Annotated in this window: 94 protein-coding genes; 37 read left to right on the top strand and 57 right to left on the bottom strand. The window is 58.5% G+C overall.

Annotation, left to right across the window (positions count from 1 at the left end):
- Nucleotides 1–76: 76 nt before the first annotated feature.
- Nucleotides 77–673 carry an adenylyl-sulfate kinase gene (cysC, locus tag BLV81_RS02125; RefSeq protein WP_218134236.1) on the bottom strand — a complete coding sequence of 199 codons (597 nt, stop codon included), beginning with the start codon at nucleotides 671–673 and terminating at the stop codon, nucleotides 77–79.
- A 170-nt stretch (nucleotides 674–843) separates the two neighbouring features.
- On the opposite strand from cysC, the gene BLV81_RS02120 reads away from it, so the two are divergent.
- On the top strand, nucleotides 844–1,665 hold the full coding sequence (locus BLV81_RS02120; protein ID WP_092351942.1) for a sulfotransferase family protein: 822 nt from the start codon (nucleotides 844–846) through the stop codon (nucleotides 1,663–1,665).
- 4 nt (nucleotides 1,666–1,669) lie between these two features.
- On the opposite strand, the gene BLV81_RS02115 is transcribed toward BLV81_RS02120, so the two are convergent.
- Together BLV81_RS02115 and BLV81_RS02110 are read right to left on the bottom strand one after the other, a co-directional pair.
- Nucleotides 1,670–3,340 (bottom strand): ShlB/FhaC/HecB family hemolysin secretion/activation protein, encoded by a 1,671-nt coding sequence (locus tag BLV81_RS02115; RefSeq protein WP_092351940.1) that lies wholly within the window; start codon nucleotides 3,338–3,340, stop codon nucleotides 1,670–1,672.
- A 40-nt stretch (nucleotides 3,341–3,380) separates the two neighbouring features.
- Complete coding sequence (locus BLV81_RS02110; RefSeq protein WP_092351938.1) at nucleotides 3,381–10,976, bottom strand: two-partner secretion domain-containing protein; 7,596 nt, start codon at nucleotides 10,974–10,976, stop codon at nucleotides 3,381–3,383.
- A 578-nt stretch (nucleotides 10,977–11,554) separates the two neighbouring features.
- Between BLV81_RS02110 and BLV81_RS02105 the strand changes: the two genes are divergently transcribed.
- The 3 genes from BLV81_RS02105 to BLV81_RS02095 all read left to right on the top strand — a co-directional run bounded on the left by BLV81_RS02105 (nucleotide 11,555) and on the right by BLV81_RS02095 (nucleotide 13,216).
- Nucleotides 11,555–12,145, top strand: coding sequence for a phage tail protein (locus BLV81_RS02105; RefSeq protein WP_092351936.1), 591 nt, complete (start codon nucleotides 11,555–11,557; stop codon nucleotides 12,143–12,145).
- Between the two features lie 80 nt (nucleotides 12,146–12,225).
- Nucleotides 12,226–12,819 (top strand): phage tail protein, encoded by a 594-nt coding sequence (locus BLV81_RS02100; protein ID WP_092351934.1) that lies wholly within the window; start codon nucleotides 12,226–12,228, stop codon nucleotides 12,817–12,819.
- Nucleotides 12,820–12,895: 76 nt separating this feature from the next.
- Entirely contained in the window at nucleotides 12,896–13,216 is a 321-nt protein-coding gene (locus tag BLV81_RS02095; protein ID WP_092352329.1) for a DUF6916 family protein, read from the top strand.
- A gap of 6 nt (nucleotides 13,217–13,222) precedes the next feature.
- Here the strand turns inward: BLV81_RS02095 and BLV81_RS02090 are convergent, their stop codons facing one another.
- Nucleotides 13,223–13,723: a GNAT family N-acetyltransferase gene (locus BLV81_RS02090; protein WP_092351932.1), complete on the bottom strand. Its 501-nt coding sequence runs from the start codon at nucleotides 13,721–13,723 to the stop codon at nucleotides 13,223–13,225.
- 183 nt (nucleotides 13,724–13,906) lie between these two features.
- Between BLV81_RS02090 and BLV81_RS02085 the strand changes: the two genes are divergently transcribed.
- Together BLV81_RS02085 and BLV81_RS02080 are read left to right on the top strand one after the other, a co-directional pair.
- Nucleotides 13,907–14,605 (top strand): aspartyl/asparaginyl beta-hydroxylase domain-containing protein, encoded by a 699-nt coding sequence (locus BLV81_RS02085; RefSeq protein WP_092351930.1) that lies wholly within the window; start codon nucleotides 13,907–13,909, stop codon nucleotides 14,603–14,605.
- Complete coding sequence (locus tag BLV81_RS02080; protein ID WP_092351928.1) at nucleotides 14,598–15,596, top strand: sulfotransferase family protein; 999 nt, start codon at nucleotides 14,598–14,600, stop codon at nucleotides 15,594–15,596. The genes BLV81_RS02085 and BLV81_RS02080 overlap by 8 nt, the downstream gene beginning before the upstream one ends.
- Nucleotides 15,597–15,626: 30 nt before the next feature.
- On the opposite strand, the gene BLV81_RS02075 is transcribed toward BLV81_RS02080, so the two are convergent.
- From BLV81_RS02075 to BLV81_RS02050, 6 genes are all read right to left on the bottom strand, one after another.
- Nucleotides 15,627–16,235 carry a glutathione S-transferase family protein gene (locus BLV81_RS02075; RefSeq protein ID WP_176992708.1) on the bottom strand — a complete coding sequence of 203 codons (609 nt, stop codon included), beginning with the start codon at nucleotides 16,233–16,235 and terminating at the stop codon, nucleotides 15,627–15,629.
- A gap of 271 nt (nucleotides 16,236–16,506) precedes the next feature.
- Nucleotides 16,507–17,460 carry a cupin-like domain-containing protein gene (locus tag BLV81_RS02070; RefSeq protein WP_092351924.1) on the bottom strand — a complete coding sequence of 318 codons (954 nt, stop codon included), beginning with the start codon at nucleotides 17,458–17,460 and terminating at the stop codon, nucleotides 16,507–16,509.
- 32 nt (nucleotides 17,461–17,492) lie between these two features.
- Entirely contained in the window at nucleotides 17,493–17,795 is a 303-nt protein-coding gene (locus BLV81_RS02065) for a hypothetical protein (RefSeq protein WP_092351922.1), read from the bottom strand.
- Between the two features lie 2 nt (nucleotides 17,796–17,797).
- Nucleotides 17,798–18,124, bottom strand: coding sequence for a YbjQ family protein (locus BLV81_RS02060; protein ID WP_092351920.1), 327 nt, complete (start codon nucleotides 18,122–18,124; stop codon nucleotides 17,798–17,800).
- Nucleotides 18,125–18,238: 114 nt separating this feature from the next.
- Nucleotides 18,239–18,541 (bottom strand): putative quinol monooxygenase, encoded by a 303-nt coding sequence (locus BLV81_RS02055; RefSeq protein WP_092351918.1) that lies wholly within the window; start codon nucleotides 18,539–18,541, stop codon nucleotides 18,239–18,241.
- Nucleotides 18,542–18,668: 127 nt separating this feature from the next.
- A complete protein-coding gene (locus BLV81_RS02050; RefSeq protein ID WP_092351916.1) occupies nucleotides 18,669–19,694 on the bottom strand; it encodes an NADP-dependent oxidoreductase in 1,026 nt (341 codons plus the stop codon).
- A 141-nt stretch (nucleotides 19,695–19,835) separates the two neighbouring features.
- Between BLV81_RS02050 and BLV81_RS02045 the strand changes: the two genes are divergently transcribed.
- From BLV81_RS02045 to BLV81_RS02035, 3 genes are all read left to right on the top strand, one after another.
- Nucleotides 19,836–20,390 carry a DUF4124 domain-containing protein gene (locus BLV81_RS02045; RefSeq protein WP_092351914.1) on the top strand — a complete coding sequence of 185 codons (555 nt, stop codon included), beginning with the start codon at nucleotides 19,836–19,838 and terminating at the stop codon, nucleotides 20,388–20,390.
- A gap of 123 nt (nucleotides 20,391–20,513) precedes the next feature.
- Complete coding sequence (locus BLV81_RS02040; protein WP_092351912.1) at nucleotides 20,514–20,951, top strand: nuclear transport factor 2 family protein; 438 nt, start codon at nucleotides 20,514–20,516, stop codon at nucleotides 20,949–20,951.
- A gap of 290 nt (nucleotides 20,952–21,241) precedes the next feature.
- The gene (locus BLV81_RS02035; RefSeq protein ID WP_092351910.1) at nucleotides 21,242–21,865 is read left to right on the top strand and encodes a LysE family translocator; all 624 of its coding nucleotides are present in this window, start codon (nucleotides 21,242–21,244) and stop codon (nucleotides 21,863–21,865) included.
- Between the two features lie 267 nt (nucleotides 21,866–22,132).
- Here the strand turns inward: BLV81_RS02035 and BLV81_RS23450 are convergent, their stop codons facing one another.
- A complete protein-coding gene (locus tag BLV81_RS23450) occupies nucleotides 22,133–22,429 on the bottom strand; it encodes a hypothetical protein (RefSeq protein ID WP_143036246.1) in 297 nt (98 codons plus the stop codon).
- Nucleotides 22,430–23,252: 823 nt separating this feature from the next.
- On the opposite strand from BLV81_RS23450, the gene BLV81_RS02030 reads away from it, so the two are divergent.
- The 4 genes from BLV81_RS02030 to BLV81_RS02015 all read left to right on the top strand — a co-directional run bounded on the left by BLV81_RS02030 (nucleotide 23,253) and on the right by BLV81_RS02015 (nucleotide 26,687).
- A complete protein-coding gene (locus BLV81_RS02030; RefSeq protein ID WP_092351908.1) occupies nucleotides 23,253–24,473 on the top strand; it encodes a helix-turn-helix domain-containing protein in 1,221 nt (406 codons plus the stop codon).
- 46 nt (nucleotides 24,474–24,519) lie between these two features.
- A complete protein-coding gene (locus BLV81_RS02025; protein ID WP_092351906.1) occupies nucleotides 24,520–25,200 on the top strand; it encodes a Vgb family protein in 681 nt (226 codons plus the stop codon).
- 87 nt (nucleotides 25,201–25,287) lie between these two features.
- Nucleotides 25,288–26,076, top strand: coding sequence for a DUF899 domain-containing protein (locus BLV81_RS02020; RefSeq protein ID WP_092351904.1), 789 nt, complete (start codon nucleotides 25,288–25,290; stop codon nucleotides 26,074–26,076).
- 23 nt (nucleotides 26,077–26,099) lie between these two features.
- Nucleotides 26,100–26,687, top strand: coding sequence for a hypothetical protein (locus tag BLV81_RS02015; protein ID WP_092352328.1), 588 nt, complete (start codon nucleotides 26,100–26,102; stop codon nucleotides 26,685–26,687).
- 10 nt (nucleotides 26,688–26,697) lie between these two features.
- On the opposite strand, the gene BLV81_RS02010 is transcribed toward BLV81_RS02015, so the two are convergent.
- Nucleotides 26,698–27,576, bottom strand: a complete 879-nt coding sequence (locus BLV81_RS02010) for a pirin family protein (protein ID WP_092351901.1) — start codon at nucleotides 27,574–27,576, stop codon at nucleotides 26,698–26,700.
- A gap of 494 nt (nucleotides 27,577–28,070) precedes the next feature.
- Between BLV81_RS02010 and BLV81_RS02000 the strand changes: the two genes are divergently transcribed.
- The 3 genes from BLV81_RS02000 to BLV81_RS01990 are packed head-to-tail and all read left to right on the top strand — an operon-like array spanning nucleotide 28,071 to nucleotide 30,042.
- Nucleotides 28,071–29,213 carry a saccharopine dehydrogenase family protein gene (locus tag BLV81_RS02000; RefSeq protein WP_092351897.1) on the top strand — a complete coding sequence of 381 codons (1,143 nt, stop codon included), beginning with the start codon at nucleotides 28,071–28,073 and terminating at the stop codon, nucleotides 29,211–29,213.
- A complete protein-coding gene (locus BLV81_RS01995; protein WP_092351895.1) occupies nucleotides 29,210–29,578 on the top strand; it encodes a DoxX-like family protein in 369 nt (122 codons plus the stop codon). The genes BLV81_RS02000 and BLV81_RS01995 overlap by 4 nt, the downstream gene beginning before the upstream one ends.
- Entirely contained in the window at nucleotides 29,575–30,042 is a 468-nt protein-coding gene (locus BLV81_RS01990) for a DUF2269 family protein (RefSeq protein ID WP_092351893.1), read from the top strand. Before BLV81_RS01995 ends, BLV81_RS01990 begins: the two co-directional genes overlap by 4 nt.
- Here the strand turns inward: BLV81_RS01990 and BLV81_RS01985 are convergent.
- From BLV81_RS01985 to BLV81_RS01930, 12 genes are all read right to left on the bottom strand, one after another.
- Nucleotides 30,012–31,529 carry an efflux transporter outer membrane subunit gene (locus BLV81_RS01985; protein WP_092351891.1) on the bottom strand — a complete coding sequence of 506 codons (1,518 nt, stop codon included), beginning with the start codon at nucleotides 31,527–31,529 and terminating at the stop codon, nucleotides 30,012–30,014. The two genes, BLV81_RS01990 and BLV81_RS01985, sit on opposite strands and share 31 nt — an antisense overlap.
- A gap of 10 nt (nucleotides 31,530–31,539) precedes the next feature.
- Nucleotides 31,540–32,682, bottom strand: coding sequence for an ABC transporter permease (locus tag BLV81_RS01980; protein WP_092351889.1), 1,143 nt, complete (start codon nucleotides 32,680–32,682; stop codon nucleotides 31,540–31,542).
- Complete coding sequence (locus BLV81_RS01975; RefSeq protein ID WP_092351887.1) at nucleotides 32,679–33,674, bottom strand: ABC transporter ATP-binding protein; 996 nt, start codon at nucleotides 33,672–33,674, stop codon at nucleotides 32,679–32,681. Before BLV81_RS01975 ends, BLV81_RS01980 begins: the two co-directional genes overlap by 4 nt.
- Nucleotides 33,671–34,651: an HlyD family secretion protein gene (locus BLV81_RS01970; RefSeq protein WP_092352327.1), complete on the bottom strand. Its 981-nt coding sequence runs from the start codon at nucleotides 34,649–34,651 to the stop codon at nucleotides 33,671–33,673. The genes BLV81_RS01975 and BLV81_RS01970 overlap by 4 nt, the downstream gene beginning before the upstream one ends.
- Before the next feature lie 21 nt (nucleotides 34,652–34,672).
- The gene (locus BLV81_RS01965) at nucleotides 34,673–35,347 is read right to left on the bottom strand and encodes a TetR/AcrR family transcriptional regulator (protein ID WP_092351885.1); all 675 of its coding nucleotides are present in this window, start codon (nucleotides 35,345–35,347) and stop codon (nucleotides 34,673–34,675) included.
- Between the two features lie 210 nt (nucleotides 35,348–35,557).
- Nucleotides 35,558–37,522: an SPFH domain-containing protein gene (locus tag BLV81_RS01960; protein ID WP_176992707.1), complete on the bottom strand. Its 1,965-nt coding sequence runs from the start codon at nucleotides 37,520–37,522 to the stop codon at nucleotides 35,558–35,560.
- Between the two features lie 117 nt (nucleotides 37,523–37,639).
- A complete protein-coding gene (locus BLV81_RS01955; protein ID WP_092351883.1) occupies nucleotides 37,640–38,764 on the bottom strand; it encodes a heavy metal-binding domain-containing protein in 1,125 nt (374 codons plus the stop codon).
- Between the two features lie 340 nt (nucleotides 38,765–39,104).
- Complete coding sequence (locus BLV81_RS01950) at nucleotides 39,105–39,671, bottom strand: hypothetical protein (RefSeq protein ID WP_092351881.1); 567 nt, start codon at nucleotides 39,669–39,671, stop codon at nucleotides 39,105–39,107.
- An 84-nt stretch (nucleotides 39,672–39,755) separates the two neighbouring features.
- Nucleotides 39,756–40,013: a hypothetical protein gene (locus tag BLV81_RS01945; protein ID WP_092351879.1), complete on the bottom strand. Its 258-nt coding sequence runs from the start codon at nucleotides 40,011–40,013 to the stop codon at nucleotides 39,756–39,758.
- Nucleotides 40,014–40,073: 60 nt separating this feature from the next.
- The gene (locus BLV81_RS01940) at nucleotides 40,074–40,868 is read right to left on the bottom strand and encodes a hypothetical protein (RefSeq protein WP_092351877.1); all 795 of its coding nucleotides are present in this window, start codon (nucleotides 40,866–40,868) and stop codon (nucleotides 40,074–40,076) included.
- Nucleotides 40,868–51,682 carry a two-partner secretion domain-containing protein gene (locus BLV81_RS01935; protein ID WP_176992706.1) on the bottom strand — a complete coding sequence of 3,605 codons (10,815 nt, stop codon included), beginning with the start codon at nucleotides 51,680–51,682 and terminating at the stop codon, nucleotides 40,868–40,870. The genes BLV81_RS01940 and BLV81_RS01935 overlap by 1 nt, the downstream gene beginning before the upstream one ends.
- Nucleotides 51,683–51,820: 138 nt before the next feature.
- Complete coding sequence (locus BLV81_RS01930) at nucleotides 51,821–53,602, bottom strand: ShlB/FhaC/HecB family hemolysin secretion/activation protein (protein WP_092351873.1); 1,782 nt, start codon at nucleotides 53,600–53,602, stop codon at nucleotides 51,821–51,823.
- Between the two features lie 348 nt (nucleotides 53,603–53,950).
- On the opposite strand from BLV81_RS01930, the gene BLV81_RS01925 reads away from it, so the two are divergent.
- On the top strand, nucleotides 53,951–55,240 hold the full coding sequence (locus BLV81_RS01925; RefSeq protein ID WP_255364869.1) for a TCR/Tet family MFS transporter: 1,290 nt from the start codon (nucleotides 53,951–53,953) through the stop codon (nucleotides 55,238–55,240).
- Between the two features lie 45 nt (nucleotides 55,241–55,285).
- On the opposite strand, the gene BLV81_RS01920 is transcribed toward BLV81_RS01925, so the two are convergent.
- The 4 genes from BLV81_RS01920 to BLV81_RS01905 form a co-directional block, all read right to left on the bottom strand.
- Nucleotides 55,286–56,428 carry an acyltransferase family protein gene (locus BLV81_RS01920; protein ID WP_255364868.1) on the bottom strand — a complete coding sequence of 381 codons (1,143 nt, stop codon included), beginning with the start codon at nucleotides 56,426–56,428 and terminating at the stop codon, nucleotides 55,286–55,288.
- A gap of 142 nt (nucleotides 56,429–56,570) precedes the next feature.
- Nucleotides 56,571–57,920: a sigma-54-dependent transcriptional regulator gene (locus tag BLV81_RS01915; RefSeq protein WP_218134235.1), complete on the bottom strand. Its 1,350-nt coding sequence runs from the start codon at nucleotides 57,918–57,920 to the stop codon at nucleotides 56,571–56,573.
- Nucleotides 57,917–59,710 carry a sensor histidine kinase gene (locus BLV81_RS01910; protein WP_092351869.1) on the bottom strand — a complete coding sequence of 598 codons (1,794 nt, stop codon included), beginning with the start codon at nucleotides 59,708–59,710 and terminating at the stop codon, nucleotides 57,917–57,919. The genes BLV81_RS01915 and BLV81_RS01910 overlap by 4 nt, the downstream gene beginning before the upstream one ends.
- 15 nt (nucleotides 59,711–59,725) lie before the next feature.
- Nucleotides 59,726–61,087, bottom strand: a complete 1,362-nt coding sequence (locus BLV81_RS01905; protein ID WP_092351867.1) for an MFS family transporter — start codon at nucleotides 61,085–61,087, stop codon at nucleotides 59,726–59,728.
- A gap of 492 nt (nucleotides 61,088–61,579) precedes the next feature.
- Between BLV81_RS01905 and BLV81_RS01900 the strand changes: the two genes are divergently transcribed.
- Entirely contained in the window at nucleotides 61,580–61,789 is a 210-nt protein-coding gene (locus BLV81_RS01900) for a SlyX family protein (protein WP_092351865.1), read from the top strand.
- A gap of 23 nt (nucleotides 61,790–61,812) precedes the next feature.
- On the opposite strand, the gene BLV81_RS01895 is transcribed toward BLV81_RS01900, so the two are convergent.
- A complete protein-coding gene (locus tag BLV81_RS01895) occupies nucleotides 61,813–63,624 on the bottom strand; it encodes an aminopeptidase P family protein (protein WP_092351863.1) in 1,812 nt (603 codons plus the stop codon).
- Between the two features lie 214 nt (nucleotides 63,625–63,838).
- Here BLV81_RS01895 and fusA point away from each other — a divergent pair, with 214 nt between their 5' ends.
- Nucleotides 63,839–65,956 (top strand): elongation factor G, encoded by a 2,118-nt coding sequence (gene fusA / locus BLV81_RS01890; protein ID WP_092351861.1) that lies wholly within the window; start codon nucleotides 63,839–63,841, stop codon nucleotides 65,954–65,956.
- A gap of 79 nt (nucleotides 65,957–66,035) precedes the next feature.
- On the opposite strand, the gene ribA is transcribed toward fusA, so the two are convergent.
- A complete protein-coding gene (ribA, locus tag BLV81_RS01885; RefSeq protein ID WP_092351859.1) occupies nucleotides 66,036–66,710 on the bottom strand; it encodes a GTP cyclohydrolase II in 675 nt (224 codons plus the stop codon).
- Between the two features lie 208 nt (nucleotides 66,711–66,918).
- Between ribA and BLV81_RS01880 the strand changes: the two genes are divergently transcribed.
- The 4 genes from BLV81_RS01880 to BLV81_RS01865 are packed head-to-tail and all read left to right on the top strand — an operon-like array spanning nucleotide 66,919 to nucleotide 70,512.
- Complete coding sequence (locus tag BLV81_RS01880) at nucleotides 66,919–67,545, top strand: paraquat-inducible protein A (protein ID WP_092351857.1); 627 nt, start codon at nucleotides 66,919–66,921, stop codon at nucleotides 67,543–67,545.
- Nucleotides 67,542–68,252, top strand: a complete 711-nt coding sequence (locus tag BLV81_RS01875; protein ID WP_369823781.1) for a paraquat-inducible protein A — start codon at nucleotides 67,542–67,544, stop codon at nucleotides 68,250–68,252. The genes BLV81_RS01880 and BLV81_RS01875 overlap by 4 nt, the downstream gene beginning before the upstream one ends.
- Nucleotides 68,249–69,895 carry a PqiB family protein gene (locus BLV81_RS01870; protein ID WP_092351855.1) on the top strand — a complete coding sequence of 549 codons (1,647 nt, stop codon included), beginning with the start codon at nucleotides 68,249–68,251 and terminating at the stop codon, nucleotides 69,893–69,895. Before BLV81_RS01875 ends, BLV81_RS01870 begins: the two co-directional genes overlap by 4 nt.
- Nucleotides 69,895–70,512, top strand: coding sequence for a PqiC family protein (locus BLV81_RS01865; protein ID WP_092351853.1), 618 nt, complete (start codon nucleotides 69,895–69,897; stop codon nucleotides 70,510–70,512). The genes BLV81_RS01870 and BLV81_RS01865 overlap by 1 nt, the downstream gene beginning before the upstream one ends.
- Nucleotides 70,513–70,529: 17 nt before the next feature.
- Here the strand turns inward: BLV81_RS01865 and BLV81_RS01860 are convergent, their stop codons facing one another.
- The 5 genes from BLV81_RS01860 to BLV81_RS01840 all read right to left on the bottom strand — a co-directional run bounded on the left by BLV81_RS01860 (nucleotide 70,530) and on the right by BLV81_RS01840 (nucleotide 75,319).
- Entirely contained in the window at nucleotides 70,530–71,264 is a 735-nt protein-coding gene (locus BLV81_RS01860) for an rRNA pseudouridine synthase (protein ID WP_092351851.1), read from the bottom strand.
- 96 nt (nucleotides 71,265–71,360) lie between these two features.
- Nucleotides 71,361–71,585, bottom strand: a complete 225-nt coding sequence (locus BLV81_RS01855; protein ID WP_092351849.1) for a hypothetical protein — start codon at nucleotides 71,583–71,585, stop codon at nucleotides 71,361–71,363.
- Between the two features lie 103 nt (nucleotides 71,586–71,688).
- Nucleotides 71,689–73,248: a CYTH and CHAD domain-containing protein gene (locus tag BLV81_RS01850; protein WP_092351847.1), complete on the bottom strand. Its 1,560-nt coding sequence runs from the start codon at nucleotides 73,246–73,248 to the stop codon at nucleotides 71,689–71,691.
- Nucleotides 73,249–73,347: 99 nt separating this feature from the next.
- Nucleotides 73,348–73,779: a universal stress protein gene (locus BLV81_RS01845; protein WP_092351845.1), complete on the bottom strand. Its 432-nt coding sequence runs from the start codon at nucleotides 73,777–73,779 to the stop codon at nucleotides 73,348–73,350.
- Nucleotides 73,780–73,876: 97 nt separating this feature from the next.
- Entirely contained in the window at nucleotides 73,877–75,319 is a 1,443-nt protein-coding gene (locus BLV81_RS01840) for an aldehyde dehydrogenase family protein (protein WP_092351843.1), read from the bottom strand.
- A 445-nt stretch (nucleotides 75,320–75,764) separates the two neighbouring features.
- Here BLV81_RS01840 and BLV81_RS01835 point away from each other — a divergent pair, with 445 nt between their 5' ends.
- Complete coding sequence (locus BLV81_RS01835) at nucleotides 75,765–78,446, top strand: TonB-dependent receptor plug domain-containing protein (RefSeq protein ID WP_092351841.1); 2,682 nt, start codon at nucleotides 75,765–75,767, stop codon at nucleotides 78,444–78,446.
- A 6-nt stretch (nucleotides 78,447–78,452) separates the two neighbouring features.
- On the opposite strand, the gene BLV81_RS01830 is transcribed toward BLV81_RS01835, so the two are convergent.
- The 3 genes from BLV81_RS01830 to BLV81_RS01820 form a co-directional block, all read right to left on the bottom strand.
- Nucleotides 78,453–80,135, bottom strand: a complete 1,683-nt coding sequence (locus BLV81_RS01830) for an acid phosphatase (RefSeq protein ID WP_255364864.1) — start codon at nucleotides 80,133–80,135, stop codon at nucleotides 78,453–78,455.
- 60 nt (nucleotides 80,136–80,195) lie between these two features.
- A complete protein-coding gene (gorA, locus tag BLV81_RS01825; RefSeq protein WP_092351839.1) occupies nucleotides 80,196–81,554 on the bottom strand; it encodes a glutathione-disulfide reductase in 1,359 nt (452 codons plus the stop codon).
- A gap of 64 nt (nucleotides 81,555–81,618) precedes the next feature.
- On the bottom strand, nucleotides 81,619–81,891 hold the full coding sequence (locus tag BLV81_RS01820; RefSeq protein WP_176992705.1) for a DUF2917 domain-containing protein: 273 nt from the start codon (nucleotides 81,889–81,891) through the stop codon (nucleotides 81,619–81,621).
- 237 nt (nucleotides 81,892–82,128) lie between these two features.
- On the opposite strand from BLV81_RS01820, the gene BLV81_RS01815 reads away from it, so the two are divergent.
- The 3 genes from BLV81_RS01815 to dinB all read left to right on the top strand — a co-directional run bounded on the left by BLV81_RS01815 (nucleotide 82,129) and on the right by dinB (nucleotide 85,535).
- On the top strand, nucleotides 82,129–82,761 hold the full coding sequence (locus BLV81_RS01815) for a LysE family translocator (protein ID WP_092351836.1): 633 nt from the start codon (nucleotides 82,129–82,131) through the stop codon (nucleotides 82,759–82,761).
- A gap of 63 nt (nucleotides 82,762–82,824) precedes the next feature.
- Nucleotides 82,825–84,246, top strand: a complete 1,422-nt coding sequence (cls, locus tag BLV81_RS01810; protein ID WP_092351834.1) for a cardiolipin synthase — start codon at nucleotides 82,825–82,827, stop codon at nucleotides 84,244–84,246.
- 131 nt (nucleotides 84,247–84,377) lie between these two features.
- A complete protein-coding gene (dinB, locus tag BLV81_RS01805; RefSeq protein WP_092351832.1) occupies nucleotides 84,378–85,535 on the top strand; it encodes a DNA polymerase IV in 1,158 nt (385 codons plus the stop codon).
- A gap of 25 nt (nucleotides 85,536–85,560) precedes the next feature.
- Here dinB and BLV81_RS01800 read toward each other — a convergent pair whose 3' ends face one another.
- A complete protein-coding gene (locus BLV81_RS01800; RefSeq protein WP_092351830.1) occupies nucleotides 85,561–86,175 on the bottom strand; it encodes a putative pterin-binding protein in 615 nt (204 codons plus the stop codon).
- A 152-nt stretch (nucleotides 86,176–86,327) separates the two neighbouring features.
- Here BLV81_RS01800 and BLV81_RS01795 point away from each other — a divergent pair, with 152 nt between their 5' ends.
- Complete coding sequence (locus BLV81_RS01795) at nucleotides 86,328–86,537, top strand: hypothetical protein (RefSeq protein WP_092351828.1); 210 nt, start codon at nucleotides 86,328–86,330, stop codon at nucleotides 86,535–86,537.
- A gap of 71 nt (nucleotides 86,538–86,608) precedes the next feature.
- On the opposite strand, the gene BLV81_RS01790 is transcribed toward BLV81_RS01795, so the two are convergent.
- Both BLV81_RS01790 and BLV81_RS01785 read right to left on the bottom strand, forming a co-directional pair.
- The gene (locus BLV81_RS01790; RefSeq protein ID WP_092351826.1) at nucleotides 86,609–87,427 is read right to left on the bottom strand and encodes an SDR family oxidoreductase; all 819 of its coding nucleotides are present in this window, start codon (nucleotides 87,425–87,427) and stop codon (nucleotides 86,609–86,611) included.
- A gap of 78 nt (nucleotides 87,428–87,505) precedes the next feature.
- Nucleotides 87,506–88,942: an MFS transporter gene (locus tag BLV81_RS01785; protein ID WP_092351824.1), complete on the bottom strand. Its 1,437-nt coding sequence runs from the start codon at nucleotides 88,940–88,942 to the stop codon at nucleotides 87,506–87,508.
- A gap of 92 nt (nucleotides 88,943–89,034) precedes the next feature.
- Between BLV81_RS01785 and BLV81_RS01780 the strand changes: the two genes are divergently transcribed.
- From BLV81_RS01780 to BLV81_RS01770, 3 genes are read left to right on the top strand one after another with little or no spacing between them, the layout of a single operon-like run.
- A complete protein-coding gene (locus BLV81_RS01780; protein ID WP_176992704.1) occupies nucleotides 89,035–89,724 on the top strand; it encodes an ArsR/SmtB family transcription factor in 690 nt (229 codons plus the stop codon).
- A gap of 39 nt (nucleotides 89,725–89,763) precedes the next feature.
- Nucleotides 89,764–90,831 carry a DMT family transporter gene (locus BLV81_RS01775; RefSeq protein ID WP_092351820.1) on the top strand — a complete coding sequence of 356 codons (1,068 nt, stop codon included), beginning with the start codon at nucleotides 89,764–89,766 and terminating at the stop codon, nucleotides 90,829–90,831.
- A 30-nt stretch (nucleotides 90,832–90,861) separates the two neighbouring features.
- Nucleotides 90,862–92,058: an MFS transporter gene (locus BLV81_RS01770; protein ID WP_255364863.1), complete on the top strand. Its 1,197-nt coding sequence runs from the start codon at nucleotides 90,862–90,864 to the stop codon at nucleotides 92,056–92,058.
- 99 nt (nucleotides 92,059–92,157) lie between these two features.
- Here the strand turns inward: BLV81_RS01770 and BLV81_RS01765 are convergent, their stop codons facing one another.
- Nucleotides 92,158–92,811, bottom strand: a complete 654-nt coding sequence (locus BLV81_RS01765; RefSeq protein ID WP_092351816.1) for a peroxiredoxin — start codon at nucleotides 92,809–92,811, stop codon at nucleotides 92,158–92,160.
- A 235-nt stretch (nucleotides 92,812–93,046) separates the two neighbouring features.
- A complete protein-coding gene (locus BLV81_RS01760) occupies nucleotides 93,047–95,107 on the bottom strand; it encodes an OPT family oligopeptide transporter (RefSeq protein WP_092351814.1) in 2,061 nt (686 codons plus the stop codon).
- 192 nt (nucleotides 95,108–95,299) lie between these two features.
- Here BLV81_RS01760 and BLV81_RS01755 point away from each other — a divergent pair, with 192 nt between their 5' ends.
- Nucleotides 95,300–95,764 (top strand): (2Fe-2S)-binding protein, encoded by a 465-nt coding sequence (locus BLV81_RS01755; protein WP_092351812.1) that lies wholly within the window; start codon nucleotides 95,300–95,302, stop codon nucleotides 95,762–95,764.
- Nucleotides 95,761–98,100, top strand: a complete 2,340-nt coding sequence (locus BLV81_RS01750; protein WP_092351810.1) for a xanthine dehydrogenase family protein molybdopterin-binding subunit — start codon at nucleotides 95,761–95,763, stop codon at nucleotides 98,098–98,100. The genes BLV81_RS01755 and BLV81_RS01750 overlap by 4 nt, the downstream gene beginning before the upstream one ends.
- A gap of 87 nt (nucleotides 98,101–98,187) precedes the next feature.
- On the opposite strand, the gene rraA is transcribed toward BLV81_RS01750, so the two are convergent.
- The 9 genes from rraA to BLV81_RS01705 all read right to left on the bottom strand — a co-directional run bounded on the left by rraA (nucleotide 98,188) and on the right by BLV81_RS01705 (nucleotide 107,733).
- Entirely contained in the window at nucleotides 98,188–98,682 is a 495-nt protein-coding gene (gene rraA, locus BLV81_RS01745) for a ribonuclease E activity regulator RraA (protein ID WP_092351808.1), read from the bottom strand.
- 59 nt (nucleotides 98,683–98,741) lie between these two features.
- Nucleotides 98,742–100,523: a diguanylate cyclase gene (locus tag BLV81_RS01740; protein WP_143036245.1), complete on the bottom strand. Its 1,782-nt coding sequence runs from the start codon at nucleotides 100,521–100,523 to the stop codon at nucleotides 98,742–98,744.
- Nucleotides 100,524–100,713: 190 nt separating this feature from the next.
- Entirely contained in the window at nucleotides 100,714–103,317 is a 2,604-nt protein-coding gene (gene clpB, locus BLV81_RS01735; protein ID WP_092351804.1) for an ATP-dependent chaperone ClpB, read from the bottom strand.
- A 77-nt stretch (nucleotides 103,318–103,394) separates the two neighbouring features.
- Nucleotides 103,395–103,769: a fluoride efflux transporter CrcB gene (gene crcB / locus BLV81_RS01730; protein ID WP_092351802.1), complete on the bottom strand. Its 375-nt coding sequence runs from the start codon at nucleotides 103,767–103,769 to the stop codon at nucleotides 103,395–103,397.
- Nucleotides 103,766–104,263 carry a molybdenum cofactor biosynthesis protein MoaE gene (locus BLV81_RS01725; protein WP_092351800.1) on the bottom strand — a complete coding sequence of 166 codons (498 nt, stop codon included), beginning with the start codon at nucleotides 104,261–104,263 and terminating at the stop codon, nucleotides 103,766–103,768. Before BLV81_RS01725 ends, crcB begins: the two co-directional genes overlap by 4 nt.
- Before the next feature lie 47 nt (nucleotides 104,264–104,310).
- Nucleotides 104,311–104,568 carry a molybdopterin converting factor subunit 1 gene (moaD, locus tag BLV81_RS01720; RefSeq protein WP_092352316.1) on the bottom strand — a complete coding sequence of 86 codons (258 nt, stop codon included), beginning with the start codon at nucleotides 104,566–104,568 and terminating at the stop codon, nucleotides 104,311–104,313.
- Nucleotides 104,569–104,619: 51 nt separating this feature from the next.
- Nucleotides 104,620–105,858, bottom strand: a complete 1,239-nt coding sequence (glp, locus tag BLV81_RS01715; RefSeq protein WP_092351798.1) for a molybdopterin molybdotransferase MoeA — start codon at nucleotides 105,856–105,858, stop codon at nucleotides 104,620–104,622.
- A gap of 38 nt (nucleotides 105,859–105,896) precedes the next feature.
- Nucleotides 105,897–107,357 (bottom strand): threonine synthase, encoded by a 1,461-nt coding sequence (gene thrC, locus BLV81_RS01710; RefSeq protein ID WP_092351796.1) that lies wholly within the window; start codon nucleotides 107,355–107,357, stop codon nucleotides 105,897–105,899.
- 121 nt (nucleotides 107,358–107,478) lie between these two features.
- Nucleotides 107,479–107,733 (bottom strand): DUF2164 domain-containing protein, encoded by a 255-nt coding sequence (locus BLV81_RS01705; protein ID WP_092351795.1) that lies wholly within the window; start codon nucleotides 107,731–107,733, stop codon nucleotides 107,479–107,481.
- Nucleotides 107,734–108,022: 289 nt separating this feature from the next.
- Between BLV81_RS01705 and gmk the strand changes: the two genes are divergently transcribed.
- From gmk to BLV81_RS01690, 3 genes are all read left to right on the top strand, one after another.
- On the top strand, nucleotides 108,023–108,667 hold the full coding sequence (gmk, locus tag BLV81_RS01700) for a guanylate kinase (RefSeq protein WP_092351793.1): 645 nt from the start codon (nucleotides 108,023–108,025) through the stop codon (nucleotides 108,665–108,667).
- 41 nt (nucleotides 108,668–108,708) lie between these two features.
- Nucleotides 108,709–108,912: a DNA-directed RNA polymerase subunit omega gene (rpoZ, locus tag BLV81_RS01695; protein WP_092351791.1), complete on the top strand. Its 204-nt coding sequence runs from the start codon at nucleotides 108,709–108,711 to the stop codon at nucleotides 108,910–108,912.
- Between the two features lie 96 nt (nucleotides 108,913–109,008).
- Nucleotides 109,009–111,294 (top strand): RelA/SpoT family protein, encoded by a 2,286-nt coding sequence (locus tag BLV81_RS01690; protein ID WP_092351788.1) that lies wholly within the window; start codon nucleotides 109,009–109,011, stop codon nucleotides 111,292–111,294.
- A gap of 52 nt (nucleotides 111,295–111,346) precedes the next feature.
- Here the strand turns inward: BLV81_RS01690 and BLV81_RS01685 are convergent, their stop codons facing one another.
- The 4 genes from BLV81_RS01685 to BLV81_RS01670 form a co-directional block, all read right to left on the bottom strand.
- Nucleotides 111,347–111,793 carry a DUF1178 family protein gene (locus BLV81_RS01685; protein ID WP_092352314.1) on the bottom strand — a complete coding sequence of 149 codons (447 nt, stop codon included), beginning with the start codon at nucleotides 111,791–111,793 and terminating at the stop codon, nucleotides 111,347–111,349.
- A gap of 147 nt (nucleotides 111,794–111,940) precedes the next feature.
- Nucleotides 111,941–113,566: a diguanylate cyclase domain-containing protein gene (locus tag BLV81_RS01680; protein ID WP_176992703.1), complete on the bottom strand. Its 1,626-nt coding sequence runs from the start codon at nucleotides 113,564–113,566 to the stop codon at nucleotides 111,941–111,943.
- A 105-nt stretch (nucleotides 113,567–113,671) separates the two neighbouring features.
- Nucleotides 113,672–113,986 (bottom strand): hypothetical protein, encoded by a 315-nt coding sequence (locus BLV81_RS01675; RefSeq protein ID WP_092351784.1) that lies wholly within the window; start codon nucleotides 113,984–113,986, stop codon nucleotides 113,672–113,674.
- A gap of 176 nt (nucleotides 113,987–114,162) precedes the next feature.
- On the bottom strand, nucleotides 114,163–114,561 hold the full coding sequence (locus BLV81_RS01670; protein ID WP_218134234.1) for a hypothetical protein: 399 nt from the start codon (nucleotides 114,559–114,561) through the stop codon (nucleotides 114,163–114,165).
- A gap of 237 nt (nucleotides 114,562–114,798) precedes the next feature.
- Between BLV81_RS01670 and BLV81_RS01665 the strand changes: the two genes are divergently transcribed.
- Complete coding sequence (locus BLV81_RS01665; protein ID WP_092351780.1) at nucleotides 114,799–115,032, top strand: H-NS histone family protein; 234 nt, start codon at nucleotides 114,799–114,801, stop codon at nucleotides 115,030–115,032.
- On the opposite strand, the gene BLV81_RS01660 is transcribed toward BLV81_RS01665, so the two are convergent.
- Nucleotides 115,033–115,343: autotransporter outer membrane beta-barrel domain-containing protein (locus BLV81_RS01660; RefSeq protein WP_143036244.1), on the bottom strand; the 311-nt coding region annotated here is incomplete at its 5' end. It abuts the gene before it with no gap.

Genomic DNA, 115,343 nt, shown 5'->3' with positions numbered 1-115,343 from the left:
ACCGCAATCAACGATTAGCAGATTCATTTTCGATATCGGCGAAAGGAAAACCTCATGAAACAATCTACAAAGCACGCTATGAAGCAAGCGGCACATTGCGCACTACGTACGCCACAAGCTTGGTCACGCTCGCGGCGATACCTTCGCGAGCGGTGTCGATAGCAAGTTGCGGCTGCTCCGGTATCTCATATGGCGCGCTGACACCGGTAAACTCTCGCAATTCGCCGCAGCGCGCTTTCTTGTATAGGCCCTTGGGATCTCGCGATTCGCAGGTCGCCAGGTCGGCAGAAACATGTATTTCGTGAAACGCGTCGCCGCAGGATTGCCGGGCGCGTGCGCGATCGGCACGATACGGTGAAATGAAAGCGGTAATGCAGATCAGGCCGGCATCCGCAAACAATGCGGCGACCTCGCCCACGCGCCGGATGTTTTCTGTCCGGTGCTCCGGGCTGAAACCGAGATTTGCATTCAGGCCGTTGCGTATATTGTCGCCATCGAGTACGTAACAGGAGTATCCCAGCTCCGTCAGCGCCTGTTCAAGCGCCATGGCAAGCGAGGATTTGCCTGACGCAGATAATCCAGTCAGCCACATGACCGCGCCGCGGTGGCCATAGTGCGCAGCACGCTGCGATGCATTCAAGGCATGCGGTACCGCAGTCAGGTTTTTTTTCATTGAAAACTCCATGCAATACAGTGCGCTTCGATGGCGGCGCATCAGCAGCTTATATGATACGCGGCGTACGGTATATCAATGGCCAAACAGTGGTTACATTGATGCAGGATGCGGTAATATCTGACGAACAGTCCAGCAGTCATTCAATTTGAAAGCAAAGGGCATTTCTGATGATTCCAGCATTCGTCGGCGTAACAGGCTTACCCAGGGCAGGTTCCACGCTGCTGTGTCAGCTATTGGGCCAGCATCCGGAAATTCATTGCGAAGGACAGAGTTCCCCTCTGTGTAATACCTTGCTGGGAATCCGGCGCATGATCAGCGACGATTCTTTCTTCCTGTCGCAGCTGGATAATCAATTCGAGCAAAGCTATGCCCACCTGACGTCGGCGATGCAGGGTTTTCTGCGCGGCTGGCATCATGATTGCAACAAGAAGGCCGTGGTGGACAAGAACCGCGCATGGCTGCACGCGATAGAACTGCTGCTGCATGTCGAGCCGAACGCCAAGCTGATCGTGTGCCTGCGCGAACTGGGACAAATTTACGGATCGATAGAAGCGCAGCACCAGCGTACGATCCTGGTCGATTTCATCGATCACCTGGCAGATTTCGACCGCTTCGGGCGCGCCGACATGCTGTTCGCCAAAGACAAGGCCATCGGCGCTCCGTTAATCTCCTTGCATGCGGTTCCCGATTTGCCGAAACATGTGCAGGATCGCCTGTATTTCATTCGGTTTGAAGACTTGATGGAACGGCCGTCGGCGTGTATGGCGAATGTCTATTCCTGGCTAGGATTATCGCCCTTCGAAATCGATCCCGATCGCCTGCAGATAGGCATCCAGGAAAGCGACAGTCATTACCACATGAAATACAGCCACAAACAGGCGCGGCAGATAAGCAAGCCGAAACGGCATGACATCCCGCCGCGCATACAGGCGCAAATCGAAACTGCCTGCTCCTGGTTTTACCAGCTGTACTATCCGCAGAAGATGTAAGTCCCTAGAACGCCTTGCCGATTTCAGCCCAGGCGCGCACTGACTTATTGTCGCCGATCAGTCGCGGCGTAGAACCGAACGGCGCCGCAACATAGAGCTTGGCATGCCACTGGTCCGGCCCGGCCCAATTCATGCCGACGCCGGCTCCGCTCAGCGTCGCGCTATTGTCGCCCGGCAGCCACGGATTTTTGTTGACCGTCACGCGTTCGCTGTCGACGAAAGCCAGCACTTGCCAGCGCCCGCTCGCGAACTGGCCGAGCTCGTGCCGCAGTTCGACCGAACCGAAGACCCCCGTATCGCCGGACAGCACGCCGATGTCATAGGCGCGCACCGTGTAAGGACCGCCCGCGACCATCTTTTCCGCGGGATCCAGGTTGCCGTTTGTCCATTGGCCGGCTAGCGCGAAATACAGGGATTCGCTCTGGCTCAGATTTTGCAATTGCGCCAGATTGCCGTTCCATTTCGTGTAGCTGCCCTGTGTTTTCGCGGTGACAGAATCGGACAGTTCCGCGGCCCGGTCGTCGAAGCCGACACGTCCCGCGGTAACGCCGATATTCCAGGTGCCGATGCCGCCGGCCAGAACGCCGTTGCGCCAGTCGCCGTTCAGACTCGCGCTCCAGTTATCCAGATGGCGGTCGGTCTTGATGCTGCTGACGCCGATGCGGTCGTTCAGTTGTTTGCGATCGTACTGGATCTGGCTGTACAAGTTGGCCTCGCGCGTGCGCATGAACGGGTGTTTGACCCATATGCTCGCTACCTGTGCGGTGCCGTGCGCATCCAGCGCGCCAAGGGTGTCGCCGAGGATGTAATGCAAGGCCGAATAGGAGCCGCCCATGCGCGTACCCAGGCCGTTGAGCAGGATTTCATAGGCAATGCTGCCGTAATTCATGTCTCTGCCGCTAGTCAGGGCGCCGATGCTGATGACGTCGCCATGGTGCAGCGGATTGAAGATATTCACGGCAGCGCCGAGGCGAGCCCGGCCGGTATAGCGATTGCCAAAATTGTCCACCATGACATTGCCGGCGACCTGTGCCGTCGGGTCGGCTTGCACCTGCAGGTCGGAAGTGCCAACTGCTTCACCCGGTTTGAGGACCGCGCTGACAGCGACGCCCGGAATGTCCGAGGCCAGCAGCAGCGTGCGATCGAGCCCGGCCTGGGCGACCACTTGCCCGGCCTGCAAAGGAGACAAGGTTTGCTGCAGCAAGGCGTCGCTCACCCGGCTGCGGTTATCAAGCTTGATCTGACCGTAACGGGCCTCGATCACCATCACCTTCACCACGCCGCCTTGAACGGTCTGGGCCGGGATGATGGCGCGCGCCAGCGGGTAGCCGTGGCTATGGTAATAATCGGTGATGCGCGCAACCACTTCGCTGAGTTGGGCCAGAGTGAGGTTCTTGCCCTCGGCGTCGGCCACCAGCGCATGCAGGGTTGCCGTATCGAACGCGGTATTGCCGGACAGCTGTATGCTGGTGACGCTGAACGCCGCACCTGCCGGCTGCTGGGCGCCGCCCTCCCGTTCGATGGTCAGGCCGGTTCCCGTCGACGAGGGAAGCGCCGGCTTGAGCGGCTGGATCTGCTGCAGTATCGAGCCGGCACCGGGCGGAGTCACCTGATCGGCCGCAAAAGCAGCGAAGGATGGATAGCTGAGCAGCATGGCTGCGATGATCGGCTTCATTGGATATAGGTACCTACCGTTATTTTTCATTGAGGCTCGCTTATTCATCCGTGCTCACAATATTGTCCGGCAGCTTGACTCCGCCGCCCGTGATTTTCACTTCCACGCCGTTCATGCCATCGCCGATTTTATTGTTCGGCGGCTGGACATTGAACTGCACCAGGTCGAGCGCCGCCAGGTTGATGCCTGCATGCGAAGGCGCAAAAATCGAATCCAGGGCGGTGCTCACATTTTGCACCGGCACGGGCGCCGACCCCGGTTTCAAGGTCAGCGCGGTGGCGTTCCCCGCCGCCTGCACGAACACATAGTTCAGTGCGCTCAGGCCGCCGCCGTCAATCGCATACAGTCCCGGCTGGCTGGTCGGCTGGGCGTTCGTGGTCCAGATCAAGCTGCCTGTCGTAGCATTGCCCAGCGTGTCGCCTGCCACCAGCCCGGTCAGGCTTCCAGTCAGGCCGGAGGGCGTTTGTCCGCCAATGCTGCTTGCCGGTACGGCATTATAGGTAAGCGTCGCCGGCGTAATATTGGCGCTGGTCGTCGTCGTGTTGCTCACCGTATAGTTGCCGGCATCGGCGCCGCTGGCACTGATGCCCGCTACCGTCACGGTCTTGCCGGCGCCGGCATTCTTGTCGGCGAAGTTGGCGGAGGTATCGCTGAACGTCACCGCATCGCCGGCCAGTCCGCCGCTGAGCGTCACCACAGCCGTCGTATTGCCGTCATAGGTTTTATTGGCGCCGATGGCGGCCGCTGTAATGGCGAGCGGCGTGATATCTGCAGTGGTCGACGCGGTGGCGTTACTGACCATGTAATTGCCGGCGTCCGCTCCGCCTGCGCTGATGCCTGAAACGGTGACTGTCTTGCCCGCGCCTGCATTTTTGTCGCCGAAGCTTGCCGAGGTATCGCTGAGCGTTACCTTGTCGCCGCTTATCAGGCCGTTGCCGGCCAATATCGCCGAACTGGAAGTCGTAGCGTCATAAACCTTGTTGACACCGCTGGCTGTGACCGTGACCGACTGCCGGTAGACGGTGTAGTTGCCAGTGGCGCCGACAAAGGTGTAGTTGCCTGCATCAGCCCCGCCCAAGGCCGTGCCCACCGATTCGATGCCGTTATGCGTGCCGGCCGTCAAGTTTCCGCTGCTGCTGGTCAGGCCCGTCGTATTCAGCGTGACGGCGCCGGGCGTGACCAGATCGCCGCTCACGGCGTTCGTGAAACTCGCCGCCCCCGGCGCCAGGACTGAACCGTAGACCGAACTGCCCGCCGCAACCGTGCCGCTCAAGGCCAGCTGGCCGACGGTATAGTCGCCGCTGGCGCCGGCAAAGGTGTAGTTGCCCGCGTCCGCCCCGCCCAAGGAAGCGCCCACCGATTCGATGCCGGTGTGGGTGCCGGCAATCAGGTGCCCGCTGCTGCTGGTCAAACCGGTCGTATTCACCGTGACGGCGCCCGGCGTGACCAGGTCGCCGCTCACGGCATTGGTGAAACTTGCTGCGCCCGGCGCCAGGACCGAACCGTAGGTCGAACTGCCGGCGCCAACCGTGGCGCTCAGCGCCAGCGGACTGACGGTATAGTTGCCCGTGGGCCCGGCAAAGGTGTAGTTCCCGGCATCGGCGCCGCTCAAGGCGCTGACCGCTTCAATGCCGTTATGCGTTCCGGCAATCAGGTGTCCGCTGCTGCTGGCCAGGCCGGTGGTGTTGACGCCAACCGTCACCGCGCCCAGCACGTCGCCCGACACGGCATTGGTGAAGCTCGCCGCCCCCGGTACCAGCACCGCGCCGTAGACCGAACTGCCCGCCCCTATCGAGCCGGTCAAGGCTAGCTGGCTGACGGTGTAGTCGCCAGTGGCGCCGGCAAAGGTGTAATTGCCCGCGTCCGCCCCGCCCAGGGCCGTGCCCACCGATTCGATGCCGGTGTGGGTGCCGGCAACCAGGTGGCCGCTGCTGCTGGTCAGGCCGGTCGTATTCAGCGTGACGACGCCCGGCGTGACCAGGTCGCCGCTCACGGCATTGGTGAAACTCGCCGCGCCCGGCGTCAGGGCCAAACCGTAGGTCGAACTGCCCGCGCCAACCGTGGCGCTCAGCGCCAGCGGACTGACGGTATAGTTGCCCGTGGGCCCGGCAAAGGTGTAATTGCCGGCATCGGCGCCGCTCAGCGCGCTGACCGATTCAATGCCGGTGTGGGTGCCGGCGATCAGGTGTCCGCTACTGCTGGTCAGGCCGGTGGTGTTGACGCCAATCGTCGCCGTGCCCAGCACGTCGCCCGACACGGCATTGGTGAAGCTCGCTGAGCCCGGGGCCAGCACCGCACCGTAGGTCGAGCTGCCCGCCGCGATCGAACCGGTCAGCGCCAGGGGCGTAACGGTGTAGTTGCCAGTGGCGCCGGCAAACGTGTAGTTGCTCGCATCCGCTCCGCTCAGCGCGCTGACCGATTCAATGCCAGCATGGGTTCCGGCGATCAAGTGCCCGCTGCTGCTGGTCAGGCCGGCAGTGTTGATTGCAACCGTCGCCGTACCCAGCACATCGCCCGACACGGCGTTCGTGAAATTCGCCGCGCCCGGCGTCAGCGCCGCACCGTAGGTCGAACTGCCCGCCCCTATCGAACCGGTCAAGGCCAGCTGGCCGACGGTATAGTCGCCGCTTGGGGCGGCAAACGTGTAATTGCCGGCATCGGCGCCGCTCAGTGCGCTGACCGATTCAATGCCGGTGTGGGTGCCGGCGATCAGGTGTCCGCTGCTGCTGGTAAGACCCGTGGTGTTGACGCCAACCGTCGCCGTGCCCAGCACGTCGCCCGACACGGCATTGGTGAAGCTGGCCGAGCCCGGGGCCAGCACCGCACCATAGGCAGAGCTGCCTGCCGCGATCGAACCGGTCAAGGCCAGCTGGCCGACGGTATAGTCGCCGCTTGGGGCGGCAAACGTGTAGTTACCGGCATCGGCGCCGCTCAGCGCGCTGACCGATTCAATGCCGGTGTGGGTACCTGCGATCAGGTGTCCGCTACTGCTGGTCAGGCCGGTGGTGTTGACGCCAACCGTCGCCGTGCCCAGCACGTCGCCCGACACGGCATTGGTGAAACTCGCCGCGCCCGGGGTCAGCGCCGCACCGTAGGTCGAACTGCCCGCCACTATCGAACCGGTCAAGGCCAGCGGAGTGACAGTGTAGTTGCCAGTAGCGCCGGCAAAGGTGTAATTGCCTGCGTCCGCCCCGCCCAAGGCAGTGCCTACCGATTCGATACCGGTGTGGGTGCCGGCAACCAGGTGTCCGCTGCTGCTGGTCAGCCCGGTTGTATTCAGCGTGACGGCGCCAGGCGTGACCAGATCGCCGCTCACAGCGTTCGTGAAATTCGCCGCGCCCGGCGCCAGGACCGAACCGTAGACCGAACTGCCCGCCGCAACCGTGCCGCTCAAGGCCAGCTGGCCGACGGTATAGTCGCCGCTGGCGCCGGCAAAGGTGTAGTTGCCCGCGTCCGCCCCGCCCAAGGCCGTGCCCACCGATTCGATGCCGGTGTGGGTGCCGGCGATCAAGTGCCCGCTGCTGCTGGTCAGCCCGGTCGTATTCACCGTGACAACGCCCGGCGTGACCAGGTCGCCGCTCACGGCGTTGGTGAAATTCACCGCGCCCGGCGCCAGGGTCGAGCCGTAGGTCGAGCTGCCGGCGCCAACTGTGGCGTTCAACGCCAATTGGTTGACGGTGTAGTTGCCCGTGACCCCGCTAAATGTGTAGTTGCCGGCATCGGCCCCGCTCAAGCCGCTGACCGTTTCAATGCCGTTATGCGTGCCGGCAACCAGGTGGCCGCTGCTGCTGGTAAGACCCGTGGTATTGACGCCAACCGTGGCCGTCCCCAGCACATCGCCTGAAACCGCATTGGTGAAGTTCGCAGCCCCCGGCGCCAGCACCGAGCCGTAGACTGAGCTGCCCGCCGCCACCGTGCCGCTCAAGGCCAGTTGGCTGACGGTGTAGTCGCCAGTGGCGCCGGCGAAGGTGTAGTTGCCCGCGTCCGCCCCGCCCAAGGCCGTGCCCACCGATTCGATGCCGGTGTGGGTGCCGGCAATCAGGTGGCCGCTGCTGCTGGTCAAGCCGGTCGTATTCACCGTGACTGCGTCCGGCGTGACCAGGTCGCCGCTCACGGCGTTGGTGAAATTCACCGCGCCCGGCGCCAGGGTCGAACCGTAGGTCGAGCTGCCTGCGCCAAGCGCGGCGCTCAGCGCCAGCGGACTGACGGTATAGTTGCCCGTGGGCCCGGCAAAGGTGTAGTTGCCGGCATCGGCGCCGCTCAAGGCGCTGACCGTTTCAACGCCGTTATGCGTGCCGGCAATCAGGTGGCCGCTGCTGCTGGTAAGACCCGTGGTGTTGACGCCAACCGTCGCCGTGCCCAGCACATCGCCTGAAACCGCATTGGTGAAGTTCGCAGCCCCCGGCGCCAGCACTGAACCGTAAGTCGAGCTGCCCGTCCCTATCGAACCGGTCAAGGCCAGCGGCGTAACGGTGTAATTGCCGATGGCGCCGGCAAAGGTGTAATTGCCCGCATCCGCACCGCTAAGCGTACCGCTCACCGACTCGATGCCGGTGTGCGTGCCTGCGGTCAGGTTGCCGCTGCTGCTGGTCAGTCCTGCAGTATTGACGGTCACCGGCGCAGCCGTGACGGTATGGCCGGCGACCATATTGGTGAAAGTCACCGTGCCGGGCACCAGGGCCGAACCATAGACGGAGCTGCCGGCGCTGATGCTGCCGGTCAGCGCCAGCGGATTGATGGTCAATGCGCCATTGACGAAAGTGATGAGGTAACCCTGCTGGCCGGTGGAGGAAAGACCCGACGCGATGATCGTGTAAGTGCCGGCGTTGACCGCCGTTTGCGACGTTCCGCCATAGCTTAAGCTGCCTGTCAGGCCGCTCGGCATGACCGAATATCGATAGCCATCGAGGCCGGTGTAAGTAACGCCATTGTTGCTGGCATAGGCCGCGCCGTTGAAAGTGCTGCTGGCATTGTTGGCTGTGACGGTCAGCGCCGTCATGCCGGAAAGTAATAGCGGATAGCCGCCGGACATTATCCAGGTGCCGCTGAAGTCCCATGCGGGATTCAGATTGCCGTTGGCGGCGGTGCTCGATGTGAAATTGGCTTGGTTCTGCATGTTGGCAGTGGTCATGCCGGTGCCGCCGGCGGAGGTAGCCTGGCCGGAGCTTGTCTTGTCCCAGAAACTGCCGGTGACGGTGCCGGCGTTATTGCCTATCAACCCGCCGACCGAGCTAGAGCCGGCCCCGGCGCTGACGCTGCCTGTCGAAAAACTATCAGTGACTGTGCCACCCGATGCCCCGGCGCCGGCATTGTTGCCTACCAGTCCGCCGACAAAGGAAGCACCGGCAGCGCCGGTGACACTGCCCGTTGCATAGCTGTTACTGATCGCAGGATTGCCGCCTGTATTGCCGTAATTGTGGCCAACCAGGCCGCCGACAGCGCTGATGCCGGAAACATTACCCGTCGCATAGCTGTTGCTGATCGTGGACGGGCCGGCAAAACCATAATTGGCCCCGAGCAAGCCGCCCACATAGGAGGAGCCGCTGACAGAGCCGGTAGCATAGCTGTTGCTGATCACGCTGACAGTGCTGCCTCCGCCATAGGCGTATCCGATCAAGCCACCGACATAAAGGCTGGATCCGGTGACATTCCCGGTGGCATAGCTGTAATTGACGGTCCCCCCTTGCAGGCTGCCGACCAGGCCACCGACGTCACTTGCCGCAGCCCCGCCATTGACCGTGCCGCCTGCATGACTTCTGGTAATCGTGCCGCCGGAGTTTTGGCCTACCAAGCCGCCGATAAAAGTCGCATTGGTGCTAGCACTCACCGTAGCGGTTGAAAAGCTATTATTGATCTTCCCGAAATTCTGTCCCACCAGCGCGCCGGTGTAGTTGGACGAGGTGACGGCCACGCTGCCGCCGAGCAGACCCACGTTGCGCACCACTCCGGCCGCACCCACCGCGCCGATCATGCCCACGCCGACAACCGAACCTTGATTGATAGTGAGACCGCTGACGGTATGGCCGAGGCCATCAAAGACGCCGGAAAATTCCTGCGCCGGGGTCAATACTGTAACCCCGATACCGCCTATCGGCGTGAAGCCTGCGCCGCTGTTCCAAGCCGAGGTGGCGGCAGCGTTGATATCGCTGCCCAGCGCATAATAGCCCGCCAGGTTTCCTATCGTTCCCTGCAAGCTGCCGTCGCCGCTGCTAACGGCCGTCCCCAGGGAGTTAATGACCGTATAAACATGGTTGTTCATGGTCAGCACGCCGCTGCCGCTGAAATTGACGCGTCCGTTAAATCCGCTGCTGCCCAAGGCGACATTGACATTGCCGCTGCCAGGTTCCAGGTCAAGGCTGGCGGAGCCGCTTGCGGTCATCGTGGCATTGATGTTGACATCGTTGCTGGCATTCAGGGTCAGCTTGTGGCCGTTCCAGCTTACCGTATCGTCGACGTTGACATTGCCGCTGCTGCCGCTGGCGCCGCTGGCCGAAGAAATCGTGACATTGCCCAAGCCTAACGCGGTGCTAAGCGCGGCGCCGGTCTGGTCGCCGCCGCTAGGGGCGATCGTGAAATCGACCGGATCGATCAGCCAAGTGCCGGCCAGGCCCAACGATGCAGCGGTGGTGATCTTGGTGTTGCCGGCCACCTTGACCTTGGCCGCGCTGGTCTCGATGAAACCGCCATTGCCGCCGGCCGGCGCACTGGCGTCGAGCGTGCCGCCGACATTGACGGTTCCGGCCGCCATGCCGCCCAGCAAAGTAATCGTGCCGCCCTGGTTTTCCACGGTGCGCGCTTCGATCACGCCGGTATTGTTGACGACGCTGGCCAGCAACGCATCTTTGGCCCCGGCGCTCATGATCACGCGGCCGCCGTCGGCCCGGATCAGTCCGCCGTTTTCTGCCGCGCTGTTCAGCACGCTCTGGTCGACCTGCAGCTGCAGCAGGCTGTTGCCGCTGAATGTGAGGGTGACGGCATTGCCGGCGCCGAGCGCCACCGCGCCCTGCGGCGCGCTGATCGTGCCCTGGTTGCTGACATGGTTGCCGAGCAAGGCGACGTAGCCGCCGTTGGCCGCCGTGATCGACCCCTGGTTGAGCACGCTGCCCGGGCCGTTGCCGCTGAAAGTGCGATTGTTGCCGCTCAAGCTGGCGTCATGCAAATCCAGGGTGGAGGCAACCAGGCCGCCGACATTGACCTGGGCGCCGGAGCCGAACAGGATGCCGTTCGGATTGATCAGGAATACCTGGCCGTTGGCATTCAGGCGGCCGAGGATCTGCGTGCCGTTGGTATCGAATATGCGGTTGACGGCAATCGCGCTGACCGAGGGCTGTACGAAATTCACCGTTTCTTGCGGAGCGATGTTGAAGCCGTTCCAGTTCAGGGTAGCGTTCTGGCTGGTCTGGCTGATCGTGGTGGTGGCGCCGGATTGGCGGATAGTACCGCTGCCGGCGACAACCTGGCCGCCGGTCGGCGCCGCCTGGGCGCTCATCGCTGCCAGCGACAAAGCCGCCGCCACTAGTTTGCGGCGCCCGCCCTTGCCGCGTCCACGCGTGGTTTCCGCTACTGCGATCCAGCCGTTGGTCACAGTGCTCCAGACCAGGCGATAGATGTGGTTCATAGATCCGTGGCGTTTCATGGAATGATTTCCTCATTGAACCTGCGCTACTCAACCAGACAATGCGCGCGGCTAGCCAAGACCTGGTCGGCCGCCCGCCTGCTCCTCGCTTCAACAAACCGTACGGCATCGAGATCGACGCCGCGTATTCGTCACGCAGAAACTGTGCTTAAGCTGCCCGGGCCGGAAAACAGCGGTACGGCTGAGCAGACTTCAATTAAAAATCGTATTGCAGCGACAACGGATTCAAAGGACTGTGACTGGCACAAGGTGCGCCAAAATGAAAGTTGACATACAGATAATGTCAATTTGGGGGACATAGCTGGTTTCCCTACCCAGCTTTCTTTTAAGCAAAATATTACACCAAGTAAATATGTTACATACAAGCTAATTGTTAATCTTAATTGTATCTTATTGTATTCGTTGGATTCTGGCCTCAGTTGGCTATCCACAAGCCCCTTGCCGCGACATTTTTCAAGCAAGTATTGCTGAATACTGTTGCCGAATCAGGGTTTTCCTGTTCAACTTCGGCTTGCTGGAAGTTAACATTCAGCAACCTTGATCCATATCAAAACAGGCTACTCAACGAAGGAAATGCGATGAACATATTTCTCGGTAGCATCATGACTTTCGGTTTTCAATTCAATCCCAGCGGCTGGCAGCAATGCAACGGCCAAACGCTCGGCATCGATCAATATTCGGCCTTGTTCGCCTTGCTGGGCACCACCTTTGGCGGCGACGGCGTGCAAACATTTCAACTGCCGAACTTGCAAGGACGAATGCCGCTTTGCCAAGGCAATGGCGCCACGCTGAGCCCGCGTGTGATCGGCGAGTTTTCCGGCACCGAAAGCATTTCGATCGGCATCAGCAACCTGCCATCTCACACTCATACCGCCACCTTCACTCCTTCAGGCAGCAGCGGCTACACGGTATCAGGCAACACCACCGGCAACCTGCTGGCGCCCACCGCGACCAACAACATCCCGTCGGGATCGCCGGCCGGCACCTCGGCCGGGGCAATCTGGGGCTCGACCGCACCCACCATTCCTCTGGGCGGCGCAGGTGGCGGCTCCGGCGCTACGGTGAGCAACGCCCTCACGGGCAACAGCCAAGCCGTGGGAAGCATGAATCCCTACCTGGCGCTGAACTTCAGCATCGCCTTGGCGGGTATTTTTCCTTCGCGCAATTAAGCATTACCGCAGTAAAGCCAGCCGGCCTCGAATAGCAAAAACACCGGTCTTAAACCGCAGCAATGACAAGGGAGATTTCCATGGAAGTGTTTCTCGGCAGCATAATGACTTTCGGTTTTCAGTTTAATCCTAACGGCTGGCAGCAATGCAACGGCCAGACGCTCGCCATTCAGCAATATGCAGCCTTGTTCTCGCTGCTGGGCACCACCTACGGCGGCAACGGCACGACAACCTTCCAGCTGCCGAATCTGCAAGGACGGGTGCCGATTGGCCAAGGCAACGGCATCGGCTTGACGCCGCGCGTACTCGGCGAAGCGGCCGGCACTGAAAACATCTCGATCACCATCAACAATATGCCGTCTCATACCCATATCGCCACCTTTACGCCGTCGGGCGGCGGCAGCGGCTACATGGTATCGAGCAATACCACCGGCAACCAACTGGTGCCGAGCGCGACCAACAACATCTTGTCCGGATCGCCTGCCGGCCCGCAAGGCGCGGCGATCTGGGGCTCGGCGGCCGGGACCATTCCCTTGGGCGGCAGCAGCGGCAGCGCCGGCGGCACCGTCACCAATGCACTCACCGGCAACAACATACCCGTGGGCAGCATGAACCCCTACCTGGCGCTGAACTTCAGCATCGCGCTGGTGGGTATTTTCCCGTCCCGTAACTAGCGCACTGCAAACGCGAGCTGGCCGGCTGCCGGTCAGCTGCGCTTCCATTTTTTTCATTGCCGATAGATTGAATCCGATGCTAGAACTCGTTGACGCCGCTTATTTCACTCCTCTGACCGGACAGGTCTGCGCGCTGCAGTTGCCGGACGGCAGTGCCTTGCCGGTGCTGGTCGACAGCGTGAATGTGAAAGCGCAATACCGTAACCCGTATGCGCCGGAACAGCAGCGCCTGCCGTTCATCGTCACGCTGACTGCGCAACAAGCCACCGATTTTCTCGAAGGCCCATGTGCGATCGATTTGCCGCAACGCCGGCGCCTGGAAGGCGTTTACGTATCGCGCCTGGCGCCGCTCGGACGCGATCCGGCCGGCGCCTATTTCCAGGTAGTGTTCAGCTAAAGGGATTCAAGGCTGGCGCGGATACCACACCATGCGATCGGCCATCAATTGCGATTCTTCCACCTGGAATCCCAGTTCCAGGTAGATGCGCTTGGCACCGGGATTGTTGTGCCAGACCACTACCGTGACCGGGCACTGTACATTACTTGCGGCTTGCAGCACGCCGCGCAGGACTGCCTTGCCGTAGCCGAAGCCGCGGGCGGCGGCAATGAAAGCGATGTAAATCACGCGTACTTCGTTATGACCGAAATCGACCACCAGCGCGCCGACGGCAGCCTGGGTTTTCTCGATGACGAAATGCATGGCGTTTGGATACTCTTCTCCGGTGCCCTGCGCGTGTACGGCATATTGCTGGGCGACCACCGTTTCGATGAATTCGGGTTCGCCGTCGATCAACTGCAGGTCCGGACGGGCGGAGCGATACAGGGTTGCCAGGAAGGGCTGGTCGCCGGCAGTGGCGGGCCGCAGGGAAATGCCGGCCGGCATGGCAGAGGAAGAAGTGAGCATGCTGAAATTTCGCAGAAATTGGAGTTAATACGGCGGACATCATTATGGTGAAGCAGCTTATAACAGAAGCCGCCTTGACGGCTGGGCTTGCCTCAAATAAAGTACCTCGGCGCAATATTTTTGCCTGGACAGCCAGCAAGCCGAGATCGACGCAGACGCATCAACTGGATTGAAGGCAGCCGAATGAATGGATTCCTCAAATTGCCGCTACACTTTGATCCGCATGAATTGCTGAAGGATTTGCGGACGTGCGAAAGCATGGATTGGCCGTGCCATTTCCATACCGAGGATTATTCCGGACTGTGGTCCGGCCTGGCGCTGCGCTCGGCATCTGGCAAGGCGGACGATATCTATTCCCACCCTGGCAGCGCCGCCTATGCCGATACGCCGTTGCTCGGCCTTTGCCCTTACATCGCCAGCATCCTCGGCGTCTTCGAATGCGAGATGGAGTCGGCGCGGCTGCTGCGCCTGGCGCCCGGTGCGCATATCAAGGAACATCGGGATGTACATACCGGCTATCAATTTGATGTTTTCCGCGTACACATTCCGATCCAGACCAGCGAGCAAGTACGATTCCTGGTTGGCGGACAGGCGTTGGAGATGCGGGAAGGCGAATGCTGGTATGCCGATTTCAGCCTGCCCCACAGCGTCGAAAATTGCGGCGCCACGGCGCGCGTCAACCTGGTCCTGGACTGCAAAAGGAATGACTGGTCCGATAAACTGTTCCGGCAGGCCGGTTACGATTTCGATGCGGAAGCGCGCAATCGCCAGCTTGACCGTGCAACGCGCGCAATGGTGATTGCCCAGTTGTCTGAGATGAAAACCGACACGGCGCAACGATTGATCAAACAACTGCAAGCTCAGGCGGACAGCGATGAATAGCGCAACACAGCCAACGCCGCCAGGTGATGCGGCTGGTTTGATCGAGGAGTGGATACCCTACAAACTGCTGCGGCAAGATCAGCAATGGCGTTGCCTTTGGCTCAGCTTGGCAGGTAAGCGCATTGTCGAACCGTTTTTCTCCGACACGATTCTGCGTTGCAGAGCCGATGCCGCACACAAGCAGCGGTTTCCCAGCTTCAGCTCCCTGGAGTATTTGACGGATTGCGCGGCAGTTGCGACCGATGTGATCGCGCCAAGTGTTTTTATTTTCCACGTTTCCCGCTGTGGTTCAACCTTGATCTCGCAACTGCTCGGATTGAGCGGAAAAAATATTGCCTTGTCCGAGGTGCCATTGATCGATGAGCTGCTGCGCATGTCCCGCAATCAGGCAGAATCCTCAGCAGCGGAAGCTGCGCTGAAGGCCAGTATCGCTTTGTTGGGTCGCCGCAGGCTTGGACAGGAAGAGCACATGTTTATCAAGCTCGACAGCTGGCATGTTTTTTTTGCCGGAACGCTAAGACGGCTTTACCCGGACGTCCCGTTCGTACTGCTGTATCGGGCGCCGGACGAAGTGCTTCTTTCGCATCAGAAGCGGCGCGGGATGCAGACAGTTCCTGGATTGATTGAAGCCGAGCTGTTCGGAATGTCGCGAGCAGAATCGATTGGTTACGATGGCGACCGGTATATCGCGAAGGTGCTGGAATATTATTATTCTCAATTTTTGATACTCGCCGAACAAGATGCGCGTTCAGTACTGCTGGATTACAGGCAGGGCGGCATTGAAATCGTTCGTCGGCTGGCTGAATTTTCGGCCATCTGCCTGGATGAAACGGAGACTGCCGCAATGGCAGTCCGTTCGCGCTTTCATGCGAAATATCCGGAACAGGGATTTGCAGAAGAAAAGAAAGAATCTTGTAGATGTGCAGATCTTCAGCCGGCACAGGCAATGTATGCCCGCCTTGAGCAACTACGGACAAAACTGGCCGGCTGATACACGGCGGTCATCTCAACAGGTATTGCATCAAGTGGGAAATGGCGCGCGCCATGCAGGCAATTCGTTGAGTCGTTCATGCCAGCGCTGGACTGCGGGAAAATCGGCCAGCGGCAAGTGCGCCTTGCCGGCATAAGGCAAGGTGATAGCTACCGCGAAATCAGCAACAGTCAAGCCGTCGCCTACCAGGAATTTCCTATCCTTCAGATGGGTATTGAGCACGCCGGCAAAGGTCAAGAAATGTTTCGTCGCCTCCTCCAGCTCGGCAGCGTCAGCTGGCGGGATGCCGAACATAGGCTTGATGACGTATTCAAAATACAAGACCGAGGCATGGCGGCTGAAGTGCTGGGCATCCCAGCTGAGCCAGCGTATGACATCGATCTGGCGTCCATCGTGAGGCCACAAGTCGGCTTTCGCCACATCCGACAAATAGCACATGATGGCGTTGGACTCCCACAGCGTCTTGTCCCCATCCTGGAGTACGGGGACTTTGCCATTCGGATTCATGGCCAGGAATTCAGGTGTCTTGTTTTCCCTTTTGCCAAGGTCGACGCGGATAAATTCCACCGGCGATTGCAAATAACGTGCGACGGCACAGGCTTTTCTCGGGTTCAGGGTTTCACAATAGAACAGCTTCATATACGTCTCCTTGATCGCGGCTAGCTAACTAGAATGGTGGACGACGGCAAGCGGTACAGTGATCGGCAGGCGTCGCTTTAAATACACTTACATAGATAGTCGAACCATAGACAGCGTAATCGACAGCTATCAAATATTTATTTTCTGACGCCTGCATGCACAGCCGAAGTTGCCTAGTCAGGTAAGCCGGCCAGGCGCAGGTGAGTTAGTCATTCCCAAAGTAGAACCGAAATAGTACCGAAGTAGTACATTAAGCTGCCCGAGAAAACGTTCACACCCCATGTTTGTGGCAAATACAATGCCCCCAGCGATACAGATGCATGTTGTGCAGCAGATCCTTGGTCGCCGTCGGCACGCCGCTGAGCAGTATCTCCTTGGCGGTCAGGCCGAACACCGCCAGGCTGATCGAAGGCGCCAGCGAAACCACCGCGTGCCAGGTCCGCTTCGGTATGAATAAAGCATCGCCCTCTTCTACTCGCGCATACAAGCCTTTGGCTTGTTCCAGCGCGCGCAACTGTTCCGGGTGTTCGTTGAAGCGTGCGATGTTGATCGTGCTTAAAGTGGCGCCCCAGTCATACTTGTCGGACGGTTTCATGAACGCTTCTTCCGATGGCGGAAACATGACAAATTCCTTGACTCCGCGCGCCTGGCAAAACCAGTTATTGGGAACGTCGCGATGCAGTCCGGTGTGGGTATTGGCCGGCCCCATGAACACCGACTCCCAGGTCCAGCGCCAGCCCGGCCATAAGCTGCGGATATCGAAATCGCTGCGCAGTTGCGGAAAATCTTCCAGGATGCTCCACTGCGCCAGGTAATTACGGTGCGGCGTAAACGACTGCATATGCGCCCAGTTGAGATGAAACTCCTGGCCCGGCTGCAATTGCCGGCGCCGCTGGTTCGGCAACAAACCGGCCTCGTCGCTGACCGGCTGCGTCGCCAGCGCAGCGAGCTCAAGCAGGTAGGGTGCAATCGGCAGTAGCGGGCGTTCTTGCGTTTCGCCCTGCTCCACCAGGCCGTTCTGGAATTTACGGGTCGGTTCCGAGCCGTCCTTGTTGCGCAGCCGAGCCATTTTCTCGAACGACCAATTCTGCTGCGCCGGCCAATTACGCAATGCGCCTTTTACCAGCAAAGGGCGGGTTCTACTGCCGAAGCCGCCAACCTGCTCCAATTGCGACGCATCGATTTCTTCAACTTGTGTGAATGCGGGTCCTAGTATCTGCTTCATAAATCTGCTTTATATCTTTGTTGTCTGCAATATCAGGCGCCAAGGCTGCCATCTTCATCCATTGGGACATAGCGGCGTTCACCGCTGCCCGGGCTATACTGGACGCTCATCAAGCGGCCCGATTCCGGATCGACAAAACGTTCTCCGGTTTGCTGCCATGGACCCTCGTCGGTTTTCACGGTTCGCGCATAACGCCAACGTTCCAGCAAGACAGCCGCCGCCAGCACCAGGCCCCAGAAAGTAAGCGGGAAAGCGCCCGCGGCGCCGGCGAGCGCGCAAGCGATGCCGACCAGCGTCAATACAATCGCAAAACCAAGCAACGCCAGACGCAACATGATCAAGCCCCGATCGGCTCGATGACAACCGCTGTGCCATACGCCACGATTTCACTCATGGTCTGGCCCATCTCCGAAGAATCGAAACGCATCATCACTACCGCGTTTGCACCCATGCGATGGGCATTCTTGACCATACGGTCAACCGCATGGCGACGCGCCTCCTCAAGCAACTGCGTGTATTCGGTGATTTCGCCGCCAATTATCGAGCGCAAGCCCGCCATGATATTACCTGCCAAACCGCGGCTGCGCACGACCAGTCCGAATACCTGGCCCTTGACTTCCCTGACGCGATAACCGGAGATGTTTTCTGTAGTGACTACGAGCATATTTCATCCTCAAAACGTTGCCATATCTCAATTGTAATTGACTAAGGCAAACTGTTTGGGACAAATCTGAGTTTGCACCGGGCGTGACGGCGCCGCGACGGGACGGCGGATCGTTTACCGCGACTGCTTGGCCGCCAGGATGTCGATTTTTTCGATAACCGGTGGTTGCGAGAATAGTTCGGCTGACCTTGCCATCAATGCCGTGGCGACGCGCCCCGTGAGATGGGCTTGGCGCCCTGCATCGTCTGCAAAGGTGTCGAAAATACCATAGGTTAACGGCCCCAGCTTGATGGCATACCAGGTGGTCGTCGCCGGCTCCTGTTGCACAACTGCCAGGCCGTCGCGCAGGAAAGCTTCGACATCGTTCTCCTTTCCAGGCTTGGCTTCCAGTCGCACGAATAAACCTGTCTTAACCATGATCGGCCTCCTTTTGAGATGCAAATGCTCGACAGAATCCGGAAAGGCAAGGTCAATTCGTCATAGGGATCGGCCCTGCAGAATGTTCAGTCTAGCCACGCGACAGCACAAAGCAATGTCAACGCTGTTAGACCCGAACCAGCAATTTACCGATATTTTTTCCTTCGAAAAGACTGTTAAGCGCCTCGGGCAGTTGTTCGAAACCATCCATATAGGTCTCTTGAAACACGATCTCGCCGTTCTTCACCCACGGCGCTACGATGGCCAGCATTTCATCCATCCGATGGGTGAAATCGCGCGCCAGGATGCCCTGGATGGTCGCCCGCTGGAACAGCATGTGCTGCAAAAAGCGCGGCCCGAGATCAGGCGTATCCAGGCCGCCGTCATACTGGCTGATAGCGCCGCAGATGACGATGCGGGCGCGCCGCTTGATCAGTGGGATGACGGCGTCGGTGATCACCCCGCCCACATTGTCGAAGTAGATATCGACGCCGCCGGTAGCCGCTTGAATTGCCGAGCTGAGGGCGGCCGACGTGGCATGCGCGCGATAGTCGACTGCGCCATCGAGCTTCAGCCTCTCGCTCAGGAATTGGCATTTTTCAGGGCCGCCGGCGATACCGATAACCCGACATCCCGCCCGCTTGCCGAACTGCGCAACCAGGGAGCCGACCGCACCGGCAGCTCCCGACACCAGCAAGGTGTCGCCGGGACGCGGACGGCCAGCTTCGGTCAAGCCGAACCAGGCAGTCCGTCCCGGCATGCCGAGCACGCCCAGCGCAGTCGATACCGGCGCAGCACTTGGATCAAGTTTAGTCAGCTCGCTATGATGGCAGCGGGCATAGAGTTGCCAGCCGCTGTAAGCCGAGACCCAGTCGCCTGCCTGGAACAGAGGACTGGCGGAAGCCACCACCTCGCCCACCACACCGGCGCGCTGAACGATGCCCAGCGGATGCGGCACGTCGTAGGTATTGCGCTCGTGCTGCTGGATACGGATATACGGGTCGACGCTGACGATCCGGGCCCGCAGGATCACTTCGTTAGCGGATAGATTGCCGTCCAGCTGATTTTCACGCAGTTCATAGTGTTCGTGGCTGACGCGCCCTTCCGGACGCTTGACGTAAATCCATTGCCGATTCTGGTAGTTGTTTTGCATATTCGCAGCTCAGTTGCCTTTTGGACTGCCAGTGTAGCCAAATTGCGATGATGGCGTCGACTCGGCCCGCGCGCGGCCACTGATTGGAACAAATTGTGTTTAAATATTGCAAAATAGAAATCACAATGACAGGGGAGCGGCATGAAGAATTTCATTAGCATGGCGATCTCGGCTTGCCTGGCAATCGCTATAGTGGGTGGAGGAATTTATCTCATGTCGACATCGACGGAAGGAACTGCCGTCAAAGTACCCGTGCCGGAAAATGTCTCGGTGAGCACCCGGGTAAATAATCGCGACACCTATCCGGTACAACCCATGTCGCCATCGGTAAACGCCGGTTCAACGATAACAAAGTGCATTGTGAATGGGAAAACCACCTATAGCGACCAGCCCTGCGCACCCGGTATTCGATCACAAACAGTGGAGCTGCACGATTCCAGCGGCGTCGTCAGTCCTAATGCGGCAACGGTCCAGGCCGCCCGGCAGAGAATCCAGGCGGAAATGACGACGGAAGCTATCGCTGTAAGCACCGTTTCGACCGGCAAACAAGGGGATCCATTTGCGTGCGCAGCACTGAGTACCGAGATCAACAGCAATGACGCGGCCACGCGGAATCGACTCGATGCTTATGAGATGCAAGGGCTGCGCATAAGGCGCGAGGAAGTCAGGACACAACAATTCCGTCTGGGATGCTAGGTGCATTAGAGCAGGCGAAGGCGGACATTTAATTTCACATACAACGGGCAGAAATCGGCTAACCACGGACATTTGCAGATGCCGTCAATTTGATTGTTGCTCCGTTAATTAGAGTCGTGGTTGATGGTCAACTTACCCGAGAAGGAGTCTGGCATTAAAAATATAATCAAATCAGTCATCTGCGCCCCATTGATTTTTCGCACTTTAACGATGTCTCCGTCCGCATCAGCTGTCGAGACGGGCTTTGCCGTGGAAGTCGTCCAGAAACAGCTCGATGCCTACAATGCGCGCGACATGGATGCGTTCCTTGCCACATATGCGGATGAGGTCGAGTTTTTTAGATTTCCGAACACGCCGTCGGCGAAGGGCAAGGAGGAAATGCGCAAGAACTATACGGCTCGGTTCAGCGATCCGATTTTGCATTGCATCATCGTAAAGCGCATTGTTATGGGAAATACCGTCATCGACCATGAGCGCGTTCGCGTCACACTGCCCGAAGGACCGGGTGTCATGGAGGCGATTGCAATTTATGAAGTCACGATGGAAAAATCGCCAAAGTAACATTTATTTCCGGGAAAAAAACACCAGGCGAGAAGTTGTAAGCGGATGAATGACCGACGCATCACGGCAATAACGGGCATTCAAGATCTTGCCCGGATGTCCAAAAATATTAGTAGAATGAAAAACAATTTTGGTGCACGTTTTGTCGATTTGGTTATACCTAGTTTTTTGATGTCATAAACGATTTAGACTAAGCCCATAAGGTTTTTCAGAGATTAGAAACTTGCCGCTCAATTTTTGGACAGCGGCTAATTTTGCAAAATGAACCATAAATCACGTTAGGGCTCAAGATGATCGAACTCTCCACACTCCTGGCTTTCACGCTACTCAATATGAGCTTCGCTCTGATTCCAGGGCCCGACGTCATCTGCATCCTGACTAATTCAGTTTCACGGGGCGCATCGGCCGGGGCACAGGTTTGTGCCGGCATCGCTTGTGCGGCGTTAGTGCATGCTGGGGCCGCAACCTTTGGAATCACTGCGTTTCTGGAAGCAGTACCCACGGCATTCGTCGTTGTAAAGGCCATCGGAGCTATCTATCTCTGCTGGCTTGGTTGGCAAATGCTGCGCAGTCCTGTCTCTGTCGCCACGGAGCCACCCAGAAACCGTTGGGCATCACCTTTAGCACAGGGCGCTGTATCCAATCTGCTGAACCCAAAGGTAGCTCTCTTCTTTCTCGCTATCCTTCCTCAGTTCATAAATCCGTCTCTGGGCAATCCTGGGCTACAAGCAGCCGTTCTTGGCCTAGTCTCCATCGCATCGGGCACCGCGGTAAACCTCTGCACCGCCGTACTTGGCGGTCGTGCACGGCATTGGCTTCTGGCCAAGCCAAGGTTTTTCCAGCGCTTTCAGCAGTTTGCCGGCGCCGCGCTTGTTGGTCTTGGCGTCAAGGTAGCCTTGGAGCGCGCACGATGAGTCCTAACCCCTCCGTCAAGGGGACCTGCCTGCGGCGGGCCCCTTACGTCGAACGTTAAAGTCTGCTCTTTGGAATCGTCACAGGCCGCTATGGATCGAAATCAACCTGTCGCGACCGCCTCAATTCGGCCAAAAGCCGTCCGTCACACGCCCCACTAAATTGATATTGTTTTGATAATCATTCCATGGCAAGATACGCAATCGCTCTTCGAAGTTGAGTCTGATGGTTTTTAAAGCTCCGGCATATTTGTCCATGCTCGGTAGACGCTAAAAAATTAGAACCAGCCATGAAAATATTCCCTCGTAACTGGCCAGCTCCACCGAAAATGTCTCGCTCAGAATACTTTCGCTATCGCTTAAGGTTGCTGAGTTTTTTGATATTTTCGATACTGGGCGCATCCATAGCGGCATTTTATTGGGGGCAGTTACATTTTCTCTTAAAGGGAATTTTGATTGTGTTGGGATATGTTTTTTGTCCCGGCGTTGGAACAGTCGAACAACTCCTTGTACCTTATGACAGGTATTGCAAAGAAGGGTTGTGGTGAGTGAAGGATTGGGCTCCATTCGCTGTTCCACCACGTCAAACGTTGGATGCCAGATTCCGGCCAGATGCTGTCATTTGTCAATGTATTGCAATAAGGTGCCTCACTGCTTCGGAGGTGCTACAAGCCCCCTGGCTGAATATCCCTAGCCTGTTTTCGCTAACGATGGCTCAATGAGTGGCACGAAGGGTGATTATGGTTAAAGGACGTGCTGTATCAATTCTGTGTTGCATATTCTGGGGTGGCCTTGTGTATTTGGGTATTACGGTCTGTGTTGGCGCAGCTAGTCAAGAGGTTGCCGGGTATCCGAACATTGGTCGGTTGGAATTCTATATATTGTTTCCGCTAGCAATGGCGTTGCTCAGCGCTTGCTTAACTATTTTTGTGAAAAAACTGCCGAAATCTCTTTACCTTATTTTCTCGTTCTTACTGTTAGCATTGATACCTTCATATTTGTTTTTTTATGGCGGTGGAATATAGGGCCGTAAGGCGAATACCTGACCCAATTTACTGAAAATTTTCGGTCATCAAGTATTGGCGACCGAACCGAACGGCTGCTTTGGAGAAAAGCGTATGGCCGTTTTGGGTCGGCTCCTGCCTGTCGCAGGGCAGCCAATTTTGTCTGAAAATGACTGCAAGCCGACATTCAATACGGTGCTTCGAGTCCGGAGCCGCCATCGAACACCTCGGATTCGATCGTCAAAAAACACACGCTCAATGTCTCGGTCGCGCTCGAAGCCGGGACTGCATGTTCAACACCGACCCGATCCCCGACCACGCACGCTAGCGCCCGGGACGCTTCTCAAGCGCAGCGCGACGCCAGCGCGGCGGTGTATCCTGTCGGCATGGATTCCCTGATCGCCGCCTCCGCGCGGGCCCTCGCCGCCGGCGATGCGCTCGGCGCCCTCAAACGAGTCGCCCTCCGCGACGACCCGCCGGCGCTGGCCTTGCGCGGCATCGCCATGGCTCAGCTCGGCGAGCACCCGCGCGCCCGCGAGCTTCTACGGCGCGCCGCCCGCGGCTTCGGCGCCCACGAGGAGCTGGCGCGCGCGCGTTGTGTCGTCGCCGAGGCCGAGGTGGCGCTGGCGGTGCGCGACCTCGGCAGCTCGCCGCGCTCGCTGGCGGCGGCATTGGCCACGCTCGAAGCCCACGCCGATCACGCCAACGCACTACAGGCACGGCTCATCGCGGCGCGCAAGCTCTTGCTGCTTGGCCGCCTCGACGAAGCCGAAGCAGCACTGGCGCGGCTCGATACGCATGGCCTGCCGCCGTCGCTGGCGGCGGTGGCCGAACTGGCTGCGGCAGAGCTGGCGTTGCGCTCGCTGCGCATCGAACCTGCGCGGGCGGCGCTCGCCCGCGCGCACGAGGCGGCTGCTCGCGCGCGCGTGCCGGCGCTCCTGGCCGAGGTGGCGGAGGCGCGGACCGCGCTCGATCGTCCCGCCGCCCGGCGCCTCTTCGCCGGCGGCGAGCAGGCGCTGCGCCTCGACGAAGTCGCAGCGCTCCTGGCTTCCGACACGTTGGTAGTCGACGCCTGCCGTCGCGGGCTAGGCGTCGGCGCCGCGTGGCGGCCGCTGGCGCGCCGGCCGGTGCTGTTCGCGTTGGCGCGCGCGCTCGCCGAGGCATGGCCAGGCGATATTGATCGAGAAACCTTGATCGCGTGCGCATTCCACACCCGCCGCCCCGACGAGTCGCATCGGGCCCGCCTGCGGGTCGAGCTCGGCCGCCTGCGCGCGCTCGTCACAGAGCTGGCGCACATCGAGGCCACCGCCCGCGGTTTCGTTCTCAGGCCGCACGGCGAGCGCGCCGTTGTCGTGCTGGCGCCGCCCATCGACGGCGATCAGGCCTCGCTGGCGGCGTTGCTTGCCGATGGTGCGGCCTGGTCGACCTCGGCTCTGGCGCTGGCCCTGGGGGCCAGCCAGCGCACTATCCAGCGCGCGCTGCTCGAGCTTGAGGCCGCCGGACGGGTGCGCTCGATCGGGCAGGCGCGGACGCGTCGCTGGCTGTCGCCGCCGCTGGCAGCATTCACGACAATCTTGTTACTCCCCGCTTCACTCCAGATGGAATAGAGTTCACTCACGGCGCCGATCCGAAGCGCGCCACAAGGAGCCCGCAATGACCAGCAAGACCAGCAAATCCAGCAAAGACAGACCCCAGGCAACAACACGCATAGCCGAGATCGTGCGCGAATATGGCCCCTTCCCGGGCGCCGATAGTGTGGCCGGCGTGACTCACGATGGCCAGCGCGTCTGGGCCGCCACCGGGACCAGGCTGATCGCCTTCGATCCCGCCAGCGGCGAGCCCACGCGCACGCTCGATTGCACCTGCGACGCCGGCACCGCCTTCGACGGCAACTACCTCTACCAGATCGCCGAGAAGCGTATCGACAAGATCGATCCCGCCAACGGCAACGTGCTGGCATCCATCCCCGCGCCCGGCAACGGTAACGACTCGGGGCTCACCTGGGCCGAGGGCAGTCTGTGGGTGGGCCAGCACCGCGATCGCAAGATCCACCAGATCGATCCGGCGACCGGCGCAATCATCCGCACCATCGAGTCCAACCGCTTCGTCACCGGCGTGACCTGGGTCGACGGCGAGCTGTGGCACGGGACGTGGGAAGGCGACGAGAGCGACATCCGCCGCATCGATCCGAAGAGCGGCGCTGTGCTCGAGCGGCTGGAGATGCCGCCCGGCACCGCCGTCAGCGGGCTCGAGTCCGACGGCGCAGATCTCTTTTACTGTGGCGGCGGAGGGAGCGGCAAGGTTCGCGCCGTACGACGCCCGAAAACAGTCTGATCGTGATCGTATACCGCGCGGCCAACAGCGCCGTCGGTCCAACGCATTGAAAAACCCAGAACGGCTCTTCGAGCCAAGGAGCACATCATGAACATCACCATTGCCGAAACACCTACCGTGAACCATCCCGTCGTCTCCAGCGATCAATGGCTGAACGCGCGTAAGACCTTGCTGGCGCGCGAAAAGGAGCTGACGCACCTGTATGACCAGATTGCCCGCGAGCGCCGGGCGCTGCCGTGGGAGCGTGTCGAGAAGAACTACCTCTTCGACACGCTGGAAGGCCGGCGCACGCTCTCCGAGCTTTTCGCAGGCCGCCGCCAACTGCTGGTGCAGCATTTCATGTTCGGCCCGGGATGGGAGCAGGGTTGCCCGAGCTGCTCTTTCATGGCGGATCACACTGACGGCATGAACGTACACCTGGCGCATCGCGACATCACGCTGGTGGCCATTTCGCGTGCGCCGCTGGCCGACATAGAGCGCTTTCGCCAGCGCTTGGGATGGCAGTTCAGGTGGGTGTCCTCGCATGACAGCGATTTCAACCACGACTTCCACGTCAGCTTCACGCCGGAAGAAATGGCCAAGGGCGAGGTCTACTACAACTACGGCATGCAGCCGTTCCCGGCCGAGGAGGCGCCGGGCATCAGCGTGTTCTACAAGGACGACGCAGGCGAAGTCTTCCACACCTACTCGACCTACGGCCGCGGTGTGGAGGTCATGCTAGGCGCATACAAGCTGATGGACCTCACGCCCAAGGGCCGCGACGAGCACGACGTGCCCCACAAAATGGAGTGGGTGCGCCATCACGACCGCTACGAGTCAGGGCCGATCGCGAAGCCGGCGCCGGCGTCCGGTTCATGCTGCGATGCGCACGTCTGAAGCGCGAGCTGCCTGAGCACATCATGTTGAGCCTTTGGCCATGGCTGGCGGTGGCAGGGATCGGCGCCCTTCACGGGCTAAACCCTGCCACCGGCTGGATGTTTGCCGCCGCCTGGGGCGTGCAGTCGAGCGATCGGACGCAGGCATTGTGGGCCCTGGCGCCGATCGCAGTCGGACATGCCGCATCGGTCGCACTCGTGGCCGCAGCAGTGGCACTCGGCCTGGCGCTGGATCGCGCGGTGCTGCAAGCTCTCGCGGGCGTGCTGCTTGTAGTTGTCGCGGCATATCACCTGTCGGGCCGCAAACCCAAGCGGGTCCGGACGCCGGCAGCTCATGCCGGGCTGGCGCTGTGGTCCTTCATGATGTCCACCGCACACGGCGCCGGATTGATGCTGGTGCCAGCCTTGATCCCGCTTTGCATGGGCGACGCGTCGGTCCGCGCGATCACTGCATCCGGCTCGCTGACGCTGGCGCTCGCAGCCGTGGCCGTTCATACCGCGGCGATGCTTGCCGTCACCGGCGTGATCGCCTTGGGGGTTTGCCGAGGCTTCGACGCCAGCGCCGGCCTGTTTCAAAGCCTCAGGCGGAAGCCGCCTATAGCGCCGCGTTGAATGGAGTGTCTCAATCTGCGCCGGCAACGGCTTTGAAAGGCAACTCCAGCCGCCCGAATTCGCCGCGCTGATAAGCCTGGAGACGATCGTTCATTTGCTCCTGAGTATTCATCACGAACGGGCCATGCTTGACCAGCGGTTCATTGAGAGCCGGGCCGGACAGGATGACAAAATGCGCAGAGCCGGCTGCCGCCAGCCTGAGCGTCGTCGCTCCGCCGACGCCTAGCGCGCTCGCTTCCGGCAACACCTGTGGCATCGCATCGTCGCCAGCGCTCAGGCTTACCCGGCCCTGCACGGCGTAGATCATGGCGTTCCAGCCTGCCGGCACGGAATGTTCAAAGATTCCGTCGGCCTCCAGAAAACCATCCAGCAGCGTGAACGGTTCCGGCAGGAGCGCCGGCGAACGCACCTCCTGAGATTCTCCTGTCACCACCCTGACCCGCACGCCGGCTGCATGGATTTCGGGTATATCCACGCTATCCACGTGCACCGCATGGGGGTCGATAAGCTTCTTGCCGGCGGGCAGATTGACGAAAATCTGCAAGGCATGCACATGCGGATTTTTGCCTTCCGGCTGTTCGGTATGCACCGTTCCGCGGCCGGCAACAAACCAGTGCAGGTCGCCCGGATGAATCGGCCCCCGGTTGCCGAGCGAATCGTAATTCACGTGCGGGCTGGCGGAATCCTCAAACATATAGGTCACCGCCGATATGCCCGCATGCGGATGCGGATCGAAGGTTGGCACGCTCATGTGGAAATGATCGAGCATGACTACCGGATCGAGCAGGCCGCGGAACGCGTTTTCTGCAAAATGCTTGGCATGGAAACCATGGCCGATTTCCATGTCATGGCCGGCAACGATTTCCGAGATACGCAGTGTGTTGTTCATGTGATGTCCTTTGCAAATGGCAAGCTTGCGGTGTATTTTCCTGACTGAGACAGATTATGACATTGCAACGATCAGAGAAAAAGGCGAAAAATAACAACGCATCGTTTCATCAGCGGAACGATAAATTTGACTGACTGACGCCGGCCAGGAGTTCTATCGGCATCGCGTAGCGATGATTGCAGAAGCGCATGCCGGCGAAGATGCGGCACCCAAGCGGCTGGACCTGCCAACTGGCGTTATGCGGGTTCCCGGTAGCCATCGCCGACATCGTGCTGGCACAGCTGCTGTCGCGCTTCATGCAGGCAGGTGCGCCGATGGTTCAGGCGAGCAACCGCAGCGTCGGATGCTGTCCGCTATTGACAATCGTAGCTCCTACGCGACTCCGATAGCAGTAGGAGCCACTGCCGGATGTTTGCGAACCAATGTAATAGCAACCAAGCCAATCAATGTAACTTTATAATCGCATGAACAAGATTACAGGTTGAGGAAATCGATTGAAAACAGTCGTGCTAGGCGGATATGGAAATTTTGGAGCACGTATTTGCCGTGCACTGGCTGATTCTCCCGATATTGATCTGGTCATTGCCGGTAGAGATGCAAGCCGGGCTGCTCATCTTGCTGCCGAGTTGGGGAATCGTACGAAATCCATGCATCTCGATTTGGCCCGGGACAATTTAGCGAAAACCTTACGCAGCGCTGGCGCCGAGCTTGTCATTCATACAGCAGGGCCGTTTCAACAGCAGGGTTACGCCGTTCCATTGGCCGTGGCCGCAGCCAACGCCCACTATATCGATCTGGCAGACGGCAGGAGATTCGTTTGCGACTTTCCGCAAACCTTAGATGCTGCCTTCCGCCAGAGCGGACGAATCGCTATCACTGGCGCCAGCACGGTACCGGCTCTTTCATCCGCGGTCGTCGACCATCTTTCCCATAGCTGGCAAAACCTGGAATCCGTAGATATTTGCATAGCCCCAGCCCAGACAGCGCCGCGCGGCATAGCCACTCTTGCCGGGGTGCTCAATTATTGTGGCGCGCCGATTCAGGTCTGGCAGGATGCGAATTGGGTCACTCAATACGGCTGGGCCAATCCGGCGCACATAGAATTTGCGCGCCTTAGTCCGCGCATTGGCGCTTTGTGCGACATTCCGGATCTGGAACTATTCCCTGTCCACTACAAAAATGTACGTTCCGTCATGTTCCGTGCCGCGCTGGAAATTGGGCTAAGTCAGCGGGCGCTTTCAACGCTGGCTTGGCTGCGTAAGACAGGTTTTGTCAGCCGTCCGGAACGATTGGCAAGGTTACTCAACGCCACTGCAAAAGGACTCGACTTCCTTGGATCATCGCTCGGTGGCATGGTTGTCCGAGTACAAGGCATAGATGCCGGTGGTTCGCGAGTTCGCCGTGCCTGGCACATTGCTGCAGACGACGATTTTGGGCCGGAAATTCCTTGCATGGCAGCGATTCTGTTGGCGCGACGCCTGGCTCGAAAGGAAATATTGGAAGTGGGCGCCTATACCAGCATGGGATGGTTGAACTTGCGAGACTTTGAACCTGAGTTTTCGAAATGGAACATGGTGACCGACGTCATTGATGAGAGCGACAATCCTGGCAAGCCTTGCTTAGTGGCGGCGACATGAAATCACCTGACCTGCGCTTGATGCGTATAGTGCTGGCGACTATTTGGTTAGTGACGGGAGTGCTCAGTCTTTATACCAAACAAGATGGCTTAAGCCTGCTTAGTCGAGTCGGCTTGTATGGGCATACCGCCCTTTTCGCTCTTTATCTGGCGGCGGCACTGGATATTTTACTTGGTCTGTTTAGCGTAATTAGGTATGGAAAACTACTGTGGATGATTCAGGCTTGCCTGATCATTGTTTACTCCGTCACTATTTCTATCTGGCTTCCTGAATACCTGCTGCATCCATTCGGCCCGATACTCAAAAATCTGCCTATATTATTAATGCTATGGCTACTATATAAGAGTGAAAATCAAACACCATGAATATTTATTTGATGCTGAAGTGGACGCACATCATGTCCAGTGTTCTGCTGGTTGGAACAGGCTTTGGCAGCGCGTTCTATCTTTATTTTATACATCGCACTCGTAACCCGGCCGCGATTGCGGAAGTTATTCGGTTGGTTGTACGTGCTGATTTCTGGTTCACCACACCGGCGATTTTCATTCAGCCGCTGACCGGCTACGCCATGCTCTCTTTATCTGGCTATCCAATCACACAAAATTGGGTGCTATGGACTTTTTTCCTGTACGCATTGGCAGGAGCCTGCTGGCTACCGGTTGTCTGGTTGCAGATACAAATGTCAAAAATAGCTGCTGTTTCGGTCCAAGACAATACGCAACTTCCCGCACATTACTGGCAATATGCGCGCTATTGGGAATGGCTTGGATATCCTGCATTCATGGCTATGCTGGTGATTTACGGCTTAATGGTATTCAAACCGACCTGATCTGATGCATTCCACCAACCGCCACCCAATGCCTGCAGCAATGCGGCCGTATCGCTAAAACGCGCCGCTTGCGCAAGCGTCCGATCCAGATCGGTTTGCATCCGTTGGCGCTGAGCGTCCAGCAAACTGAGATGACTGACGCCGCCGGCCTGATACTGGTCCTGCGTGATCGCCAGGCTGTCCGCGGCGCTCTCGGCTGCCTGCGTCCTCGCCTGCAAGGCCCGGGCGTCGTTTTCCAAGGCCCGCAAGGTATCCGCCACCTGCTGCAGCGCCTGCAATACTGTCTGCTGGTAAGCTGCAGCGGCGGCATCGTAGGCGGCAAGCGCCGAGCGTTTTTTCGCGCGCAGTTCGCCGCCATGGAACAAGGGTTGCATCAATTTGATGCCGATGCTCCAGACGTTCAAGCTATTGGCAATATCGGAGATATGCGTCTGCTGCGCGCCCACGCTGCCGGATAAGGTCAGTTGCGGATAGAGATTGGCCGTGGCCAGCCCGACCTGCGCACTGGCTTGATGCAGCGTCGCCTCTGCCGCCCGGATGTCGGGACGCTGGCGCGCCAGCGCTGACGGCAGGCTCAGGGGCACGGTAGCCGGCAGCGTCAGCGTATTCAAATCCAATGGCTGCAAATCGACCTGGGCCGGCGCTTTCCCCAGGTAAACCGCCAGCTGATGGCTGACCTGGGCCAGCTGCTGTTTGAGGGACGGCAACGCGGCTTCGCTCTGCGCCACCAATGTGCGCTGGTTTTTCAGATCCCTCTGGGCGATGCCGCCTGCGGCAAACCGTTGCGCCATGATGTCGAGCTGCCGGCGCTGCAGCTGCAGCATTTGCTCGCTACTGACAATCTGGGCACGCAGCGCGGCTTGTCTGATGGCCGCCGTCACGACGTTGGCTGCCAGCGTCAATCGCACCGCTTGCAGCTCATCCGCCTGATTCTGCACTTGCGCCTGCAAACCTTCCAGCATGCGGGTATTGGCGCCGAAAACATCTACGGTGTAGGACACGTTAATCGCTGCGTTGTACAGCGTAAACGGCCCGGTCTGCGGTACGTTCGGAATACCGAGCGCCGCAGCATTGATCTGCTGGCGCGTGTTACCCAGCTGCAGGTCGGCTTGCGGATAACGACTGGCGCCGGTTTGCCCGCTCAGAGTTTCGCCGGCCTGGCGCAAGGTGGCTTTGGCTTGCGCCATCAAGGGACTGTTGGCAAGCGCCTCGCGTACCAGCGCATCCAGCTGCGGCGAGTGAAACAGCGTCCACCATTGCGCCGGGATATCCATGGCAGGATCAAACCGCTGGGCGGCGCCGCCCGCGCCTGTGCTTGCTACGGTCGCCGTGACCTGCACGCCCGATGTGTACTGCTGCACAGCAGGCGCTGCAGGCGCGTGGAAATCCGGACCGGCCGCACAGGCGCTCAGCAAACCAGCGCTGGCCGCCAATAGCCAAAGCAGCCAAAGCCGCTTCCTGCGAACGCGAATCAAATGGTGTCTCATCACGATGTCCTCAATCCAGCGTACGGCGATAAAAGCGCAGCGCGATTCCCATCACGATCAGCGTGAAGAGCATCAGCGGCCAGACATTGGGCCAGAGATCGATCCAGCCGTCGCCTTTCAGCAGAATGCCGCGTATCAGCCGGTTGAAATACGTCAGCGGCAGCAGGTTGCCGATGAACTGCGCCCATTTCGGCATGCCTTGAAATGGAAACATGAAACCCGACAACAGGATGTTAGGCAGGAAATAGAACATCGTCAGCTGCATGGCCTGCAGTTGATTCTGCGCGATCGACGACAGCGTAATGCCGACGGTCAGGCTGGCCGCAATAAACAGCAGCGCCGCCAGATAGATGGCAAGCACGCTGCCGGCAAACGGCACATGAAACATGAACCGCGCGCCGAGCAGGATGATGCTGGCCTGGATCAGGCCGATGGCGATATACGGCATGATCTTGCCGGTCATGACCTCAATCGGCGATACCGGCGTCGCCAGCAGGTTTTCCATGGTGCCGCGCTCGCGTTCGCGGGTCATCGACAAACCGGTCATCATCACCATCGTCATCGACAAGATGACGCCCATCAAGCCCGGCACGACGTTGTACTGAGTGATGCCTTCCGGGTTGTACAAGCGCTGGACCTGCACATCGAAAGCCGGCTTGCCGCCGTTGAATTTTGCCAGCGCGCCTTGCAAATCCTTGTTTGCCACCGATTGCACCAGTTGCGGCAAGGCCGCCAGCGCCATGCCGGTGGCGGTAGGATCGGTGGCGTCGGCCTCCACCAGCAGCGCCGGCCGTTCGCCGCGCAGCAGCTTGCGGGTAAAACCGGCCGGAATATTCAGGACGAACAGCACTTTCCCCTGCGCCAGCGCGGTGCGGCCGGCGGCCTCGTTCGGCAGTTCGGCGACGACATCGAAATAGTCGGACGCCTTCATGGCGGCGATGAAGGTGCGCGTGAATTCGCTGTGATCGGCGCCGATGATGGCGGTCGGCATGTGTTTCGGATCGCTGTTGATGGCAAAGCCGAACAGCAGCATCTGCATGATGGGGATCACCGTGATCATGCGCACCGTGACGCGATCGCGCATCAGTTGCAGGAACTCCTTGAGGACGATGCTCCACCAACGCGAGAGAGATAGACCCGAAAACCGGTTCATGGCTGGTCTCCGAAATCATCGGCCGAGCGGTTCATCATGTAGATGAAGACATCTTCCAGGCTGGTGTCGATCAGCTCCATGCGCAGATCCCGTCCCTGGATCATCCGGCGCAGGGTCTTTTCCAGCAGCGCGGCGTCTGTGCCGCATACATGCAGGGAGGTGCCGAACACCACCAACTGATCTACCCCGGGCTGGTCATGCAGTTGCAGGGACAAGCCGACCAACTGGTTATCGTGCATATCGCCGTTGCGGCTGTTATAGATTGCCCAGGTGGTCAAGCCCTGCCCGGCCACCACTTCGGCAGCCGTGCCTTGCACCAGCAACTTGCCGTAGGCCAGATACGCCAGCTTGTGGCAACGTTCGGCCTCGTCCATGTAATGGGTGCTGACCAGGACGCTGATGCCCTCCGCCGCCAGCCGGTGCAGCTCCTCCCAGAAATCGCGCCGCGCCGCCGGATCGACACCGGCGGTCGGTTCGTCCAGCAACAGCAGTTGCGGCTTATGCAGCATGCTGGCGGCCAGCGCCAGCCGCTGTTTCCAGCCGCCGGACAGGGAGCCGGCCAGCTGCTTGGCGCGGCTGCTCAGCCCGAGTTTTTCCAGGCTCTGATCGACCACTTCCTTGCGGTTTTTCATCTCGTAGATGCGAGCCACAAAATCCAGGTTCTCGCGGATGCTGAGATCGTCCCAATAAGAGAATTTCTGCGTCATGTAGCCGACCCGCCGCTTGATCTGGTCGCTTTGCTTGATGATATCGAAGCCGAGGCAGGTGCCGTGGCCCGAATCGGGCGTCAGCAAGCCGCACATCATGCGGATCGAGGTAGTCTTGCCGCTGCCGTTAGGTCCGAGGAAGCCGAAGATCTCGCCGCGCCGCACCTGGAGCGAGAGATCCCTCACCACATGCTTGCTGCCGAAGTGTTTGTTGATACGATCGACGTCCACCACCAGGTCGCCGTCGGCGTCGGCATTGTCCGCGCTGGCGCTGCTCGCCGTCATGGCAATCTCACTTCGACCGGTTGCCCCGGGTGCAGCTTGAGCGCATCAGCCGGCGCCGGACGCGCCTCTATCATATAGACCAGTTTGGCGCGCGACTGATTGCTGTAAATGATGGGCGGGTTATATTCCGATTCGGTCGAGATGTAGGAAATCTGCGCCGCCACCTTGGCCTGGCAGCCGTCGCAGCTGAGGGTCACGGCCTGGTTCAGCTTGAGCCGGCCAAGCGTGGTCTCCGGTACGAAGAAGCGGATTTTCACATTTTCCGGCGGCAGCATGCGCAGCACCGGATTGCCGGCCGCCACCCATTCGCCTTCGCGATACATGGTGTCGAACACCAGGCCGCTACGGGTTGCGGTTACGGTCTTTTGCGCCAGCTTCCAGTCGGCTTGCTCCAGCACCGCCTGCGCCGCTGCAACCTGCGCCTGTTGCGCGCGGATCTGAGCGTCGCGGCCAGGCAAACGATCCACCGTCAACTGGCTTTGCCACTGCTTGGCCTGTGCCGCCGCAGTCTCGGCTGCGGCGCGTGAATCGTCGAGTTGCTGCTTAGCGATGCCGCCGGCCTGGAACTGGACCTGATCGCGGCTGAGCTGGAGCGCAGCCTTGGCGGCGGCGGCCCGGGCTTGCGCCAGCTGTGCCCGCGTAACCTCTTGCTCCTGCGGCCGTTTGCCGCTCTGGATATCCGCCAGCTGTGCCTGGGCGGCATTCAACTGGCGTTGCGCCTGGCTCTGGGCAGCGATTTCATCGCCCGATTCCAGCATGAACAATTGTTCGCCTGACGCCACCTGCTGCCCGCGCCGGACCGACAGGCGATCGAGACGGCCGGCTTGCGACGAGGCGACATATACATATTCACCTTCCACGTAGCCCTGCCAATCGTTGTCGTTGCTCGGCGTGCACCCTGCCAACGTCAGGTAGCACAGAGCTGCGATCACAAAGATTGAAGATCGCTGCAGACGCTTGCCAAGGCTATGCGACATAGACATGGGATTTTTCCTCGCTTATCCGTCGTTACGCGTAATCGCCGGCAGCGCCAGCCCGTGCAGCAGCAGCGCCTTGATGTGTCGCCTCAGAATTTCCTTGTCCAGCAGCGCCGCCTTGTTCAAGGACGGCAGCAAGGGCTTGTTCTTCAAGGTGCGCGCCATCGCCAGCGGCAACATGGTCAAGCCGAGCACCGAGATAAAGATCAGGTTCGGCTCCAGTCCCGGATTGATCGTTCCCGCTTGCTGGCTGCGCCGGCAGTTCTCCGTGAACAAGGCAAGTTTGGCCAAGGGCACCCGCTGCACCATGCGTTCTCGCAATTCGCCGCCATCGCTCAGGACTTCGCGCACCCACAAGGCCGGCATCCACGGCATGGTTTCGGTGGTGGCTATCATGCGCTCGACGATGCCCAAGATCATCTGTTCGGGAGACTCGCCGCCCGTGATCGGATCCCAGATGCTGTTGACGAACAGGCAGACCCGCTCGTCCACCACGGCCTCGATCAATTGGTCGCGGTTATTGAAGTAGTAATGCACCATGGCCGAGGTAACGCCGGCCTGGCGCGCCACCGCCGCCACGGTGGTCGCCGCGATTCCTTGCGACGAGAACAATAGCGTGGCGGTATCGAGTAGTTTTTCGCGGGTGTCCTGGTCTGAGGCTACGGGACGTCCGCGCGCTGGTATTGGTCGGCTCATGCAATTTATATTAATCAATTCATTAATTAATTACAAGGAAGGATGTGTAACGCAGAGACTCAGGACATACCTGATAAGCCACATTAAAAATGCGACCTATCAGTTTGATTTAAAACTATATTTTAAAACCATCATAGGTAGATTACCGTCATGAATCATGAAAACTCATGAAAACGGCAGTACCGCCCCGGCAAGTTCATCCGACATCAATCATGCGCGCGGCGCCTCATCGTGCTTCAGCGACTGCGCCAGTTCACCGGCTTTAAGCGATCCCATCAGCGACAGCAAGGTATTGAATGCATTGGTATCGCCACCCCCGCCCATCTGGATCTGCGGCACCAACGGTACCTTGGACGTCTCGAACGCTTCAGCCAGGCGCAGCATCACGGTCTGCATCAGCTGTTTATCGGCGCCCTCTCCCTGCAACGCTTCCGACTTGGCCTTGATCGCCGAAGCTTCGGCTTCGCCCACCGACTTGATCGCAGATGCGCGGCCGGAGCCTTCCATTTCCTGTTTGAATTTTTCCGCATGCGCCAACGCCTCGATCTCCTGACGCTTCTTTTCAGCCGCTTTCACATTCGCAGCCCCCTGGTTTTCCTTGATCGAGATATCCACCAGCGATCCGGTCAGCTCCTTCTGCTTGGCGGCGCGCTGCTCTGCCTCGTTCAGCTCGCGCTCCTTGTCGGCGGCGATCTGCTTTTGCGCGAATGTCTCGACCTGTTCCCGCGCAATCTGGCGATCACGCAGCTGCGCCATGATGTTTTCGATCTTGGTGTCGCCCGCTTGCGGCTTGGGGGTACCGATCAGCACTTCCTGGAATTCCAGCGAATAGGCCTGGAAGCGCTCTTTCATGTCGGCCGACGCATTGGTCTGTAACTCGCTGCGTGACTGGATCAGTTCGATGAAGGTCTTGGTCTGCGAGACATTCTTGAAATACGAAGAAACCATGGGGTCCAGCGTTTGCTCGACCAGTTGCGCCACGTTGCCGAAACGCTGCACCACCATCGGCGCCTTGCGGTAGTCAATATGCACCACCACCGACAGCGGCAATTGCGGCTCGAAGGCGTCCTTGGTGATCAGGGTGATTTCGCGCAGGTTGTTGTCGAAACTGGAACCGCTCTCGCCGGATTTCCACATCAGAACGAAGTTGGTGGTAGGAACCAGCTCGATTTTGCCGGCATATGTATTGAACGCATACTTGCCCGGCATGAGCGGATCGCGCCATACACCGCGGCAACCGCTCTCGACCAGTTCGCCGTGGCTGTATTCCTTGCCCGACAAATCAGAACCTTTACGGCCGGTATAGGAAACAACTACCCCCACATAACCCACTGGAATGATGGTTTTCTTGATCAGCTCGACCGTTGCGAACAGACGATTAATGTAATACGTGCCTTCCACCAGCACGCGCTCCTGGCGGCCGCGCAAGCCGCTGGCAGCCAGGAATTTTTCCGGTTCCTGGAACGAGTTGTGGCTATCGCCGACGTCCGGCGCCAGCAATTCGTCCTTAGGCAAGCCGGGGCCGTCCTGCACCGTCACGATGGCGAGTTGATCCGAATCATGCGTGCCGGCTACTTCTTTGAGCACAACAGGAGTAAAGCCGCTGCGCTCGTCCAGCACACCGCGCATCTGCTCGTAATAAGCCTTTTCCTTGGCGTCCAGCGACAATGAATAGGTCGCCTCTTCCGTCATCACGACAAACAGGGCCGGATTGATGATGTGCGTGCCTTCACGCAGGATCTTGCGTTGCGGTCCTTTCTGGCCGCCGCCTTCAAGGAAAGACCGCACGTCGCGGAAATCTTCCACCTTGGCATTGTCGGCCAAGGTCTGCCCCGCAGGCAGATCGATGCCATCGCGCGCAAAAACATAGCCGATCTTGCCCTGCGTGACAGAAACCATGGGATGGATGTGTACCCGGAACTGGAAAGGCGCAAAGAAATGAAAGCCGCCGCGCCGCAGGTCGGGTTGCAGACCGGCCTCGCCGTGCAAGGCCAGCAAGCCGGCTTTCACCGATCCGCTGGAGCTCCACAACTTCTCGACGACGCCTATCCTGTCATTGGGAATGTAGCGGATGATCCCAGATACGGAAAAAAACACCGCAAGCAAGATAGCAACTGTAACCAGAATAATAAGCGCCATGGGAAACCAGCCCAGGCTTGATAATAGATTAGACATATCGTTTCTTTCTTATTTTTGAACGACTATTTTCCCTGCCGGCGAGCATCCGCCAGCCTTCCTGCTACAGGGAGGGTGGCCAAATTACATTGGCATTACCCTCCGAAATCGGACAACTCAGGGCTTTCCGCTGCGATCCAGCGAAAAACCGAAATCGCCTTCAATCCAGGTGTCCTTGTCGCGAATAATCGCCTGCGCCGGAAGCGCAGCGGTCTTGACCGAAAGACCTTGCATTTTTTTGACCGCGGTACCGATCGCCATGAACTCGACCAGTCCGCTGCCAATTTCAGCGATATAGGTCTTTACACCGACGACTTCCTCGGCGCCGAGCGCATCGGCTTCGCTTTTCAAACGCTCGATAGCAATCTCACGCGCATCATGAATCAGTGTAGTCAGATCGCTGATCTCGCCTTTGGTGAAGGATTTGAACGCGGCCATAAAGCCGCCCACCACGCCCAGCGAGTAGATCGAAGTCGACATCAGCAGCTTGACCGGCGCGTAGCCGAGGCTTGTCATTGCCCACAGCTCTTCCCCGGTAAGATCGCTGGTGACTGGAGTGCCGTCCGCGCTGGCCGGAAGCGCGCTGTGCCGCGACGCCGTGCCGGCCATCAGCATCTCATGCGTCCCCATCCACGGCAGGATGGTGGTGCGGATGCCGACCACGGCGTTGGCGCCGTCAGCCTTGGCCTGGCTCACCAGCCGTTCCAGCGCTTTGTGGCGAGTCGTGTTGAAGATATTGCTGTACTCGGAGATTTCACCGCGCACCAGGGTTTTCAGCGACCCCATGATGCCGCCGCCGACGCCCATGGAATAAGCGATGTTGCCGAACGCATGCTGGATCGGCTCATAGCCGGCGTCCATATGGCAATACAGTTCCTGCGCATCGCCGGCCGTGGTGAAGAAACGGCTGGACGCATCGCGCGCATGGACACATGAACCGACAAACAGGAACTCCGTGCTGCCGCTGAACGACCGCAGCTCGCTGGACACCCCCGCCACACCCGAAGCGCCGCGCTGCACAGCTTCCTTGCGCATGCGTTCAAATGCATTCGCACGGCCTTCATGGATCGCCGCGGTCACTTGCGTGATCTCGCCGCCGAGCATGTTTTTCAGACCGGCGCCGATCCCGCCAAGGAAACCCATCGAATTGACGCTGTTGCCGACGACGATTTCACCCGCCGAGTAATTCTTTAAAGCCAGGCAAAAAATTTCATTTCCGGATAAACCCGTTACTTTAGCCATACGCCTTCCTTTTTATCGACAATAAATATCCAATGGACCAGCCTGAACATCCAGGCAGATGGGCCTGGGGACAAATTGATTCTGGACCTTAAAATGGAAGGCTGCTACTGATTTCGAGCAACGGTTGCTCGAATGTTTCTTCAGTCGTAGTGGAGTGAATTACTGATATTCAGGCTGGATATTTCAGTTTTTGGAAGCAGATGCAGAGAGATGCTGTTCTATCAGACAGATTCAATCCGATACACGTCCAGATCGTTCAATTTGAATGCAGGACGTGTATCGTCGATCGTAGATGACGTGAAATTTCCTCGTGCAGGAGACTCCAGATATGCGCTGCCAATCAGCTGCAGTGTTCCGCCTTGGATGCCGGAACCGGCTGCAAAATCACGCCATCCGCAGTGCTTTGCAGTTCGTTCAGGATCGGCACGCACATACCGTCTTTGATATCCAGCGATATCTCGTAGTCCTTTCCTGCTTCGGGCACGAAAGTGCCCGCGATGGTTTTGCAGTAGCCGTACCTGACGCCCGGATTGCTTTGGAAATCCAGTTTCAGGGTCAATGGCTGATCCGCTGCGATTTTGTATTCGCGGAAAAAAGCTTTTGAAAAGAGCCCGTTCCGGGCAGACGGCTTGCCGCTGTTTGGTGTTTCCGGCATGCCGATGCTGGTATTGGAAGCGGTTCCCAGGAAAGACGAAAACGCATCGCCGATACCACCTGAGACGGTCACGCTTTCGCCGCCGTAACAGGCGCTGTTTGGGTAGTACTTCACTCCCATGCCGTTTTGGCCGAACAAACGGATTCTTGCGGTGTCGCTTTTCGGATCATCTTGCTTCCCAGCTGCCGACTCTTCAGCATGGGAAAAAGTTGAGCAAACGGCTAACATGACGACAATAAAGCTTATACGCATTATCTTTCCCTATTTTTTACCCAAAACACAAATTTAGTTTTCGCGGACAGCGAGGCGACCATCATTCCATCTACCTCGACAAATTTATTCTAAGCCAAGGGACTTTGGCAGACTTTCCACGAACATGGCTTTACGCTCTTCTTTGTACTCCGCGCTCAACTTCTTAAACTGCTGCGCCAAATTGCCGCGCGCCCCATCGTCCATAAGCTGCAATTCCGTTGCCAGTTGCTCCAAAGCTTCTATCGAAGTATCCACGTCTAATAATTTTTCGCTGGTAAATTCCAGGAAGATCGCCATGTCCGCAATGGACTTGACTAAATGGCGATTTATTAAATTGTTCATGGATCCGTAACCCTAAAGAGAAAATTCTCAAACTGCTGTGACCTTGCATGTGAAGCGTCTTTATGTTGTTGGCGGCACAGCTGCGGGTTCTTCAGCAAGGCCAAACAATCCCGGTCTGAACAACTTTTTGAGCATAGTCCGCCGAGCAGACAGCAGCGCAAAATTTTCTGCTACATCGAATAGCTTTGGAGTTAGTGTCACCAAAAATCCCTGACCAATCGCCTCCACCTCAAACCCTTGGGCACACAATTTTTGCATGTCAACCTCGGCGGCATAGTCCTCGCCAAAGAAGGTAGCCCACGCTAAATTCGGGATGCCTCTTTTTTCTAATGTCACCCCATGAGGCCCAGTGATAAAGTCGTTTGCAGCAATGTCTGTTTCAACTGCAGCGCCAAATGCGCCACGTCTGGTTTCAATATCAGTGAACAAATGCAGCGTGGCAAATTTTGGTTGTGCGAGCACACAAAGGCGATGAAACAACCCTGCCCAATCGACCTTCTTGTCTCCATCAGCATCGAACGTAAGCCACCCGAGATGGAGTTGACCGCGCTGATTCACCAAGGTGTGATGTATTTCCCCCCTGCTTTTTACCGCCTTGACGCGCCTCCACATGGAATTCCACTTGGTAAAAGTGCGTCCATAAGAGCCAGCATCCATCACTACTTCTGGAGCCCAATACTCCTCGCAAGCGGCAATACCATTAAATTGCTTTTTTATTGCTTCGACGTTATCAAAATACTCCGGGACCAACCGCGGGTCAGTCTCGCAAAATGCCTCTAACACTTGCTTACCAAACTCCCATCTTGTTGTATCAAGACGGGTGGTGATTGAAAGGCGAATTTTCGGTTTGCTCATTAGTGCGGTCTATTCAATATAGGAGTCAATTTTTGCGTCGCGGAATCAAAGCGATACACAGCGCCACCTGCCTTTTCTATTGCTGCCCATAGCGTTGCCGATATGGTTTGATTCGCAGTACTTACAACCAAGGTATAAGGAATGCCGGTCTGCGTAGAATACTGAAGTTGCGCCCTAAGTTGGTCATCCATCGATAGATTTATAACGTCCTTGGCCTCAACGATTCCTGCAGGCCGTCCCAAATTATCAGGTATCGTCGTTACCTTAGCACCACCGGGTAGCGTGACGGTAACTGGTGTGGTGTTCTCCGGCAATCCGGTCGCCTGATTTAATGCGTTCTGAAACTTTCGACCATTCGCCCAATTTTGTGCAATTTGCGAACTGCCCACCTCAGAATTTGCCCAGGTGACTCCATTGCTTGCGTCCGTGCGCAAAACCGGCACCTGCTTGCCGGTGCTGTCTATCGTAAAATATTGACCACCCGACCTCTGAAATACGGGTGTCGCACCATCACTCGCAACTCCTGCGAGATTTAGAGATCCTCCCCCTGGCCCAGTGAAAGTCCCATCTGCATTAGCTACATAGCCTTTGGGAAGATTGGGAGCGCTGTTCGCCGTATTCGCCGCCCCATCCTTAACCGGATGCGCCATCCCCCCATCGGACAACCCATTTGGCCCCGCATAGGGTTCATCGCCCACTATCTGATTGCTGCCTGCCCCGCCCTTATTTGTGGCAGCACCATCTCCTTTTAATGAGTCTTTTAGCGCGCCTTTTAACTTACCGAGCGCAGTTCCGCCAATTTTCCCACCCAATTCACCAAGTGCCAAGCCTTCAATCGCCAGACGCTGCTGCGTAGCCCAATTGAATTCCGACATATAGCCCGCCTCTTCGGCACGCCCTTGCAATTTTAAGAGGGACGCATAATAGGCTTCCATTTGCTGGGTTTTATATATACCGGTATCACCGTTGGTGACGGTCGCCCACGCAGATGAAGGCAAATTCCAAAGTCCTTTGCCAAGAGTCTTGACGTCATCCAAAAGACTCGCCATGCCAGCATCTTTAAGACCGACCTCTTGCCCAGAGCGATAGCGCGTTGCCCAATTATTTAGCCTTGATTCATCAAAATTATTCGCTAAATATTTGCGTACATCGGTGTTGTCTCCATATGCACTAAATAGCGGACGCAGATTGATGGTTTCATTCAGATATTCTTGTTTAGTGGCTTTAAAGAAATCATGTTTTGTACCGTCGCTATCAAGGTAAAACTGCCCCGAAACTTTGGCTTCCTGCACAATGAATTTTTCAGCAATGCCATTGCGTCCGTTCAATGCGGTCCAATGCGCATCGTCCATGGCCGCGCCCGAGCGGTCGAGTTCACGCCCGGCCTCGTCGAAACTCAGTACACGGCCGGTTTGATCCGCAACATATTGTATATAGCGGTTGATGCGGTCTTTGTCGTGCAAAAATTTGACTTCGTCTGGATGCAATTGTCGATTATTGGCATCTACATTCAATCCCGAAGCCGCCCCAGCAGCACCGCCAATCGCCGCGCCCAATGCCGTTGCTGCAATCTGCGCCAGCCCCTGCTTCAGGTCTTTCGGCAGATCCATCTTGTTGATTTCATCGCCGATGACGTTCATCGCCGTGGCTGATGTAAATGCCCCGGCTGCGCCTCCTAGTCCGCCTGCAAGTGCGCCTGTCGCCGTGTGCAACGCGACACGATAGGCGCCACCTTCGGCCCATTTCGCAGCCTCTGCCTCATCGCCGTTTTTGATGGCTTCCTTCTGTTTTTTGTCGGCGTAATCACCAATGTTCTTGGCTGCCAACTGCCCAAACGTCGAAGTAATCTGCACCTGCGCTGAAACATCATCCTTGAGCTTCTGACCATCCCAATCCTTGGTCAGCGCACCGCTGCTATCCTTGGCCGTGCTGACATCGCGATTGATGCTGGCGACGGTTTGAGTAGCCGTAGTCCCGGTTTTAGCCTGTTGCGCCGCATCGTCGGTGATCGTGACGACGCCGCCGCTGATGCCGCTGCGGGTGGTGCTGCTACTGCTGCCGCTGGCGCTGCCTATCCCTGCCGAGGTGCCGGTGCTGCCGGTCTGGATGGTTTGCAGCTTCTGTCCGCCGATGGTTGCGGGAGCGTTGCTGCTGCCGTCTGCAGCCTTGCTATCGCCGTTGTCGCCACCCACCCCAAAACCACCGCTGACGCCAAAGCCGCTGGCGTCGAAATCGCTATGGTTCTTGATATCGACCTGGGTCAGGGTTTGCGTGCTCAGGCTGTTCTTGTTGTCCTGGATCGCCTTGTCGCTGCTGACGATGGCGCCGCCCTTGAGGTCGGTGTTGCCGTTGACCTTGATCTGGAAACCGCCGTCGCCGGCGGCGATGCCGGATTGCTCGCCGACGCTGGCGAAGCTGCCGTTGACCTTGGTCTGGTTGTAATTGCCGCTGGCGGCAAAGCCGTAGCCGATGGTGACGCTGCCGCCTATGCTTTGGTCCTTGCTTTGGTAGTTGCTGGTGTCTTGCAGGGACTCGATGTTGAGGTTGCCCTTGCCTGAGGTGCCAACATCGGCAATCACTTGCCGTGCGCTGGCGACACCGCCCTTGATATTGGTGTCGTGGCCGGATTCCAGCGTCAGCGTATTGCCAGCTACAACGTGGCTGTTGTTTTGGGTGACGTCGTCGCCATCGGCCTTGCCGCGGCTGCCGGAGGCGTTGGCGGTGACGCCGAACGCCAGGCCGTTCTTGCCGTAGGTGGCGGCAATCCCGATCGCGGCACTGCTCGACGAGCTGGTGCTGTGCTGGTCGCTGGTGCTTTGCGTGGCTTGCAGGTTGATGTCGCCGTCGGCTTTGATGCTGGCGTCTTTGCCGGCGCTGATGTTGCTGCCCAGGATGTTGACGTTGCTATCCTTGTCGGCGCCGGTGGCGCTGATGGCGAGGTTGCCGCCAGCCGCTACCGAGGAGCCTACGGCGGTGCTGCTGGTTTGTTTGCTTTGACTATCGCTCTTGCTGGCGCCAATAGTCAGGCTGACCGTGACGCTTGGATCCTGCGCTGCCTCGGCCGCTGCTTTGGCGCTCATGGCCGCAGCTGCGCCTGCCAGCAGCTTCATGCGTGAATCGTTAGTCTTCTTGGAGGCGTCACCCATCTGATCTATCGACTGCAGGGCGCTGATGATCGGGCTGCTGACACCCAGCGACAAGCCGCTCTGCTCGGTATGCGTCTTGCTGTTTTGCTCCGTGGTGTCATAGGCTGCGTTAATGTCGACCGCCTTGGCTGCGATGCTGATATCACCAGCCGGCGCCATTACCTTGCTGCCTGTTTGCGTATAGTGTTCACCGGCGTTGATGGTGATATTGCCGCCGGTGGAACCGATCACGCTGCCGGTATTGGTAACCGTCTTGAGGGTGTTCTCGTTATCCTGTTCCTTGCTGCCCAGCGTGATGCTGGCGCCGGTACTGAAGACGCCGGAGGTTTCTTTCTTTTCATACGAGGATTGCGCGCTCTTGCTTTGCGCCGTCACGATATTGACGTTATTGCCAGCGGCCAGCGTCACGTCCTTGGTGCCGACCACATTGCTGCCCTGCAGATTGATGTCATGTCCGGCGACAGTCAGTACGCTGTTGCCGGACACCGTGCTGCCCTCTGCCTGTTGCAAACTGCTGTGCTTGGCAATCGTGGTGGCGGTGGTGGACATGGCGTCGCCGCTCTTGACGTAGCTTTCCTGCACCGTGCTGTGTTCGGTGGTGATGCTCTTGATCGTCACGTCATTGTTGGCGGCCAGCGTGACTTGCCCGTTCTGGCTGGACAGATATGCAGCAGTCAGGTTGATATTGCCGCTACCCGCCAGGGCCACAGCGTTGCCGTTGGCATCGATCGTGCCGCTCGGCGCGCCGGTGGCCCTGACTGTCAGGTTGTTACCGGCGTTAACGTTGCCGCCGACCAGTGTTTCGTCGGCGCTGCCGATGCGGTGGTACTCCTTCTTGCCGACAGTCTGGATATCGTTGACGACACTATCCTTGACGGCTTCGATGCTGACATTGCTGCCTGACAGCAGTGCATTGTTGCCGGCGTTGAGATTCGCGCCTTTCAGCGTCAGGTCGCCAGTTCCGCTCTGGCCTGCCGCCAGGCCCAGATTGTTGTTGGCGTTGAGGCTGGCGAGCTGGTTGCCGACCGTGCTTTCCTTGATGAAGCCGGTGCGGCCTTCGACGCTATGGCCTTTTGGATTTTCAACATCGATCTGATACTGCCCGGTGACAGCGCTGACCTTGATGTCGCGGCCGGCAGTGGCGATCAGGTTGCCGCCAGTCGGATTGTCCGCGCTGGCGGTGCCAACCGCGCTGACATTGGCGCCCTTGACGGTCAGATCGCGCACGGCGTTCAGGGTTACCGTCCCGCCTTGCACCGTGGCGTTACGATCAATATTGGTGCGGGTGCTGGTGGCCTCCGGATTGACGGTGTCGATGGTGCGGGTCTGCAGCACGATGTCGCGTCCGGCCAGCAAGGTGACGGTGGAATCGTTGCCAGTACCCTGGATCACGCCGGACAGGTTGACCAGATCGTTGCGGGCGCGGGCCACGATGTCCTGGCCGCTGATGCGGCCGCCTTGATTCAGCAGATCGTTACCGGCCAGCAGCGTGGTGCTGTTGCTGGCGGCGATGCTGCCGCTGTTGACCAGATCGGCATCGGTCTTGATCATCACGTCGCCGCCGGCGATCAGTGCGCCACTTTGCTGCAGATCGCCGCCTTGCGGACGGCGCAGGTAGACTTGCGGCACCAGTACTTGCTGGGTGCTGCCATCGGCCAATGTCACGCTGCGGCTCACCAGCCACACGATGTCGGTGGTGAGATTGGCCATCTGCTCTGCCGACAAGGCAACGCCCGGGCTCAGCTGATACTGGTTGGCATAGGCGACGCCGGCGTTCATCAGCGCCTTGTATTCATCTTCGGTGCTGGCGTAGCCGGTCAGATAGCGGCGCCCTGTCAACGCCAGGATCTGGTCGTTGATCAGTTGCTGTTCGTAAAAGCCGTCGCCGTAGCGCTTCAGGTTGCGCTCCGGATTGCGATTCAACGCTTGCAGGAAATAATCGCTGGAGAGGAATGTGCGCTGGTTGGTAAACCGGGGATCGGTTTCCACCAGGTAGTTGGCGCCCGGTTCCGGATGGATCTTGAACAGGCTGTTGTTGGGCAGGGTCAAACGCGGCACTATCGTCAAAATGACATCGTGAGCGCGCAAGCCGGTGCCATTTGCCGCCACGCTTTGGACTACCGGCAAGGCATGGCCGATGCTGTTGGCGCCGGCGCCTGTCGCCAGCACGGCATTGACTGCTTGTGCACCGATGATGCGAGCATTGCCGGTGGCAGTGCTGATGGCGCCGGCGACGCTGCCGTCCGGATTGGTGGTGGCGACGGTAAGATTGCGGCTATCGGTCTGGTTGCCGGCGTTTTGCTGGTATACCACGGTCGGCAGATCGACGCTGAGGACTTGCGGGGCCGCGTTGTATGGCTGTGCGCCGTCCCAGCGGCGGCAATGGCTGCCGCCCAGGAAGCCGCAGCTATCTACGTGGGTGAATTCGGCAGTGCCGTTGTAGGTGGTGCGGTTTTCACCCTGGGTGGCCAGATTACTGACTGTAGGACCAACGATGCTGAGTGCGCCGCCGGCAACAATCTGGCTATCCTGATTAGTCACCGAGCCGCTCAACGTCATGCTGCCGCCGGACAGTATCTGCGCCGGCGCGCTGCTGACCACTTCGGTGTGGCTTGAGGTCGCTGTGACCTTGTACCAGGTGTAATCCTCGAACTGATCCAGCCGGTTGTCTTCCCGGACGCTGGCATTGTAGCTATCGATTTTGGTGGACAGCGCATCCAGTGTCGCTTCGTAAGCAGTGCTCCAGACGCCATAGTCTTTGCGCCACTGTACGCATTGCGGAGTGTTCAGATCCACCATGCCGCTATCGGTGCTGAAGGAGCAACCGCCCTGGCCATTCGGCTCGACTGGCGCTGCCGAGGAAACCGGCGTGACGCCGAACTGGGCAAACACCGGCGAATTCCAGGGGTAGTTATCCAGTGTGTAGCCAGGAGTACAAGTCTGGCTGTCGCCACCGCCGCTGCACTGGTCGGGCACCACGGTGCGGGCCGTGGTGATGGTACTGCGCTGACCGTATTTGTCGGGATGGACGATGCAATTGACCTTGTCGCCGCCACCGCCGACGCCGAAACAATCGGACGCCTTGTATTTGGTGGCTGAGCCTGAAGGCTGCACCTGGTCTTGGTTAATCGATGGATCAAGCACCACTCTGGTGACCAGATGATTGTCGCGATTCAGCAGATTGGCAGCAGTAATCGCCAGATTGCCTTGCGCTTCGATCTTGGCGGAGGCATTCAGCAGGTTCTGCACCGATCCTTGCAAATTGCCGTTGCCGTCAATCGCGCCGCCGATACCCAGATCGCCCAGGCTGTAGATCAGCCCGCCTTCGGTATTACTAAGACTCTGGACGCCGATCAGCAAGGTATTGCGGGCGGCAATCGTGCCACTACCGCTATTATTGATGGCGCCGCCGCTGATCTTCAGCAGATCGCCGTAGATGCGGCCGGTGTTGTTGGTGGTGCCGGCATTGATATTGGTGGTGACGCCGTCGATCAAACCGGTACTTGTATTAGTGAGCGTGCCGCTGACATTCAGATTGGTGGTGTGGGCGCTGATCTCGCCGGAGTTGTTCAGGTTGCCGGTATTGACGTTGAGCGTATCGCCCGAGGTCATGCTGCCGCTGTTGCTGATGTTGCTGGCGTTGACGGTCAGGTTTTTCTGGGCCGACAGCAAACCGGTGTTGTTGTAATCGCCGTTGACGTTCAGCGTGACGGCGTTGCTGGAGGCAATCGTGCCGCCCAGGCTGTTGCTGCTGGTGGTGACGGTGGCGCTATTGTCGCCGACGATCTTGCCGTTGGCGTTACCCAGGCCGATAGCGTTGATCGAAACGTCGTGCTTGGCGCTGACCAGGCCGCCGCTGTTATCCAGGCTGGCGGCGCCAAGCGTGGTGGTGAGGACCACGTCCTTGCCGGCTTTGATGCTGCCGCCGGCATTATTGATGACGTTGGCCTTAGCCCGGATATTGGTCGCGCTGATATTTCCCGCTGCGCTGTTGTCGATGCTTGCTGCGTTGAATGTGGCGTCGCCGTTGGTTGCGATCTGGCCGGCGTTGTTGCTGATGCTATTGCTTGCCGTGACACCGAGATCGCCCAATGACTGGATCAAGCCGCCGCTGTTGAGCACATTGGCGGCAGTAATCGTGTTGCTGCCGTTGGCAACGATCTGGCCGCTGCTGCGGTTATCCAGATCGCCGGCGACGGCCAGCGTCTGCCTGCCGTTGCTGGCCAGGTAACCGGCCTGGTTGTTGAGGCTGCCGCCCTTCACATCCAGCGTCCCGCCAGACACAATGCCGCCGCCGTTGCCGCTACTTGTATTGGTAATCGCCTGGCCGTTGCTGTCGATACTGGTGTTGCCAACCGATTGCAGCAAGCCCTGGCTATTGTTGAGCGCGGCGGTATTGGCGGTGAGGTTGCCGGCTGCGACAATCTGCGCTGCCGTATTGTCGAGCGTGCCCGTGGTGAGATTGACATCCTGGCCGCTGATCAAGCCCTTTGCATTGCTGGTATTGCCGGCAATTAGCGCGGTGTTGCCAGCCGCCTGGATCTTGCCGCTGTCATTGTTCAGTGCCTGGCCACCGGTATTGACGGCGGTAGTACCTTTGAGCGAAGCGATGGTGCCGCCGCTGTTATTGAGTTGCGCGCTGGCGATGTCGAGATTGCCGCTGGCGACGATCTGGCCGGCGCTGCTATTGTCCAAGGCCTGTCCCTGGGTATTCAGCACCAGGCTGGAACCGCTCGCGATGGTGCCTGCGGCATTGCGGATTTCACCCGACTGCAGGTTCAGTGCCTGAGTGCCGATGATTTGGCCGCCGGCATTGTTGAGCAAGCCCTGGCCCAGTTTCAGATCGGCCAGCTGCTTGGCGCTAACCACGCCTTGCGTGTTGTCGAGTGTGCTGGCGTCCAGGTTGAGATTGCCATTGCTGGTGATCTGGCCGCGATTATTCTGGATTGCAGCAGCACTGGTGACGGCCAACGCATTCACCGCCGACACCAGGCCGGCGCTATTGTTGACGCTGGCGGCAGCCAGGTTGACTGTATTGTTGGCCGTGATCTGGCCGGCCTGATTATTCACTGCGCCGGCGTTGATCGTGATGGCGTTGGTCGACTGCAGCGCGCCACCGTTGTTGGACAAGGCGCCGCCGCCCAACTCCAGATCTACCTTGCCGGCGCTGGCGTCCGTGGTATTGCCGGCGACGATAGTCGAGCCGTCATTGTTCAACGCGGTGGCATGCAGATTCAAATTGCTGCCGCTGGAAATCAGCGCGGCGACTGGAATCTGTGCGCCGTTGGCATTGCTGGTGACAGCGCCTGCCTGGATATCCACGGCGCCGTTGGCCAGGATACGGCCAGCGGTATTGGTCAGGCTCTGGCCTGCCGTATTGATCGCCAGCGCCGCGCCGGACGAGATTTCGCCGCCGCTGCTGTTCAATGCCTGGGTGTTGAGCGTAGTGCCTGCGGTGCTGGTGATGAGTCCGCCGACGTTGCTGGCGACGCCTGTATTGAGCGTCAACGCGCCTTTGTTCGAGGCCAGAATCGCTTTGCTGGAACCTATCGCATCGTTGCTTAAGGTTCCGCTATTGATCAGCAAGGCATCGCGGGCAATGATCTCGCCGCCGTTGTTGATCAGGCTGGCGGACTGGATTTGGGTTGCGCCGGCAGCAGCGCTCGTGGTGGTCCCCGAAGCTATGCTGCCTTGCGTATTGTCGATAGCACCGGAAGTGGTCAACGCCAGGCTGCCGGCGGCGTCGATGGTGCCCTGGCGGTTATTCAGGCTAGCCAGATCGAGTGTTGCCGCGCCACCATTTTGGGCGCGCGAAGTCAACTGCCCGCGCGTATTGTCGAGCGCACCGGCGCTGACATTTAAAGATGCATCCGATACCAGCGTACCGGCCGTATTGTTGAGCGCGGCGCCATTGGCGTTGATGGTCAAATCGGTTTTGCCCGACAACACTCCGCCCTGGTTGCTGATGCCTTGCGTAGTTGTAATGCGCGTGCCCTGGTCGCTGGCAACCAGGCCGTTAGCATCGTTGACCAATTGCTGCGCATTGATGACGACCGCCTGGCTTCCCATCAATTTGCCGCCGCTATTATCCAGCTTGCCCGCTGTGGCGACCGTCAACTGCCCGCTTGCCAACATCGTGCCGCCGAGGTTGCTGACCGACGCCGCCTGTATCCCGGCATTCTGGCCCGCTTGCCATACGCCGCCGGCGTTGCTCAACTGGCCGCCGGCGCTGGCATTCAGATCATAGCCGGCAATGATATTGCTGGTGCTAGCCAGCAGATTGCCGGAGCTGGCAGTCAGGTTGAGGTTCTTGTCGGCGTTGAGCTGGCTGCCGGAAAAGCTGAGGCTTTGCGCCTGCAGATTAAGATCGCTTACGGCTAGCAATTTGCCGCCGGTATCCGTAATGCTTGCCGCATTCAGATTGAGTGTTCCGCCGCTGACAATCGAGCCGCTGTTGCCGGCCGCGCCATTGATCGCCAGCGTCAGATTGTCGGCGCTGCGCTGAATGATAGTCCCGCTATTGTTCAAGGCGCCGGCATTCACGTTCAACTGCCCTTGGGATTCCAGCGCGCCCTGCTGCGTCAGATTGCCGCCGCTGCTGATGCTGGTGCTGCCGTCGCTTTGCGTCTGCCCGGTCAATGTAGTGTTGCCGCTGGCTGCCAGCTGGATATTCTGTTTGGCGTAACTGTCCTTCAAGGTCAGGTCGCCGTTGCTCGACAACACCAGGTTGCCCTGCAAGGCGGCCACCCGGCCGCTGCTGTTGACGCCGAGGCCCTGCTCGGTCGAGACCATATACACCTGGTTGGCGTACATGCCGCCCAGATCCTTGATATCGATTGCAAAACGCGGCGCAGCGCCGCTGCCGGCTTGCGGCGTGGCTTGCAAGCTGCCGTACAGCACCTGGTTGGCGCCGGCCAGGGCGTTCAGATTCTTGGCCCAGACTTCGCCTTCGATCACCAGACCGCGGGCGATCAGGTCAAGCTGCTCGATATTGGTGGCGTTCAGGCCGCCGCTGCCGATCGTCAACTGACCCTGGCCGACATTGAAACCACTGATTGCGCCGTTCGCGCCAAACTGCGTCTGCCCGGTGGTCAAGGTGCTGCGATTGGTATTCAGGAAGCCGCAGCCATCGCAAGTGATGCCGTTCGGATTGGCGATGACGATGTCGGCACGTTGTCCGGCAACCTCGATGGTGCCGCGCAATTGGCTGGGGTTGCTCGACACCACTTCATTGAGAATGATGCGGGCTGGCCTGCTCCCTAGTTGCAGATTGCCGGTAACCCAGCCGCCCAGTTGGGTTTGCGTGTTGCCGGCGCTGTTGTTGAGAATCAAACCGTTGGGATTGACGTTGAACTGATCGTATTGATTGCGCGAAACGCCGCCGGCGCTCGGTGGCGCGATCAGTACAATCGGCACGCCGTTCTGTGCCGCGTCCATCAACGGACGCTGGCCGGCAGGCGCATTTGGCGACGGCGCAATCGGCAGGTTTACTCCGGCCTGTGCCGGCAACACGGCAAAGATGGTCTGGCAAAGATACAGGGCGAGCATGGCTTTCGCCGTCCGCCGCATCCAGGAACGCGGAGCGGAATGCTCCGACAGCGTCAACGCCAGGCGGTCCGGCGCGCTAAATACGGCTTGCTGCTGTGTTTGTCGTTGCTGCGATTTCATGACTTCCCCGTTCCCGTAACTCATTTAATTGCACAAGCGCAGCCGGCCTGGCTGCGCCTGTGCGGTATCTCATTGCCGGCCGTCGTCTGCCTGGCCTGCTTTCTTATTTACTGATGCCCTGCTTTGATCACGTGCTCATCAAAAGGCGTAAGTCAGCGACACATATGGACTCCAGCGTTGCGTCTTGAAACCCTCTGGCTTATACAGCGGCGTGCCGATCGAGGCATCCATCTGCAACGCCTTCCATCTGCCGCGCACACCGATTGCCGTGCCCGCCAGCTTGCTGCCGATCAGGGACACCTCGCTGGGTCCCCAGACACGGCCAAAATCGATCCCCAGATAGACTTGCGTATCGACGCCGGCAACCAGATTGACAGGCATGCTAAGGTCGTTGCGGAAATAGAAGCCGCTTTCGGCCAGCAGCACGCTGTCGCCATCGAAGCCGCGCACACTGTAGCGATTGCCGATGGAAATCTGATCGACTGACAGCAGCGCATCGTTAGTCATTTGCCCATGCATCGAAGCGGTGTATTGGAAGGACTGTTTGCCCAGTGCAAACGGCTGGTTATAACTGGCGTTCAAAGTCCATATCTGCGGCCGGTTGGTCAGGTTGTCGACGCCGTCTTGCTGCGGAAGATCTTCCTGCGCACTGAACCACGGCATGCCGCGCTGATAACCCAGATCGATATCCAGATCTGCCTGTCCTATCAACTTCTTATAGGTGACTCCAGCTTCCAGCCGGGTAGTACGACGCCGCTGCACCACCAACTCGACGTCGTTCAGAAAACTATCGGCACGACGCGTCGCTACACCTGCATACAAACCGAATTTGGCCGAGGCGGTACGAATGAAGGTGCGATGCCATTTGAGTTCCGCCGTATCGCTGGTGCCGCTCGAAAGGAAGTTGACCGTGGTGCCCTGTACCACCTGCGCAAAGCGGCTGCGGCTATCGGAAATGGTAAAGGTGTTGTAACCCCAGGGAATGCTGTAGTTGACGGACGCACTCTGGCTGCGGTGATTGCTCTCCGGTCTTTCGAGATTGCTATTGCCGCTCAGGTTGAGAATGTCGTTCAGGCCGAGCGGATTGTCGAGCGCGAGATAAGCGGATAACTGAGGCCGCCCCAGGGTGTTGCCGCCCGAATTGTCGAGCGTGATACCGCCGCGGATGCGATCGCGCAGACTGCCGCTTTGCCGTTCAATAAAGACGACACTGGTATCCGCCTCTGCTCCCGGCTCGATGCGGGTAGCGACCGCCTGGCTCGGCAGGCGTTTCATTTGCTCGACGCCCTGCTCCAGATCGCGAATGTTCAGGACAGCGCCCGGCCCCAACGACGGAATGCCAGGAAAGGCGTTGCGCCAGGTACCCCAGTTATCATCCGCGGTCTGCTTGGCGTCGCCGGCCTTGACCATGCGTACTTCGCTGATGCGGCCGACATGCAGCACCAGTTCCAAAATACCGTTGTGCAGATTTTGTTGCGGCAAGCTGACGCGCGTGGTGGCGTAACCAAGCTCGATCAGCTTGGCGTCCAGCGCCGAGGCGATGCGGCTCAACCCTTGGACGCCGACGCAGCGATTCATGAACGGCAAAGCGGCATCCTGCAACCAGCTAAAGCGGCCGATTTGCTTGCCGCTCAGGGTCACTTCGCGGATCACGAAACATGGCGATTCAAGCGGCAGTTCGGTAGGGATTCTGGTCGATGCCGCCGGGCTCAGGACGTCGGCCTTGGGTTGCAATTGCTGCTGCTGTTCGCGCGTACGCTCTTCCTGCCGGCGCAGGCCTTCCGAGGCGCTGCGCTCGGCCACGGCGGTTTGCGCTATGCCGTCCTGCATGGCGGCAGTCAGCAAGAGCGTTACGCCGATCCCCTTTGCAAAACACAACACCCCCCCGTCACCTTTGCCTGATAAGGTGTTTTTCCCCATTTATTGCTTTCTATCTATTTTCCCTTGCGGAATTATAGTTAGAAAGTTAATTATCAATAATCAAATTGGGTACGAATTGTAAGTTTTTACAATAATTAATATACTTCATAGAAATTAGTTGTGAAATAACAACATAATTCAATTGCAAGGCACTTTTTCCGAACTGCCAATCCAGCCATGCTCGTTGATGAGTATTTCTCAACACCAACTGCATAATGTGCAGCCGGGCCGGCGCTAGCGCCTGGAAGTTGCAGACGTCTGGACTAGCTTTTAGATATCATGACAGGCGGCAGTCAGGCGACCCCGACCTGCCGCACAACACCAAACACCCCACCGGAGTAGCAACGCGTGACCAATCTCAAACCTCCCGCACAGAACCAGAGCCACGCCGCGGCCATGCCCTTCATCATGCTGACCGTATTGATCGACATGATCTCCATCGGCCTGATCATTCCGGTGCTGCCGGTGCTGGTCGGGAAATTCACCGGCTCGCAAGCCGACCAGGCATTCTGGTATGGCGCAATCGCCTTTGCTTTCGGCATCGCCAATTTTTTCGGCTCGCCCATTCTCGGCGCGCTGTCTGACCAATACGGCCGGCGGCCGGTGCTGTTGCTGGGATTTTGCGGCCTGGCGCTGAATTTTTTTGCGACCGCTTTTTCCACGGCGCTATGGATGCTGATTGTGGTGCGCCTGGTCGGCGGCGCGATGCAGTCCAACGCCGCGGTATGCAATGCTTATGTGGCCGATATCACCGAGCCGGAGCAGCGCGCGAAACGTTTCGGCATGATAGGCGCGATGTTCGGCGTCGGCTTTATCGTCGGGCCGGTGATGGGCGGTTTGCTGGGCGCGATCAATTTGCGCTTGCCCTTTATTGTTGCCGGCAGCCTGGCGTTGCTGAATCTGATGTACGGCTATTTCGTGCTGCCGGAGTCGCTGCCGCTTGAGCGGCGCCGTGCGTTCGGCTGGAAGGCGGCCAACCCTTTGAGCTCGTTACGCGCACTATCGCGCTTGAAAGCAGTCGGTCCGCTAGTTGCGGTGATTGCCTGCAACGGCCTGGCGCAATTCATGTTGTTTACCACCTGGGTGCTGTACACCACGTTCAAGTTTGGCTGGGGGCCGCTGGAAAACGGCCAGTCGCTGGCGGCGGTCGGCGTCATGTCGGTGATTGTGCAAGGCGTGTTGCTGGGGCCGCTGTTGCAGCGCTTCAGTCCGCAGCGGCTAGCGGTGATCGGACTGGTTTCCTCTACCGCCGCCTATCTCTTGTGGGGCGCTGCCAGCCAGTCATGGATGATGTATGCGGTCATTTTCGCCAATGTGTTCGGCGCTACCGTGAATGCTTCGATTCAAAGCATTATTTCCGGCGCCGTGGATTCGCACAGCCAGGGCCAGACGCTGGGAGCCGTCAGCTCGCTCAATAGCCTGATGGCGGTGATCGCGCCGATCATTGGCGCGCCGTTGCTGGGAATGGTGTCGCATTTGCCCAAGGGCGACTGGCGGATTGGCGCGCCGTTTTATTTTTGCGCAGTGCTGCAATTGGCGGCGCTGGTGCTGGCGTTCCTGCATTTCCGGCGTCAGCATCGCCAGCGCGCGGAGCATATGCCTGCCAGCAGCAGGCAGGAGATGGAAGATATGCTGTAAGCGCCTTCTCGGCGCTTACATGCGTTGTTACGTGTGTTTTGTAAATTAAGCCGCGACTGGGGCCTGCAACGCCAAACTTTGGCCGGATGCCCGCGCTGAAAGACGGCTCAGCGGGATTTCAACCCAACGATAGAAAATTGCGCCGGCGGCCAGGCTGGCAGCCCAGGCCAGCAGCATGCCGCCGGCCTGCAACAACGGCTGTGCCGCTACGAATTTGGCGAAGGCGGCGTTGACGATCAGGCAGACCGGGAAATGCACCAGGAAAATCGAGTAAGAGATCCTTCCGAAAGCGCGTACCCAGGCAAAACGCTGGCGCGACAGCAATATGCCGCGCCGGCTTACCAGCACCAATGCACAGGCTACCAGCAGCGCAACCGCGATGCGGCTGCGGAAATCGATCGCTAATGCATACAAGGTCGGCAACAGGATTGCAGCCATCAGCAGCGCTACCACGGCCGGCCGGCGCCCCAGGTCACGCGCCCACCAGGCAATCGCACCCAGGCCATAACTGCCAAAGAAATAGGGCGCCCAGGCGTCCCAGGAAGCATCGCGATTGAAGTACAGCAGCGATGCGCTGACGCCGATCACCACCAGCACCGGCGCCAGCCACGGCATGGCGCGGCGTTTGGCCAGGCCGCCGGTCAAGCACAGCAGCATGGTCAACAAAGCGTATAGCTGGAAATCGATGGCGACATACCAGGCGCCGGCAGAGATCGATTCATAACCTAATATTGAGTGCAGCAACAGTGCGTGGGCGGCCAGCTGCATTGCAGTCGGCATCGCCGAGATGGAGTAATGCGTCATCCACAATCCGGCCCAGGCTGAAGCGCCGATTGCCAGTACGGTCGCCACCAGGAAAGGCGGCACCAGCTTCATGTAACGGCGCCACAAAACACGTAGAGGATCGGAAATGGTGGAGGTGCCCTGCGGCGACAGCGACTTGGCCGCCAGGAAACCGCCGACCACCAGGAACACCTGGACCGCGATGCGGGCGTAATCGTCCAACCAATTGATCAGCGTCGGTGCGATGGGACGGACGTGATCAGCCATCGGCCCGTAGAACGCCAGATGGTGCAAGACTATCAATTGCGCAGCGATGACCTTTAACAGGTCGATAAAACCGAATTGAAAATTGGGACTACGGTCTGGTGCTTTGAATGAGCCTGAAGGCAGCGGTGAAGCGCTCATTGTGACATCCATGTTGAAAAAGATGCCCATGATAAAGATTCAAGTGCGCTTGTCCAGTGGAATAATGTTTTGTAACATCTCCCAGTTTCAACAACTTGTTGTCTGAACAGCACGATTTACCTGGCGCAAGCTCATGCCTTGCTTATGTTTTACCTACGGCCAGCTGATATTTCTTGATTTTGTCGTACAGGGTTTTCTTGGGCAGGCCCAGCCGATCTGCGGCGATGGCGACGTTGCCGTTGCTGATATTGAGCATTTCTGCGATCAGCATGCGCTCATAGATATCCATTTGCTGCGGCAGCGGCACGGCGCCGATGACATCGCCCTGGCTGGCAAGATCGGCTACGCCCTCTGCCACTCCCAATACCAGCCGGTCGGCAAAATTGCGCAACTCGCGCACGTTGCCGGGCCAGTCGCGGGTTTGCCATTGCGCCATTTGCGCCAGCGTCCATTGCGGCAACGGCCGCTGATAACGAATCGCCGCGCCCTGGATGAAATGCGCCAGCAACAGCGGAATATCTTCGCGCCGTTCATTCAGGCGCGGCAGGTCTATGCTGACTACGCCGATACGGTAATACAAATCCTCGCGAAAACTGCCCTGCGCACTCATCTGCAGCAGATTGGCCTTGCTGGCGGCGATGATGCGGCAATCGATGGCGATCGCTTCGTTGCCGCCGAGCCGCTCCAGCTTGCGTTCTTGCAGCACGCGCAGCAATTTGACCTGCAGGGCCAGAGGCATGCTTTCAATTTCATCGAGAAATACCGTGCCGCCCTTGGCATATTCCAGTTTGCCGATGCGTCTTTTCTGAGCGCTGGTGAACGCCCCGGCCTCATGGCCGAAAATTTCGCTTTCGAATACGGTTTCCGGCAATGCGCCGCAGTTGATGGCGACAAACGGGCCGCTGCGGCCGCTGGCGAGATGCAACTGGCGCGCCACTACTTCCTTGCCGCTGCCGGTCTGGCCGTTGATCAGGATATCGACCATGCTCGGCCCGACGCTGCGGATCATGGTCCGGACGCGCTCGATTGCGCTCGACTGGCCGATCAGGCTCGGCATGTCCGGATGCGCCGCCCAGGCGGCTTTCAGACGCCGGTTCTCGATAATCAGGCTGCGCTTTTCCTGCGCCCGGTGAGCGGTTTCCATCAAGCGTTCAGCGGCAAACGGTTTTTCGATGAAATCGTAGGCGCCGGCGCGCATCGCGTCCACCGCCATGCTGACGTCGCCGTGGCCGGTGACGACAATCACGGGCAAGTCGGGATCCATCGTCACTATATGCGTCAACAGCTCCAGGCCCGAGCGGCCGGGCAAGCGCACGTCGGTGACAATCACGCCGGCAAATCCGGCGCTCAGCCATGGCTGCGCCTGCTCTACGCTATCGCAAGCGTGGACGGTGAAACCACCCAGTTCCAGCGTCTGGGCGATCGCCTCTCGCACTGCCTGTTCGTCCTCGATCAATACTGCTTCCAGCGTCACCACCCTTACCTCCGTCAAGACTCCACAGTTTCCAGCAAAGGAATGCGCAGCACGAATTCGGCGCCGCCTTCGCTGTGATTATCCGCCGTCAGCCGGCCGCTCATCGCCTGCACGATGGAAGATGAAATGGCCAGGCCCAGGCCCAAGCCCTTGCCGGACGGCTTGGTGGTAAAAAACGGCTCGAACAGATGCAGAGCGACCTGCGCCGGAATACCGGGCCCGCAGTCGCGAATCCGGACCACCGCCTCGCCCGCTTCGCATTCCAGCAGCAGGGAGACGGTTTTTTGTTCGGCATTATCCACCGCGTCCAGCGCGTTGCGCAACAGATTGATCAGCACCTGCTCGGTCCGCACCGAGTCGCCGACCACCTGGGCCGGATGGCGGATATCGATCTGCAGTGTGGCGCCATGGGTCTGGAATTCGTTGTTCAACAACAATGCCGCCGCCTCTATCGATTTCGGCAAATCTATGACGGCTACCGCTTCGTGGCTCTTCCTGGAGAAGCCGTTGAGTTGCCCGACTATCTTGCCCATACGAGCGCTGGCGTTGCTGATGTGGCTTAGATTTTCAGTCGCTTTATCAGCTTGCCCGCGTGTCAGGAAAGTCATGGCGTTGTCGGCAAAGGCGCGGATCGCTGCCAGCGGCTGGTTCAATTCGTGGGCAATGCCAGCCGCCATTTGTCCCAGCATGGCCAGCTTGCCGGCCTGGATCAGCTTGTTCTGGGTTGAACGCAGCAAGTGCTCGGTTTCTTTCAATTTAGCGTATTTGGCTTCCAGCGTTTGATTCGCCACCCTCAGCTCCTGGGTTCTTTGGGCGATGGTCCGATCCAGGCATTCGGCCGATACCAGCCGTTCCTCCAGGCGCCGCCGGCGCTGGTATAACGCCCACAGGGAAATTCCTGCAATCGCCAGCAACAGCACCGCCGCCAGCGTCCACAGCATGGCGATGCGGGCGATCCGCGCTTGCGAAGGAAATAACATGAGCTGCCATCCCAGCCGACCGATGCCGCGTGTGACGTGCTGGCCGAATTCCGCCCTTTGCGGCTTCGGCAGCGACGCCACCGGCGTAATCGCTTGATCCGCGTACTGATGGGTGCCGGCCAGGTCTTGCTGTATCGCGCCGTTCAGCGGATACAGGCTGTGATATTTCCAGGCCGGGCGATTACTCAAGAACACCACCCCGCTGCTGTCCACCAGGGTAATCGGCTCTTCGCTGCTGCGCCAGGTATGTTCGAATTCGGTCAGGTCTATCTTGACCACCATCACGCCCAGCGCGGCGTTCGCACCGTTTGCGCCATTTCCGGCCGCGCTGGCATAGATAGGCTGGGCGATGAAGTAACCAGGCACATTGGTAGCATTGCCGATACCGTAAAAACGTCCGGCATTGCCTTTGATCGCATCGCGGAAATAAGGGCGGAAACCGAAATCCCGGCCGACAAAACTGGTAGGCGTATCCCAGTTGCTGGAAGCCAGCGTCAGGCCTTTGCGATCCAGCACGTAAATCGCCACCGCCTCCGATTGCCGCTGGATCAATTGCAATGTCTGGTTCAGGTGTTGAATGTTGCGCTGGTCGTCCGGTTGCGCCAGCGCTTGCAACACATCCGATTGGAAGCCAAGGGCAAACGGCAGCGTCTCGAATTTCTGCAGTACGGATTCGAGGTCGAGCGCAATGATTTGCAGCTGCCGCTCGCTGGCTGCACCGATATCGCTGCCGGCCTTTCTGCTGGCCAGTACATAGGTGCTCAACACCACTGCAATGACGCTGGCGATGGCCAGTACAGTCCACAGCAGCGGCTTTTTTGCCGTCATAAGGTCAGCCAGACTCTAACGTGAAGCGGCAAGCTGGCCATCCGCGGTGTATCTTGACGCTTCAAGCGGAACGTCCTTGAGAAGACCTTCCTTGCTTGGGTCGCGCATCTTGTAGGCCACGACGAAAGCCACTGCGCACATCGCCGACACATACCAGTAGAAAGTCGGTTCCATGCCAGCCTTTTTCAGTTCGAGCGCGACAAATTCTGCAGTGCCGCCGAACAATGCGTTCCCCACCGCATACGACAAACCTACACCCAGTGCGCGCACTTCCGTCGGAAACATTTCTGCCTTGATCAAGCCGCTGATGGAGGTATAAAAACTCACGATCGCCAGCGCCAGGATGATGAGCCCGAACGCTGCATAAGGATTCGTCACATCTTTGAGCGCATGCAAAATCGGCACCGTCGCTACGGTTGCCAGCGCACCGAACCAGAGCATTGAGGTGCGACGGCCGATCCTGTCGGAGAGCGCGCCGAACAACGGCTGCATCAACATGTACACAAGCAGCGCCACAGTCATCACGTTGCTGGAGGTTTTCGCGCTCATGCCGGCGGTGTTCACCAGGTATTTCTGCATGTAAGTGGTGAAGGTGTAGAAAATCAAGGAGCCGCCGGCGGTGAAGCCGACCACCGTCATAAATGCTCTTTTATGTTTCATCAAGCCGGCCAAAGTGCCGGCGTCCTTGTTCTTGCGGGTCTCCGCAGTCGAGGTTTCGCTCAGCGATTTACGCAAATACAGTGCAACCAAGGCTGCTAGCGCACCCAAAACGAAAGGAATGCGCCAGCCCCAGGCGTGCAATTGCTCGGAAGTCAGGACTTGCTGCAAGATGACCAGCACCAGCACTGCCAGCAACTGGCCGCCGATCAGGGTCACGTACTGGAAGGAGGCAAAAAATCCACGCCGTCCTTCCAACGCGACTTCACTCATATAGGTAGCGCTGGTGCCGTATTCACCGCCCACCGACAAGCCCTGGAACAGGCGCGCCAGCAGTAGCAGCGCAGGCGCTGCGTAGCCTATGCTAGCGTAGGTCGGCAGGCAGGCGATCATCAACGAGCCGCCGCACATCATCAGCACCGAGATCATCATCGCCGTGCGCCGGCCGCGTTTATCCGCGATCCGTCCGAATAGCCAGCCGCCGATCGGCCGCATGAAAAAGCCGACCGCAAATATGGCGGCGGAATTGGCTAATTGCGTGGTTGGATTACTGCTAGGGAAAAACATAGGTGCAAAATAAATCGCACAAAACGAGTAAATGTAAAAATCGAACCATTCGACCAGATTGCCGGACGAGGCGCCGACGATGGCAAAGATGCGCTTTCGGGTGTCTGCGGAGGCGGCCTGGGCAGCCTGGGCGGACGGATGAAGGGTGGACATGGATATCTCCTGGTTTTAGTGTTTTTTATACAATCCCGGCAATCACCGTGCATCTGTAGCTTGCATGCAAGCTACATCATGCCATTCAGATGGCACAAGTGGCAAAGGGGGATTAGCTGACGATGGTTATAGCCAGGCGGAATGCCAGGCGACCAGTTTGATGCAGTAAAGCACGGCTGTTTTGCGGCGCATTTTTTATCTCCTGTTGATTATGTTTTTATAGAAGACATTGCAGACTTCGTGCCAGTGCGAAAGAAAAATCTAAGTACTTGATTTATTGGGGATAAGCGTAAAGCAAAGGGAAATTTTTGGCAAATTTCGTGCGGAAATCCGGAATCGCGCCTTTACCCGCTGCGGATTTCCGCGCAGCGGCTTCGCTATCGGGTGACCGCTATAAGATGATATTTAGGGCGGCCCTCGGCAGCGCTATTGCGCTACCATCTGGCCTGCAGCAAACAAGTAACAGCAAGGAAACACCAAGGAAACCGGAAAATGAATCAAGAAGAACGCATGGTCGACATCGAAATCAAGCTTACCCGGCAAGACGATATGCTGGACGAGCTGAACAAGCTGGTATACCGGCAACAGTTGAAGATAGACCAGCTCGAAACCCTGTGCGCGGCTTTGGCGCGGCGCATCAAAGATACTGCGGATAACAATAATGCAGGCCAGCCCGCCAACGACCGGCCGCCGCATTATTGATTAGCTGCTACCGGCGATTGCCGTCAGAGCGCCTCGGTCCTGCTCTCCAGCCACTGCTTGGCGTCGCCCTGCACGTGCGGCGACAAACGTTTCCTGACCTCGGCATGATAGGCATTGAGCCAAGCGATTTCGTCGCTGCGCAACAAGCCGAGATCCAGGCAACGGCTATCGATCGGGCATAAGGTCAGCGTCTCGAACCGCAGATACTCGCCGAATTCGGTGGTCTGCGCCGACTGGTTCAGCACCAGGTTTTCAATCCGCACGCCCCAGCGGCCGGGGCGATAGATGCCTGGCTCTATCGAGGTAATCATGCCCGGCTCCATCGCCGTATGCGCATCCGGCGCGGCGCTGCCGGCAATGACTTGCGGGCCCTCATGCACATTCAGGAAATAACCGACGCCGTGACCGGTGCCGTGGCCATAGTCGATGCCTGCGGCCCAGATCGGCGCCCGCGCAATGGCGTCCAGCAAGGGCGATTTGATCGCGCGCGGGAACTGCGCCGAAGAGAGCGCAATCACGCCTTTCAACACCAGCGTGCAATCGCGTTTTTGCGCTGCCGACGGCTGGCCGATCGGCACCATGCGCGTAATGTCCGTGGTGCCGCCCACATACTGGCCGCCGGAGTCGATCAGCAGCAAGCCGTCGCCGCTGATGGTAGCGTGCGATTCAGCGCTGGCCTTGTAATGCGGCATGGCGCCGTTGGCGTTAAAGCCGGCAATGGTGGCAAAACTCGGACTGACAAAACCCGGGCGGCGCGCCCGCGCTGCCGTGATATGCGTATCGACCATCACTTCGGTAACGGTTTCCTTGCCCAGCGCCTGCTCCAGCCAGGCAAAAAATTCGCATAGCGCGGCGCCGTCCTGCTCCATGGCTGCCCGCACATGCGTTATCTCGGCTATGCTTTTGCGCGACTTGGCAAACGTGGTGGGATTGATTGTTTCCACCACCTTGACCGCAGCCGGTACAGCTTGTCGCAAGCCCAGCGTGACGCGGCGCGGATCGAGCAATAATGTGGCGCCGGCAGGCAAGGCCGCCAGTGATTCGGATGCCTGCTCATAGGGCGCCAGCGTGACGCCGTCCTGGCGGAGAAGATCGCGCAAGGCCGGCGGCACTTTGCCGTCGGCGACGAATAGCGTGCTTTGCTTCGGCCCGATCAGTGCATGGGCAACGAACACCGGATTGTAATTGACGTCGGCGCCGCGTAAATTGAACAGATAGGCAATATCGTCCAGGGTGGAAATGAAGTGCCATTGCGCGCCGTGCTGCTGCATGGCCTGGCGTAACTGCTCCAGCTTGGCAGCACGCGACAGCGGCGCATGCGATGCTTCGTGCTGATATACCTCGGCCATCGGCAAGCCCGGCCGTTCGTTCCAGATTTCGCCCAGCACATCGAGATCGGTGCGCAATTTGCTGCCGCCTTTGCTGAGCGCCTGTTCCAGCGCACGGGCCATGGCCAACCCGAGCACCGCGCCATCGACCGCCAGCGTCTGGCCGGCCGGCAGATTGGCAGCCAGCCAGTCGAGATGCAGCAAACTGCTGCCGGTCGGTGTTTTCATCAGTACGATTTCAGTGCCCGCCAGTTCCGCTTCCGCCTGCGACCAGTAGCGGCTGTCGGCCCACAGACCAGCGAAATCGGCGGTAATGATCAGATTGGCGACGGAACCGGTGAATCCCGACATCCATTCACGGCCCTTCCAGCGTCCCGGCAAATACTCGGACAAATGCGGATCGGCGGAAGGAATCAGGCAGGCATCAACATTGTGCCCTTGCATGGCGCTGCGTAATTGCTGGATACGCTGGGCAGCGGTATTCTGGGAAAAGGTTCTGGCGTTCATAGAGGTCGGGGTAGGATTAACAATACGAGACGATTTGGAGGGACTGATTCGGGTAGATTCAGCCACTTGCCGTTAAGCCGCCAAGCATACCACCGGAAGGAAAAAAACGGTGTCTTGCATCGGCCGCCACTGACAATCGAAAAAACGGGTAAGCTCACACGTCACAGCAGCTGCAAAAAACTGATCATCATAATTTCTCCAAGAGGAAATCGTCATGACCCGCAAAACACCTATTGAGCGCTATCGCAATATCGGCATCAGCGCCCATATCGACGCCGGCAAGACCACCACCACCGAGCGTATCCTGTTTTACTCCGGCGTCAGCCACAAGATCGGCGAAGTGCACGACGGCACCGCCACCATGGACTGGATGGAACAGGAGCAGGAACGCGGCATCACGATCACCTCGGCCGCCACCACCTGTTTCTGGCAGGGCATGGCGGGCAATTATCCGATTCATCGTATCAATATCATCGATACCCCGGGCCATGTCGACTTTACGATTGAAGTCGAACGGTCGATGCGGGTGCTGGACGGCGCCTGCATGGTCTACGATGCTGTCGGCGGAGTCCAGCCGCAATCCGAAACCGTCTGGCGCCAGGCCAACAAATACACGGTGCCGCGCCTGGCCTTCGTCAACAAGATGGATAGGGTCGGCGCCGATTTCTTCCGCGTGCACCAGCAAATCCGCGACCGCCTCAAGGGCAATCCGGTGCCGGTGCAGATTCCGGTCGGCGCCGAAGACAATTTCCACGGCGTGGTCGACCTGATCAAGATGAAGGCCATCATGTGGGACGACGCCAGCCAGGGCGTCAAGTTCGAATACATCGAGATTCCGGCGGCATTGCAAGCCAGCGCCCAGGAGTGGCGCGGCCGCATGATGGAAGCGGCCGCCGACGCCAGCGACGCCATGATGAAAAAATACCTGGATGGCGCCGATATCAGCGAAGAGGAAATCAAGGCGGCCCTGCGCCAACGCACCATCGCCGGCGAGATCGTGCCGATGCTGTGCGGCAGCGCCTTCAAGAATCGCGGCGTGCAGGCGTTGCTGGATGCCGTGATCGATTTCTTGCCGGCGCCGACCGATATTCCGCCAGTCAAAGGCCATGATCAGGACGACCTGATTGTCGAAAGACGCGCCAGCGACGATGAAAAATTCTCCGCCCTCACCTTCAAGATCATGACCGATCCGTTTGTCGGCCACCTGAGCTACTTCCGGGTCTATTCCGGCGTGCTGGTTTCCGGCGATACGGTGTTCAATCCGAATAAAGGCAAAAAGGAAAGAATCGGCCGCGTGTTGCAGATGCATGCCAACCACCGCACCGAAATCAGCGAAGTGTACGCCGGCGACATCGCCGCCGCGGTCGGCCTCAAGGAGGCCAGCACCGGCGACACCCTGTGCGATCCCGGCAGCATCATTACGCTGGAAAAAATGGTGTTCCCGGATACCGTCATCTCGCAAGCGGTGGAGCCCAAGACCAAGGTCGACCAGGAAAAAATGGGCGTTGCGCTCAGCCGCCTGGCCGAGGAAGACCCGTCGTTCCGGGTAAAAACCGACGACGAATCGGGCCAGACCATCATTTCCGGCATGGGCGAGCTGCACCTGGAGGTATTGGTGGAACGCATGCGGCGCGAGTTCGGCGTCGATGCTACGGTCGGCAAGCCGCAGGTCGCCTTCCGTGAAACCATACGCAAGATCTGCGAATCCAGCGAAGGTAAATTCATCAAGCAATCAGGCGGCCGCGGGCAATACGGCCACGTAGTGCTGAAACTGGAGCCGCAGGCGCCGGGCAAGGGCTTCGAATTCGTCGACGCCATCAAAGGCGGCACCGTGCCGCGCGAATATATTCCAGCGGTAGAAAAAGGGGTGCGCGAAACCCTGGCTGCCGGCGTCCTGGCGGGTTATCCGGTGGTCGACGTCAAGGTCACCCTGTTCTTCGGCTCTTCGCACGATGTCGATTCCAACGAAAATGCGTATCGGATGGCGGCCTCGATGGCCTTCAAGGATGGCTGCCGCAAAGCCAGCCCGGCCTTGCTGGAACCGATGATGGCGGTAGAAGTCGAGATGCCGGAAGAAAAAATGGGCGATGTCATCGGCGACCTGTCGTCGCGGCGCGGCATGATCCAGAGCATGGACGACATCCCGGGCGGGGTCGGCAAGATTGTCCGGGCGGAGGTGCCGCTGGCCGAAATGTTCGGCTATTCCACCACGCTGCGTTCGCTGACCCAGGGACGGGCTACCTATACGATGGAGTTCAAGCATTATGCGGAAGCCCCCGCCAATGTGACCGATGCGGTGGTGAACTCCAAGCATGTAGCGTCCAAACATTGACGGTGTGCCGGGCAAGGGGCGGAGCTGCAGCAGCTCCGCCCCTTGCCCCGTATTTAATTTACAGCCGGGTTACGCCGATTCACAACTCGTTTTCGTCCAGATCGTGTTCCAGGCCGTCCACCGGCAGCAGGTGGCCCAGTTTCACGGCCTTGGTGTCGAGGTAACGGGTATTGAACGGATTGCGGTTGAGAATCAGGGGAATCCGTTCGACCACGGTGACGCCGATTTTTTGCAAAGCCGCCACCTTGCGCGGATTGTTGGTCATCAGGCGCAAGGCCGTGATATCCAGATGCTCAAGCATGGTTTCGCATATGCTGTAGTCACGCAAATCGGCGGCAAATCCCAACTGCTGGTTGGCTTCCACCGTGTCGGCGCCACCGTCTTGAATATGATATGCACGAATCTTGTTGATCAAGCCGATGCCGCGTCCCTCTTGGCGTAAATACAGTATGGCGCCGCGCCCCTCCGCCGCGATTTTTTGCAAAGCGCCTTCCAGCTGCGCGCCGCAATCGCAACGCTGGCTGAACAAGGCGTCGCCGGTCAGGCATTCGGAATGGACGCGCGCCAGCACCGGCTCGCCGTCGTTGACTTCGCCCAAGGTCAGGGCCAGATGCTCTTTGCCGGTGGCGTGTTCGATAAATGCATGCAGCTGGAAGGTTGCCCAAGGCGTCGGCAGCGCGCACGAAGTCACATACTCCAGTTGTTGATCGGCTACGGCGGCAGGTAAGCTGCCTTTATTATTAGTGCTGCTCATTTGATGAATTTTCGGTGAATAAAAGGCATGTAATTACCTAAATGCCATGCCTGCAACATGTGTTTCAGACTTGGCATCGTTTAATTTAACCGTCATTTTACGAGTATTCGAAAAAACACGTGTGGCGCTTCTGTACTCCGTCCTAAAATCCGGGCAGGATGATGCAGATTATTGTTAGAATCTCATCCACTCAATTTTTCAAGTGTTTATGCGCGAAGTCCCCGACCTGATTGCTTGCGAAGGATGCGATGCGCTATATCGCAAGGTGCAGCTGCGCCGCGGAGAGATTGCCCACTGCCCGCGTTGCGGCACCGAACTGGAGCGCGATCCCGGCCGGCAGCGCGAGCGGATCTTGCCGCTGACCGTGGCCAGCCTGATCATGTTTATGCTCGCCAACAGTTTCCCGATCGTCGAAATCGAGCTGCAAGGCTTGAGCAGCCGCACCACCTTGTTCGGCGCCGTGCTGTCGCTGAGCGCCGAGGGCATGTCGCTGGTGGCTTTGCTGGTGCTTGCCACCACTATCCTGTTTCCGCTGTTACAGCTGTTGTTCCTGTTTTATCTGCTGGTATCGCTGGTGAAGCAGCGCCGTCCCTTCGGCTTTAGCTGGCTGGTACGCGCCATGCAAAGCCTGCGGCCCTGGGGCATGATCGAAGTATTCCTGCTCGGTGTGCTGGTGGCGGTAGTCAAGCTGTCGAACATGGCGACCGTGATCCCCGGCGTCGCCCTGTGGGCGTTCGGCGTGCTGACGGTATTGTTGACCGCGGTGATTTCCTTCAATCCCCGGTATTTCTGGCAAATGGCTTATTCGGAGCAAAACCGGGAAGGTCCCGCATGAACGCCGGCACCGCCGCCACCGTCGCTGTTTCCATGCCAGCCGAAGACGAAGACCTGGCGGCACCGACTGCTGCCGGCCTCGGCATGATGTCCTGTCATCATTGCGGCACGGTCTGGCAAGAAGTCCGCGAACATGAGCATTGCGACCGCTGTGGCAGCGCGCTGCATCAGCGCAAGCCGGACAGCATCCGGCGCAGCTGGGCTTTCCTGATCGCCGCCTGCATCATGTACATCCCCGCCAACCTGATGCCGGTGATGATCACCAAGACCTTGCTCGGCGTGCAGGAGGATACGATCATGAGCGGCGTCATTTATTTCTGGGTGTCCGGCGCCTGGGAACTGGCCGCGATCATTTTCATTGCCAGTTTTCTGGTGCCGCTGTTCAAACTGGCATCCTTGATTTTACTGACATGGACGGCGCAAAAACGCAGTCGCTGGCGCCGCCTGGAGCGCGCCAAATTGTATCGGCTGGTAGAGATCATCGGCCGCTGGTCGATGCTGGACGTATTCGTGGTATCGCTGCTGGCCGGCCTGGTGCAGATTGAAGGATACGCCAAGATTACCGCCGGCTTCGGCGTGCTGGCGTTTGCTTCGGTGGTGGTATTGACGATGCTGGCCGCCCTCAGTTTCGATCCGCGCCTGAGCTGGGACGGCGGCGGCGATGAAATTGATAAAAATCAGAGCAAGAAAAACGAAAGTACAAGATGAGTGATGAAAACGTCCCGCCTAACGTCCCGCCTCCCGCCTTGCCGCCTTTACCGGAACCCAAGCTGAGCCGCAAACGCGACTGGCTGCCTTCGCTGATCTGGCTGATCCCGATTGTGGCCGCAGTAGTCGGCTTGACGCTGGTGGTCAAGATCCTGATCGAACGCGGGCCATCCATCACCATCACTTTCCGCACGGCGGAAGGTTTGGAGGCCGGAAAAACCAAGGTCAAATACAGGGATGTCGATATCGGACTGGTGCAGACCATCACCTTGAGCAAAGATCGTTCACACGTCCTGGCGAACGTGCAACTGTCGAAGGAGGCCGAAAGCTTCACCGCCGCCGACACGCGCTTTTGGGTAGTCCGGCCGCGGGTGGCGGCTTCCGGCGTTTCGGGCCTGGGGACCTTGCTGTCGGGCGCGTATATCGGCGCCGACGCCGGTACTTCCAATGATAAAAAACATGAGTTTACCGGGCTGGAAGTACAGCCGATCGTCAGGATCGACGCTTCAGGCAAGCAATACATGCTGCACTCTACCGACATCGGCTCGCTGGATATCGGCTCGCCGGTCTATTTCCGCCGGATCAAAGTCGGCCAGCTGGCCGCTTTCGACCTGGACGCCGACGGCAAAGGCGTCACGCTGCGTATTTTCATCGATGCGCCCTACGACAAATTCATCGGCGTCAACACCCGCTTCTGGCATGCCAGCGGCTTCGACATGCAGATCAATGCCAGCGGCTTCAAGCTGCGCACGCAATCGCTGGCAACCGTGGTGTTGGGCGGCATAGCGTTCCAGTCGCCGGATGACGAACTGGGCATGACTGCCAAGGAAAACACGACTTTCAACCTGGCCGCGGACGAAGAAGCCGCCTTGAAGGAACCGGATGGCCCGTCGGAAACCGTCGTGATGTATTTCAACCAGTCCTTGCGCGGCTTGACGCCGGGAACCACGGTCGACTTCCGCGGCGTGGTCCTGGGCGAGGTCAAATCGATAGGCATAGAATACGATGCCAAACGCCGTGAATTCAGCATGCCGGTGGCAGTCCAGATATATCCGGAGCGGCTGGGGCGCAAATATGCCGAAGACGACCGGCACTCGATCTATACCGCCAAACAGCGTCTGCAATACATGGTCAGCCGCGGCTTGCGGGCGCAACTGCGGACCGGCAATCTGCTGACCGGCCAGCTGTATATCGCGCTCGACTTTTTCCCGAAAGCGCCGCCGGTAACTGTCGATACCTCGACTGCGATAATCGAGTTGCCGACCATTCCGAACAGCCTGGATGAAATCCAGTCGCAGATTGCAGAAATCGCCAAGAAGCTCAGCAAAGTGCCATTCGACCAGATCGCCGCCGATTTGCAAAAAACGCTGGGCACCTTGAACCGTACCTTGCTCAATGCCGAACAGCTGACCAAGAGCCTGAATAACGATGTCGCGCCGGAAATCACGGCGGCAATGAAAGACGTGCGCACCACGCTGGACAACGCCAACCGCACCCTGTCCGACAACGCGCCGCTGCAGCAAGACATCCGCCAGACCTTGCAGGAACTGACGCGCTCGGCAGCATCGGTGCGGGTCTTGACCGATTACCTGGAACGCCATCCGGAAGCACTGATCCGCGGCAAGCAAGAGGGAAATAAATAATGACATCGATCCTATCGACGCGCTTCAGCGCTATCGCCGTTGCACTGCTGCTGGCCGGCTGCGCTTCCGCGCCGACGCGCTTTTATACGCTCTCGGCGCCGCCTCAAGCCACGCCGGCCATCCAGAATGCGCGCATATTCATCGACGTCGCTCCCGTCACCTTGCCGGAACGCCTGGCGCGGCCGCAGCTGGTGGTCAGAAGCGCCGGCAGCGCTTCCGGCGCCCGAGTAGACATCCTGGAGCAGGAGCGCTGGTCTGCGCCGTTCAACAGTGAATTGCGGGATGCCTTGGCTAGCGGCATTGCCAATCGCCTGGGCGCGATCGATGTCAGCCGCAGCGGCCGGCCGGCAGATCAGCCGGTCTACCGGATTGCTGTGGAGTTGCGTGAATTTGACGCCGTGCCCGGGGAAAAAGTGCAAGCCACCTACGGCTGGACCATCAGCCGTTCCGATAACACGCGCAGCAGCGCTTGCCAGTTAAGCGTAAGCGAAGCGGTGGCCCCGGGTATTGATGCCCTGGTGCTCGGCGTGCAGCGCACGGTGGCTGATGCGGCCGACGGGATTGCTGCCAATGTAGTGGCGTTCAAGGCGAACGCCGCTGCGGCTTGCAAAGGCTGACAGACCTCAGGCGCCGCTTAGAACCGTTCGTAACCCAGCAGATAACGCCATTCACCGAGCGCCAGGCCGGCCATCGGCAGGCGGCCGATGCGGATGCGTTTGCTGGCGACCACCTGCAGCCCGACTTGTTCGCACATATGCACGATCAGGCCGCGCGGCGGCGCCTTGAGGGCGAAACGCAAACGCCTTTCGTTTTGCCAGCTGACCTTGATCGGCGGCAGCGGCTTGCGGTTGAAGCTCAGGCCGTGATTGAGCAGCTTGAGGCCGTCAGGAATGATATCGCCGGCCACTTCGACAATAAATTCATGTTCGATCTTGGCGGCGTCGTCAACCAGTTTGCGCGTGATCCGCCAATCCTGAGTGAAAACCAGCAAACCGCTAGCCAGGGTTTCCAACGGCTCGATCAAGTTCAGATTGGCCAGGTGGCGCTTCAGGAAACGCAATTCGGCGCGGTCGTCGGCAGCACGCTTGCCTGGCACAATCAACTGTGAGGCCAGCTCGCTCAGCGCCGGACCGGCAAACAGATCGAGACCTGCGGGTTTATGAAACAGGATGGTCACCGGATCTTGCGGTTCGCATGTGGCTCCCTCCGTCAGTTCAACTTGTTGCTGCGAACTGATGCGCAAGCCCGGCTCCTCCACCACTTTGCCATCGACCTTGACCCAGCCGCCCTCGATATATTGTTCGGCTTCGCTGCGGGAGCAGGAAACCAGGTCGGCGAGACGTTTTGCAAGGCGGATGGATTCGGTCATTGATCAGATCGGTAAACTGGGGAACTACGTGAGAAAATGCGGGAAACATCGCGGGCGGCCATTGTAAGCGCCTGAAGCCTGACTTATTTGCCAAACTTATTTACGATACAGTTCGGGTCGCGACTTGTTGCGCTGTTCGTAAATCGTCTTGGCGTCTGCGCGCGCACGTTCCAGGGTACGCATGGCGGGATCGTCGTCATGCAAGGTAAAAAAATCCGCAGCTTGCGCCCGCATCACGTATTTGATTGCGGCTTCATCTTTCAGATCGTAGAGCTCGACCATCAAGGTGGTGACTTCGTCCAGGTATTCTTCGTAGGTCATGATTTCACTCCGGTGTTTCTAGCTAGGCTCACCTTCATCCACGGTGTTACAGGAAGAGCCCGGCGGGCGTATTTTGCACCAAATAGGCCTAAGGACCAAGCAATCAGGACGAATGGACCTTCACCGGCGGCTTCAGCGCGACGAATCTCTGCCATAAGCGGGCAGTTTCAGCTTTATTGCGTTTTCGACCAGAATCCAATAGCTTGAGAGCCAGCTTGCAGGACTCGGTCAGCCCGGGAGCCAGTTCGGGATGCAGATCGGCAATCTGCTGCAGCAGCTTGCCGGCCACGCTGCGATCGTTGGCGGCGCCCAAATCATCTTGCAGATCGGCTAGTGCAGCGACATAAGCATGACTGCGTTTAGGCGGCAAATAGGCTTCGAAAAATTCCGTGGCATAGCGCATTTTTTTGGCTGCGATCCTTATCCGATGACGCCTGGCGGCGTCATGCTGTTTGATATGGCTGCCACGCTTCAATAATTGTCTCTGCAAGCTTGCCAGTTTCTTGCATGCGAATTTCTTCAAAGGCGAGGACAGCGCAGTTATCTGCTCTGCGCTCAACTCCTCACGCCAGCGCTGTCCCTCGATCCAGCTTCCAAGCAGCAACAGCAAACGCGTATAAGCGCGAGAGTCGACTGCGATTGCGGCGGCATGGCGATACCTGCCTGCCTCGCTGAAGGCAAGCTGCCGCAAGCTATCCAACCGCGCCTGATCCGGGCAATGCCTCACCGCATCAGCCAGCGTGGCGACCGCCAGCACTTCCCAATCGCGTGCGGGCCCTAGCGTGGCTCCCAGCCACTCCAGCTGATCCGATATTTCCGACGGAACCGGAATCGTGTTTTTAAACAGGCTGAGCACAGCGCGCAAGCGCCGCAATCCGACGCGCATCTGATGCAGGTTTTCCGGATCGACGCCATGCACAACCCCATCTTCATTGGCTTGCATGTGGGCCAGGCAGTTGCCGAGCAATATCTGGAACCCCTGCTCCAGCGTCAGCGCGGGCGCCAATTTGACAGCTTGCGCTTTGGCGACGGTAGGCGCCTGCGGCGAATGCAGGGCATAGCCGCGCTCGGCCTTGCTGGCGTTGGCGGCGCGCAGCGGCACGGCATGTTGCAATGCCAGCGCCAACTCGAACAAACTCGCCGCCGCGCCGGATTTAAGCTCCAGTTCGATTTCGCTGATCGGCACGCTGCTGTCGCCATGGCGGATTTCTCCCTGATCCAGGGCCAGTTCCACCTCATCCCCTGCCTGCGATCGCAGCAGCCAGATGGTGCGCTGGAATTGCGTCGTAAATATCGCTTGCAAACGGTCTGCAAGGCCCGGGGCAGACAACAGTTCGGCCACCGGCGTGCCGGACTGCAGCAGTCTCTGCAAGGCGGGCACATCAGGCGCCGCGCCGCCGATATCCGACTCCCATTCCGGCCGCTGATGCAAGCCGGCCGCAGCCTGGCCGCCGCTCTTGCAGGTCTGGACCCAGCGCCCTCCTACTTTGCGCACCCGTAGCGCGGTATGATTCTTTTGCAGATACAGGTCGGGCGTATCAAAATAAATGCTGGTCAGCTGCCGCGATTGCGGTTTTCCGGTCGCATAGTGTTTTAACAAGGGGTAGCGTTTGAAGCTAGCGACATCGCCGGGAGCAAGCAATAGTTTTAATTCTATTTCCATGTCTTAAGCATATTTCTTCTGGTTCGGAAATTCACACTGATCGTCGTAGGCAATCAAGCAGATCTTGTTGTGCTGCGTACTGCTCCCGCCGCCCGCACATCAACAACGTACGGCAACGAGTATGCTGGCTTTCACTCTCTCGATCAGCAGCGCATCCATAGAGCCGCGCCACCAGCGCATGGCAAATGTCTTATGGCGAGAATGGCCGACGATGATGAGATCGATCCCCAGCACATCAGCCAGTGCGCCTATGACTTCGACCGGCTCGCCCAGCTGAAGATGGGGCACCACGTTCAAGCCGGCCGCCGCCATCAGCGCGCGCCCCCGCTCCAGTTCCTGCTCCATCATTTCCCTCTCGGTAGTGAAGGCAAGCTCCGGCGCATACCCCCCGGCCATGCCATGCGGAGAAAGCTGAACCACCGCCAGCAAATGGACTTCTGTCGAGGGAGGCGGACTCATATGGATACATTCGTGCAGAGCCGACTGGCTTTCCGGCGTGCCGTTATAGGCCACCAAAATCTTCTTGTACATGGCATTCTCCTGTCGCTACCTGTGCCTCACATACAGGTATTGTGCGCCATTTACATGTCGATGTATTGCAACGTTCAGTTAGCGGTGATCCCCGGGTTCAAACGGTCTTGACGAACAAGGAAATCAGCTTACGCGTCAAGCTCGTATAAGGCGGGTAGAACATTTTGGCAAGCATGATGCGGTTGCGCACCACCGCCCTTTCGTGCGAAAACGCCAGGAAACCATGGTGGCCGTGGGCACTGCCGATGCCGGAATTGTTGACGCCGCCGAAAGGCAGGTTGCCATGCAGGAACTGCACCACGCAATGGTTGATGCAAGCGCCTCCCGAGCTTGTCTGCTGCATCACCTTGGCGATATTTGCCTGTTTGCGGCTCCAGACATACAGGGCCAGCGGCTTGGGTTCGGCGTTGATGCGGGCAATCACCGTATCCAGCTGCTCATAGCTGATAATCGGCAGCAGCGGCCCGAAGATTTCTTCGCTCATGATTTTTGCTTCGTCCGGAATGCCGTCCAGCAAGGTTGGCGCAATGTAGCGCTGGACTTCATCGACCACGCCGCCGGTGACTATCCGCGCGCCGCGCGCCGTGGCGTCGTCCAGCAGGGTTTTGACCCGGGCGGTATGGCGTTGATTGACGATACGCGCCAGGCTGGTGCTATCGATTTGCTGCGCGCCCTTGCCATAGGCACTCTCCAGCGCCGTCACGCAGTGCCCGAGAAAAGCCTCCTTGACGCTGGCGTGGACATAGATGTGATCGGGCGCGATGCAGGTCTGGCCATTGTTGGTGAACTTGGCCCAGAGGATATTTTGCGCGGCAGCTTGCAGGTCGGCGGTCTCATCGACAATCGTCGGCGATTTACCGCCGAGTTCCAGCGTGACGCTGGCCAGGTGCCTGGCCGCCGCCGCCATCACAATCTTGCCGACCGCCGGCGAGCCGGTGAAAAAGATATGATCGAAAGGCAGGTCCAGCAATGCCTGCGCGACCGGGGCATCGCCTTCGAACAGCGCCACTTCGTCTTCGGCGAATACCGCGCGAATGATCTTGCCGATGACGGCTGAAGCGTGCGGCGTCATTTCCGACGGTTTGATGATCACGGTATTGCCTGCAGCCAGCGCCGAGACCAGCGGCCCCAGGCTCAGGTTCACCGGATAATTCCACGGCGCCACAATCAATACGCGGCCCTTGGGTTCGTACTGGGTATACGCCGAAGTGCCGATCATCATGCGCGAAGGCCAGACTTTCTTCGGCTTCATCCAGCTGCCCAATTTGCGGATGGCGTCGTTGGCTTCGGCGATCACCGGCAGGATTTCGGTCAGATCGACTTCGGCGGCAGGTTTGCCGAAATCGGCAAAACCGGCGGCAATCACCTCATCCTTATGCGCCAGCAGCGCGCTCTTCAATTTCCTGATTTTCAGCAGGCGCTCGGCCTTGCCTGATTGCCGCAGGCGCAGAGCAGTGGCTCGCTGAGCATCGAATACGCGCCGGATCTCTTGGCGGGTCTGATCAAATTCAGTGTCGGCTGGAGTCGTCATTGTGTTCATGGCTTGCCTTTTACATTTATGTTCAGCAATTAAAGCACATCGCACTTGGCGCAGGACCGGGTTTTAGTCGAGGAGTTCTTCAATTTCTCTGACACCATCGTTGGCTATCGCGGCCTCGAAATGTTCTATGCCGGATTACTGAAAAACAGCAAGCAACTTACCCTATTTCTTACTGGAATGCTGCCAAAAGGAAAATAAAACAATAAAAATCTAAGGGAAAGACTAAACATTTGCGGCGAATCGAATCCAGCCAGAGATTAGTGCAAAATAAACAACATCCTCCCAACGCAGCACCGCGCCCTGGGATGTTGTTTGTTATGCGGCCGCACCTGTCCGTATCAACGTAGCTGGAAAACCTGCTTAACGAGTGACCTACCCAGTCGCTTGCAACAAAGCATAAAGCGAAATCGATCATTTCCTTTTATAAAAACGGAGACCTTCCCAGATGAATAAAATTCTTTTGCCATCTACCCTGGCGGTAGCCAGCCTCATCCACCTGCCTCTCGCCTTTGCCGCCGACCAAGCCAGCGGCGCCACGCCCGACACTCTTGAACGCATCACCATTACCGGATCAAACATTTCGCGCGTTGATACAGAAGGCCCGACCGCCGTTGAAATCATCAAAAAATCGGAGATCGAAAAGTCCGGCGCCAGCACCGTGCTTGAACTGCTAAGCAAACTGCCGTCCGTTACCGTGGAGTTGAGCGGCAATAGCAGCAGATCGTTCGCCAGGGGCGCGGCATCGGTGGCGCTGCGCGGCCTGGCGGCAAAATACACTTTGATTTTATTAAACGGCCGCCGTCTGGCCAATTACGGCTTTGCCAATAATGCCGAAGATACATTTGTCGACTTGAACAGCTTGCCGCTGGCGGCGATCGAATCGGTTGAAATCTTGCGCGACGGCGCTTCTGCGATTTACGGTTCCGATGCCGTTGCCGGCGTCATCAATTTCAAAACCAAGCGCAACTATCAGGGCGCCGAAGCGACGGCAAATCTCGGGACGAATGAAAAAGGCGATGGCGGCACCGCCGGCGCCAGCGTCACCGCAGGCTGGGGCGATCTGAACCAAGATGGGCGCAATTTGCTGCTGACGGTTGATGTATTGCGCCGCACTCCCTTATCGAGCGACAAACACGACGCCACCGCCAATCGCGACTTCAGGCGTTTTGGCGGCAGCGACAACAGGAGCATAGACCGTTATCTAGGTAGCCTGTACGACTTCACCACCGCCGAACCCGGCTTTGTCATTCCGGGCTGCCGCGGCACTGTTGGACTAAACGCTGGCGGCGACACGCGCTGTTTCACCAATCCTGTAGTCCGGCTTTCTCCTGAAATACTGCGCGGCGGCATTTCGGCAATTTTTACCAAACGTATCAGCGCCCAAGACGAGTTGTTCGGCGAAGCGTCATATAGTCACAGCGAGAGCACCACGCAACGCGATTTCCCGCAATTCGACAGCGCTTTTATCGGCAACACCGCCGGCTCGACCAATCCGGGCCTGGCCAATTTACCGGGGGCCAGTGCAGACGGCTCGCTGCAAGGATTTACGCCGGGCGATCAATTGCGCGTGTACCGCAGCATGTATGAAGCTGCGCCTATGCAAAACAAAGTCAGCGGCGACAACGTGCGCCTGGTAGGCGGCTGGCGCGGCGCAATCGGCAAGTGGGACAGCGAGGCCGCCGTCAGCCTCAACCAAAATCGACTCAGCGACATCGGCTCGAATGCGGTCTTGAAAGACGCATCATCGGCATCGCTGCAAAACGGCCTGCTTGGCAAAGACGGCTACGATCCATTCGCTTATTGGAATCCGGCCAGCGTGGTCGATCCGCTGCTGACTTCCACAAAGCGGGTCGCGACCTCGCGTCTCGGGACCGTCGACTGGAAAATGTCGGCTCCCGGCTTGTTTTCGTTCAATGGCGCACCGCTAGGTTTTGCCTGGGGCGCGCAAGCCAGCCGCGAGTCCATCGACGACCGCTCGGATGCGCTGGCCGTTGCCGGCAAGATTGCCGGCCTGGGCGCTCTTAGCAGCAAAGCCAGTCGCGCTGTATATTCGCTGTATGGCGAATTCAATGTACCGCTATTGCGACAGGTCGAAATGCAATTGGCCTTGCGTGGCGACCACTACAGCGATTTCGGCAATTCGATCAACCCGAAAATCGCTGTGGCCTGGCGGCCGTCAAATCAGCTCTTGCTGCGCGGTTCCGCCACTACTTCATTCAAAGCCCCTACCTTGCCGGAGATTGCGTCAACCACCACTGCCTACACAACGGTGGCCGACCGCGCCCGCTGCGGCCCGCTCGGCTATGTCGGCGCTGATTGCAGCTATGGCCCCAAAGTCTACCTGCAAGGCAATCCAGAGCTTAAAGCTGAAACCGCCAACAACTACTCCTTCGGCGTCGTGTGGCAGGCATCTAAAGACCTGTCCGCAGCGCTGGACTGGCATGGCATCAAGCAGCGCAACACGATTCAGTCGCTCGACTCGCAATACATTCTGGATAACGAGGACATCATTCCTGGTTACGCGGCACTGGTTGGGCGTGACCCTCGTAATGCGGCGCTGGAAAAACGCTATCCCGGACTCAATAAAGGCCGGATCAACAGCATCACCTCGCCATATGTCAACGTCGGCAGAATTGACCTCCAGGGCCTCGATCTGGATGTGAAATACGATCTAGCTCTCGGCAGCTGGGGCAAGCTCAAGCTCCGCGAAGCCAACAATTACACGCTGAGCTTTAAGCAAAGCACCACGCCGGGTGCGGCGCCAATGAGCCGACTGGATTCAATCAATCATCCGAGATGGAAAAACTCCTTCCGCACTGCTTACGAATATGCCAGCCACGAACTGGCCCTGACGGCCAGAACCTACGCCGGCACCCGCAATATCGATGACCCGATCCACTCCCAGGACCCAGCCATCACGAATGCACGTATTCCGGCATACACGGTATGGGACATGAATTTCAACACCAAACCGATGAAAAACCTGACATTGAATTTTGGCGCCAACAATCTGTTTGACAAGGCCCCGGTGTATGCAAGTTCGTCATACGTCAATACTTTCGTTCAGAGCACCAATGATCTTGTAGGACGCTTTATCTACGCCAACATGCGTTATCAATTTCAATAGCCAGCGCTAAGCCAAATCCAAGGTATTGGTCAGGTCGCCCAAGGGCGCCTGCCGGTTTTCCCTGAACGCCTGATCGCGCGCAATCAATGCGTCCAGCTTGCGCAATCCGTGCAGGCGGGTAATGAAACGCATGATGGAAGTCGTATCGTAGACCGTATGATCGACAAAACCTTTCTTGGCATACGGCGAGATGACGGTGGCAGGCACCCTGGAACCCGGCCCCCAGCGATCGCCCTTCGGCGGCGCCACATGGTCCCACCAGCCGCCGTTCTCATCATGCGCGACGATCACCACCATGCCCTGCCATTGCGGTCCGCGTTGCAGGTGCGCGATGACATTGGCAATGTGCCGGTCGCCGGACTCGACGTCGGCATAACCCGCATGCAGGTTCAGATTACCCTGCGGCTTATAGAAACTGACCTGAGGCAAGCGCCCCGCATCTACGTCCGCCAGGAATTTATTGGTGTTCGGATCGTCGCCCAGCCCGGCATCTTTCAAATGCTCCTCGCGCAATGCGGTTCCGGGCGCGAAACTCTTGAAATAGTTGAAGGGCTGATGATGATATTGGAAATTAGGCCCGGCATCGTCGTTCGCCTTGCCCTCCAGCGCCGCTTGCCATGCGCCGGAATACCAGGCCCAGCTGACGCCCTTTTCCGATAGCCGGTCGCCGATGGTCGGATAGGTTTGCGGCGGCAGCACCATCGGATCGCTAGCGTCGGCATAAGCGGCGTCGCTACCCTTCGCCGGTTTGACAAAACTAGGCTGATACGGCGGCGCCATCGTATTGACTGCATAGCCGTCCGGCGTGATGGCGCGGTCGCGCAGGAATTTTGGCGGTCCGTCGATGGCCGAGGCCGGATTCTTGTCATCCAGCTTCAAACGTGTGCCTTTCGGATCATCGCCTTCCACGGTCGATACATTGTGCCGGGCCGGACTGTTGTGGACGTCGGGATAGAAAGGCGTCTGCCCGGAAATCAGAAAGATATGGTTGAGATAAGAGCCGCCGAAAGCCGACATGAAGAAATTGTCGCACAAGGTATATTGCTCGGCCAGTTTCCATAGACGCAGCTTGCTGGCGGTTTCGCCATAGTGCCCCATGGTGAGCGCACCGGAATCGGCCCAGGCGACAAACTGGTCGTTTTTACCGCCGTTGATCTGCATCTGGTTTTGGTAAAACTTGTGCCACAAATCGCGCGTGATCACTCCCTGCGGCAACGGTTTTCCTTGCTGATCGCTCAACTTGAACGGGGCGTTCGGCAAACCGGTAATCTGTCCCTCTGCAATCACATAGCGCTGGCCGTTGACTTGCTGCGCCTGCGGCACCATCCCGCCCCAGATCTTCGGCAGCTGCGCCAGCGGCGTTTTGCCGTCGCGGTCCAGCTGCGTGTAATTGCCTTGCATCGCCTGCGCCAGTGGCCTTTGCACGCCGGGGAAATTACCGTATAGATTATTGAAGCTGCGATTCTCGGCGTAGATCACCACCACATGCTTGATGGCAGACCGCAGCTGGCGGTCCAGCAGTTTCTCCTGGCTTGCATCCGCTATTTGCTGCTTGCCGTCGCTGGCGCAGTCGGACAACGCCAGGCTGGCGCCCACCGCAACTACGCTACCGAGAAAGCGGCGCCGCGTGAAGCCCGCGATGTCGTCGCCCTCGGTCTCTGTCAATTCTGTTTTTTCGTTTTCAATCATAGTTTGTCATGTTAGCAGCAGACGTTCGTTTTTAGGTGCTCATCTTTTACCATGGGCCGGTCAATCCGGGCGCGCCGTTCTCAGTGTGACGAACTCTTCCGCCGAGGTCGGGTGGATGCCGATGGTATCGTCGAATACGCGCTTGGTGGCGCCAGCGCGCAAAGCCACTGCAATCCCCTGGATGATTTCGCCGGCATCCGGCCCCACCATGTGGCAGCCGAGCACTTTATCGCTGTCGGCGTCGACCACCAGCTTCATCATGGTTTTCTCATGGTAGTCGCCAAGGCTCAGCTTCATCGGGCGAAACCTGGTCTCGAAGATTTTCAGCTTGTGCCCGGCGCTCTGCGCTTGCTCTTCTGTCAGTCCAACCGTGCCGATGCTGGGCAAGCTAAACACCGCGGTCGGAATCAGCTGATAGTCCACCGGACGATACTCTTCGGGACGGAACAGGCGCCGCGCTACGGCCATGCCTTCGGCAAGGGCCACCGGAGTGAGCTGCACTTTTCCGATGACATCGCCCAATGCCAGGATGCTCGCTTCCGAGCTGCGGTATTCTTGATCGACCTTGATAAAACCTTTGGCGTCCAGCGCCACCTCTACATTCTCAAGACCCAGCTCATCCAGCATCGGCCGCCTGCCGGTCGCGTAGAACACGCAGTCGGTGTCGAGTACACGGCCATCTTTCAGGGTTGCCCTCAAACTGCCGTCGGCCAGCTTGGCTATGCCGGCGATATCGGCATTGAATTGCAGGTCTACGCCCTTTTTCTGGAATTCGTCATTGAGATGCCGGCGCACGCCATGGTCGAAACCGCGCAGGAACAGATCGCCTCGGTACAGCAAGCTGGTTTGCGCACCAAGTCCATGAAAAATCGAAGCAAATTCGACCGCAATATAGCCGCCGCCGATCACCAGCACGCGGCGCGGCAATTCCTTTAGAAAAAAAGCTTCGTTGGAGGTAATGGCAAATTCTTTGCCGGGAATATCCGGCACCTGCGGCCAGCTGCCGGTGGCAATCAGGATGTTGGCTGCACGTATGCGCTGGCCGTTAATCTCAACCGTGTGCTTGTCCAGCAATCTGGCGTGGCCTTCATGCAGGACGACGCCGCTGTTGAGCAGCAAGCCGCGATAGACTTCGTTGAGTCTATGGATCTCGCGATTCTTGTTGGCGATCAGCGTGGCCCAGTCGAATTGCGGCTTGCCTGCGCGCCAGCCAAAACTGGATGCGACGTCGAAATCGTCGCTGAAATGGGCGCCGTAGACCAGGAATTTTTTCGGCACACAGCCGACATTGACGCAAGTACCGCCTAGGTAACGGCTTTCCGCCACAGCTACGCGGGCGCCGAACCCAGCCGAAAAACGCGCGGCGCGCACGCCGCCGGAACCGGCTCCGATCACAAACAGATCGACATCGAAAGACATAGGCATTCTCCATGGCCTTGAGCAGGCCGAAGCGCTCGCTCAAAGCGGCGAGCAATGCCAAATCTTACGCCATCGCCTGCTCGTAGGTGAAACTGGAAGATTTCAGGGCGGTGATCACGATATGTTTTGCGCCATGCATTTCAACGTCCTTATTTTCATTCAAGAAAATATCCCCTTTGAAATTTTCTGCGGTAATCCATAACAGGCCGCTCAGGCACTTGATTCTCTCGCCTTGTTTCAAGGCTTTCTGAATCGAAATGGTCTGATCCTCTGCAAGGTAGACGATATCGTGCGTGTGTTCACGGGTCAGCAGGTGGCCGATGCTTTCTGATTTCATGGTTTTGCCTCGGTATGTTGGTGTCAATCGCGTCAAACCTTGATTGCCGGTCCATATGCTCACTATCATTTATTCCAGCAATCAATACAATCCACGAAATCAGAACAACACTTATGCCACCCAAGCACAAATAAAAACCAGCCATCGTTTAATTAACTATGCGAGGCGGCAAGTTTTACCGCAAAATACGCAGACCGCCCCTGAACGGGTTTCCCAACAATCTTTTGCTTGCCGCTTATGCCAAATCTTAATTTACTGCTGGGTTTTGCACTGGTCGCCTTCGGCATGGTGCTGACGCCTGGCCCCAACATGATTTATCTGATCTCGCGTTCGATTTGCCAAGGCCCGAAAGCCGGCTTCGTGTCGCTGGCCGGCGTGGCGACCGGTTTTGTGTTTTACATGCTGTGCGCAGCGTTCGGCATCACCGCCCTGCTATTTGCGATACCCCTGGCGTATGATTTGCTGCGTTTCGGCGGCGCCGCCTACTTGCTTTATCTGGCATGGCAAGCGGTAAAGCCGGGCGGCCGTTCGCCGTTCACGGTGCGCGACCTGCCCGCAGACAGCAACCGCAAGCTGTTCATGATGGGCTTGTTCACCAATCTGCTTAACCCCAAGGTCGCCCTGCTGTATCTGGCGCTGTTGCCACAGTTTATCGACCCGAACGGCGCCAGCATCCTGGTGCAATCGCTGATGCTCGGCGTGATCCAGATTGTGGTCAGCATCACGGTCAACTCGATGGTCACGCTGGCCGCCGGCTCGATTGCCGGCGTACTGGGCAGCCGGCCCAGCTGGCTGCTGATCCAGCGCTGGCTGATGGGCACAGTCCTGGCAGGCCTGGCCGTACGGATCGCACTGCAGGCAAAAAAATAAGCGCGCCAGGCATTACGATTATTGGCTAACATGCAAGCTGCCATGAGATTCGGAGTTATCTGAATGCCGCATTTGCCGTTTGCCCAGATTTCGATTGTCGTTCTGCTGTTGCATGCCGCCGGCGTCGTCGCCGCAGTCCACGCCCTGATGCACACCCGCACCCCGCAGGGAGCGGTGGCCTGGGTGTTCGGGCTGGTGCTGCTGCCCTACTTCACCCTGCTGCCCTATCTGTTCCTGGGCAGTAAGCGTTTCTCCGGCTATGTCGAGATGCATCACTCACGGCTGGCGCGCCTGCGCCGGCTGGACGATCCGGCTCAGCTGGCCTTGTCCGCCGAATACCCGCCGCACACCGGGGCACAGCGTTATCAAGCCATCAGCAAAATGCTGGGCGCACCTTTCCTGAGCGGCCATCGCCTGCGCTTGCTGGTCAATGGCGCAGCCAGTTTTGAAGCGATGTTCGCTGCGATCGCCGGTGCTGAACATTACGTGCTGGTGCAGTTTTTCATCATCCACGACGACGAACTGGGGCAAAGGCTGCAAGGCGCGCTACTGGAACGCGCCGCCGCCGGCGTCAGCGTGCACGTGCTCTACGACGGTGTCGGCAGCCACGACCTGCCGCCCACCTATGGCGCGGTCCTGCGTGCCGGCGGCGTCCATATCCATCGCTTCGCCACCCGCCGCTGGCGCAATCGTTTCCAGCTCAATTTCCGCAATCATCGCAAGGTAGTGGTGGTGGACGGCTGGCGCGGTTTTGTCGGCGGCCTGAATGTCGGCGACGAATACCTTGGCCGCAAGCCGCCGCTGGCGCCGTGGCGCGATACCCACATGGAATTGCAAGGGCCGGCGGTCGCCGATTTGCAGCTGGCCTTCGATGAAAACTGGCAGTGGATCACCGGCCAGCCGCTGGCCCTGCTGGCGCCGCGCGCCAGCGGCGGCGAGGCCACCAGCCTGATAGCCGCGACCGGACCGGCAGATGCGCAAGAGACCTGCTCGTTATTTTTCGTGCAGGCGATACACGCCGCCCGTCACAGGCTGTGGCTGACCACGCCCTACCTGGTGCCCGACTCGGCGGTCAACGCCGCCTTGCAGCTGGCGGTATTCCGCGGCGTCGATGTACGCATCCTGATCCCGGCCATCCCGGATCATCGCACCGTCTTCCTGGCGTCGACCTTGTACGCGCATGAATCGGTACGCGCCGGCATACGGGTGTTCCGCTATCAGCCAGGTTTTACGCATCAAAAAGTGCTGCTGGTCGATGACGATACGGCTGCGGTCGGCAGCATGAACCTGGACAACCGTTCACTCCGGCTCAATTTCGAAATCGCCGCATTGAATATCGACACGGCGTTCGCCGCGGAAGTCGAGCGGATGCTGGCGGCGGATTTCGAGCAAGCGGTCGAAATTGACGTCAGCGACTATAGCCGCTTGCACTACTTGTACCGGGTGCTGATCCATGTTGCGCGCTTGCTGAGTCCGGTTCTATAAAGCCGACCGGGATAAAATTAATTACCTAAAGAACAATCAAATATTTCGCTAAGAGCCATGCTCGCATAACTGTATTTATATACAGTAGTGGTATGCTATGGCCGTATCAAATACCACTATTCTTTGACTTCATGCCTTCGCCCATTCGTCGTATCGCACATCTGGATATGGACGCTTTCTACGCGTCGGTGGAACTGCTGCGCTACCCGCAGCTGCGCGGCCAGGCCGTAGTGATCGGCGGCGGCTCCCGGCACAAGCCGGAACCCGGCGCAGACGGTCAACTCCGCTATTCCAGGCTGCGCGACTATGTCGGCCGCGGCGTCGTGACCACCTCCACCTACGAGGCGCGGGCCTTGGGCGTGTTTTCCGCCATGGGCATGATGAAGGCCGCCAAGCTGGCGCCGGACGCGATTCTGCTGCCGACCGATTTCGACTCTTACCGCCATTACTCCCGCCTGTTCAAAGCGGCAGTGGCCGAGCTCGCACCGTTGATAGAGGATCGCGGCATTGACGAGATCTATATCGACCTGAGTCAACACCCGGACGAGGTTCGGATCCTGGCGCAACGGATCAAGGATGCCGTGCGCACGGCCACGGGATTGTCGTGCTCGATCGGCATCGCACCCAACAAGCTGTTGGCCAAGATCAGCTCGGAACTTGACAAGCCGAACGGCCTCACCGTCATCACCGAGGCCGACATCCAGTCGCGCATCTGGCCGCTGGCTGCACGTAAGGTCAACGGCATCGGCCCCAAGGCGGCGGAGAAACTGACGGCTCTCGGGCTGCACACCATCGGTGAATTGGCCGCAGCCGACCCGGCCGTGCTACAAGAAAATTTTGGGCGCACCTATAGCGAATGGCTGATGCGTACCGCCATGGGCCTGGACGATCGTCCGGTGGTGACCAGCTCGGAAACCAAATCGATCAGCCGCGAATCGACTTTTGAAAGAGATCTCCACGCCAAGCTGGACCGCGACACGCTCACCCCCATGTTCACCGACCTGTGTGTAAGACTTGCCGGCGACCTGCAAAGAAAAGGCTATGTTGCCCGCACGGTAGGGATCAAATTGCGCTTCTCTGACTTTCGCATCGTCACCCGCGATCTGACATTGCCCAATGCGACGGACGACGCCACCGCGATCCGGCAAGCGGCCGGAGAATGCCTGCGCCGGGTCACGTTGGATAGGCGCTTGAGATTGCTAGGCGTACGGGCCAGCGCACTTGCGAGAAAAGATGAGGCGGTGAACCAGTCAGTCGTCCTGCAGGGCGAATTGTTCAGCGACGAATAAGATTACAGACTACAGAAACCTTGCTTCATTTCCCCGCGACCACCTCTATGCAATACAAACCCCAGGGACAAAGCGCGAAGCGCTGGTTCAACGGTTTTTGCGCCTGCTCGGCGATACGATCGGCGTCATAGATCGCGAAGATGGGGCCGAAACCGCCGATCGACATCGGCTTGCCATCGATATGCGTTGCCAGGATATAGCCATACTTCCGTAGCTGCGCGAAACTCAGCTGCGGCATATAGCCGTCGACCGAATGAAACACAATCTGCGTCTGCGGCGCTTTGCTGGCGCCCAGCATATCCAGTACATCGGCCAGGCGAGGACCGCGCAGCTGATGCGGCTTGCCGTCATACTCCAGAGTCGGACTGATGGTTACCGCCGGCAGCTTGGCGAGTGCGGCAAGATCGAAGGCAAACGCGCTGCTGAACTGCACGTTCTGCTTATGCATCATCTGGTCGATCACTGCATCGGTCGGACCGCGATTGCTGCGTTCAATTGCGCCCGTAACGGTTAATACTGTCGGCACCGCAGCTTGCGATATGCCTTTGGCAGCGGCCTTCGCAGCAGGCGCTACCGCATGCATTCCCAGTGCGCCCGCAATCGAAGCGGTGGCTGTCGACAGAAACTGGCGTTTTTTCATTCAATGCTCCGTGACAAAGATAGTCGGGTGAATGCTACACCAAGTTACGATTCAACAACACTGTCGTTGTCAACCGAATATCCCCCACGGCGTTTATAAGGAATCCCGCTGTCAACGGGGATTGTTAAACCCAATCAACGGAAGGAATCAATATGAAAAAGCTATTTGGCATCGCCGCTCTCCTCTTCGCATTGACACCATTCGCACAAGCCCAGAATTCGGGCGACCCGCTGGCCGGCCATCCCGACGCCCGCAACGACCGTCCAGTAGAAGCCGCCAAGCAAGCACCTGCCAAGCATCACGGCAAAGCAGCAAAAAAACACCATCAGAAAGCCGAACAGAAAGACGAGCAGAAAAAATAATTTGCAGCAGAAACACTGGCTCGCGCTGCGGTCTTTGCAGGTGAGTCAGTGCTTGAGCACAAAATACCCGCTTACGATTTGGCGCCAGGCATGATCGCCGCGGTTACCTCCATCATGAACGCGGCGGCGCCACCCAGCGACCAGCCGCCATCGACCGGCAACACCACGCCCGAAATATAACTGGCCAGCGGCGAGGCGAGGAATATGGCTGCGTTGGCAATGTCGCGCGGCGTTCCCTGCCGTCGCAGCGGTACGGTGGAAGCGATCCTGGCTTTCAGCGCAGGAGTCGGAGCCAGCCTTTCCATGCCTTCCGTGCCGCCAATCGGCCCGGGCACAATCGAATTGACACGTACACCCTGCTCGCCCCATTCCATCGCCAGAACCCGCGTTAGCATATCGACGCCGGCCTTTGCCGCACATACGTGGGCCTGCAATTCCATGGGCAGGAATGCCTGGGGCGCAGAGATATTGATGATCGCCGCACCTGGTTTGGCAAGATAAGGATACGACGCACGCAGCACGTGGAAAGAGCCTAGCAGGTCAATGTCGACCACCGACTTGAAGCCATTGGGCGACATGCCGAGTGCCGTTGCCGGGAAATTGCCGGCGGCACCGGACACCAACACGTCGATCGGGCCGAATGCCTGGCCCGCGCCGGCGAATGCCGCTGCAACCGCATCGGGATTGCGCACGTCGGCACAGAAACCGGCCGCCTCGCCCCCGTGCCGCGACAATGCAAATACCGCTGCATCAACCTTGTCTTGCGAACGACTGGCTACTGCCACTCTTGCTCCCTGCTCGGCAAAAGCGTGAGCAATGCCCAGGTTGATACCGCTGGTGCCGCCAAAGACGAATACTGTCTTACCCTTGAAATCGAATGGATTGATCATGTCGATGCCTTTGAAAGACGTTTTACACACTTGCCCTGCTGACTATCGAATAATGTACGCCAAAATGCCCGGGGCAACTCATTTCCCGCTGGCCGGCCGCACCAGATAAGCCAATCCCGCTGCAATCGATAGCAGGATGGTCGCCGTCAACATGGCAATTTTTACTCCGATGATCGCATCCCCGCCGTAACTATCGCTGACCAGCGCGCCAAATACCGCCACCCCGAATGCTCCGCCGACCTGCCTGGCGGTATTCAGGACTGCAGATGCGGTCCCGGCCCGAGCCTTCTCGACTCCTGATAATATCGAGGTCGTCATGGCCGGCACCGCCAGCCCCATGCCGGCCGGGATCAACACGAAACCCGGCAGCATCTGCAGGAAGCTGGCGTCTGTCGCAATCCCGACAGTCCCGAGCAAGCCGTACCCCAAGGCACCGATGAAGCCGCCCAGCATCATCGGCAAACGTATGCCGGCGCGCCCGATCAGCCAGCCGCTGACCAGATTGGAAAGAATGAAGGTGCCGGTCAGCGGCAAAAACGCCAGCCCCGCTTGCATCGGATTGTAGCCCTGTATTTTTTGCAGATAAAAACTGATCACGAAAATCACGCCGTAGTAGGAAAAGTTCACCAGCACCCCAAACAGGACGGCCGCTGTAAAGCTGGTCTGATGAAAGAAATTCAACGGCAGCATCGGATGCTCCGCCTTCTTTTCTACCATGATGAAGGCAACGCCGGCGACCAGCGCCAGGCAGAATCCGGATAATACCTCCGGGTGCCCCAAACCCAGCGGGTGGAGTTCAATCACCGCGCCAACCAGTCCGGTCAGCGCAAGAATCGCCAGTATCTGCCCCAGGAAATCGAAGGAATGCGCGTGTTGTTTGGCTGCCATGGCTGGCACCACGCGCATGGTCAGTATGAAACCCAGGATGCAAATCGGAATATTCACCCAGAAAATACTGCGCCATCCTGCAGTCGCCAACAGCAAGCCGCCTAACACCGGGCCGGCGGCAATCGAGACGCCGCCTGCCGCCGTCCAGAGTCCGATGGCTTTGGCCAGTAATTTCTTGTCGTGGGCACAAGCACGATTCAGTATTGCCAAAGAACTGGGCACCAGCAATGCCGCGCCGATTCCCTGGATTGCCCGGGCAATATTCAGAAAGGCGGCATCGGGCGATAGGCCGCAGGCGGCCGATGCCAGGGCAAACAGCAGGAAGCCGGCCAGGAACAAGCGCTTGGAACCGAATTTGTCGCCCAAGGCTCCGGCCGACAATAGAAACACGGCAAAACCCAGGGTGTAGGCATCTACCACCCACTGCAAGGCTGAGACGCGCGCATTCAGATCGGCGCCGATCTGCGGCAATGCAATGTTGACGATGGTGATATCCAGCTGAACGATGATAAAGGCGAAACTGCTGGCCGCAATAGTCCAGCCTACTACCGGCGTTGATGTTGGCGTTTGCGTAACAGGGGTAGTGCCATCTCTATCTATTACCGGCACCGATTGGGAGGATGTCATTGCAGCGGCTCCGTTGCACAAGTGGTCAAGTCCCGATTCTGAGTCAGTTGCGGCCGCTTGTCACACAACAACAGTACGGTTACCATCAAACTATGAACGACGAACCCGACCTCGGCCGACTGGCCCGCACCATCGGCGATCCGACCCGCATCCGCATGCTGTCGCTGCTGATGGAAGGACGCGCCCTGACCGCCAAGGAGCTGGCATACGGCAGCGAAATCAAGCCAGCCACTGCGACTCCCCATTTGCGCCAGCTGCTGGAAGACAAGCTGCTCGACATGAGCACTCAAGGCCGGCACAAATACTTTCGCCTGGCCTCGCCGGAGGTGGCGCGCCTGATCGAATCGTTGATGGTGTTTGCGCCGAAACGCAAGCGTATCGGCCCGGCTACCGGCAACGACGCCATCTGCACCGCACGCTTTTGCTACGACCACCTGGCGGGAAAACTCGGCACCCGATTGACCGAGGTGCTGCTTGAACGCGGCTTGCTGAATGCCGACGACGGGGTATTTTCACTGTCGGCGCAGGGCGAAACCTGGTTCAAGCACCTTGGGATAGATACCGGGGAATTACGCAAGAGCCGACGCCAATTTGCCTATCCCTGCCTGGATTGGAGCGAACGCCGGGATCATCTGGCCGGCGCCTTGGGAGCAACGCTGGCGAAACGCATGATCGAGCTCGGGTGGCTGACCAGAACAAAAAATTCACGCGTGGTTGGCATCACGCCGGAAGGCCATGCTGCGTTGGCGGAACAGTTCGGGATCGCGCTGCATCAGGAATAAGCGACTCAGCATTTCAAGGCAAGACTCAAGGAAAAACCCATGCATCAAGGTGTTCTCTTCGCATTGCTGGCGGCGGCGTTATTTGGCGCCAGCACGCCTTTTTCCAAGCTGCTGGTGGGGCAAGTCTCACCGGTCATGCTGGCCGGCCTGCTCTATCTCGGCAGCGGTCTCGGTTTATCGCTCTGGTATGGAATACGACGCGCGCTTTCAGGTAATCAATCACGTCAGCAAGCTGGCGGCGCATTGTCCAAAGCTGACTTGCCGTGGCTAGGCGCAGCGATTTTAAGCGGCGGTATCTGCGGCCCTATCCTGCTGATGCTCGGCCTCTCGATCACCCCTGCTTCCAGTGCTTCCTTATTATTGAACATGGAAGGCGTCCTGACAGCGGCTCTTGCATGGTTTGTTTTCAAGGAAAATTTCGATCGCCGGATTATTCTGGGCATGCTCGCCATCGTACTGGCCGGGATCTTGCTGTCATGGCAGCAAGTACCGGAGTTTGGCGTTCCCTGGGGACCTTTGGCGATTCTCGCAGCCTGCCTGTGCTGGGCCATCGACAATAACCTGACGCGCCGGATTTCCGCCAGCGATGCTGTCCAGATTGCTGCGCTCAAAGGCATGGTCGCCGGCGTAGTCAACCTGAGCCTGGCCTTGCTGCTGGGCGCGCAATTGCCCGCCATCGCCAGTATCGGCGCCGCAGCGCTCATCGGTTTTTGCGGGTACGGCGTCAGCCTGGTGCTGTTCGTCCTGGCGCTACGCCATCTGGGCAGCGCCAGGACCGGCGCCTACTTTTCGGCAGCGCCATTCATAGGCGCTGCGATCTCCTTGCTGGTGTTGCATGACACGGTGGGCGGCTTGTTCTGGCTGGCCGCAGGACTGATGGGAACCGGCATCTGGCTGCACCTGACTGAAAGCCACCAGCATCCGCATACGCACGAAGAAACCGAGCATGCGCACAGCCACCGCCACGATCCGCAAGACCCCCACCACCAGCATCAACACGACTTTGACTGGGACGGCCGCGAACCGCACAGCCATCCTCACCGCCACCTGCCCATCAGCCATAGCCACGCGCATTACCCGGACATACATCATCGGCATAGCCATTGAGATAGCCAGGTTTTTTCAAGGAGCATGCAGTTGCAAACTACTGATGTAGCCAAAACGCGCATATTGCGCCAGATCCCCGCAGGTGTCTGGGTGCTCGGATTCGTGAGCCTGTTGATGGATATTTCCTCGGAAATGATCCATAGCCTGCTACCGCTGTTCATGGTGACAACGCTCGGCGCCAGCGCTTCGGCTGTCGGGCTGGTAGAGGGCCTGGCCGAATCGACCGCCCTGATCGTCAAAGTGTTCTCAGGCACACTGAGCGACTATCTCGGCAAGCGCAAAGGGCTGGCAGTGTTTGGCTACGCTTTGGGCGCACTGAGCAAGCCGCTGTTCGCCATCGCGCCGGCCATCGGCATCGTGTTGTTCGCGCGGCTCCTGGATCGTATCGGCAAGGGAGTACGGGGCGCGCCGAGAGATGCATTGGTCGCAGACATTACCCCGGCGCACCTGCGCGGCGCCGCATTTGGCCTGCGCCAGTCCCTCGATACGGTGGGCGCATTCCTTGGCCCTTTGCTGGCGGTTGGTTTGATGCTGCTTTGGGCCAACGACTTTCGCGCCGTGTTCTGGGTCGCAGTCATTCCTGGCTTGATGGCGGTTGCGCTGCTCTTCGTCGGCGTGCACGAGCCAGAACATCATCAGTCCGAGAAGCGCACTAATCCGATCCGGCGGGAAAACCTGAAACGGCTTGGAAGCTCTTACTGGTGGGTGGTTGGCGTAGGTGCGGTATTTACACTGGCGCGGTTTAGCGAAGCGTTCCTGGTCCTGCGCGCACAGCAGAGCGGTATTCCTATTGCCATGGTGCCGCTGGTCATGGTGGCCATGAATATAATCTACGCCCTGTCTGCGTACCCGTTCGGCAAACTCTCTGACCGAATGAACCATAGACGATTATTGGCGCTGGGCTTGATAGTTCTGATCGCGGCCGACCTGGTGCTGGCCGCCAGCACTCATTGGGGCGTCGTACTGGCAGGAGTCGCCCTCTGGGGTCTGCACCTGGGCATCACACAAGGTTTGCTGGCAACCATGGTGGCGAATGCAGCACCGGCCGATTTGCGCGGTACCGCATATGGTTTCTTCAACTTGATGAGTGGACTTGCCATGCTGCTGGCAAGCGTACTGGCTGGACTATTGTGGGACCGGCTTGGCGCCGCGTTCACCTTTTATTCTGGCGCGATTTTTTGTGCGCTGGCGCTAGCCGCCTTAGCCAAGACTGCCGGCGTGCGTTGAATCCCGACCCGGCAGACGATCGCATGCATGTTGCACCGAATTGGGAAGAGTCCGTCGTTTCCTCCCAATTCGTCTTCCCGATTCTCCGGTTCTTTTCTTTTACTTCGGTTGCGACACGATCCGTAAATACGGTTTCAATGTTTTGAAACCCTGCGGGTATTTCTTTTTGGCGTCCTCGTCGGAAACCGAAGTGGGAATGATGACATCCTCACCGGGCTTCCAGTTCACCGGCGTCGCCACGGTATGCCTGGCGTTCAGCTGAATCGAATCGAGCAAGCGCAGCACCTCGTCGAAATTGCGGCCTGAGCTCATCGGATAGACGAACATTGCCTTGACCTTCTTGTCCGGTCCGACGATGAATACCGAGCGCACGGTGGCGTTGTCTGCCGCGCTGCGCTGTCCGCCGCTGGCGTTGGGATGAATCATGTCGTAGAGTTTCGCGACCGTCAGATCAGCATCGCCGATCATTGGATAGTTGACCGCGTGGCCTTGCGTCTCCTCAATATCCTTGACCCAGGCCTGGTGGTCGCTGACAGGATCCACGCTCAGCCCCACGATCTTGGTGTTGCGTTTGTCGAACTCCGGTTTCAGGCGCGCCATATAACCCAGCTCGGTAGTGCAGACCGGGGTGAAATCCTTCGGGTGGGAAAACAGGATGGCCCATTGATCTCCGATCCACTCGTGAAAGTGGATCTTCCCTTCAGTGGTTTCGGCAGTAAAATCCGGAGCTACGTCACCTATGCGAATTGTCATTTTCAGCCTCCATCATGAGTGTGTCGGGATGCCTGGGCCGCCATAGGGGCGACGGCCTTGTGAAACTCTGCGTGCAGAGTCTCATTGAGCATCCTGGAACAATCATTCTAGTCAATCGGCTTGGTTTTCACAGACTTCTCTGAAGTCGCAGAAATTTTATTGCAATAATTACATGAAGATAGTGCGCGGTGCGGGAGACTATTGCGCACCTTGTGCAATAGTCCCGGCCACCCATCTATGCCTTCTGTGCCGTCAATACGCGACGCGAGAAGACCCAGGCCACAGCTGCAAATACAATCAGACCTAGCCATTGCGCGGTATTTTCAAACGTGCCGCCAACCAGCGCCAACGGCGAATCGCTGCCGGTAAAACCGATAATGGCCGCCAGCAACACACCTACCAGGCTTTCACCGACGATCAGGCCGGAGGCCAGCAAGACACCGCGCCGGTTCGGCGCTTCGGCGAACTGCGCGTATGGCAGGCCTTGCTTCTGCGCGCGTTTTTTCAAGATGCGTTCTATGACCCAGGCCAGCAATGTGCCCAGCACCAGTGTCGAGGCAACCGTCGGCGGCAGATAAATGCCTATACCTACCGCCAGCACCGGCAAGCGCGCGACGCCGCCGCGGTGGCGCAGTACCTCATCGATCGCTACCAGCACCACGCCCAGGCCAAGACCGATCAAGATCATGTCCCAGTTCAGCTGATGGGTAAAAATCCCGGTTGCGATGGCCGTCATCAAAGTCGCTTGCGGCGCCGACAAGGCATGCGCCACATCCATCTCCGCGCGCGGCATCGCTCCGGCAAAACCGTAGGCGTTATAGAGCAGCTCAAGCACCGGCGGAATCACCACGGCGCCGACCACGCAGCCGATCAGCAGCGCCACCTGCTGGCGCCAAGGCGTGGCGCCGACCAGCCAGCCGGTTTTCAGATCCTGCAGGTTATCGTTGGAAATAGTCGCCACGGCGATCACCGCCGAAGTGGCAAAGATGGCTAGCGCAATCCCTAATTTATTCCCGCTTTCAGTGGCCAGCAGGCCGTCACCGCCGCCAATCAGCAAAATCAGCAGGGAAACCAGCACCACGGCAACAATGCCGACGCCGGAAATCGGGCTGGCGGAAGAACCGATCAGTCCTGCCATGTAGCCGCAGGCAGCGGCAATCAGGAAACCGAAGATAAACGCAAACAAGACGCTGTAGGCAACCAGGCCCCACACCATGCCGGCGGACAAAGGCGCGGCGCTCAGGAAACTGGCAAAGGTGGCCACCAGGATGGCTACCAGCCCCAGCGTGATGGCGATGATCCAGCCCGGCGCCAGATCGCGCTCGGTACGTGGAATATTGATGCGGCCATTGCCGCCGCGCAGCGCCTGGAAGGAAGTTTTGACGCCTTCCAGCATCGGCTTGAACAGTGTGATCAGCGTCCATACCGCCGCCACGCCGATGGTGCCGGCGCCGATGAAGCGCACGTCTTTGCTCCACAGTCCGGTCGCATATTTGGCCAGCGTCATGCCGTCCGGAATGCTGTGCATCGAAGTCAGCACAGGTACTGCCACGCCCCAGGCGATCAGCAAGCCGATCAGCATGGCGATGCCGGCCACGATACCGATCAGGTAACCGGCGCCCAGCAACGCCAGCGAAAATCCGGCAGACAAACGCACTACCGCAGGTCCGGCTGCAAACCACAGGTTGATGCCTTCGCCCAGCACCCGGAAACCGGATGAGAACAAGGTCACGATGGCGGCGGTGAAACCACCGGCCATGATGTCGACGATGCCGGTTTCGGCCTTGGCTCCGGCCTTGCCGGTCACCGCGTCGAGTTCGACTTCCGCGCTGCCGACCCGCAGGATTTCCGCCGCCGCCACACCTTCCGGATAAGGCAGGTCGCTTTGCACCACCATCGCGTGCCGCAGCGGAATAGTGAACATCACGCCCAGCATGCCGCCGGCGGCGCAGATCGCCAGGGTTTGCCAGTAAGGGAAGCCCTGCCAGTAACCGATCATGACCAGTCCGGGCAGGATAAAGATAATCGAAGACAAGGTGCCCGCAGCCGAAGCCTGGGTTTGCACCATATTGTTTTCAAGAATATTGGCGCTCTTGAACATCCGCAGCACCGCCATGGAAATCACTGCGGCCGGAATGGCGGAAGAAAAAGTCAGGCCGACTTTCAAGCCCAGGTACACGTTGGAGGCGGTGAATACGACCGTTATCAACGCGCCTAGAATGATGCCCCGCAGCGTCAGCTCGGGCAGCGAAACATTGTCGGGAATACGACCAGTTTTATTCAACAAATCGGACATCGAAACTCCATCACCAAAATTACAATCTGCCAATTATCCTCGAAACAGTTGCCCCTCATCAAAGAATTTGACTTGGGTCTACAATGCCAAGGGACAACGACTCTGAGCGAATCGCCGGTGCCGGTAAATTGGCAACAGCAAATTTATCCTTCAATAGCTTAACAACCCCAACTTGGAAAGGTAGAACCCGCCATGACAAGCCTGAACATCAACGGCAAGCAGCATGAAATCGACTTACCGGAAGACACGCCGCTGCTGTGGACCCTGCGCGACCACGTCGGCCTGACCGGCACCAAATTCGGTTGCGGCATGGCCCTCTGCGGCGCCTGCACCGTCCATCTGGACGGCGCGCCGATCCGCTCCTGCATTACCCCGATCAGCGCCGCTGCCGGCAAGAAAGTCACCACCATCGAAGCGATGGCTGAGGACCAGGTCGGCCATGCGGTGCAGGAAGCATGGATTGCACTGGGCGTGCCGCAATGCGGTTATTGCCAGGCCGGCCAGATCATGTCGGCGACCGCCCTGCTGAAAACCACCGCCAAGCCCACCGACAAGGAAATCGACGATGCCATGAGCGGCAATATCTGCCGCTGCGGCACCTATACCCGCATCCGTGCCGCGATCAAACAAGTCGCCGCTAAAGGAGTCGCCAAATGAGCGCCGCTTTTCAAAAAAATAGCGCTAACACCGCTGACAGCGGCATTGCGTCTGTAGCGTCGCTCAGCCGCCGCACCTGGCTCAAAGGCATCGGCGCATTTACCGGTCTGGCGTTGACGGTTGGCGTGAACGGACTGGTGATGGCAGCCGCTGCTGCCCCGGCAAAAAAATACGGCGGCGCCAACATGCCTGGCGGCACCGTCAACGATCCCTTGATCTTCGTGTCGATAGGCGCCGACGGCATTGTCACCATCGTTGCCCATCGCTCCGAAATGGGCCAGGGCATCCGCACCAGCCTGCCGCTGGTGGTGGCCGATGAGCTCGACGCCGACTGGAGCCGCGTGCGCGTGGTGCAGGCCCATGCCGACGAAAGCCGCTACGGCAACCAGAATACCGATGGCTCGCGCAGCATGCGCCATTTCTTTACCCCTATGCGCCAGGTGGGCGCCACTGCCCGCCTGATGCTGGTTTCCGCCGCCGCCACACGCTGGAGCGTGCCGGCATCGGAAATCACCACCAAAAACCATGAGGTGCTGCACGCCAGAAGCGGCCGCAAGCTAGGCTTCGGCGAGCTGGCGGTCGCTGCCGCCAAATTGCAGGTGCCGCCAGCAGCCCAGGTGCAATTGAAGGATGCCGCGCAGTTCCGCTATATCGGCAAAGACGTATTCAACAGCGTCGATTTCCGCGACATCGTTACCGGCAATACCCACTATGGCATCGACACCCGTCTCGACGGCATGCTATATGCGGTGATCGCACGGCCGCCGGTGTTTGGCGGCAAAGTAGCCAATTTCGATTCTGCCGCAGCCTTGAAAATCCCGGGCGTAGTGCGCGTAATCGAACTCAAAGGCAGCCCGCCGCCCGCCAGGTTCAATCCATTGGGCGGGATTGCCGTGATTGCGCGCAACACCTGGGCCGCAATCAAAGGCCGTGAAGCCTTGAAGATCACCTGGGACCATGGTCCGCATGCCGGCTACGATTCGACCGCATTCAAGACCACCTTGCAGGAAGCCGCGCGCAAGCCGGCCAAGGTAGTGCGCAATAACGGCGACGCCATGGCCGTGCTGGCGCAAGCCGGCAAGCGTATCGAAGCCGAGTACTACATCCCGCATCTGGCGCATGCCACCATGGAACCGCCGGCAGCCACGGCCCGCACCGCTAACGGCAAATGCGAAGTCTGGGCCTGCGTGCAGGATCCGCAAGCCACGCGCGACACGGTGGCAGATCGCCTGGGCTGGAAGAGCGACGCCGTGACAGTCAATGTCACCTTGCTGGGCGGCGGTTTCGGCCGCAAATCCAAGCCAGATTTTGCCGCCGAAGCGGCGCTGCTCTCGCAAGCGATGGAAGGCGCGCCAGTCAAGGTTACCTGGACCCGCGAAGACGATCTGCGCCACGATTATTTTCACACCGTCTCGCTGGAACGCCTGGAAAGCACGCTCGATGCCAAAGGCAAACCGCTAGCCTGGCTGCACCGTAGCGCGGCGCCGACCATCGCTTCCACTTTCGCCGCCGGCGCCAAGGGCGAACAGCCAGGCGAACTCGGCATGGGCGCGATCAACATTCCGTTCGTGATTCCGAATATCCGCATCGAAGCGCCGGAAGTCGAAGCGCATACACGGATCGGCTGGTTCCGCTCGGTCTACAACATCCCGCACGCGTTTGCAGTGCAATCGTTCGTGGCCGAACTGGCGGCGGCAGCCGGGCGCGACCACAGAGAATTCCTGCTGGAGCTGATAGGCCCGGCGCGCCAGCTCAATCCGCAAGACATGTCGGACACCACCAACTACGGTGAATCGCCGCTCTTGTATCCGCTCGATACCGGCCGCATGCGGCAAGTGGTGGAGCTGGCGACCAAGGAAGCCGGCTGGGGCCGCAAGCTGCCCAAAGGCCACGGCCTGGGCCTGGCCGTGGCTTACAGCTTCATGTCTTATGTGGCGGCGGTGATTGAAGTGGCGGTGGCCGATGACGGCACCATCAGCATTCCAAGAGTCGACATGGCGATCGATTGCGGCCCGCAGATCACGCCGGACCGGATCCGCTCGCAAGTCGAAGGCGCCTGCATCATGGGGCTGAGCCTGGCGCTGACCGGCGAGATCACCTTCAAGAACGGTAGCGCCGAGCAAGGCAACTTCCATGAATACGAAGTGCTGCGCGCCTTCAGCGCCCCGCGTGACTTGCGGGTTCACATGGTGCCGCACAAGTACGACATTCCGCTGGGAGGTGTCGGCGAACCGGGCACGCCGCCTATCGCTCCGGCGTTGTGCAATGCCATTTTCGCCGCTACCGGCAAGCGTATCCGCAACCTGCCGATCCGGGATCAGCTAAAGAAGAGCTGACGATATAGGGTGGCGCATTGGTGATTTGTGCCCACCCTACTCCTTTCTTACATGAGGTTTACGCCGTGCCAACCAAGGCTGCCTTGTTCAAAGCAGCTTTTGGCCAGCCACCAGCACGCCGTCGGCATCGGCATAGATCCATGCGCCCGGCGCTATCGTCACGCCGGCGATAGAGACGCTGATATCGCGCTCCCCCACTCCTTTGCGGACGCTGCGCTGCGGATGCAACGCCAGCGCGCGCACGCCGATATCGCAGGCGTTCAGCTCGGCCGAATCGCGTACGCAGCCATTCACGATAATGCCGGCCCAACCGTTCTTTTGCGCCAGCACGCCGAGATTGCCGCCAACCAGAGCGCAACGCAAGCTGCCGCCGCCATCGATCACCAGCACCTGGCCGTTACCGGCGGTTTCCAGCGTGCTGCGCACCAGCACATTGTCTTCATGCACCTTGACGGTACGCGCCGGACCGTCAAACGCCTGGCGCTTGCCCAGGGCGACAAACACCGGCGGCAACACCGCCAAGGCGGCAGTACCCAGTTTGTCTTCGTTGGCGTCGCATAAATCGCAGGTAGAAAAAGTCATTGCATCTCCATCGCAAGGGAGTGAAAAGGAAGTGGTGAAAAGGGAATCAGTCGCGGGAATCAGTCGTCCGATGAAAACGTCAGGCCGCCGAATTTCTTGACACTATACATCCGCTTGTCGGCCACCTTCAACAAGGTTTCCAGGTCGAGGCCGTCGGCCGGATACAGGGCGCCGCCGATGGAGGCGCCGACCTGGCAATGTTCGCCGTTAGCCATCAGGATAGGCTTGTTCAACACCGCATAGATCTTTTCCGCGATCGCCAGCGCCGATTCCTCGTCGGCCACGCCAGGCAGGTAGACGATGAATTCATCGCCGCCGAAACGCGCCACCTCATCTTCCTTGCGCAAGGCGTTTTGCAGGCGCAAGCCGACTTCGATCAGCACCCGGTCGCCTTCGTCATGGCCATAGTGATCGTTGACCTGCTTGAACTTGTCCAGATCGACGAACAGTACGGCAAACCGGAACAGCGACGGATCGACATCGGTGCGGCGGCGAAATTCGATCTGTGCGATCAGAGTATCGCGATTGAGCAGGCTGGTAAGGCGGTCGGTGCGCAGATGGCGCTCTATTTCCTGGAAGCTCTTTGCCAGTTCGCCAATCTCGTCCCTGCGGTCGATATTCAATTTGGCAAATGGCCGGCCGCTGCCAATGTTGCGCACGGCCAGCGTCAGCTTGCGGATATCGCGCAGGACCCAGCGCAATATCGCGTAGCCGACCAGCAAAGCCAGCAGGATTACCAGCAGGCCCAGATACAAGCTCTTATAGACGCTGGAATTGACCGCTCCCCAGAAATCCGAACGCGGCAACGCGACCACCGCCACCCAATTCAGCCCGGCAGCATCACGATGAATCTGTGCCGCCACTTCGATCTGCCCGTACTGGCTGGGAAATGCGCCAATGATCAACTTGCTTGGCGTCGGCGGGCTGGCAGCCGAGGTATTTACCGGATCGGTAACCAGCGCCGCCTCACGGTGCTTCTGCAGATAGGTTTGCACCAATTGCCAGCTTTGGCGCATGAAGGGTGAAGCGATATCGTTCAGATTATTTCTTACAGACAGCCTCTGAGCACCGTTGCGCAGGGCGAAGGCGCCTTCTCCATTCGACGCTACGAGCAGGTCGCCGTCGCGCTCAGCCACAAAAGCAACGCCGTTTCTATCCATGGACAAAGTCTGCAAATAGTCGCGTAGCGGCCTCAGCGACAATTCCCTTGCCACCACGCCGAACACTTGCTGGCTGGCGTCAACCACCGGCCGCGCCAACATCAGCACCGGCTCATTGCTGGCGGCATCGATGAACACTGGCGACCAGCTATCTTTTTTCTGGCTGACGGCATTCAAATACCAGCTCTGCTCGCGCGGCTCGTAGTTTTCCGTCTCCAGAAAAGTCATTTCTGTCGCCGGGCCGCGACTGCGATACATGCGGACGGCGCTCTCGCCGGCGCCTCTCAGCCTGACCCGGAATTCGTTGGCGGCGCTTCTGCGGATGGCGACAAAATGGCCGTCCGTACCGGCAAAGCTGATCAAGCCGCCCACCGCCGGAAACAGGCCGCTGGCAATCCACATGCGCTCTTCCAGCCGGTTGACGCTGGCAGGAAAAGGAATAGGGGTCGGAGTTTTATTGGCGGCGCCGGCAACCTGATCGGGCGCGACCACTCGCAACGCCGCGCCGGCGTCGAATAATTGCCTGTTGATGACGCTGTTGATGCCTCCCATCATGTCAGCCAGGACCTTCTGCGACAAGGCATCGGTAGCTTCCTGACCGGTTTGATAGAGCAGCCAGCCGACTGAGACGGCCAGGCACAACAGTAGCGCTGCAAACGGCAAAATGAATAGGCGTTGCAATGAGGTTCGCTTCAAAATTGCCTCGGAAAAACGCAAAAATTGGCAATGCCTGATCTAAGATAAATCAATATACATGCAGCATAAGCTTATAAAAAAAAGGCCACACGGCATAGCCATGTGACCTCTTTTCATAAAGCAACACATTCAAGCCTGCTGCGATTCTACCTGTTTGCGCAGGTAAAATCCGAGCTTACATTGCCACTTTGAACACGATCTCACCATTGTTAACATTTATGTGAACCCTGTCCTTTGGCCCAAACTTACCTTCGAGTATCAATTTGGACAATGGATTCTCGATCTGCTGCTGGATCGCTCGCTTCAATGGCCGGGCGCCGTACACTGGATCGTAGCCTGCCTCTGCGATCTTTTGCAGAGCGCCTTCTGAAATATCCAGCCCCATATCCATTTTTGCCAAACGCTGTTCGAGAATTTTCAGCTGGATCAGCGCGATCGCCCCTATGTTCTTCTCGTCCAAAGCATGGAACACCACGATTTCATCGATACGGTTGATGAACTCGGGACGGAAATGGTTTCTCACTTCCGCCATTACCTCGTCCTTGATCGCCGCCGGATCCGCACCTTCCATCGCCTGGATCCGATGCGAGCCGAGGTTCGAGGTCATCACGATCACCGTATTCTTGAAATCCACGGTACGGCCCTGGCCGTCGGTCATGCGGCCATCGTCCAGCACCTGCAGCAGCACGTTGAAGACATCCGGATGGGCTTTTTCGATTTCATCCAGCAAGATCACGCTGTACGGCTTACGACGCACCAGCTCGGTCAGATAACCGCCCTCTTCGTAGCCGACATAACCCGGCGGCGCGCCGATCAGGCGTGCTACCGAATGCTTCTCCATGAACTCGCTCATGTCGATACGGACCAGGGCATCGGTGCTATCGAACAAGAAGCCGGCCAGCGCCTTGCACAACTCGGTCTTGCCGACGCCGGTGGGGCCAAGGAACATGAATGAACCGTATGGCCGGTCAGGATCGCTCAGACCGGCTCGCGAGCGGCGGATGGCGTCCGACACGGCAACAATCGCCTCATTCTGGCCGACCACGCGTTGATGCAGCTCATCCTCCATCTTGATGAGTTTATCGCGCTCGCCCTGCAGCATCTTGGCCACCGGAATGCCGGTAATGCGCGAGACGATCTCGGCAATCTCGTCTGCGCCAACCTGGGTCCGCACCAGTTGCGGCTTGCCCTCCGGATCCGGATGTTCTGCCGCCAAGGCATCCTGCTTGGATTGCGTCTCAAGCGCTTTCTCAAGCTCATTGAGTTTGCCGTACTTTAGCTCGGAAACTTTTTGCCAGTCGCTCTTGCGCGTCGCTTCGTCAATTTGCACACGCAACTTTTCGATCTCTTCCTTCAGGTGCTTGCTGCCTTGGGCACTGGCTTTCTCGGACTTCCAGATTTCTTCCAGATCGGCATACTCACGCGACAATTTCTCGATTTCCTCTTCGATCAAGGCGAAGCGTTTTTGCGATGCCTCGTCTTTCTCGCGCCGCACCGCCTCACGCTCGATCTTGAGTTGAATCAAGCGGCGATCAAGCTTGTCCATCACCTCCGGCTTGGAATCGATTTCAATCTTGATCTTGGCGGCTGCTTCGTCGATCAGGTCGATAGCCTTGTCCGGCAAGAAGCGATCCGTAATGTAACGATGCGACAGCTCCGCCGCCGCAACAATCGCCGGATCGGTAATTTCAACGCCATGATGGACTTCGTACTTTTCTTGCAAGCCGCGCAGGATGGCGATCGTGGCTTCGACGCTAGGCTCGTCGACCAGAATCTTTTGGAAACGCCGTTCCAGCGCCGCATCTTTCTCGACATACTTGCGATACTCGTCCAGCGTGGTGGCGCCAACGCAATGCAGCTCGCCACGCGCCAGCGCCGGTTTCAGCATATTGCCGGCATCCATCGCGCCTTCGGCCTTGCCGGCGCCGACCATGGTGTGCAACTCATCGATAAACACGATGGTTTGCCCCTCGTCCTGGGCGATTTCCTTCAGCACGGCTTTCAGCCGTTCTTCGAACTCGCCGCGGAATTTCGCGCCGGCCAGCAACGACGCCATGTCCAGCGACAATACGCGTTTCGATTTCAGGCTGTCAGGTACTTCGCCGTTGACGATCCGTTGCGCCAATCCTTCCACAATCGCGGTCTTGCCGACCCCGGGTTCGCCGATCAGCACCGGATTATTCTTGCTGCGCCGTTGCAAAATCTGGATCGCCCGACGGATCTCATCGTCGCGGCCGATCACCGGATCGAGTTTGCCGAGGCGCGCCCGTTCGGTCAGGTCGAGCGTGTATTTTTTCAAAGCTTCGCGCTGTCCCTCGCTATCCTGCGAAGCGACATTGGCGCCGCCGCGCACGGCGGTAATCGCGGCTTCCAGCGCCTTGCGGGTCAGGCCGTTTTCACGCGCCAGACGCCCGGCATCGGACTTATCCTCAAGAAGAGCGAGCAACAGCATTTCGCTGGCAATGAATTCATCGCCGCGCTTCTGTGCTTCCTTGTCGGCCAGATTGAGCAAGGCCGACAGATCGCGGCCGATCTGTACTTCGCCGCCATGGCCGGAGACTTTAGGCAAGCGCTCCAGCGCTGCCTTCAAGCCGGCGCCGAGCGCGGCGACGTTGACGCCCGCGCGTTGCAGCAAGGAGGTGGCGCTGCCATCGTTCTGATTCAATAAAGCGACCAAGACATGGACCGGCTCAATATACTGATTATCATTACCGACGGCCTGGCTCTGTCCATCGGCGATTGCTTCTTGCAGCTTGGTGGTTAATTTATCGAAACGCATGGTTCCTCCAAAATATCTAATGAGTAGAAAATTGGGACAGGCCAGCTTATTTCAAGCGCAGGTAGAAAAAAGATAAATTAAAAAGAGATGGCGCGATAGGTCATGAACCCGGCAATACACAAGATAATCGAACCGCAGAGATGCAACAGGGTATGCCCGAGAAACCAACCATACTCGCCCTGCTGTAACAACACCATCGATTCAGCAGAAAAGGTGGAGAAAGTAGTCAAACCGCCAAGAAATCCTGTAATCACCAGCAGTCGCCATTCGACGGGCAGCAAGGGATGGCCTTCAAAGAAACCGACGGCCAGCCCTGCCAGGTAGCCGCCGGCCAGATTCACCAGCAGAGTACCCAGCGGCAATTGATTCTGATATGCGCCCAGCCAGATGCTCGCGCCCCAACGCAGCCAGGCGCCCAGCATCGCGCCGATACCAACCGCCAGCCAGCTCACTTCTTGCTTTCGCGCATAGGCAGCGGCAGCGGATCCTGCTCTTCCTGCTCCCATTTGGCCAGCGCATCGTCGTCGGTGCTACGGGCGTCGACCCAGCGCGCGCCCTGGTCCGTGTGTTCTTTTTTCCAGAACGGCGCTTCGGTTTTCAGGTAGTCGATAATGTATTCGCAGGCGGCAAAGGCGTCGCCGCGATGCGCCGAACTCACCGCCACCAGCACGATCTGGTCGAGCGGCAGCAAGGGGCCGATGCGGTGTATCACCAGCGCATCGAAGATATCCCAGCGCTGCTTGGCCTGCTCGACAATTGCGGCCAGGGCCTTCTCGGTCATGCCGGGATAATGTTCCAGCTCCATCTGGGCGACGGTGCTGCCGTCGTTCAAATCGCGCACGGTGCCGAGAAAGCTGACTACGGCGCCGATTTTGGGATTGGACAGCCGCAATCGCGCAAGCTCGGCGGCGAAATCGAAATCCTCTGTCTGAACACGGATGGGCATAGTCAAGACCTCATGGACAGCAACAAACCAATGTCAGCCACCGGTAGTTAGCCACCGGTTACCGGCGGGAAAAATGCTACTTCGCCGCCCTCGGCCAGGGCGGCATCGGCATTCACCAATTCCTGATTGAACGCCATGCGCAAGGCCCGGCCGTCAGCCAGTGCCTCAGCCCAAACCGGGCCGCGCGCGCGCAAAAAAATGCGCAGCTCGCCAACGGTGGCAATCGAAGCCGGCAACTCCAGCGTCTCCTGAGACACATTAAGCGCCTCACGGAGGCTGGCAAAAAAGCGCAGCTGGATTTTCATTACATTCTCTTTTTCGATCAATTACAAGGTTGTTTACTTTTACTATTATTTTTACTGCAGTAGAGCTGAAAACGGCAAGAAACGCAGCAAGTCGCCCTTGGCGATGGTTGTTCCGGCTGGATTGTCGGCCAGGCCGTCGCCCCAGACAGTGGATGTCAGCACGCCCGAGCCCTGCTGCGGGAATAAATCGAGGCCGCCGCCGGCGTTGATTTTTACGCGCAGGAATTCCTGGCGGCGATCGGCCTTGGGCCAATCGAAATCGGCGCGCATGGAGACCGCCTGCGGCGCCAGCCCGGCTGCCGCCACGCCTTGCTGATGCAAGATGAAGGGCCGTACAAAGATCAGGAAGGTCACAAAGCTGGAGACCGGATTGCCGGGCAAGCCGATAAAGAAAGCCATGCCGCCGCCGGCGCGGCGGATTTCGCCGAAGGCGAGCGGCTTGCCTGGTTTCATGGCGATTTGCCACATGTTCAGACGCCCTTCCGCTTCGACCGCCGGTTTGACGTGATCTTCCTCGCCGACCGACACGCCGCCGGAAGTCAGAATCAAGTCGTGTTCCTGGGCCGCCAGGCGCAGGGCCTCGCGGGTCGCTTCACGATTGTCCGGCACGATGCCGTAATCGCTGATTTCACAACCGAGGTTTTCCAGCAGGCCGCGCAACACGAATCGGTTCGAGTTGTAAATGGCGCCCGGTTTCAATGGCTGGCCAGGCATGGCCAGTTCATCGCCGGTGAAAAACATCGCCACCCGCAATTTGCGCAATACCGGCACTGTTTCCAGGCCGACCGATGCCGCCAGGCCAAGATGCTGTGGCCGCAGCCGCGTGCCGGCCGGCAGGATCACGCTGCCGCTGCGGATATCTTCACCGGCGCGCCGTACCCATTCACCGCAAGCGGGCGTATGTTTGATCACTACCGCATCGCCGTCGGCCTCGCACATTTCCTGCATTACAACGGCATCCGCGCCCTCAGGAATCATGGCGCCGGTAAAAATCCGGGCAGCGGTGCCGGCCTGCAGCGGCGCGCCGACATGGCCGGCCGCAATCCGTTGCGACACCTGCAGTCTTGCAGCGCCGCCGACGCAATCCGCAGCGCGTACGGCGTAACCGTCCATCTGCGTGTTATCCGCTGGCGGCACATTGATGTGAGAAGTCTGGGCGCTTGCCAGTATCCGGCCATTGGCTATCAGCGTCGGCATCTGTTCGATGGCGGCGCTGTCGACCAGCGGGCGCGGCGCGGCCAATAATACGTCGAGGGCTTCAGCAACGGACAACATAGGTGGTTTTTGCATTATCTGATTCTGATCGCAGCTAGTTCATTACAGCAAATTTATAGGCCGGTATGGCCGGCAATGAAAGCCTTGACCTGCGCCACATCGGCCGCCATCACTTCGAAGCGCTGCGGCAGCGCTTCTATGTTTTCAAAGCCGGCTGGCCGCTCGGCATCGCGTCCCAGCGCTTCGCGGATGGTCTCGTTGAACTTGGCCGGCAACGCAGTTTCCAGCACGATCATCGGTACGCCCGGCGTTACGTATTCGCGCGCCACCTTGACGCCGTCGGCGGTGTGCGTATCAATCGTGACGCCATAGCGCTGTTCGATATCGCGGATGGTGTCCAGCCGGTCCTGATGGGTCGATTTGCCGGACTGGAAGCCGAAGTTGCCGATCTTGGCAAACTCGTCGCCGTCGCTGCCGGGGCCGCCCGCCAGGTTGAATCCGCCTTCAGTTTCCACCTTATGGAACAGAGCGCGCACGCGTTCGCTGTCGCCATCCAGCAAATCGTGGATGAAACGCTCGAAATTCGAGGCCTTGCTGATGTCCATGCTGGGGCTGCTGGTGTGGTAAGTCTCGGCCGATTTGCGCACCCGGTAGATCCCGGTGCGGAAAAATTCGTCGAGCACGTCGTTCTCGTTGGTGGCTGCCACCAGCTTATCTATCGGCAAGCCCATCATGCGCGCGATATGGCCGGCGCAGATATTGCCGAAATTACCCGAAGGAACGGTAAACGATACTTTTTGATCGTTGCCGGTGGTAGCGCTCAGGTAGCCGCGGAAGTAATACACCACCTGCGCCACGACACGCGCCCAGTTGATCGAATTGACGGTGCCGATTTTCTGGCTGGCCTTGAACGCATGATCGTTGGATACCGCCTTGACCATATCCTGGCAATCGTCGAATACGCCTTCTACCGCGATATTGAAGATATTCGGGTCTTGCAGGCTGAACATTTGCGCGGTCTGGAACGCGCTCATTTTCTTGTGCGGCGACAGCATGAAAACGCGTATGCCCTTTTTGCCGCGCATCGCGTATTCCGCCGCGCTGCCCGTATCGCCGGAAGTGGCGCCGAAAATGTTCAGTTTGGCGTCGTTCTTGGCCAGTGTGTATTCAAACAGGTTGCCCAGCAACTGCATCGCCATATCCTTGAAGGCGAGCGTCGGGCCGTTTGACAGTGCCTGCAGCAGCAGCTTGCTGCCATCCTTTTCTTCCAGCACGCGCAACGGCGTAATCTGGCCGGCATCGTCGCCCGCCCGCACATTGCGGTAAACCTCGGCGCTGTAGGTCTTGTGCGCCAGCGCCTTCAAATCGGCTGCCGGCACATCGGTAGCGAATTTCCTCAGCACTTCATACGCCAGGTCGGCATACGACAAGCTGCGCCACAGATCCAGCTCGGCGCCGGTGACTTGCGGATATTCCGCTGGCAGGTACAAACCGCCATCCGGGGCCAGGCCGCCTAACAGAATTTCGGAAAATTTTTGGGCAGCTGCGTGGCCGCGAGTCGAAACATAATGCATATCGTGGATGGTGTTGGGTAAAGTTGCGAATAAGGATGAAAGGATGAGGTCTGCTTACATTATAGCGTCCGCTACCATGCCGCTGTCAGCTTTGGACGTGCGCAGCCGGTCCTGGCCAGGCTTATTTTTTCCTCTTCCAGTAATCCTCGGTCTCTGCATAGCACTCGACCGCCAGATCCGAGACTTTCGCCTCCATATGCGCCTGCGCATCGGCAATCGCCTGGTTATAAATGCCGGGGCCGATTACCCGCAGGCAGAAATCGAGCAGCATGCCCGCTTTCAGGTCGCCGATCGGCTCTTCCATGTTTTCCTTGAAATAGCGCTGAATCGATCCGATCAGATCTTTCTGCTCGCTTTGCTGTAATTTGATCGCCACAGTGAATTTCCTTATCGTTTTTATATCATTAAAGCGAACGGTCAGCGCGTGCGCTTTTTTGAAAAACCATAAATGTACACCATGCCCGGGCTGCCGTTATCACATCGCCAATATACTTGCCACGCGCACCATACCGGAAAGATACAAATCCACGCTGCAGTCTTATTGCCGCGCTGATACAATGACACTCTTGTAGTCAGGTATGTTAAATGCTTGATGGATTGCACACTACTCAATTGTCATGACACCTCCACTTCTCCCTACCTCACCGATTGAACCTGTTTCGGCAATGCCGGACGAACATCCCATGTCGGGCAGCCTGTTCATGGTGGTAGCACCTTCCGGTGCCGGCAAATCGACGCTGGTCAATGCCCTGCTGGCACAAGAAAAAGCCATCAAACTGTCGATTTCCTACACTACGCGGCCACCACGCCCGAGTGAGCAGGACGGCCGCGAATATCATTTCACTACGGTTGAAGACTTCCGCACGCGCCACAAACAAGGCGAATTCCTGGAGTGGGCCGAAGTACATACCAATTATTACGGCACTTCGCGCCTGGCGATTGCCGAGCAAATGCAATCCGGCACCGACGTTTTGCTGGAGATCGACTGGCAAGGCGCGCAGCAAGTGAAGAAGCAATTCCCGCACGCGGTCGGGATTTTTATCCTGCCGCCGTCGATTGCAGCCCTGGAAGACCGCCTGAAAAAGCGTGGCCAGGACGAACCGCAGGTCATTACGCGCCGGATTCTTGCCGCCGGCGGCGAAATCGCCCACGCCCCCGAGTTTGAATATGTTATTATTAATCAAGAGTTTGCAACTGCTCTGTCGGAATTAACAGCGATCGTCAAAGCTACCCGCTGCCGCTTTTCACAGCAGGCGGTGCGCAACGCGTCTTTGTTTGCCCAATTGGGTATCCACGCCAATTTAAGTTAGTATTGAATCAACACCTAGCAACACCGTTTTCCGGAGAATATATGGCCCGCATCACCATCGAAGATTGTTTGAAACAAATCCCTAACCGTTTTCAGTTGACGCTGTCCGCGACTTATCGCGCGCGCCAGTTGTTGCAAGGCCACACTGCAAAAATTGACGCAAAAGACAAACCAACCGTGATTGCACTGCGCGAAATCGCTGCAGGCAAGATCGGTATTGAAATGCTGAAAAAGGTACCTGGCTAACAGATTAATTGAGGACAGAGTAATGCGTCACGCTTCGGTGGCTTGCAAACTCTGTCCCGCAATTAGTAAAACTCATGCGGCTGATAGCTACCCAGTATGAACCTGACCTCTCCAGATTCAAGTCTGTCATCAGCCGCAACCACTAAAAAACGGGCGGCCTCTCCCCGCTCAGCCAGAAAACCCGCTAATACTCCTCCCTTGCCAGATCATCCGCCCACGCTACAACCCGGCGTCGCTTCGATCACGCACCTGACCACCAAGCTTGCCGACTACCTGACCCCAGCCGAGCTGAAGAAGGTCAGGGAAGCGTATCGCTTTTCGGATGAAATGCATCTGGGTCAGATGCGCAAATCCGGCGAACCTTATATTTCACACCCGATAGCCGTCGCCGAAATCTGCGCCGACTGGAAGCTTGACGCGCAAGCGATCATGGCCGCCCTGCTGCACGACGTCATGGAAGACCAGGACGTCAAGAAGGATGAGCTGATTGAACGCTTCGGCGCGCCGGTGGCGACTTTGGTTGACGGTTTGTCGAAGTTGGACAAGATCGAATTCCAGAGCCAGATCGAAGCCCAGGCCGAAAATTTCCGCAAGATGCTGCTGGCGATGGCGCGCGATGTGCGCGTGATCCTGGTCAAGCTGGCCGACCGCTTGCACAATATGCGCACGCTGGGCGTGATGGTCCCGGAAAAGAAGCGTCGCATCGCCCGTGAGACGATGGAGGTCTACGTTCCGATCGCGCATCGCCTGGGCCTTAACAATATCTACCGCGAGCTGCAGGAACTGGCGTTTTCGCATCTGTACCCGCTGCGCCATCGCACCTTGGCCAAAGCAGTCAAGGCGGCGCGCGGCAATCGACGCGAAGTGGTCAGCAAGATCCTGGAATCGGTCAGCACCACGCTGGCGGCAACCGGCATCAACGCGCAAATAGACGGCCGCGAGAAGAGCCTGTTCGGCATCTACCGCAAGATGCACAGCAAGCATCTGTCATTTTCGCAGGTGCTGGATGTGTACGGCTTCCGTATCGTGGTCGATACCTTCGCCAATTGCTACCTCGCGCTCGGCACCCTGCATGCGCTGTACAAGCCGATGCCGGGCAAGTTCAAGGATTACATCGCGATCCCCAAGCTGAATGGCTATCAGTCGCTGCACACGACCTTGATCGGCCCGTACGGTACGCCGGTGGAATTCCAGATACGCACCCAGGACATGCATCGGGTAGCCGAGTCGGGCGTTGCCGCGCACTGGCTGTACAAGGACGAAGAAGGCAATCTGAGCGATTTGCAGCAGCGCACCCACGCCTGGCTGCAGTCGCTGCTCGACATCCAGAAACAAACCGGCGATTCGGCCGAGTTCCTGGAGCATGTCAAGGTCGACCTGTTTCCCGATTCGGTTTACGTGTTTACGCCGAAATCGAAAATCATCGCCTTGCCGCGTGGCGCCACCGCGCTTGATTTCGCCTATACCATCCATACCGATGTCGGCGACCAGACTATCGCCGCCAAGATCAATCACGAAGCTGCGCCGCTGCGCACAGAATTGCACAACGGCGACATCGTCGAAATCATTACCTCGACCAGTTCGCGCCCTAGTCCCAACTGGCTCAGTTTTGTGCGCACCGGCAAAGCGCGTTCGGCCATCCGTCATCATCTGCGCACCATCAATCTGAGCGAGTCGGTGGAACTCGGCCAGCGACTGCTGTCGCAGGCGCTGGCGATGCTCAACCTGAATCCGGTGCTGGCGCCGATCGTGATCGATCGCCTGTTGAATGAATCCAGCGCCAAGTCGCTAGATGAAATCTATGCCGACATCGGCGTCGGCAAACGTATGGCGACCCTGGTGGCGCGCCATATCATGGGCTTGCTCGAAAACGAACCTTTGCAGACGCCGCTGCTCGACATGGAAGGTATTGTCGCTCCCGCCAAGATGGACCCGGTGGTGATCTATGGCAGCGAAGGCGTGTCGGTGCAGCTGTCGCCATGCTGCCAGCCGATTCCGGGCGATCACATCACCGGCCAGCTCAAGCGCGACCAGGGCCTGGTGGTGCACACCGAAGACTGCCACATCGCCAAGCGCCAACGCAACAAGGACCCTGATCGCTGGATTGAAGTGCTGTGGGGCGAAGACCTGAATCGCCGCTTCGATTGCCGCATCAAGGTGCTGGTGCATAACGACAAGGGCATCCTGGCCCGGGTCGCCGCCGAAATCGGCGACTCCGACGCCAACATCATCTATGTCAACATGGATGACGACAAAGATCAGTTGATGACGCAGCTGATCTTCACCATCCAGGTCGAAGACCGGGTGCACCTGGCCAGGTTGATGCGCAATGTCCGCCGCATCCGCGGCGTCACACGGATTCTGCGGGATCGCAACGCGTAACTGCCGGCCTGCCGGTGCAGCATAACGGCAGCCGGCCTACTGAATTATTGAATTATTGAAGCGACCGCTTGGGAGGTATCGACAGCGGCAAATGGAAAACATCGATGCCCTCCTCTGCCAGCTCCTCGCATTGTTCCGCCGATGCAATGCCGCGTATTCCATGCCCGGGCACTTCCTTGTAATGAATCCGACGCGCTTCCTCGGCAAAACCTGCGCCCACATCTTCCGTATTTTCCATCACATGACGCACCACGTCCTGCAGACGCTGCTGAAATTGCGCCACTGCCGCCGAACTCAAACCCGCGTCGCCGCCGGCAGGATTTGATTTGGCTGCGGATAAATTCAGATGCGGGGCTGACGGCAGCTTGCCGACTTTCAGGCTGTCGCACACCGGGCAAATAATCTGCCGTCCCGCCGATTGCGACAGAAAATCTTCCTCCGAGGCAAACCAGCCCTCAAAGCGATGATTTCGTTCACAAGCTAAATTGTAGACTTTCATGATGAACGGCACTTCGTCGGCGCGGAAAAGCAAGGATCTTACACTAAGCAGCATAGAACTTATTTCCGGCGCCCGCTGATTAAAGCTGATTTGCCGCTTGCAACAACATCTCGCCGATCCGGCTCGGCTAGTGCCAAATTCCACGCCCTAAATGCTGAAAGATTCAAAGGTTTCATCAAAAACACAAAATTTGTTCTTCCCGGCCCGCTTCGCTCGATACATGGCGATGTCGGCCTGCGACATCAGTTGCGACGCTGAAACGCCGATGCCGGGGTACAGCGCGATACCGATCGAGGCGCTCAGCTCAAATATTTTGCCGCCGACATTGAAAGGTATGCTGAGTGTCTCCAGCAATTGCTGAGCCACGACAATCGCTCCACTGTGGGCATCGCTGAGATCAGTCAGCAGGATAACGAATTCGTCGCCACCCAGGCGCGCCACGGTATCCGTGCCCCTTCGTTCGTCCAGCAAGCGTGCCGCGACCTGGTGCAAAACTCCATCACCCGCCGCGTGTCCATATTGATCGTTGATCGGCTTAAAGTCATCCAGATCGCAAAACAGCAGCGCAAAATGCGAGCCCTCGCGCTGGGCGCGCACCACCGCCTGCTGCAAACGATCTTCCAGCATAGTCCTGTTGTACAGACCGGTGAGCGCATCGTGATGCGCCATGAATGCCATGCTCGCCTCGCTCGCCTTGAGCGCGGCTTCTTTTTCATACAGCCGTTCCACCAAATAATTAAAACCAAGCACCAGATCGCCTACTTCGTCGCGGCGCCTGACCGGCAGCGGCGCCAGCGGCCGCGTGCCATCCGCCATTTCGCGCATCGCCTGCGCCGCACTCGTCAGCGGCCGCAACAAGCGCGGCAGCACCAACATCAATATCGCGATCGTCCCGAACAGTACCACCAGCGTGTTCTTCAGGAAGAAATTCCGCATGGCTTGAATCGGATGAAACACCTCTGCAGTAGGTATCCGTGCGACGACAAACCATCCTGTGCTCGGCACCGTCACCATGGAAGACAACTCCTCCACACCTTTCGCGTTAATCGTTATCCCGGTGCCGCGGAAGCCGGCCATGGCGCGATCGTGCAACAGATTCACGCCGGCTGCAGGGGTCGGCGCTAACACCATCGCAGGGTCGCTGGCGGCGACGAATAACTTATCGGCCGGCGAAACCAAAAGAAAGCCGCCGCTCGCTCCGAGCCGGACTTCTTGCAGGCGATCGAGAAAGCCCGGTGTGTTGAGCACCACCACGCCCGCCAGCACCGCCACCACCTGCCTGGCGGCGTTGCGTACCGGCGCCGCCATGATCAAGATCGGCTCGCCGTTAGCGCGTCCGCGCTCCGGCTTGCTCATCACAGGGGAGTCGGCATGCAAGGCAGCCTGGAACCAGTCGATCTCCGAAAAAACCAGGTTGCTGCGCCCCGCTATTGCCGGATATTCGGCTAGCAGGCCGTTGCCATCCGGCCGCAACACCAGCAAACCGCTATTAAACAAGGGGTTCACCCGCTGCCGTTCCCGGACCCAGGTCGCCAGTTTCTCCGGCTGCTGCAACAATTCCGGCGGCAGCGCCGTGCTCAGTTCGCCAATCAGGGCGCGTCTCGCCTGGATACTATGATCGATATCACGCGCGACATAGGAAGCAATCGATAATTGCTGATTTGCAACCTCGTCACGCAGGAGCCCTTGTGCGAACGGCAGCGCAAAAAACACGCGTAGTGAGATACCGGCAACGATAAGCAATACGCCGAGCCCGATAAAGCGGAATTTCATGCTTTGAAATATTCGCATTGGGCAATAATACAGAAAATCGTTAGACGTATGCTTGAAGAAAGGCAGCAGTCAGCAAACGCGAATGGACAACAGATTCAATCCGCCTCAAAATCGCGGCAAATCTGCCAACGTGCGCCCAGATACTTCGGGCCCAGTAATGCCGATCCCCTCAATCCCGTGCTCGTAAATCACCAGCGCGATGCTGGGGCCGCGCACAATTTTTCCATCGACTGAAAATGCAGTAGCGACCTCGTCGCCGAAATGCAACGCGTCGACCACCAGGCTGACATCCTGTTCTGAAGTCTTGTGCTCCCACCCGATAGAACCGTCATCCTTGGGTTTTGCCCGTCCCCAACGCACTTCTTCGATCCGGTCGCCTGCTACGTTAAAACGAAGCGCTTCAATCATATGAATGGACATGCATGTCTCCGGGACAGGAAGTTGAATGGATTTTCACATCATGGTACGCGCCATGTTAATCGGCAGCAAGATGCCTGGCAAAAATTTGCTAGCGCCTTGCGGCCACGACGTGCGTAAAAAAAACGCTACCCAATTTGAATTGGATAGCGTTTTTGCATGGGCTGCGCCCGATCGGATCAGTAAGGAACGTCGCCAGGAACCACCCGCAACCAGCCGCTCGGGCAACTCGGCACGGCGGGATAATAGCCGACCGGGTCGTTACAGTAGTAACTGAAATCAGCACCTGGCGGTACATACATCAATGGCGCCGGGCCTGGATAGAAATCGGGATCATAGTAGATTGGCGGCCAGAAAAAAGGACCGCCTATGATTATCCTGGTACGCCCATGGAAATCGCGAAACCGATGAAAACCGTGGCGAGCTTCCATGCCGCCGCCATGGTGCATGCCGCTGGCGTTGCCATGAAAGCCGCCGCCACGCTCGTGAGACCCGTGATTTTGCGCCACCGCGAAATCGCTGGCAACACTCAACATCAACGCGGTTACCGCACACCATAAAACCGTGAACCTCTTCATAGCAACACCTTTTACTTCCGGCGTTTGCTTCGTTTACCGCCAAGGCAACGCCACAACGACAGCACAAACCACATCCCTGTATTCAATATAGATTGGGCGATAGAAAGGGTAACTACAAATCGGTAATGTTTGCAACAACCTGTATCAATGCGGCAAAACGGCGGCAAGGACACATCCATCTCGTTACGCGCTTACGGTATACTTGCCCGTCCCAAACGCAGAAAGAAAGCACCAGAAATGACGACCTACAAAGAGCTGCAAGCACAAATCGAACAATTGAGAAAACAGGCAGAGGAACTGCGGCAAGCCGAAATCGCTGACGTCATCACCGAAATCAAAGCCAAGATGAACGAGTATGGCATTACCGGCGCGGATCTGGGCCTGATGGGCAAGAAACGCATCATGAAAACCAGCCCGGCAATGGCGCCGGAAGTGCCGGCGCCTGCACAGCCCGCCGGCAGTGAAATGTAATCAATCGAGTTTACTGCGCAGCCCCAGCGACAGCACATTGTTACGCAAGCCGCCGCTGCCCAGCTGCGCATCGTAGTTGAGATACCAGCCCCAGCGCTGGTCCACCGCGGTACTCAACCCCAGCCCGGCCCAGCCGGAACTGCGCGCCAAGCCTATCCCCTGCACCGTAAAACCCGCCGCCGGCGCCCCCACATACGCCGCCCCGAAAACCAGGCTGCCCGCCGTGAACGCATGCTGCCAGGCTGCATACGCCTGCACCACGCTCAAGCCGCCCGACCATTGGAAACTGCTGTCGCCGCGCAAGCCCAGCA

The organism is Collimonas sp. OK242 (assembly GCF_900107095.1).
Taxonomy (GTDB): Bacteria; Pseudomonadota; Gammaproteobacteria; order Burkholderiales; family Burkholderiaceae_D; genus Collimonas.
Note: the sequence above shows the minus strand (reverse complement) of the source record. Positions and strands in the feature narration are given on the sequence as shown.

Excerpts from the sequence above, each read along its gene's own strand:
- cysC (WP_218134236.1), bottom strand. The coding sequence starts at position 673 with ATGAAAAAAAACCTGACTGCGGTACCGCATGCCTTGAATGCATCGCAG.
- BLV81_RS02120 (WP_092351942.1), top strand. The coding sequence starts at position 844 with ATGATTCCAGCATTCGTCGGCGTAACAGGCTTACCCAGGGCAGGTTCC.
- BLV81_RS02115 (WP_092351940.1), bottom strand. The coding sequence starts at position 3,340 with ATGAAGCCGATCATCGCAGCCATGCTGCTCAGCTATCCATCCTTCGCT.
- BLV81_RS02110 (WP_092351938.1), bottom strand. The coding sequence starts at position 10,976 with ATGAAACGCCACGGATCTATGAACCACATCTATCGCCTGGTCTGGAGC.
- BLV81_RS02105 (WP_092351936.1), top strand. The coding sequence starts at position 11,555 with ATGAACATATTTCTCGGTAGCATCATGACTTTCGGTTTTCAATTCAAT.
- BLV81_RS02100 (WP_092351934.1), top strand. The coding sequence starts at position 12,226 with ATGGAAGTGTTTCTCGGCAGCATAATGACTTTCGGTTTTCAGTTTAAT.
- BLV81_RS02095 (WP_092352329.1), top strand. The coding sequence starts at position 12,896 with ATGCTAGAACTCGTTGACGCCGCTTATTTCACTCCTCTGACCGGACAG.
- BLV81_RS02090 (WP_092351932.1), bottom strand. The coding sequence starts at position 13,723 with ATGCTCACTTCTTCCTCTGCCATGCCGGCCGGCATTTCCCTGCGGCCC.
- BLV81_RS02085 (WP_092351930.1), top strand. The coding sequence starts at position 13,907 with ATGAATGGATTCCTCAAATTGCCGCTACACTTTGATCCGCATGAATTG.
- BLV81_RS02080 (WP_092351928.1), top strand. The coding sequence starts at position 14,598 with ATGAATAGCGCAACACAGCCAACGCCGCCAGGTGATGCGGCTGGTTTG.
- BLV81_RS02075 (WP_176992708.1), bottom strand. The coding sequence starts at position 16,235 with ATGAAGCTGTTCTATTGTGAAACCCTGAACCCGAGAAAAGCCTGTGCC.
- BLV81_RS02070 (WP_092351924.1), bottom strand. The coding sequence starts at position 17,460 with ATGAAGCAGATACTAGGACCCGCATTCACACAAGTTGAAGAAATCGAT.
- BLV81_RS02065 (WP_092351922.1), bottom strand. The coding sequence starts at position 17,795 with ATGTTGCGTCTGGCGTTGCTTGGTTTTGCGATTGTATTGACGCTGGTC.
- BLV81_RS02060 (WP_092351920.1), bottom strand. The coding sequence starts at position 18,124 with ATGCTCGTAGTCACTACAGAAAACATCTCCGGTTATCGCGTCAGGGAA.
- BLV81_RS02055 (WP_092351918.1), bottom strand. The coding sequence starts at position 18,541 with ATGGTTAAGACAGGTTTATTCGTGCGACTGGAAGCCAAGCCTGGAAAG.
- BLV81_RS02050 (WP_092351916.1), bottom strand. The coding sequence starts at position 19,694 with ATGCAAAACAACTACCAGAATCGGCAATGGATTTACGTCAAGCGTCCG.
- BLV81_RS02045 (WP_092351914.1), top strand. The coding sequence starts at position 19,836 with ATGAAGAATTTCATTAGCATGGCGATCTCGGCTTGCCTGGCAATCGCT.
- BLV81_RS02040 (WP_092351912.1), top strand. The coding sequence starts at position 20,514 with ATGGTCAACTTACCCGAGAAGGAGTCTGGCATTAAAAATATAATCAAA.
- BLV81_RS02035 (WP_092351910.1), top strand. The coding sequence starts at position 21,242 with ATGATCGAACTCTCCACACTCCTGGCTTTCACGCTACTCAATATGAGC.
- BLV81_RS23450 (WP_143036246.1), bottom strand. The coding sequence starts at position 22,429 with ATGGAGCCCAATCCTTCACTCACCACAACCCTTCTTTGCAATACCTGT.
- BLV81_RS02030 (WP_092351908.1), top strand. The coding sequence starts at position 23,253 with ATGGATTCCCTGATCGCCGCCTCCGCGCGGGCCCTCGCCGCCGGCGAT.
- BLV81_RS02025 (WP_092351906.1), top strand. The coding sequence starts at position 24,520 with ATGACCAGCAAGACCAGCAAATCCAGCAAAGACAGACCCCAGGCAACA.
- BLV81_RS02020 (WP_092351904.1), top strand. The coding sequence starts at position 25,288 with ATGAACATCACCATTGCCGAAACACCTACCGTGAACCATCCCGTCGTC.
- BLV81_RS02015 (WP_092352328.1), top strand. The coding sequence starts at position 26,100 with ATGTTGAGCCTTTGGCCATGGCTGGCGGTGGCAGGGATCGGCGCCCTT.
- BLV81_RS02010 (WP_092351901.1), bottom strand. The coding sequence starts at position 27,576 with ATGAACAACACACTGCGTATCTCGGAAATCGTTGCCGGCCATGACATG.
- BLV81_RS01995 (WP_092351895.1), top strand. The coding sequence starts at position 29,210 with ATGAAATCACCTGACCTGCGCTTGATGCGTATAGTGCTGGCGACTATT.
- BLV81_RS01990 (WP_092351893.1), top strand. The coding sequence starts at position 29,575 with ATGAATATTTATTTGATGCTGAAGTGGACGCACATCATGTCCAGTGTT.
- BLV81_RS01985 (WP_092351891.1), bottom strand. The coding sequence starts at position 31,529 with ATGAGACACCATTTGATTCGCGTTCGCAGGAAGCGGCTTTGGCTGCTT.
- BLV81_RS01980 (WP_092351889.1), bottom strand. The coding sequence starts at position 32,682 with ATGAACCGGTTTTCGGGTCTATCTCTCTCGCGTTGGTGGAGCATCGTC.
- BLV81_RS01975 (WP_092351887.1), bottom strand. The coding sequence starts at position 33,674 with ATGACGGCGAGCAGCGCCAGCGCGGACAATGCCGACGCCGACGGCGAC.
- BLV81_RS01970 (WP_092352327.1), bottom strand. The coding sequence starts at position 34,651 with ATGTCGCATAGCCTTGGCAAGCGTCTGCAGCGATCTTCAATCTTTGTG.
- BLV81_RS01965 (WP_092351885.1), bottom strand. The coding sequence starts at position 35,347 with ATGAGCCGACCAATACCAGCGCGCGGACGTCCCGTAGCCTCAGACCAG.
- BLV81_RS01960 (WP_176992707.1), bottom strand. The coding sequence starts at position 37,522 with ATGTCTAATCTATTATCAAGCCTGGGCTGGTTTCCCATGGCGCTTATT.
- BLV81_RS01955 (WP_092351883.1), bottom strand. The coding sequence starts at position 38,764 with ATGGCTAAAGTAACGGGTTTATCCGGAAATGAAATTTTTTGCCTGGCT.
- BLV81_RS01950 (WP_092351881.1), bottom strand. The coding sequence starts at position 39,671 with ATGCGTATAAGCTTTATTGTCGTCATGTTAGCCGTTTGCTCAACTTTT.
- BLV81_RS01945 (WP_092351879.1), bottom strand. The coding sequence starts at position 40,013 with ATGAACAATTTAATAAATCGCCATTTAGTCAAGTCCATTGCGGACATG.
- BLV81_RS01940 (WP_092351877.1), bottom strand. The coding sequence starts at position 40,868 with ATGAGCAAACCGAAAATTCGCCTTTCAATCACCACCCGTCTTGATACA.
- BLV81_RS01935 (WP_176992706.1), bottom strand. The coding sequence starts at position 51,682 with ATGAAATCGCAGCAACGACAAACACAGCAGCAAGCCGTATTTAGCGCG.
- BLV81_RS01930 (WP_092351873.1), bottom strand. The coding sequence starts at position 53,602 with ATGGGGAAAAACACCTTATCAGGCAAAGGTGACGGGGGGGTGTTGTGT.
- BLV81_RS01920 (WP_255364868.1), bottom strand. The coding sequence starts at position 56,428 with ATGAGCGCTTCACCGCTGCCTTCAGGCTCATTCAAAGCACCAGACCGT.
- BLV81_RS01910 (WP_092351869.1), bottom strand. The coding sequence starts at position 59,710 with ATGACGGCAAAAAAGCCGCTGCTGTGGACTGTACTGGCCATCGCCAGC.
- BLV81_RS01905 (WP_092351867.1), bottom strand. The coding sequence starts at position 61,087 with ATGTCCACCCTTCATCCGTCCGCCCAGGCTGCCCAGGCCGCCTCCGCA.
- BLV81_RS01900 (WP_092351865.1), top strand. The coding sequence starts at position 61,580 with ATGAATCAAGAAGAACGCATGGTCGACATCGAAATCAAGCTTACCCGG.
- BLV81_RS01895 (WP_092351863.1), bottom strand. The coding sequence starts at position 63,624 with ATGAACGCCAGAACCTTTTCCCAGAATACCGCTGCCCAGCGTATCCAG.
- fusA (WP_092351861.1), top strand. The coding sequence starts at position 63,839 with ATGACCCGCAAAACACCTATTGAGCGCTATCGCAATATCGGCATCAGC.
- ribA (WP_092351859.1), bottom strand. The coding sequence starts at position 66,710 with ATGAGCAGCACTAATAATAAAGGCAGCTTACCTGCCGCCGTAGCCGAT.
- BLV81_RS01880 (WP_092351857.1), top strand. The coding sequence starts at position 66,919 with ATGCGCGAAGTCCCCGACCTGATTGCTTGCGAAGGATGCGATGCGCTA.
- BLV81_RS01875 (WP_369823781.1), top strand. The coding sequence starts at position 67,542 with ATGAACGCCGGCACCGCCGCCACCGTCGCTGTTTCCATGCCAGCCGAA.
- BLV81_RS01870 (WP_092351855.1), top strand. The coding sequence starts at position 68,249 with ATGAGTGATGAAAACGTCCCGCCTAACGTCCCGCCTCCCGCCTTGCCG.
- BLV81_RS01865 (WP_092351853.1), top strand. The coding sequence starts at position 69,895 with ATGACATCGATCCTATCGACGCGCTTCAGCGCTATCGCCGTTGCACTG.
- BLV81_RS01860 (WP_092351851.1), bottom strand. The coding sequence starts at position 71,264 with ATGACCGAATCCATCCGCCTTGCAAAACGTCTCGCCGACCTGGTTTCC.
- BLV81_RS01855 (WP_092351849.1), bottom strand. The coding sequence starts at position 71,585 with ATGACCTACGAAGAATACCTGGACGAAGTCACCACCTTGATGGTCGAG.
- BLV81_RS01850 (WP_092351847.1), bottom strand. The coding sequence starts at position 73,248 with ATGGAAATAGAATTAAAACTATTGCTTGCTCCCGGCGATGTCGCTAGC.
- BLV81_RS01845 (WP_092351845.1), bottom strand. The coding sequence starts at position 73,779 with ATGTACAAGAAGATTTTGGTGGCCTATAACGGCACGCCGGAAAGCCAG.
- BLV81_RS01840 (WP_092351843.1), bottom strand. The coding sequence starts at position 75,319 with ATGAACACAATGACGACTCCAGCCGACACTGAATTTGATCAGACCCGC.
- BLV81_RS01835 (WP_092351841.1), top strand. The coding sequence starts at position 75,765 with ATGAATAAAATTCTTTTGCCATCTACCCTGGCGGTAGCCAGCCTCATC.
- BLV81_RS01830 (WP_255364864.1), bottom strand. The coding sequence starts at position 80,135 with ATGATTGAAAACGAAAAAACAGAATTGACAGAGACCGAGGGCGACGAC.
- gorA (WP_092351839.1), bottom strand. The coding sequence starts at position 81,554 with ATGTCTTTCGATGTCGATCTGTTTGTGATCGGAGCCGGTTCCGGCGGC.
- BLV81_RS01820 (WP_176992705.1), bottom strand. The coding sequence starts at position 81,891 with ATGAAATCAGAAAGCATCGGCCACCTGCTGACCCGTGAACACACGCAC.
- BLV81_RS01815 (WP_092351836.1), top strand. The coding sequence starts at position 82,129 with ATGCCAAATCTTAATTTACTGCTGGGTTTTGCACTGGTCGCCTTCGGC.
- cls (WP_092351834.1), top strand. The coding sequence starts at position 82,825 with ATGCCGCATTTGCCGTTTGCCCAGATTTCGATTGTCGTTCTGCTGTTG.
- dinB (WP_092351832.1), top strand. The coding sequence starts at position 84,378 with ATGCCTTCGCCCATTCGTCGTATCGCACATCTGGATATGGACGCTTTC.
- BLV81_RS01800 (WP_092351830.1), bottom strand. The coding sequence starts at position 86,175 with ATGAAAAAACGCCAGTTTCTGTCGACAGCCACCGCTTCGATTGCGGGC.
- BLV81_RS01795 (WP_092351828.1), top strand. The coding sequence starts at position 86,328 with ATGAAAAAGCTATTTGGCATCGCCGCTCTCCTCTTCGCATTGACACCA.
- BLV81_RS01790 (WP_092351826.1), bottom strand. The coding sequence starts at position 87,427 with ATGATCAATCCATTCGATTTCAAGGGTAAGACAGTATTCGTCTTTGGC.
- BLV81_RS01785 (WP_092351824.1), bottom strand. The coding sequence starts at position 88,942 with ATGACATCCTCCCAATCGGTGCCGGTAATAGATAGAGATGGCACTACC.
- BLV81_RS01780 (WP_176992704.1), top strand. The coding sequence starts at position 89,035 with ATGAACGACGAACCCGACCTCGGCCGACTGGCCCGCACCATCGGCGAT.
- BLV81_RS01775 (WP_092351820.1), top strand. The coding sequence starts at position 89,764 with ATGCATCAAGGTGTTCTCTTCGCATTGCTGGCGGCGGCGTTATTTGGC.
- BLV81_RS01765 (WP_092351816.1), bottom strand. The coding sequence starts at position 92,811 with ATGACAATTCGCATAGGTGACGTAGCTCCGGATTTTACTGCCGAAACC.
- BLV81_RS01760 (WP_092351814.1), bottom strand. The coding sequence starts at position 95,107 with ATGTCCGATTTGTTGAATAAAACTGGTCGTATTCCCGACAATGTTTCG.
- BLV81_RS01755 (WP_092351812.1), top strand. The coding sequence starts at position 95,300 with ATGACAAGCCTGAACATCAACGGCAAGCAGCATGAAATCGACTTACCG.
- BLV81_RS01750 (WP_092351810.1), top strand. The coding sequence starts at position 95,761 with ATGAGCGCCGCTTTTCAAAAAAATAGCGCTAACACCGCTGACAGCGGC.
- rraA (WP_092351808.1), bottom strand. The coding sequence starts at position 98,682 with ATGACTTTTTCTACCTGCGATTTATGCGACGCCAACGAAGACAAACTG.
- clpB (WP_092351804.1), bottom strand. The coding sequence starts at position 103,317 with ATGCGTTTCGATAAATTAACCACCAAGCTGCAAGAAGCAATCGCCGAT.
- BLV81_RS01725 (WP_092351800.1), bottom strand. The coding sequence starts at position 104,263 with ATGCCCATCCGTGTTCAGACAGAGGATTTCGATTTCGCCGCCGAGCTT.
- moaD (WP_092352316.1), bottom strand. The coding sequence starts at position 104,568 with ATGAAAATCCAGCTGCGCTTTTTTGCCAGCCTCCGTGAGGCGCTTAAT.
- glp (WP_092351798.1), bottom strand. The coding sequence starts at position 105,858 with ATGCAAAAACCACCTATGTTGTCCGTTGCTGAAGCCCTCGACGTATTA.
- thrC (WP_092351796.1), bottom strand. The coding sequence starts at position 107,357 with ATGCATTATGTTTCGACTCGCGGCCACGCAGCTGCCCAAAAATTTTCC.
- gmk (WP_092351793.1), top strand. The coding sequence starts at position 108,023 with ATGCCGGACGAACATCCCATGTCGGGCAGCCTGTTCATGGTGGTAGCA.
- rpoZ (WP_092351791.1), top strand. The coding sequence starts at position 108,709 with ATGGCCCGCATCACCATCGAAGATTGTTTGAAACAAATCCCTAACCGT.
- BLV81_RS01690 (WP_092351788.1), top strand. The coding sequence starts at position 109,009 with ATGAACCTGACCTCTCCAGATTCAAGTCTGTCATCAGCCGCAACCACT.
- BLV81_RS01685 (WP_092352314.1), bottom strand. The coding sequence starts at position 111,793 with ATGAAAGTCTACAATTTAGCTTGTGAACGAAATCATCGCTTTGAGGGC.
- BLV81_RS01680 (WP_176992703.1), bottom strand. The coding sequence starts at position 113,566 with ATGAAATTCCGCTTTATCGGGCTCGGCGTATTGCTTATCGTTGCCGGT.
- BLV81_RS01675 (WP_092351784.1), bottom strand. The coding sequence starts at position 113,986 with ATGTCCATTCATATGATTGAAGCGCTTCGTTTTAACGTAGCAGGCGAC.
- BLV81_RS01670 (WP_218134234.1), bottom strand. The coding sequence starts at position 114,561 with ATGAAGAGGTTCACGGTTTTATGGTGTGCGGTAACCGCGTTGATGTTG.
- BLV81_RS01665 (WP_092351780.1), top strand. The coding sequence starts at position 114,799 with ATGACGACCTACAAAGAGCTGCAAGCACAAATCGAACAATTGAGAAAA.